Annotated in this window: 101 protein-coding genes and 1 riboswitch (2 of these 102 only partly in view); of the genes, 74 read left to right on the plus strand and 27 right to left on the minus strand. The window is 72.7% G+C overall.

Features of this window, described 5'->3' with window-relative positions:
- The 9 genes from RNL97_RS20130 to truA form a co-directional block, all read left to right on the plus strand.
- Positions 1–212 carry the 3' portion of an adenylate kinase gene (locus RNL97_RS20130; protein WP_313751011.1) on the plus strand. Its footprint begins 448 nt before the window's first position, so the window shows 212 of its 660 coding nt (coding positions 449–660); its start codon lies off the left edge, out of view; it ends in the stop codon at positions 210–212.
- A 131-nt stretch (positions 213–343) separates the two neighbouring features.
- On the plus strand, positions 344–1,180 hold the full coding sequence (gene map / locus RNL97_RS20135; RefSeq protein ID WP_030578029.1) for a type I methionyl aminopeptidase: 837 nt from the start codon (positions 344–346) through the stop codon (positions 1,178–1,180).
- A gap of 182 nt (positions 1,181–1,362) precedes the next feature.
- Positions 1,363–1,584, plus strand: coding sequence for a translation initiation factor IF-1 (gene infA, locus RNL97_RS20140; protein WP_003956442.1), 222 nt, complete (start codon positions 1,363–1,365; stop codon positions 1,582–1,584).
- 59 nt (positions 1,585–1,643) lie between these two features.
- Positions 1,644–1,757, plus strand: a complete 114-nt coding sequence (rpmJ, locus tag RNL97_RS20145) for a 50S ribosomal protein L36 (RefSeq protein ID WP_003956441.1) — start codon at positions 1,644–1,646, stop codon at positions 1,755–1,757.
- A 194-nt stretch (positions 1,758–1,951) separates the two neighbouring features.
- The gene (gene rpsM, locus RNL97_RS20150) at positions 1,952–2,332 is read left to right on the plus strand and encodes a 30S ribosomal protein S13 (protein WP_006126897.1); all 381 of its coding nucleotides are present in this window, start codon (positions 1,952–1,954) and stop codon (positions 2,330–2,332) included.
- A 105-nt stretch (positions 2,333–2,437) separates the two neighbouring features.
- Positions 2,438–2,842 (plus strand): 30S ribosomal protein S11, encoded by a 405-nt coding sequence (gene rpsK / locus RNL97_RS20155; RefSeq protein WP_003956432.1) that lies wholly within the window; start codon positions 2,438–2,440, stop codon positions 2,840–2,842.
- A gap of 137 nt (positions 2,843–2,979) precedes the next feature.
- A complete protein-coding gene (locus RNL97_RS20160) occupies positions 2,980–4,002 on the plus strand; it encodes a DNA-directed RNA polymerase subunit alpha (protein ID WP_003966937.1) in 1,023 nt (340 codons plus the stop codon).
- Between the two features lie 211 nt (positions 4,003–4,213).
- Positions 4,214–4,717 (plus strand): 50S ribosomal protein L17, encoded by a 504-nt coding sequence (gene rplQ / locus RNL97_RS20165; RefSeq protein WP_030578028.1) that lies wholly within the window; start codon positions 4,214–4,216, stop codon positions 4,715–4,717.
- Positions 4,718–4,806: 89 nt separating this feature from the next.
- On the plus strand, positions 4,807–5,661 hold the full coding sequence (gene truA, locus RNL97_RS20170; protein WP_313751012.1) for a tRNA pseudouridine(38-40) synthase TruA: 855 nt from the start codon (positions 4,807–4,809) through the stop codon (positions 5,659–5,661).
- A 45-nt stretch (positions 5,662–5,706) separates the two neighbouring features.
- Here truA and RNL97_RS20175 read toward each other — a convergent pair whose 3' ends face one another.
- Positions 5,707–6,558 carry a hypothetical protein gene (locus RNL97_RS20175; RefSeq protein ID WP_030578020.1) on the minus strand — a complete coding sequence of 284 codons (852 nt, stop codon included), beginning with the start codon at positions 6,556–6,558 and terminating at the stop codon, positions 5,707–5,709.
- Between the two features lie 67 nt (positions 6,559–6,625).
- Between RNL97_RS20175 and RNL97_RS20180 the strand changes: the two genes are divergently transcribed.
- From RNL97_RS20180 to glmM, 4 genes are all read left to right on the plus strand, one after another.
- Entirely contained in the window at positions 6,626–8,245 is a 1,620-nt protein-coding gene (locus RNL97_RS20180; protein WP_030578016.1) for an ABC-F family ATP-binding cassette domain-containing protein, read from the plus strand.
- A 273-nt stretch (positions 8,246–8,518) separates the two neighbouring features.
- A complete protein-coding gene (gene rplM, locus RNL97_RS20185; RefSeq protein ID WP_030578013.1) occupies positions 8,519–8,962 on the plus strand; it encodes a 50S ribosomal protein L13 in 444 nt (147 codons plus the stop codon).
- Positions 8,963–9,006: 44 nt separating this feature from the next.
- Positions 9,007–9,534 carry a 30S ribosomal protein S9 gene (rpsI, locus tag RNL97_RS20190; RefSeq protein ID WP_010058767.1) on the plus strand — a complete coding sequence of 176 codons (528 nt, stop codon included), beginning with the start codon at positions 9,007–9,009 and terminating at the stop codon, positions 9,532–9,534.
- Between the two features lie 245 nt (positions 9,535–9,779).
- Positions 9,780–11,138, plus strand: coding sequence for a phosphoglucosamine mutase (glmM, locus tag RNL97_RS20195; RefSeq protein WP_030578009.1), 1,359 nt, complete (start codon positions 9,780–9,782; stop codon positions 11,136–11,138).
- Positions 11,139–11,216: 78 nt separating this feature from the next.
- On the opposite strand, the gene RNL97_RS20200 is transcribed toward glmM, so the two are convergent.
- The 3 genes from RNL97_RS20200 to RNL97_RS20210 form a co-directional block, all read right to left on the minus strand.
- Entirely contained in the window at positions 11,217–12,182 is a 966-nt protein-coding gene (locus RNL97_RS20200; RefSeq protein WP_030578006.1) for a DUF389 domain-containing protein, read from the minus strand.
- Positions 12,183–12,209: 27 nt separating this feature from the next.
- The gene (coaA, locus tag RNL97_RS20205) at positions 12,210–13,205 is read right to left on the minus strand and encodes a type I pantothenate kinase (protein ID WP_010058763.1); all 996 of its coding nucleotides are present in this window, start codon (positions 13,203–13,205) and stop codon (positions 12,210–12,212) included.
- Positions 13,206–13,342: 137 nt separating this feature from the next.
- Positions 13,343–13,741: a VOC family protein gene (locus RNL97_RS20210; RefSeq protein ID WP_030578003.1), complete on the minus strand. Its 399-nt coding sequence runs from the start codon at positions 13,739–13,741 to the stop codon at positions 13,343–13,345.
- A 384-nt stretch (positions 13,742–14,125) separates the two neighbouring features.
- On the opposite strand from RNL97_RS20210, the gene RNL97_RS20215 reads away from it, so the two are divergent.
- The 11 genes from RNL97_RS20215 to RNL97_RS20265 all read left to right on the plus strand — a co-directional run bounded on the left by RNL97_RS20215 (position 14,126) and on the right by RNL97_RS20265 (position 24,918).
- Positions 14,126–14,476 (plus strand): YciI family protein, encoded by a 351-nt coding sequence (locus RNL97_RS20215; protein WP_313751013.1) that lies wholly within the window; start codon positions 14,126–14,128, stop codon positions 14,474–14,476.
- 5 nt (positions 14,477–14,481) lie between these two features.
- Positions 14,482–15,756 carry an RNA polymerase sigma factor gene (locus RNL97_RS20220; protein WP_030577998.1) on the plus strand — a complete coding sequence of 425 codons (1,275 nt, stop codon included), beginning with the start codon at positions 14,482–14,484 and terminating at the stop codon, positions 15,754–15,756.
- Positions 15,757–15,931: 175 nt separating this feature from the next.
- A complete protein-coding gene (locus tag RNL97_RS20225) occupies positions 15,932–17,299 on the plus strand; it encodes a M14 family metallopeptidase (RefSeq protein ID WP_030577994.1) in 1,368 nt (455 codons plus the stop codon).
- Between the two features lie 109 nt (positions 17,300–17,408).
- Positions 17,409–19,256 (plus strand): glutamine--fructose-6-phosphate transaminase (isomerizing), encoded by a 1,848-nt coding sequence (glmS, locus tag RNL97_RS20230; RefSeq protein ID WP_030577991.1) that lies wholly within the window; start codon positions 17,409–17,411, stop codon positions 19,254–19,256.
- 27 nt (positions 19,257–19,283) lie between these two features.
- The gene (locus RNL97_RS20235) at positions 19,284–19,652 is read left to right on the plus strand and encodes a holo-ACP synthase (protein ID WP_313751014.1); all 369 of its coding nucleotides are present in this window, start codon (positions 19,284–19,286) and stop codon (positions 19,650–19,652) included.
- A gap of 69 nt (positions 19,653–19,721) precedes the next feature.
- Entirely contained in the window at positions 19,722–21,170 is a 1,449-nt protein-coding gene (locus RNL97_RS20240; RefSeq protein ID WP_030577987.1) for an NAD(P)H-hydrate dehydratase, read from the plus strand.
- A 9-nt stretch (positions 21,171–21,179) separates the two neighbouring features.
- Positions 21,180–21,569 carry a DUF488 domain-containing protein gene (locus RNL97_RS20245; RefSeq protein ID WP_030577984.1) on the plus strand — a complete coding sequence of 130 codons (390 nt, stop codon included), beginning with the start codon at positions 21,180–21,182 and terminating at the stop codon, positions 21,567–21,569.
- A gap of 60 nt (positions 21,570–21,629) precedes the next feature.
- Positions 21,630–22,802, plus strand: coding sequence for an alanine racemase (gene alr / locus RNL97_RS20250; RefSeq protein WP_030577981.1), 1,173 nt, complete (start codon positions 21,630–21,632; stop codon positions 22,800–22,802).
- Positions 22,799–24,052 (plus strand): alpha/beta fold hydrolase, encoded by a 1,254-nt coding sequence (locus tag RNL97_RS20255; protein ID WP_030577978.1) that lies wholly within the window; start codon positions 22,799–22,801, stop codon positions 24,050–24,052. The genes alr and RNL97_RS20255 overlap by 4 nt, the downstream gene beginning before the upstream one ends.
- The gene (gene tsaE / locus RNL97_RS20260; protein WP_313751016.1) at positions 24,021–24,590 is read left to right on the plus strand and encodes a tRNA (adenosine(37)-N6)-threonylcarbamoyltransferase complex ATPase subunit type 1 TsaE; all 570 of its coding nucleotides are present in this window, start codon (positions 24,021–24,023) and stop codon (positions 24,588–24,590) included. Before RNL97_RS20255 ends, tsaE begins: the two co-directional genes overlap by 32 nt.
- A 133-nt stretch (positions 24,591–24,723) precedes the next feature.
- A complete protein-coding gene (locus tag RNL97_RS20265) occupies positions 24,724–24,918 on the plus strand; it encodes a hypothetical protein (RefSeq protein WP_030577973.1) in 195 nt (64 codons plus the stop codon).
- 64 nt (positions 24,919–24,982) lie between these two features.
- Here RNL97_RS20265 and RNL97_RS20270 read toward each other — a convergent pair whose 3' ends face one another.
- Entirely contained in the window at positions 24,983–25,576 is a 594-nt protein-coding gene (locus RNL97_RS20270) for a hypothetical protein (protein ID WP_050499958.1), read from the minus strand.
- Between the two features lie 134 nt (positions 25,577–25,710).
- Here RNL97_RS20270 and tsaB point away from each other — a divergent pair, with 134 nt between their 5' ends.
- From tsaB to RNL97_RS20295, 5 genes are all read left to right on the plus strand, one after another.
- Positions 25,711–26,358, plus strand: coding sequence for a tRNA (adenosine(37)-N6)-threonylcarbamoyltransferase complex dimerization subunit type 1 TsaB (gene tsaB, locus RNL97_RS20275; protein ID WP_313751651.1), 648 nt, complete (start codon positions 25,711–25,713; stop codon positions 26,356–26,358).
- On the plus strand, positions 26,355–26,864 hold the full coding sequence (gene rimI / locus RNL97_RS20280; protein ID WP_030577963.1) for a ribosomal protein S18-alanine N-acetyltransferase: 510 nt from the start codon (positions 26,355–26,357) through the stop codon (positions 26,862–26,864). The genes tsaB and rimI overlap by 4 nt, the downstream gene beginning before the upstream one ends.
- The gene (gene tsaD / locus RNL97_RS20285) at positions 26,864–27,970 is read left to right on the plus strand and encodes a tRNA (adenosine(37)-N6)-threonylcarbamoyltransferase complex transferase subunit TsaD (RefSeq protein WP_030577960.1); all 1,107 of its coding nucleotides are present in this window, start codon (positions 26,864–26,866) and stop codon (positions 27,968–27,970) included. Before rimI ends, tsaD begins: the two co-directional genes overlap by 1 nt.
- Positions 27,967–28,236 (plus strand): hypothetical protein, encoded by a 270-nt coding sequence (locus tag RNL97_RS20290; RefSeq protein WP_030577957.1) that lies wholly within the window; start codon positions 27,967–27,969, stop codon positions 28,234–28,236. Before tsaD ends, RNL97_RS20290 begins: the two co-directional genes overlap by 4 nt.
- A gap of 113 nt (positions 28,237–28,349) precedes the next feature.
- The gene (locus RNL97_RS20295; protein ID WP_030577954.1) at positions 28,350–28,814 is read left to right on the plus strand and encodes a VOC family protein; all 465 of its coding nucleotides are present in this window, start codon (positions 28,350–28,352) and stop codon (positions 28,812–28,814) included.
- A gap of 689 nt (positions 28,815–29,503) precedes the next feature.
- Here RNL97_RS20295 and RNL97_RS20300 read toward each other — a convergent pair.
- Complete coding sequence (locus RNL97_RS20300; protein ID WP_313751017.1) at positions 29,504–30,781, minus strand: class I SAM-dependent methyltransferase; 1,278 nt, start codon at positions 30,779–30,781, stop codon at positions 29,504–29,506.
- A 111-nt stretch (positions 30,782–30,892) separates the two neighbouring features.
- Between RNL97_RS20300 and RNL97_RS20305 the strand changes: the two genes are divergently transcribed.
- Positions 30,893–31,849: a polysaccharide deacetylase family protein gene (locus tag RNL97_RS20305; protein WP_032764963.1), complete on the plus strand. Its 957-nt coding sequence runs from the start codon at positions 30,893–30,895 to the stop codon at positions 31,847–31,849.
- A 43-nt stretch (positions 31,850–31,892) separates the two neighbouring features.
- On the opposite strand, the gene RNL97_RS20310 is transcribed toward RNL97_RS20305, so the two are convergent.
- A complete protein-coding gene (locus RNL97_RS20310; protein ID WP_030577939.1) occupies positions 31,893–32,378 on the minus strand; it encodes a DUF6234 family protein in 486 nt (161 codons plus the stop codon).
- Between the two features lie 278 nt (positions 32,379–32,656).
- On the opposite strand from RNL97_RS20310, the gene groES reads away from it, so the two are divergent.
- Positions 32,657–32,965 (plus strand): co-chaperone GroES, encoded by a 309-nt coding sequence (gene groES / locus RNL97_RS20315; RefSeq protein ID WP_003966899.1) that lies wholly within the window; start codon positions 32,657–32,659, stop codon positions 32,963–32,965.
- Between the two features lie 97 nt (positions 32,966–33,062).
- Complete coding sequence (groL, locus tag RNL97_RS20320) at positions 33,063–34,688, plus strand: chaperonin GroEL (RefSeq protein ID WP_030577937.1); 1,626 nt, start codon at positions 33,063–33,065, stop codon at positions 34,686–34,688.
- An 86-nt stretch (positions 34,689–34,774) separates the two neighbouring features.
- Here groL and RNL97_RS20325 read toward each other — a convergent pair whose 3' ends face one another.
- The 4 genes from RNL97_RS20325 to RNL97_RS20340 form a co-directional block, all read right to left on the minus strand.
- Positions 34,775–35,830: a hydroxyacid dehydrogenase gene (locus tag RNL97_RS20325; protein ID WP_050499947.1), complete on the minus strand. Its 1,056-nt coding sequence runs from the start codon at positions 35,828–35,830 to the stop codon at positions 34,775–34,777.
- A gap of 46 nt (positions 35,831–35,876) precedes the next feature.
- Positions 35,877–36,650 (minus strand): SDR family NAD(P)-dependent oxidoreductase, encoded by a 774-nt coding sequence (locus RNL97_RS20330; RefSeq protein WP_030577931.1) that lies wholly within the window; start codon positions 36,648–36,650, stop codon positions 35,877–35,879.
- A gap of 354 nt (positions 36,651–37,004) precedes the next feature.
- Positions 37,005–38,594: an outer membrane protein assembly factor BamB family protein gene (locus RNL97_RS20335; protein ID WP_313751019.1), complete on the minus strand. Its 1,590-nt coding sequence runs from the start codon at positions 38,592–38,594 to the stop codon at positions 37,005–37,007.
- Between the two features lie 181 nt (positions 38,595–38,775).
- Positions 38,776–39,444 carry an MOSC domain-containing protein gene (locus tag RNL97_RS20340; protein ID WP_313751020.1) on the minus strand — a complete coding sequence of 223 codons (669 nt, stop codon included), beginning with the start codon at positions 39,442–39,444 and terminating at the stop codon, positions 38,776–38,778.
- Positions 39,445–39,524: 80 nt separating this feature from the next.
- Between RNL97_RS20340 and RNL97_RS20345 the strand changes: the two genes are divergently transcribed.
- Positions 39,525–40,415 (plus strand): LysR family transcriptional regulator, encoded by an 891-nt coding sequence (locus RNL97_RS20345; RefSeq protein WP_030577922.1) that lies wholly within the window; start codon positions 39,525–39,527, stop codon positions 40,413–40,415.
- A 109-nt stretch (positions 40,416–40,524) separates the two neighbouring features.
- Here RNL97_RS20345 and RNL97_RS20350 read toward each other — a convergent pair whose 3' ends face one another.
- Positions 40,525–40,863, minus strand: coding sequence for a WhiB family transcriptional regulator (locus RNL97_RS20350; RefSeq protein ID WP_030577920.1), 339 nt, complete (start codon positions 40,861–40,863; stop codon positions 40,525–40,527).
- 453 nt (positions 40,864–41,316) lie between these two features.
- Here RNL97_RS20350 and RNL97_RS20355 point away from each other — a divergent pair, with 453 nt between their 5' ends.
- From RNL97_RS20355 to RNL97_RS20370, 4 genes are all read left to right on the plus strand, one after another.
- Complete coding sequence (locus RNL97_RS20355) at positions 41,317–41,928, plus strand: response regulator transcription factor (protein ID WP_003948568.1); 612 nt, start codon at positions 41,317–41,319, stop codon at positions 41,926–41,928.
- Between the two features lie 279 nt (positions 41,929–42,207).
- Positions 42,208–42,783 carry a sigma-70 family RNA polymerase sigma factor gene (locus RNL97_RS20360; protein ID WP_006126954.1) on the plus strand — a complete coding sequence of 192 codons (576 nt, stop codon included), beginning with the start codon at positions 42,208–42,210 and terminating at the stop codon, positions 42,781–42,783.
- Between the two features lie 136 nt (positions 42,784–42,919).
- Entirely contained in the window at positions 42,920–44,422 is a 1,503-nt protein-coding gene (gene guaB / locus RNL97_RS20365; RefSeq protein WP_030577917.1) for an IMP dehydrogenase, read from the plus strand.
- A 104-nt stretch (positions 44,423–44,526) separates the two neighbouring features.
- Entirely contained in the window at positions 44,527–45,651 is a 1,125-nt protein-coding gene (locus RNL97_RS20370) for a GuaB3 family IMP dehydrogenase-related protein (protein ID WP_030577914.1), read from the plus strand.
- A 72-nt stretch (positions 45,652–45,723) separates the two neighbouring features.
- On the opposite strand, the gene RNL97_RS20375 is transcribed toward RNL97_RS20370, so the two are convergent.
- Positions 45,724–46,353 carry a hypothetical protein gene (locus RNL97_RS20375; RefSeq protein ID WP_243314831.1) on the minus strand — a complete coding sequence of 210 codons (630 nt, stop codon included), beginning with the start codon at positions 46,351–46,353 and terminating at the stop codon, positions 45,724–45,726.
- A 253-nt stretch (positions 46,354–46,606) separates the two neighbouring features.
- Between RNL97_RS20375 and RNL97_RS20380 the strand changes: the two genes are divergently transcribed.
- On the plus strand, positions 46,607–47,563 hold the full coding sequence (locus RNL97_RS20380) for an IS481 family transposase (RefSeq protein WP_243312942.1): 957 nt from the start codon (positions 46,607–46,609) through the stop codon (positions 47,561–47,563).
- Here RNL97_RS20380 and RNL97_RS20385 read toward each other — a convergent pair.
- Complete coding sequence (locus tag RNL97_RS20385) at positions 47,560–48,822, minus strand: nucleotide sugar dehydrogenase (protein WP_243314833.1); 1,263 nt, start codon at positions 48,820–48,822, stop codon at positions 47,560–47,562. The two genes, RNL97_RS20380 and RNL97_RS20385, sit on opposite strands and share 4 nt — an antisense overlap.
- Positions 48,823–49,064: 242 nt before the next feature.
- On the opposite strand from RNL97_RS20385, the gene RNL97_RS20390 reads away from it, so the two are divergent.
- The 7 genes from RNL97_RS20390 (at position 49,065) to RNL97_RS20420 (ending at position 63,853) form a co-directional block, all read left to right on the plus strand.
- Positions 49,065–50,771, plus strand: a complete 1,707-nt coding sequence (locus RNL97_RS20390) for a glycerol-3-phosphate dehydrogenase/oxidase (protein ID WP_030577906.1) — start codon at positions 49,065–49,067, stop codon at positions 50,769–50,771.
- 248 nt (positions 50,772–51,019) lie between these two features.
- The gene (locus RNL97_RS20395) at positions 51,020–53,152 is read left to right on the plus strand and encodes a serine/threonine-protein kinase (protein WP_313751021.1); all 2,133 of its coding nucleotides are present in this window, start codon (positions 51,020–51,022) and stop codon (positions 53,150–53,152) included.
- Between the two features lie 210 nt (positions 53,153–53,362).
- Positions 53,363–56,305, plus strand: coding sequence for a protein kinase (locus tag RNL97_RS20400; RefSeq protein ID WP_313751022.1), 2,943 nt, complete (start codon positions 53,363–53,365; stop codon positions 56,303–56,305).
- Positions 56,306–56,449: 144 nt separating this feature from the next.
- The gene (locus tag RNL97_RS20405; protein ID WP_313751023.1) at positions 56,450–58,174 is read left to right on the plus strand and encodes a serine/threonine-protein kinase; all 1,725 of its coding nucleotides are present in this window, start codon (positions 56,450–56,452) and stop codon (positions 58,172–58,174) included.
- A 284-nt stretch (positions 58,175–58,458) separates the two neighbouring features.
- Entirely contained in the window at positions 58,459–60,075 is a 1,617-nt protein-coding gene (locus tag RNL97_RS20410; RefSeq protein ID WP_243314842.1) for a succinic semialdehyde dehydrogenase, read from the plus strand.
- A gap of 47 nt (positions 60,076–60,122) precedes the next feature.
- Entirely contained in the window at positions 60,123–62,003 is a 1,881-nt protein-coding gene (locus RNL97_RS20415; RefSeq protein ID WP_030577893.1) for a GMC oxidoreductase, read from the plus strand.
- 101 nt (positions 62,004–62,104) lie between these two features.
- Entirely contained in the window at positions 62,105–63,853 is a 1,749-nt protein-coding gene (locus RNL97_RS20420; RefSeq protein ID WP_313751024.1) for a peptidase, read from the plus strand.
- A 381-nt stretch (positions 63,854–64,234) separates the two neighbouring features.
- On the opposite strand, the gene RNL97_RS20425 is transcribed toward RNL97_RS20420, so the two are convergent.
- Complete coding sequence (locus RNL97_RS20425) at positions 64,235–64,528, minus strand: chorismate mutase (RefSeq protein ID WP_030577887.1); 294 nt, start codon at positions 64,526–64,528, stop codon at positions 64,235–64,237.
- 350 nt (positions 64,529–64,878) lie between these two features.
- Between RNL97_RS20425 and guaA the strand changes: the two genes are divergently transcribed.
- From guaA to RNL97_RS20450, 5 genes are all read left to right on the plus strand, one after another.
- Complete coding sequence (gene guaA, locus RNL97_RS20430; RefSeq protein ID WP_243314846.1) at positions 64,879–66,465, plus strand: glutamine-hydrolyzing GMP synthase; 1,587 nt, start codon at positions 64,879–64,881, stop codon at positions 66,463–66,465.
- A 132-nt stretch (positions 66,466–66,597) separates the two neighbouring features.
- On the plus strand, positions 66,598–67,368 hold the full coding sequence (locus RNL97_RS20435) for an SAM-dependent methyltransferase (protein ID WP_243314847.1): 771 nt from the start codon (positions 66,598–66,600) through the stop codon (positions 67,366–67,368).
- A gap of 81 nt (positions 67,369–67,449) precedes the next feature.
- The gene (locus RNL97_RS20440; protein WP_030577872.1) at positions 67,450–68,238 is read left to right on the plus strand and encodes a class II aldolase/adducin family protein; all 789 of its coding nucleotides are present in this window, start codon (positions 67,450–67,452) and stop codon (positions 68,236–68,238) included.
- A 113-nt stretch (positions 68,239–68,351) separates the two neighbouring features.
- Positions 68,352–69,620 carry a hypothetical protein gene (locus RNL97_RS20445; RefSeq protein ID WP_243314849.1) on the plus strand — a complete coding sequence of 423 codons (1,269 nt, stop codon included), beginning with the start codon at positions 68,352–68,354 and terminating at the stop codon, positions 69,618–69,620.
- 101 nt (positions 69,621–69,721) lie between these two features.
- The gene (locus tag RNL97_RS20450; protein WP_030577866.1) at positions 69,722–70,234 is read left to right on the plus strand and encodes a DoxX family protein; all 513 of its coding nucleotides are present in this window, start codon (positions 69,722–69,724) and stop codon (positions 70,232–70,234) included.
- On the opposite strand, the gene RNL97_RS20455 is transcribed toward RNL97_RS20450, so the two are convergent.
- Both RNL97_RS20455 and RNL97_RS20460 read right to left on the minus strand, forming a co-directional pair.
- Entirely contained in the window at positions 70,141–70,404 is a 264-nt protein-coding gene (locus RNL97_RS20455) for a hypothetical protein (protein WP_078651952.1), read from the minus strand. The genes RNL97_RS20450 and RNL97_RS20455 overlap by 94 nt on opposite strands.
- Positions 70,391–71,743, minus strand: coding sequence for a PspC domain-containing protein (locus RNL97_RS20460; protein ID WP_243314853.1), 1,353 nt, complete (start codon positions 71,741–71,743; stop codon positions 70,391–70,393). Before RNL97_RS20460 ends, RNL97_RS20455 begins: the two co-directional genes overlap by 14 nt.
- A gap of 203 nt (positions 71,744–71,946) precedes the next feature.
- Between RNL97_RS20460 and RNL97_RS20465 the strand changes: the two genes are divergently transcribed.
- Both RNL97_RS20465 and RNL97_RS20470 read left to right on the plus strand, forming a co-directional pair.
- A complete protein-coding gene (locus RNL97_RS20465) occupies positions 71,947–73,233 on the plus strand; it encodes an ATP-binding protein (protein ID WP_030577857.1) in 1,287 nt (428 codons plus the stop codon).
- On the plus strand, positions 73,230–73,925 hold the full coding sequence (locus RNL97_RS20470) for a response regulator transcription factor (RefSeq protein ID WP_313751025.1): 696 nt from the start codon (positions 73,230–73,232) through the stop codon (positions 73,923–73,925). The genes RNL97_RS20465 and RNL97_RS20470 overlap by 4 nt, the downstream gene beginning before the upstream one ends.
- 15 nt (positions 73,926–73,940) lie before the next feature.
- Here the strand turns inward: RNL97_RS20470 and RNL97_RS20475 are convergent, their stop codons facing one another.
- Positions 73,941–75,020, minus strand: coding sequence for a C40 family peptidase (locus RNL97_RS20475; protein ID WP_030577853.1), 1,080 nt, complete (start codon positions 75,018–75,020; stop codon positions 73,941–73,943).
- Positions 75,021–75,221: 201 nt separating this feature from the next.
- Between RNL97_RS20475 and RNL97_RS20480 the strand changes: the two genes are divergently transcribed.
- Entirely contained in the window at positions 75,222–75,575 is a 354-nt protein-coding gene (locus RNL97_RS20480) for a hypothetical protein (RefSeq protein ID WP_030577850.1), read from the plus strand.
- 53 nt (positions 75,576–75,628) lie between these two features.
- On the opposite strand, the gene RNL97_RS20485 is transcribed toward RNL97_RS20480, so the two are convergent.
- Complete coding sequence (locus RNL97_RS20485) at positions 75,629–76,825, minus strand: C40 family peptidase (RefSeq protein ID WP_243314858.1); 1,197 nt, start codon at positions 76,823–76,825, stop codon at positions 75,629–75,631.
- Positions 76,824–76,990: riboswitch (cyclic di-AMP (ydaO/yuaA leader) on the minus strand. (Overlaps the previous gene by 2 nt.)
- Before the next feature lie 290 nt (positions 76,991–77,280).
- Here RNL97_RS20485 and pcrA point away from each other — a divergent pair.
- Entirely contained in the window at positions 77,281–79,719 is a 2,439-nt protein-coding gene (pcrA, locus tag RNL97_RS20490) for a DNA helicase PcrA (protein WP_030577846.1), read from the plus strand.
- Positions 79,720–79,783: 64 nt separating this feature from the next.
- Here the strand turns inward: pcrA and RNL97_RS20495 are convergent, their stop codons facing one another.
- Positions 79,784–81,526, minus strand: a complete 1,743-nt coding sequence (locus tag RNL97_RS20495) for a M23 family metallopeptidase (RefSeq protein ID WP_243314860.1) — start codon at positions 81,524–81,526, stop codon at positions 79,784–79,786.
- A gap of 206 nt (positions 81,527–81,732) precedes the next feature.
- Entirely contained in the window at positions 81,733–82,602 is an 870-nt protein-coding gene (locus RNL97_RS20500) for an esterase/lipase family protein (protein ID WP_243314862.1), read from the minus strand.
- Between the two features lie 355 nt (positions 82,603–82,957).
- On the opposite strand from RNL97_RS20500, the gene RNL97_RS20505 reads away from it, so the two are divergent.
- Positions 82,958–83,371 (plus strand): cobalamin B12-binding domain-containing protein, encoded by a 414-nt coding sequence (locus RNL97_RS20505; protein WP_030577840.1) that lies wholly within the window; start codon positions 82,958–82,960, stop codon positions 83,369–83,371.
- Between the two features lie 132 nt (positions 83,372–83,503).
- Here the strand turns inward: RNL97_RS20505 and RNL97_RS20510 are convergent, their stop codons facing one another.
- Both RNL97_RS20510 and RNL97_RS20515 read right to left on the minus strand, forming a co-directional pair.
- A complete protein-coding gene (locus RNL97_RS20510; RefSeq protein ID WP_313751027.1) occupies positions 83,504–85,150 on the minus strand; it encodes a DUF5691 domain-containing protein in 1,647 nt (548 codons plus the stop codon).
- 125 nt (positions 85,151–85,275) lie between these two features.
- Positions 85,276–86,706, minus strand: coding sequence for an SWIM zinc finger family protein (locus RNL97_RS20515; RefSeq protein WP_032764951.1), 1,431 nt, complete (start codon positions 86,704–86,706; stop codon positions 85,276–85,278).
- Positions 86,707–86,868: 162 nt separating this feature from the next.
- Between RNL97_RS20515 and RNL97_RS20520 the strand changes: the two genes are divergently transcribed.
- The 8 genes from RNL97_RS20520 to sucD all read left to right on the plus strand — a co-directional run bounded on the left by RNL97_RS20520 (position 86,869) and on the right by sucD (position 97,117).
- On the plus strand, positions 86,869–87,294 hold the full coding sequence (locus tag RNL97_RS20520) for a hypothetical protein (RefSeq protein WP_030577833.1): 426 nt from the start codon (positions 86,869–86,871) through the stop codon (positions 87,292–87,294).
- A 155-nt stretch (positions 87,295–87,449) separates the two neighbouring features.
- Complete coding sequence (locus RNL97_RS20525; protein ID WP_030577830.1) at positions 87,450–88,574, plus strand: ATP-binding protein; 1,125 nt, start codon at positions 87,450–87,452, stop codon at positions 88,572–88,574.
- A complete protein-coding gene (locus RNL97_RS20530; RefSeq protein WP_313751029.1) occupies positions 88,571–90,982 on the plus strand; it encodes a DUF5682 family protein in 2,412 nt (803 codons plus the stop codon). The genes RNL97_RS20525 and RNL97_RS20530 overlap by 4 nt, the downstream gene beginning before the upstream one ends.
- A gap of 32 nt (positions 90,983–91,014) precedes the next feature.
- The gene (locus RNL97_RS20535) at positions 91,015–92,298 is read left to right on the plus strand and encodes a VWA domain-containing protein (protein WP_313751030.1); all 1,284 of its coding nucleotides are present in this window, start codon (positions 91,015–91,017) and stop codon (positions 92,296–92,298) included.
- A 112-nt stretch (positions 92,299–92,410) separates the two neighbouring features.
- Positions 92,411–93,442 (plus strand): hypothetical protein, encoded by a 1,032-nt coding sequence (locus tag RNL97_RS20540; protein ID WP_243314868.1) that lies wholly within the window; start codon positions 92,411–92,413, stop codon positions 93,440–93,442.
- Between the two features lie 109 nt (positions 93,443–93,551).
- The gene (locus RNL97_RS20545; RefSeq protein ID WP_243314870.1) at positions 93,552–94,679 is read left to right on the plus strand and encodes a hypothetical protein; all 1,128 of its coding nucleotides are present in this window, start codon (positions 93,552–93,554) and stop codon (positions 94,677–94,679) included.
- A gap of 350 nt (positions 94,680–95,029) precedes the next feature.
- The gene (gene sucC, locus RNL97_RS20550; RefSeq protein WP_030577813.1) at positions 95,030–96,211 is read left to right on the plus strand and encodes an ADP-forming succinate--CoA ligase subunit beta; all 1,182 of its coding nucleotides are present in this window, start codon (positions 95,030–95,032) and stop codon (positions 96,209–96,211) included.
- 21 nt (positions 96,212–96,232) lie between these two features.
- Positions 96,233–97,117, plus strand: a complete 885-nt coding sequence (gene sucD / locus RNL97_RS20555) for a succinate--CoA ligase subunit alpha (protein ID WP_006126995.1) — start codon at positions 96,233–96,235, stop codon at positions 97,115–97,117.
- Positions 97,118–97,213: 96 nt separating this feature from the next.
- On the opposite strand, the gene RNL97_RS20560 is transcribed toward sucD, so the two are convergent.
- Positions 97,214–98,437 carry a helix-turn-helix domain-containing protein gene (locus tag RNL97_RS20560; RefSeq protein ID WP_030577810.1) on the minus strand — a complete coding sequence of 408 codons (1,224 nt, stop codon included), beginning with the start codon at positions 98,435–98,437 and terminating at the stop codon, positions 97,214–97,216.
- Between the two features lie 126 nt (positions 98,438–98,563).
- On the opposite strand from RNL97_RS20560, the gene RNL97_RS20565 reads away from it, so the two are divergent.
- Positions 98,564–100,366 (plus strand): cell division protein PerM, encoded by a 1,803-nt coding sequence (locus RNL97_RS20565; RefSeq protein WP_313751652.1) that lies wholly within the window; start codon positions 98,564–98,566, stop codon positions 100,364–100,366.
- On the opposite strand, the gene RNL97_RS20570 is transcribed toward RNL97_RS20565, so the two are convergent.
- On the minus strand, positions 100,356–101,225 hold the full coding sequence (locus RNL97_RS20570) for a hypothetical protein (RefSeq protein ID WP_030577805.1): 870 nt from the start codon (positions 101,223–101,225) through the stop codon (positions 100,356–100,358). The two genes, RNL97_RS20565 and RNL97_RS20570, sit on opposite strands and share 11 nt — an antisense overlap.
- Positions 101,226–101,486: 261 nt before the next feature.
- Between RNL97_RS20570 and purN the strand changes: the two genes are divergently transcribed.
- The 3 genes from purN (at position 101,487) to RNL97_RS20585 (ending at position 105,360) form a co-directional block, all read left to right on the plus strand.
- Positions 101,487–102,143 (plus strand): phosphoribosylglycinamide formyltransferase, encoded by a 657-nt coding sequence (purN, locus tag RNL97_RS20575; RefSeq protein ID WP_030577803.1) that lies wholly within the window; start codon positions 101,487–101,489, stop codon positions 102,141–102,143.
- The gene (gene purH / locus RNL97_RS20580; RefSeq protein WP_030577801.1) at positions 102,130–103,683 is read left to right on the plus strand and encodes a bifunctional phosphoribosylaminoimidazolecarboxamide formyltransferase/IMP cyclohydrolase; all 1,554 of its coding nucleotides are present in this window, start codon (positions 102,130–102,132) and stop codon (positions 103,681–103,683) included. The genes purN and purH overlap by 14 nt, the downstream gene beginning before the upstream one ends.
- Before the next feature lie 132 nt (positions 103,684–103,815).
- Positions 103,816–105,360, plus strand: a complete 1,545-nt coding sequence (locus RNL97_RS20585) for a DUF2079 domain-containing protein (RefSeq protein WP_313751031.1) — start codon at positions 103,816–103,818, stop codon at positions 105,358–105,360.
- A gap of 88 nt (positions 105,361–105,448) precedes the next feature.
- Here the strand turns inward: RNL97_RS20585 and RNL97_RS20590 are convergent, their stop codons facing one another.
- Complete coding sequence (locus tag RNL97_RS20590) at positions 105,449–106,072, minus strand: RDD family protein (protein ID WP_030577795.1); 624 nt, start codon at positions 106,070–106,072, stop codon at positions 105,449–105,451.
- Between the two features lie 219 nt (positions 106,073–106,291).
- On the opposite strand from RNL97_RS20590, the gene RNL97_RS20595 reads away from it, so the two are divergent.
- From RNL97_RS20595 to RNL97_RS20610, 4 genes are all read left to right on the plus strand, one after another.
- On the plus strand, positions 106,292–107,173 hold the full coding sequence (locus RNL97_RS20595) for a bifunctional methylenetetrahydrofolate dehydrogenase/methenyltetrahydrofolate cyclohydrolase (RefSeq protein ID WP_010058645.1): 882 nt from the start codon (positions 106,292–106,294) through the stop codon (positions 107,171–107,173).
- 24 nt (positions 107,174–107,197) lie between these two features.
- Positions 107,198–107,929 carry a DUF3017 domain-containing protein gene (locus RNL97_RS20600; RefSeq protein WP_030577793.1) on the plus strand — a complete coding sequence of 244 codons (732 nt, stop codon included), beginning with the start codon at positions 107,198–107,200 and terminating at the stop codon, positions 107,927–107,929.
- 543 nt (positions 107,930–108,472) lie between these two features.
- Complete coding sequence (locus RNL97_RS20605) at positions 108,473–109,684, plus strand: helix-turn-helix domain-containing protein (RefSeq protein ID WP_030577789.1); 1,212 nt, start codon at positions 108,473–108,475, stop codon at positions 109,682–109,684.
- Between the two features lie 178 nt (positions 109,685–109,862).
- A complete protein-coding gene (locus tag RNL97_RS20610; RefSeq protein WP_030577786.1) occupies positions 109,863–110,852 on the plus strand; it encodes a malate dehydrogenase in 990 nt (329 codons plus the stop codon).
- A 70-nt stretch (positions 110,853–110,922) separates the two neighbouring features.
- On the opposite strand, the gene RNL97_RS20615 is transcribed toward RNL97_RS20610, so the two are convergent.
- Complete coding sequence (locus tag RNL97_RS20615; protein ID WP_030577784.1) at positions 110,923–111,438, minus strand: carboxymuconolactone decarboxylase family protein; 516 nt, start codon at positions 111,436–111,438, stop codon at positions 110,923–110,925.
- A 47-nt stretch (positions 111,439–111,485) separates the two neighbouring features.
- Here RNL97_RS20615 and pdxR point away from each other — a divergent pair, with 47 nt between their 5' ends.
- From pdxR to RNL97_RS20630, 3 genes are all read left to right on the plus strand, one after another.
- Complete coding sequence (gene pdxR, locus RNL97_RS20620) at positions 111,486–112,886, plus strand: MocR-like pyridoxine biosynthesis transcription factor PdxR (RefSeq protein WP_030577780.1); 1,401 nt, start codon at positions 111,486–111,488, stop codon at positions 112,884–112,886.
- Positions 112,887–113,021: 135 nt separating this feature from the next.
- Complete coding sequence (locus tag RNL97_RS20625) at positions 113,022–113,297, plus strand: hypothetical protein (RefSeq protein ID WP_030577777.1); 276 nt, start codon at positions 113,022–113,024, stop codon at positions 113,295–113,297.
- 6 nt (positions 113,298–113,303) lie between these two features.
- Positions 113,304–113,831, plus strand: partial view of a glutathionylspermidine synthase family protein gene (locus RNL97_RS20630; RefSeq protein ID WP_313751032.1) — the beginning only. The gene runs 660 nt beyond the window's last position; only the first 528 of its 1,188 coding nucleotides appear in the window; its start codon is at positions 113,304–113,306; the stop codon falls past the right edge of the window.

Genomic DNA, 113,831 nt, shown 5'->3' on the forward strand with positions numbered 1-113,831 from the left:
TCTGCGACGTCTGCGGGGGCGAGCTGTACCAGCGGGACGACGACACCGAGGAGACGGTCCGCACCCGGCTGGAGGTCTACCACACGCAGACCGAGCCGATCATCGACTACTACCGGGCCCAGGGCCTCGTGGTGACCATCTCCGCGCTCGGCAAGGTCGCGGACGTGACCGCCCGCGCCATGGACGCGCTGAAGCCCTCCGACGAGCGCTGAGCGTCACCCCGTACCACCCGCTGTGCAAGCCGGCCGCGGCGCCTCTGGGCGCCGCGGCCGACTGCTTGCCCCCGTATCGTTGAACACGCCGAGCCGTACCCGTCACCGTCGATGCAGAGAGGCGCCGAGCAATGGTGCAGATCAAGACCCCCGAGCAGATCGCGAAGATGCGCGAGGCGGGCCTGGTGGTCGCTGCCATTCACGCCGCCACCCGTGAGGCGGCCGTCCCCGGGGCCACCACGCACGACCTGGACCAGGTCGCCCGCAAGGTGATCGCCGACCACGGCGCGAAGTCGAACTTCCTCGGGTACGGCGGGTTCCCCGCGACCATCTGCACCTCGGTCAACGAGGTCGTCGTCCACGGCATCCCGGACGAGAAGACGGTCCTGAAGGACGGCGACATCATCTCGATCGACGCCGGCGCGATCGTGGACGGCTGGCACGGTGACGCGGCGTACACCGCCTTCGTGGGAACCGGTCACGCTCCGGAGCTGGTCGAGCTTTCCCGGGTGACCGAGGAGTCGATGTGGGCCGGGATCGCCGCGATGAAGGTGAACAACCGGCTCGTCGACATCTCCCGGGCCATCGAGACCTACATCCGCCGCCAGCCCCGCCCGGCGACGGGGAAGTACGGGATCATCGAGGACTTCGGCGGCCACGGCATCGGCACCGAGATGCACATGGACCCCCATCTGCTGAACTACGTCTCCCGCAAGCGCGGCAAGGGCATCAAGCTGGTCCCCGGCGTCTGCCTGGCGATCGAGCCCATGGTCTCGCTGGGCACGGCGCGGACGGAGACCCTCGCCGACGACTGGACGGTCATCACGACGGACGGCACCTGGTCCTCGCACTGGGAGCACTCCATCGCGCTGACCGAGCAGGGCCCGCTGGTCCTGACCGCCCCGGACTGCGGCAGGGCGAAGCTCGCGCAGTACGGCATCGAGGCCGCTCCCGACCCGCTCGGGTGATGCGATTCCTCCGGGAGGTCTAAGGATCACCCCGGCTGGGCAAACTTGACGGATTCGTCTTTTGGGGTCCGCTGACGTAGACTGACTCGTCGGCTCTGGTGCATCCGTGTGTCCACATGCAATCGCATGGCGAACACGGGATGGCGGGAGCCGATCAAGGTAGCCGATTCGAAAGGCGAAGCGTGGCCAAGAAGCAAGGTGCCATCGAGATTGAGGGCACCGTGATCGAGTCCCTCCCGAACGCAATGTTCAAGGTGGAGCTCCAGAACGGTCACAAGGTCCTGGCGCACATCAGCGGCAAGATGCGGATGCACTACATCCGTATCCTCCCCGATGACCGGGTTGTGGTGGAGCTCTCTCCGTACGACCTGACGCGTGGCCGGATCGTCTACCGCTACAAGTAGATCTTGCCCGCACCCCGTTTCGGCGGGTGATGGCACTGACCCGGAGAACCTGACATCCCATGAAGGTCAAGCCGAGCGTCAAGAAGATCTGCGACAAGTGCAAGGTGATCCGCCGTCACGGTCGGGTCATGGTCATCTGCGACAACCTGCGCCACAAGCAGCGCCAGGGCTGACGCACGACCGCCTGCATCTCGCAGTTCTTCGCGCGACGCACGTAATACGTACATACGCAGTACCCGTCCAAGCCACGGCTGACGACACCTCCGGCGGGGGCCGGGGACCCGGACGTACCACTGCTCCTCGTGAGCGGTCGGCGGTCGGGAGTGGAACTGCGGAAGACCCCCGATCTAACAACTGGAGCCATTGAATGGCACGCGTTTCAGGTGTTGACATCCCGCGCGAAAAGCGCGTGGAGGTTGCCCTCACCTACGTCTTCGGTATCGGGCGCACCCGGTCCAAGGAGATCCTCGCCGCGACCGGCGTGAACCCGAACACCCGCGTTCGCGACCTGGCCGAGGAAGACCTCGTCAAGATCCGCGAGCACGTGGACGCCAACCTCCGCACCGAGGGTGACCTCCGCCGCGAGGTCCAGGCGAACATCCGCCGCAAGGTCGAGATCGGCTGCTACCAGGGCATCCGCCACCGTCGTGGCCTGCCCGTCCACGGTCAGCGCACCAGCACGAACGCGCGTACCCGCAAGGGCCCGCGTCGCGCCATCGCCGGTAAGAAGAAGCCGGGCAAGAAGTAGTCCTCAGCGGACGCACTGCGGACCTCCGGTATCCCCGGAACCCGCAGCAACCAGCGGTCTTCGCTGTAGGACCGATCACCTCCCCTCTCCATCTGGAGTCAAGACATGCCCCCCAAGGGTCGTCAGGGCGCAGCCAAGAAGGTGCGTCGCAAGGAAAAGAAGAACGTCGCTCACGGCCACGCGCACATCAAGAGCACGTTCAACAACACCATCGTCTCGATCACGGACCCTTCGGGCAACGTGATCTCCTGGGCCTCCGCCGGCCACGTCGGCTTCAAGGGCTCGCGCAAGTCCACCCCCTTCGCCGCGCAGATGGCCGCCGAGTCGGCCGCCCGCCGCGCGCAGGAGCACGGCATGCGCAAGGTCGACGTCTTCGTCAAGGGTCCCGGCTCCGGCCGTGAGACCGCGATCCGCTCGCTCCAGGCCACCGGCCTGGAGGTCGGTTCGATCCAGGACGTCACCCCGACGCCGCACAACGGCTGCCGTCCGCCGAAGCGTCGTCGCGTCTGACCCGCTACGGCCGGTGACGGCCGTGCGTCAGTAGCGCCGGGTCCGGGCGGTACGCCTCTTACGGGGCGTACCGCCCGTACCCTTGTTACATCTGTCGGGCATCAAATAGTGGGTGCCCACGACCGAAGGACCACCGCATGCTTATCGCTCAGCGTCCGTCGCTGACCGAAGAGGTCGTCGACGAGTTCCGCTCCAGGTTCGTGATCGAGCCGCTGGAGCCGGGCTTCGGTTACACCCTCGGCAACTCCCTCCGCCGCACGCTCCTCTCCTCGATCCCCGGTGCCGCTGTCACCAGCATCCGGATCGACGGTGTCCTGCACGAGTTCACCACCGTGCCGGGCGTCAAGGAGGACGTCACCGACCTCATCCTCAACATCAAGCAGCTGGTCGTCTCCTCGGAGCACGACGAGCCGGTCGTGATGTACCTGCGCAAGCAGGGCCCGGGTCTGGTCACCGCCGCCGACATCGCGCCCCCGGCCGGTGTCGAGGTGCACAACCCCGACCTCGTTCTCGCCACGCTCAACGGCAAGGGCAAGCTGGAGATGGAGCTGACCGTCGAGCGCGGTCGCGGCTACGTCTCCGCCGTCCAGAACAAGCAGGTCGGCCAGGAGATCGGCCGTATCCCGGTCGACTCCATCTACTCGCCGGTGCTCAAGGTCACGTACAAGGTCGAGGCGACCCGTGTCGAGCAGCGCACCGACTTCGACAAGCTGATCGTCGACGTCGAGACCAAGCAGGCCATGCGTCCCCGTGACGCCATGGCGTCGGCCGGCAAGACCCTGGTCGAGCTGTTCGGTCTGGCGCGCGAGCTCAACATCGACGCCGAGGGCATCGACATGGGCCCGTCCCCGACGGACGCCGCTCTCGCCGCCGATCTGGCTCTGCCGATCGAGGAGCTGGAGCTCACGGTCCGTTCGTACAACTGCCTCAAGCGCGAGGGCATCCACTCCGTGGGTGAGCTCGTGGCCCGTTCCGAGGCGGACCTGCTCGACATCCGCAACTTCGGTGCGAAGTCGATCGACGAGGTCAAGGCGAAGCTGGCCGGTATGGGCCTCGCGCTGAAGGACTCGCCTCCCGGCTTCGACCCGACCGCCGCCGCCGACGCCTTCGGCGCCGACGACGACGCGGACGCCGGTTTCGTGGAGACCGAGCAGTACTGATCACCCCGGCGGGGGCGCCCGGTGTTCTGGGCGCCCGTGCCGGGCTGAGGCTCTGTCCTCGATCGCCGGACGGGCTTGATTTCGGCTGATGTCCGGCGAACGTCGGGCGGGCTGATTCTGGCTCGCGCCGAAGACTTCCGTGAGGCGACCGCCTCGCGGGAACTGACACCGGTACCTGATACGGCCGGTGCAGCACACAAGGAGAATCACCATGCCGCGTCCCGCCAAGGGTGCCCGTCTGGGCGGCAGCGCCGCGCACGAGCGTCTGCTCCTCGCCAACCTGGCGAAGTCGCTGTTCGAGCACGGCCGCATCACGACGACCGAGGCCAAGGCCCGCCGCCTGCGCCCCGTCGCCGAGCGCCTCGTCACCAAGGCGAAGAAGGGCGACATCCACAACCGTCGCCTGGTGCTCCAGACGATCACGGACAAGAGCGTCGTCCACACGCTCTTCACCGAGATCGCTCCCCGGTACGAGAACCGCCCCGGTGGTTACACCCGTATCACCAAGATCGGCAACCGTCGCGGCGACAACGCCCCGATGGCGGTCATCGAGCTGGTCGAGGCGCTGACCGTGGCCCAGCAGGCCACCGGTGAGGCCGAGGCCGCCACGAAGCGTGCGGTCAAGGAAGACGCCCTCAAGAAGGACGAGGCCCCCGCGGCCGAGTCCGTCGAGGACGCCAAGCCGGCCGACGACGCGGAGTCCAAGGACGCCTGAGCGTTCTGGCGACCACGGGACGGGCCCGCATCACCCTTCGGGGCGGTGCGGGCCCGTTTCGCTGACCAGGGTGTGGAGAGGGAGACGCGGTGAGTGACGAGGCCGAGCCCGGTTTCGTACGGGTACGACTGGACCTGTCCTATGACGGCAGGGACTTCTCCGGCTGGGCGAAGCAGACCAGCCGGCGCACGGTGCAGGGCGAGATCGAGGACGCGCTGCGGACCGTGACCCGCTCGGCGGTGACGTACGACCTGACGGTGGCGGGCCGCACGGACGCCGGGGTGCACGCGCGCGGCCAGGTGGCCCATGTGGACCTGCCGGAGGCGGTCTGGGCGGAGCACGAGGAGAAGCTGCTGAGGCGGCTGGCGGGCCGGCTGCCGCTGGACGTACGGATCTGGCGCGCGGCCCCTGCCCCGGCAGGGTTCAACGCCCGCTTCTCCGCGCTGTGGCGGCGGTACGCCTACCGCGTCGGCGACCGGCCCGGCGGGGTCGATCCGCTGACGCGCGGTCATGTGCTGTGGCACGACCGGCCGTTGGACGTGGACGCGATGAACGAGGCGGCCACGCTGATGGTGGGGGAGCACGACTTCGCCGCGTACTGCAAGAAGCGCGAGGGTGCGACGACCATCCGTACGCTCCAGAAGCTGAGTTGGCTACGGGATCCGGAGTCCGGGGTCCTCACCGCGACCGTGCAGGCGGACGCGTTCTGCCACAACATGGTGCGGGCGCTGATCGGGGCGGCGCTGTTCGTCGGCGACGGGCGGCGGCCCGCCTCCTGGCCCGCCGAGGTGCTGGCCGCGAAGGTGCGCGACCCCGGGGTGCACGTGGTGCGCCCGCACGGGCTGACGCTGGAGGAAGTGGCCTACCCGGCGGACGACTTGCTGGCGGCGCGGGCCGAAGAGGCCCGGAACGTACGGACGTTGCCGGGGGCGGGCTGCTGTTGATCCCGGATCCCCGGGCGTCCGTTCGGGGGAGCGGCCGGTTTCGGGTCAGCCGTTGGGGGCGGCGGCGGCCTGCGAGGCCTGGATCTGGCCTCGGCGGTGGATCTGACGGAAGGTGAAGTTCGTCAGGTCCTTGTTGACCGCGTAGACGTTCTCGTCGGCGGTGGTGACCCGCCTGCCGTCAAGGAAGCCGCCGATGGTGAAGTAGGCGTAGCGGCCGTAGGAGTTGGAGGTGCGCAGGCAGACCGTGCCGCCCCGGCAGAAGGTGTTGACGCCTCCGCCGCTGAGCGAGGCGAGACCGCCCGACGCCTGGTCCACGGCCTTCTTCGCGCGGGCCTCCGTGTCGAAGACGGCGACGCCGACCGTGACGGCCACCCCGTCCTTGCGGTAGGTGGCCCGGATGAGCTGCTTGCAGCCGTTGTTCGTGAGGACGGAGCCGAGGGCGCCCTGCGTGCCCGTCGCGCACTTCGCGGAGCTGCTCGTCGCGCCCTTGAGGTGGACGCGGTCGCCCATGGTGAGCCTCTTGCCGGGGAAGAACCCCTCGACGGTGACCGGGGCCTTGTCCTTGTCGGCGCTGGATATGTAGTCCTTGGGGTCCGGCGGGGGCGGCGGTGCGACCGAGGAGAAGGAGGGCGCGGGCGCGGAGGTGTCCTCGGGGAGGTCGGCGGGGGCGGGGAGCCGGCCGGCGTTCTTGTCGCCCTTGCCGGCGTTGCCGCCGTTCGATGTGACCACGGCGGTGGTCACGATCGCGCCGACCGCGACGGTGGCCAGCGCCCCGCCGCCGATCATCAGCAGCCTCTTGCGGCGGGCCCGCGCGGCGGACTGATCCGCCAGCGCCGCCCAGTCCGGTGTCCCGTCACCCCCGGGCCCCCAGGAGGCCCCCCCTTGCCCAAAGCTCATGCGCGCAGTTTAGGGGGTGAGGTAAACCGGTTGGGCCAGGAGTTCGCGGACCGTGACAATGCTCGGTATGGGACATCTCGAAGCGGGCCACCTTGAGTACTACCTTCCGGACGGGCGGGTGCTGCTCGGCGACGCCTCGTTTCGGGTGGCCGACGGAGCCGTCGTCGCGCTCGTCGGGGCGAACGGGGCGGGCAAGACGACCTTGCTGCGGCTGCTCGCCGGTGAGCTCCAGCCGCACGGCGGCACGGTGTCGGTGAGCGGCGGGCTCGGGGTGATGCCGCAGTTCGTGGGGTCGGTGCGGGACGAGCGGACCGTACGGGACCTGCTGGTGTCCGTGGCCCAGCCCCGGATCAGGGAGGCCGCGAAGGCCGTCGACGCGGCCGAGGAACGCATCCTCACCGTCGACGACGAGGCCGCGCAGATGGCGTACGCGCAGGCGCTGAGCGACTGGGCGGAGGCGCGCGGGTACGAGGCCGAGACGGTCTGGGACATGTGCACGATGGCCGCGCTGGGCGTCCCGTACGAGAAGGCGCAGTGGCGCGAGGTGCGCACGCTCAGCGGCGGCGAGCAGAAGCGCCTGGTCCTGGAGGCGCTGTTGCGCGGGCCCGACGAGGTCCTGCTGCTGGACGAGCCGGACAACTACCTGGACGTGCCGGGGAAGCGGTGGCTGGAGGAGAAGCTGAAGGAGACCCGTAAGACGGTCCTCTTCGTCTCCCACGACCGGGAGTTGCTGTCCCGGGCCGCCGAGAAGATCGTCAGCGTCGAGCCGAGTCCGGCGGGCAGCGACGTGTGGGTGCACGGCGGGGGGTTCGCCACCTACCACGACGCGCGCAAGGAGCGGTTCGCGCGCTTCGAGGAGCTGCTGCGGCGCTGGCAGGAGGAGCACGCCCGGCTGAAGGCGCTCGTCCTGCGGATGCGGCAGCAGGCGGCGAACAGCCCCGACATGGCGAACCGCTACCACGCGATGCAGACCCGCTTCAAGAAGTTCGAGGAGGCCGGGCCGCCGCCGGAGCCGCCGCGCGAGCAGGACATCAAGATGCGGCTGCGCGGCGGCCGGACCGGGGTGCGGGCGGTGACCTGCAAGGGCCTGGAGCTGACCGGGCTGATGAAGCCGTTCGACCTGGAGATCTTCTACGGGGAGCGTGTGGCGGTCCTCGGCTCCAACGGGTCCGGCAAGTCGCACTTCCTGCGGCTGCTGGCGGGGGAGCCGGTGGCGCACACGGGGGAGTGGAAGCTGGGGGCGCGGGTCGTACCCGGGCACTTCGCGCAGACGCACGCGCATCCGGAGCTGCTGGGGAAGACGCTGGTCGAGATCCTCTGGTCCGAGCACGCCAAGGACCGGGGCGGGGCGATGGGGGTGCTGCGGCGGTACGAGCTGGAGCGGCAGGGGGACCAGGCGTTCGAGAAGCTGTCCGGCGGGCAGCAGGCGCGGTTCCAGATCCTGCTGCTGGAGCTGGCGGGCACGACGGCGCTGCTGCTGGACGAGCCGACGGACAACCTGGACCTGGAGTCGGCGGAGGCGCTGCAGGACGGGCTGGAGGTGTACGACGGGACGGTGATGGCCGTGACGCACGACCGGTGGTTCGCGAAGTCGTTCGACCGGTATCTGGTGTTCGGGTCGGACGGGGTCGTCCGGGAGACGGCGGAGCCGGTGTGGGACGAGCGGAGGGTCGAGCGGAAGCGGTGAGCGGCCTCCGGGGGCGCTGCCCCCGGAGGCCCCGCGCCTTCGCGCACCGGGGGCGTTTTGACCCCTGTGGGGGGTCGACGGTAGGCTTCCCCTTTGTTATGCGTATCGGCCGCGCCCCCGTGGCGCTCAGGGCCCTTACGTAGGTTCTCTGGAGCAGTTACCAGTGGCTCGCATACGGGCGCATCGTCCCGGCATTGTGAGCCCCAGCTGCATGATCGCTTCAGGGGTGCCATGTGTCTGGACCTCATCCACTGAAGAAGCGAAGGCTACGAAGTGCGTACGTACAGCCCCAAGCCCGGCGATGTCACTCGCCAGTGGCACATCATTGACGCTCAGGACGTCGTCCTGGGCCGTCTGGCCACCACGGCTGCCAACCTCCTCCGCGGCAAGCACAAGGCGATCTACGCCCCCCACATGGACATGGGCGACTTCGTCATCATCATCAACGCCGACAAGGTGCACCTGTCCGGCAACAAGAAGACCCAGAAGATGGCGTACCGCCACTCGGGCTTCCCGGGCGGTCTCCGTTCGGTGCGCTACGACGAGCTGCTGGCGAAGAGCCCGGAGAAGGCCGTCGAGAAGGCCATCAAGGGCATGATCCCCAAGAACACCCTGGGCCGTCAGGTGCTCTCGAAGCTGAAGGTCTACGCGGGCGACCAGCACCCGCACGCTGCTCAGCAGCCGGTCCCGTTCGAGATCACCCAGGTCGCGCAGTAGTTCCGGCCACCCCCTAAGACGTACAGAAAGATCTGAGGAGAATCGTGGCCGAGACCACTGTTGAGAACCCCGTCGAGGGCACCGAGGGCGAGGAGACCTTCGCCGAGGTGACCACCTTCGAGTCCGAGGTTCCCGTCGAGGGCGAGTACACCAGCGAGTCCCTCGCGGGCCGCTTCGGTGACCCGCAGCCCGCCGCCGGCCTGGGCCGTCGTAAGAACGCCATCGCCCGCGTCCGGATCGTTCCGGGCACCGGCAAGTGGAAGATCAACGGTCGCACCCTTGAGGACTACTTCCCCAACAAGGTGCACCAGCAGGAAGTCAACGAGCCCTTCAAGGTGCTCGAGCTCGACGGCCGCTACGACGTCATCGCCCGCATCTCGGGTGGCGGCGTCTCCGGTCAGGCCGGCGCCCTGCGCCTCGGCGTGGCCCGCGCGCTGAACGAGGCGGACGTGGACAACAACCGCGCCACGCTGAAGAAGGCCGGCTTCCTCTCCCGCGACGACCGTGCGGTCGAGCGCAAGAAGGCCGGTCTCAAGAAGGCCCGTAAGGCCCCGCAGTACAGCAAGCGCTAAACATCGCCTGCTCGACTGTCACGTTCGCCCCGGCGGCACACTCCGTGCTTGCCGGGGCGTTCGTTTATCGACGCTCGCGGGCGTATAACGGCATGAGACGTTCATCGGCCCGGACGCACCAGGCCTGAGCGATGCCACCCGACGTGCCCTTTTGTGGCTTTTCGTCGCTTTAGTCGCTTGTTTTCTCAGTTTTCGTTTGCTGTGCAGTAGTGGTTTGTGATTTCGGAGCACTTCGGAGGACACCAGTGGGACGACTCTTCGGTACGGACGGAGTACGAGGTGTCGCCAATGCCGACCTGACGGCCGAGCTGGCGCTCGGTCTCTCGGTCGCGGCGGCGCACGTACTCGCCGAGGCAGGCACCTTCGCGGGCCATCGCCCGACCGCCGTGGTGGGACGTGACCCGCGGGCATCCGGAGAGTTCCTGGAGGCCGCCGTCGTGGCGGGCCTGGCCAGCGCCGGGGTGGACGTGCTGCGTGTCGGCGTGCTGCCGACGCCCGCGGTCGCCCACCTCACCGGCGTGCTCGACGCCGACCTCGGAGTGATGCTCTCCGCCAGCCACAACGCGATGCCCGACAACGGCATCAAGTTCTTCGCCCGCGGCGGCCACAAGCTCGCCGACGAGCTGGAGGACCGGATCGAGAAGGTCTACGAGCAGCACCGCACCGGTGAGCCGTGGGACCGCCCGACCGGCGCAGGCGTCGGCCGGGTCAGCGATTACGCGGAGGGCTTCGACCGGTACGTCGCCCACCTCGTCGGTGTCCTCCCCAACCGGCTCGACGGCCTGAAGGTCGTCCTGGACGAGGCGCACGGCGCCGCCGCCCGGGTCTCCCCCGCCGCGTTCGCACGGGCCGGAGCCGAGGTCGTCACCATCGGGGCCGACCCGGACGGCCTCAACATCAACGACGGCTGCGGCTCCACCCATCTGGAGCTGCTGCGTGCCGCCGTCGTCGAGCACGGGGCCGACCTCGGCATCGCGCACGACGGCGACGCCGACCGCTGCCTGGCCGTGGACGCGGCGGGCGAGGAGGTCGACGGCGACCAGATCCTCGCCGTGCTGGCCCTCGCCATGCGGGAGGCCGGGCAGCTGCGCAAGGACACCGTGGTCGGCACGGTCATGTCGAACCTCGGCTTCAAACTGGCCATGGAGCGCGAGGGCATCCGGCTCGTCCAGACGGCGGTCGGCGACCGGTACGTCCTGGAGTCGATGAAGGCCGAGGGCTTCGCTCTGGGCGGCGAGCAGTCCGGGCACGTCATCGCCCTGGACCACGCCACGACCGGCGACGGCACACTGACCGGCCTGATGCTGGCCGCCCGCGTCGCCGCCACCGGCCGGAGCCTCGCCGAGCTGGCCGGGGTCATGCAGCGTCTGCCCCAGGTCCTCATCAACGTCCCCGACGTCGACAAGACCCGGGTGAACACCTCGCCCGAGCTGGCGGCGGCGATCGCCGAGGCGGAGGCCGAGCTCGGCGAGAGCGGGCGCGTGCTGCTGCGCCAGTCGGGTACGGAGCCGCTGGTGCGGGTCATGGTCGAGGCCGCCGACATCGAGCAGGCGCGCGCCGTCGCCGGCCGGCTGGCGGATGTGGTGAAGTCCGCGCTTGGGTGAGCCACGCGCGTACGCGATGTGAAGCCCCCCGGTGCGGCCCGCGCCGGGGGGCTTCCTCGCGCCCGGCGGGGGCGGCGCTCAGGAACGTACGGAAGCGCCGGGAACGCTCGCCGAAGGCTTGCGCATCCGCCGGATCTTCCACAGGCCCTTCTGGAGCAGCAGCGTCAGCGTGCCGGCCAGGACGATTCCGCCGAGGTTGGCGAGGAGCTGCTGGCCCGAGCCGACCGTCTGCTGGTAGTCGGAGTAGCTGAACGCGACGGCCGCGTTGGCGGCGGCCGGGACCGTCGTCACGGAGATCGCCACGCCGATCAGGGCTCCGGACTTCGCCGAGGTGAGGGAGAGGGTCCCGGCGATGCCCGCCAGGAACGCCACGACGAACGACATCCAGTCCGGGTGCCAGATGAAGCCGGTGTTCGGCCGGGGCTTGTCGATCATGTCGTGGGTGAACAGACCGAACGCGTCCATCAGCCAGGCGAAACCGGCCGTGACGATCACCGCCAGCGCGAAGCCGCCGATCAGCGCCACCAGCGAGCGCGCGACCAGGCGCGGGGCGCGCTGCACGATGGCCGTGGAGATCCCGGCCAGCGGCCCGAACTCCGGGCCGACCGCCATCGCGCCCACGATCAGCACCGCGTTGTCGAGCATCACGCCGCAGGCGGCGAGCATGGTGGCGAGGGCGAGAAAGGAGACGTAGGTGACGGAGAAGGTCGACTCCTCGTGCGTCGCCTCCGTCAACTCCTCCCACAGCACCGCGTCGGCGCTGTCGCCCGGGGCCTCGTGCTCGGCCTTGTCGGCGTGCTCGGAGAGGGTGAGGTCGAGGTTTTCGAGGCTGATCGCCCCGGTCCTGTCGATGCCGAGCCGGCGGAGCGCTCCGATCAGCTCGTCGCCGGCCTCGCGCGCCACGTCGCACATCACCACGTCACCGGCGGGGGAGCGGGCGGCGCTCGGCAGGACCACGAGGTGGGCGGTGCCGACGGTGGAGCCCAGCAGGGCGACGACCTCGTCCGTGGTGTCGGCGGGCACGATCAGACGCAGGTGCAGCACGCGGCACGCCCCTCCCGGGCTGAAGAGTCAGAGCTTGCGCAGGGACAGCTTCTGGACCTTGTGGTCCGGACCCTTGCGGAGCACCAGGGTGGCACGGCCGCGTGTCGGAGCGACGTTCTCCAGGAGATTCGGCTTGTTGATGGTCCGCCACATGGTGCGCGCGTAGTCCAGCGCCTCCTCCTCGGAGACCTGGGTGTACTTGCGGAAGTACGAGGACGGGTCCTGGAACGCCGTGGCGCGCAGCTTGCGGAAGCGGTTCAGGTACCAGGTCTCGATGTCCTCGGCGCGCGCGTCCACGTACACGCTGAAGTCGAAGTAGTCGGCGAGCCCGACCCTGGTCCGGCCGTCGCTGCCGGGCAGGGCGGGCTGGAGGACGTTGAGGCCCTCGACGATGAGGATGTCGGGGCGGCGCACGGTGAGCCGCTCGCCGGGGACGATGTCGTAGATCAGGTGCGAGTAGACGGGTGCGGTCACCTCGTCCTTGCCGGCCTTGATGTCCGCGACGAACCGGGTCAGCGCCCGCCGGTCGTAGGACTCCGGGAACCCTTTGCGCGAGGTCAGCCCGCGTGCCTGGAGCTCCTTCATCGGCAGCAGGAACCCGTCCGTGGTGACCAGCTCGACCCTCGGGTGCTCGGGCCAGCGGGCCAGGAGCGCCTGGAGGATACGGGCGCTGGTGGACTTGCCGACGGCGACACTGCCCGCGACCCCTATGACGAACGGGGTCCCGCGTTGCGCCCCGTGCCCGTTCCCGGCGTCCCCGAGGAAGGTGTTCAGCGCGCCGCGCAGCCCGGACGTGGCCTGGACGTACAGGTTGAGCAGCCGGGAGAGCGGCAGATAGACGTCCCGCACCTCGTCCAGGTCGATGACGTCCCCGAGCCCCCGCAGCCGCTCCACCTCGTCGGCGGTCAGCGGCAGCGGCGTCTTGTCCCGCAGCGCGCTCCACTCGTCGCGCGAGAGGTCGACGTACGGGGTCGGCGCATGCTCGGTTCGACGCTGAGGGCTCCGTGCGGGCGAAGTGATCACCCTTCATTGTTGCGGGAGTTTCAACGGAGTGGGGGGTGGGGTCGGTCACGTGGGTGGTGGGGCGGGGGCGCCCGGCGGCGGCCGTGGGCGTGGGGAGCGGGGACCGGGCCCGGGCCCGTGCGGGCCCGGCCCCGTTCTCACGCGTCCTGGGGGTACCAGCGCAGCTCGACCGTGTTGCCGTCCGGGTCGAGTACGTAGACCGAGGTGGCCGAGCCCCGGGCGCCGAAGCGGGGGACCGGGCCCTCCTTCACCGTGAAGACTCCCGAGTCGATGACCTTCTGCCAGTCGAGCGGCTCGACGACGAGGCAGATGTGGTCGACGTTCGACTCGCCGCGCGGACGGTCGAGCAGGTCGATGATCGTCGTCGGGCTGACCCGTACCGAAGGGAACGGCACCTTCCCCGCCCGCCACTCCTCCACGCGGACCGGCTCCAGGCCGAGCGGTCCGCAGTAGAACTCAAGGGCCCGCTCGACGTCGCCGACGTTGAGGACGAGGTGGTCGAAGTCCTTGATGCGGACGACAGGCGGTACGGACATGGTCAGGTCTGTGGCGCTCATGTCTCTCCCAGCAGTCTCTCGACGGTCTTTCCGTCCTTGGGCTCAAGGATGCGGTGCGAGCCGCCCGGGCCCGCCCGGGGCGCCCCGCAAGACGGTCCGGGCCGAGGTCGCGCTCACCGGATCGTGATCGCGATCCGGCGAGGCGGGAGCGGGGGTCGTGTGGAGAGGCCCGTTCGGGTGCGGGCGGTGCGGAGTGGCTGGGACTGGGCGCGTGAATCCAGGAAAGAGGGAGCGAGTGGGGCCAGGCCGGATCGACCACAGGATCTTTTTCCGTCGTGTGTGTCGATCGGGCCGGGTCCCGTTCGTCGTCATGGTGTAAGCCAGCCCCGAGGGCTGGGACCACACAGGCGACAGGAGCCGATCATGAAGTACATGCTGCTGATCCACAGCGGGGCCGTAGACGAGCAGGGCGGTGCGCCCGAGTGCACCGTCGAGGACTGGATGGCCTACGACAAGGCCGTACGCGACGCCGGCATCCACGTCTCCGGGGAGTCGCTGGCCGACCTGGTGACCGCGACCACCGTGCGGGTCTCGCGGACGGGGGAGCGGACCGTGACGGACGGGCCGTTCGCCGAGACCAGGGAGCTGCTGGGCGGGTTCCTCGTGATCGACGTGCCCGACCTCGACGCCGCCCTCGACTGGGCCGCGCGCTGTCCCGGCTCGCGCGACGGCGGCGCGGTCGTCGTCCGGCCGGTCGCGGACTTCGGGGCCTGAGAGCGGTGGCGGGCGAGGACGCCTCGGCGGGTGAGGCCAGGGTCGCCGTCGAAGCGGTGTTCCGGGAGGAGCGCGGGCTGCTGCTCGCCTCCCTCGTCCGCCGGTTCGGGGACCTCGACCTGGCCGAGGAGGTGACGTCCGAGGCGGTCGAGGCGGCCCTGCGGCACTGGCCCGTCGAGGGCGTTCCCGCCCGCCCCGGGGCCTGGCTGCTGACGACCGCGCGGCGCAGGGCCGTGGACCGGCTGCGGCGCGACCAGGCGTACGCGGCCCGGCTCGCCGTCCTCCGGGCCGACGCGGAACGGGCGGAGCCGGCCCCCGCCGCGGACGCGGGATCCGCCTCGGGCGCCGGGCTCGGTGAACTGCCGGACGACCGGCTCCAGCTGTTCTTCACCTGCACCCACCCGGCCCTCGCCGCCGAGGACCGCGCCGCCCTCACCCTGCGCTGCCTCGCCGGCCTCACCACACCGGAGGTGGCCCGCGCCTTCCTCGTACCGACGGCGACCATGGCCCAGCGCATCGTGCGCGCGAAGAAGAAGATCCGCGAGGCCCGGATCCCGTTCCGGGTGCCCGGCCCCGACGAACTGCCGGAGCGGCTGCCGGGGGTGCTCCAGGTCGTCTACTCGGTGTTCACGGAGGGGTACGCGGCCAGCTCCGGCCCCCGTCTCCAGCGGCTCGACCTGGCGGAGGAGGCGGTCCGCCTCGCCCGGATACTGCACCGGCTGCTGCCCGCCGAGCGGGAGGCCGCCGGGCTCCTCGCGCTGCTGCTCCTCGTCCACGCCCGGCGCGACGCGCGGACGGGCCCGGAGGGCGAGCCGGTGCTCCTGGAGGAGCAGGACCGGGGGCGCTGGGACCGGCCGATGATCGAGGAGGGCCGTGACCTGGTGGTCCAGGCGCTGACCGGCGGACCGGCCGGGCCCTACGGGGTGCAGGCGGCCATCGCCGCCCTGCACGACGAGGCGGCGGACGTGGAGTCCACGGACTGGGCCCAGATCGTGGCCCTGTACGACGTGCTGCTCGCCCTCACGCCGTCCCCCGTGGTGGCGGTGAACCGCGCCGTGGCGGTGGCGATGCGGGACGGGCCGGGGGCCGGGCTCGCGCTCCTGGACGCGTTGGCGGGGGAGCCGAGGCTGCGCGGGTACCCGCCGTACGCGGTGGCCCGGGGGGATCTGCTGACCCGGCTGGGGCGGGAGGGGGAGGCGGCGGCGGCGTACCGGGAGGCGCTGGAGGCGGCGGGCACCGAGCCGGAGCGGGCGGCGCTGCGGCGGAGGCTGGGGGAGTAGGAGGGGCGCGCCCCGGGCCTCCCCGTCTCCCCGCGCCGTTCTCCCGTCGTGTCCGTTCGGTCGAAACGGGCGCGATGGCCGGAATCCCATTCTTGACCCGCTCATGACATGGCTCCATCCTGTGCCCGTCGCACAGCTCCACCCCCCCACCCCGACGGACCCAGGAGATGACAGCATGCGACTTGTCACCCCAGGGACCTCCCGGCCGAGAACCCGGCCGACGAGGACCCGCCGCAACGCCGCCCTAGCCGTTCTGCTCGCCCTCGGCCTCGCGGCCCCCGCGACCGCCGTGGCCACCGCCGAACCCTCCGCCCCGAACGCGGCCGTCGCCGCCGACGAGCGGGTGCTCCAGTACGAGATCGCCGGGCGCACCACCCCCGCCGCCCGTACCGACATCGCCCGCGCGGGCGTCTCGATCGACGAGGTGCACGACCACGGCATCGTGATCACCGCGGACGCCGCCCAGGCCAGGAAGCTCCGGGCGCGCGGCCACACCCTGGAGGCCCTGCCCGCGCCCGGCGCCCACGCGCACGCGGCGGACGGCGTCGGGGTCCAGGACTTCCCGCCCGCCGACTCCCGCTACCACAACTACGCCGAGATGACGGCGGCGATCGACGCCCGTATCGCCGCGAACCCGTCGATCATGAGCAAGCGGGTCATCGGCAAGACGTACCAGGGCCGGGACGTCATCGCGGTCAAGGTCAGCGACAACGTCGGCGCCGACGAGGCCGAACCCGAGGTCCTGTTCACCGCCCACCAGCACGCCCGTGAGCACCTGACCGTCGAGATGTCGCTCTACCTGCTCCGCGAGTTCGCCGCCGGCTACGGCACCGACTCCCGGATCACGCAGGCGGTCAACGGCCGTGAGCTGTGGATCGTGCCGGACATGAACCCGGACGGCGGGGAGTACGACATCGCCTCCGGCTCGTACCGCAGCTGGCGCAAGAACCGGCAGCCCAACTCCGGCTCCAGCGCGATCGGCACCGACCTCAACCGCAACTGGGCCTACAAGTGGGGCTGCTGCGGCGGTTCCTCCTCCAGCCCGTCATCGGACACCTACCGCGGCCGGGCGGCCGAGTCCGCGCCCGAGACGAAGGTCGTGGCGGACTTCGTGCGCAGCCGGGTGGTCGGCGGGAAGCAGCAGATCACGGCGGCCATCGACTTCCACACGTACAGCGAACTGGTGCTATGGCCCTTCGGCTACACGTACAACGACACCGCCCCCGGCATGACCGCCGACGACCGCAACGCGTTCGCGGCCGTCGGCCAGAAGATGGCGGCGAGCAACGGCTACACCGCCGAGCAGTCCAGCGACCTGTACATCACCGACGGGTCGATCGACGACTGGCTGTGGGGCTCGCAGAAGATCTTCGGCTACACCTTCGAGATGTACCCGCGCTCGGCCTCGGGCGGCGGCTTCTACCCGCCCGACGAGGTCATCGAGCGCGAGACCTCCCGCAACCGGGACGCGGTCCTGCAACTGATCGAGAACGCGGACTGCATGTACCGGTCGATCGGCAAGGAGGCGCAGTACTGCTCCTAGACCCGTGAGGGGCCGAGGAGCGGAACGGCGGGCCGCGACGGACGGTGTGACATGCCGCCGGGCGCGGCCCGCCCTGCCGTGAAGCCACTTCCGGCCTTATGGTGCCGCTATGTGCGGAATCGTGGGTTATGTCGGTATGCAGTCGGCGCAGGACGTCGTCGTCGCGGGACTCAAACGCCTCGAATACCGGGGCTACGACTCGGCGGGTGTCGCCGTTCTCGCGGACGGCGGGCTCGCCGCCGCGAAGAAGGCGGGCAAGCTCGTCAATCTGGAGAAGGAGCTGGGCGACCGGCCGCTGCCGACGGGGCGGACCGGGATCGGGCACACCCGGTGGGCGACGCACGGGGCGCCGACCGACGTCAACGCCCATCCGCATCTGGACAACGCGGGCCGGGTCGCCGTCGTGCACAACGGGATCATCGAGAACTTCGCGGCCCTGCGGCGGGAGCTGACCGGGCGCGGGCACGCCCTGGAGTCGGAGACGGACACCGAGGTCGTCGGGCATCTGCTGGCCGAGGCGTTCTCGGCGGGCGGGGATCTCGCGGACGCCATGCGGCAGGTGTGCCGGCGGCTGGAGGGGGCCTTCACCCTCGTCGCCGTCCACGCGGACCAGCCGGACGTCGTCGTCGGTGCGCGGCGCAACTCGCCGCTCGTCGTGGGCGTCGGGCAGGACGAGTGGTTCCTCGCCTCCGACGTCGCCGCCTTCATCGCGCACACCCGCTCCGCCATCGAACTGGGCCAGGACCAGGTGGTCGAGCTGAGCCCCGAGGGCGTCACCGTCACCGGGTTCGACGGCGAGCCCGCCGACGTGCGGGAGTACCACGTCGACTGGGACGCCTCCGCCGCCGAGAAGGGCGGCTACGCCTCCTTCATGCTCAAGGAGATCGCCGACCAGCCCCAGGCCGTCGCCGACACCCTCCTCGGCCGGGTCGACGGCGAAGGCGCGCTCCACCTCGACGAGGTCCGCATCCCCGCCGCCGAACTGCGCGAGATCGACAAGGTCGTCATCGTCGCCTGCGGCACCGCGTTCCACGCCGGGATGATCGCCAAGTACGCCATCGAACACTGGACCCGGCTGCCCTGCGAGACCGAGCTGGCCAGCGAGTTCCGCTACCGGGACCCGATCCTCGACCAGCGCACCCTCGTCGTCGCCATCTCCCAGTCCGGCGAGACCATGGACACCCTGATGGCCCTCCGGCACGCCCGCGAACAGGGCGCGAAGGTGCTGGCCATCTGCAACACCAACGGCTCGACGATCCCGCGCGAATCGGATGCCGTGCTCTACACGCACGCCGGGCCCGAAGTCGCCGTCGCCTCCACCAAGGCCTTCCTCACCCAGCTCGTCGCCTGCTACCTCGTCGCCCTCTACCTCGGCCAGGTGCGCGGCACCAAGTGGGGCGACGAGATCCGCACGGTCGTCCGCCAGCTCTCCGCGATCTCCGCCCAGGTGGGACGCGTCCTCACCACCATGGAGCCCGTCCGCGAACTGGCCCGCTCCCTCGCCCACCACGACACCGTCCTCTTCGTCGGCCGGCACGTCGGCTACCCGGTCGCCCTCGAAGGCGCGCTCAAGCTCAAGGAACTCGCCTACATGCACGCGGAGGGGTTCGCGGCGGGCGAGCTCAAGCACGGGCCCATCGCGCTCATCGAGAAGGGCCTTCCGGTCGTCGTCATCGTCCCCTCGCCGCGCGGACGTTCCGTCCTCCACGACAAGATCGTCTCCAACATCCAGGAGATCCGGGCCCGGGGCGCGGTCACGATCGTCGTCGCCGAGGAGGGTGACGACGCCGTCCTCCCGTACGCCGACCACCTCGTCACCGTCCCCGCAACGCCTACGCTGCTTCAGCCGCTGGTCGCCACCGTGCCGCTCCAGGTCTTCGCCTGCGAGCTCGCGACGGCCCGCGGCAACGAAGTGGACCAGCCGCGCAATCTGGCGAAGTCCGTGACCGTGGAGTGAGCGAGTGAGTGAGTGAGGGTGGGGGCCGTGATCATTGGGGTCGGCATCGACGTGGCCGAGATCGAGCGGTTCGGCGCCGCGCTGGAGCGTACGCCCCAGCTGGCCGACCGGCTCTTCGTCGGCAGCGAGCTGAAGCTGCCGAGCGGCGAGCGGCGCGGGATCGCCTCGCTCGCCGCCCGGTTCGCAGCGAAGGAGGCCCTGGCCAAGGCGCTCGGCGCACCGGGCGGGCTGCTCTGGAGCGACGCGGAGGTCTGGGTCGAGGAGAGCGGGCAGCCCCGGCTGCGCGTCAGCGGCACGGTCGCCGCCCGCGCCGCCGAACTGGGCGTACGCGGCTGGCACGTCTCGCTCAGCCATGACGCGGGGGTGGCCTCGGCGGTGGTGATCGCGGAGGGGTGAGCGGCCCGCCCGGCTCGCCACGCGCCACGACGCTGGCGTCCGGGCCCGTGATCGCGGAGGGTTGGACCCATGCGACGTGCCTACAGCGTGGAGACCGTACGGGCCGCCGAGGCCGCCCTCGTGCAACGCCTGCCCGAGGGCGCCCTGATGCAGCGCGCCGCCGCCGGGCTCGCCGCCGCCTGCGGCGATCTGCTGCGGCGCGGCGGGCGGGTGTACGGGTCCCGGGTCCTGCTCCTCGTCGGCAGCGGCGACAACGGCGGTGACGCGCTCTACGCGGGCGCCCGCCTCGCCCGCCGGGGCGCGGGCGTGCGGGCCCTGCTGCTCGCCCCCGACCGGGCCCACCCCGGCGGGCTCGCCGCGTTCCGCGCCGCCGGGGGACAGGTCGTCGACGGGCCGGACGGGCTCGGCGTGCTCGATCTCGTCGTGGACGGAATCACAGGGATCGGCGGGCGCGGCGGGCTGCGCGAGGACGCCACCGAGCTGGTGCACACGGTGACCCGGGACCGTACCCCGGTGATCTCCGTCGACCTGCCGAGCGGCGTGGAGGCCGACACCGGGGAGGTGCACGGCGAGGCCGTCCGGGCGGACGCCACCGTCACCTTCGGGACGTACAAGCCGGGTCTCCTGATCGACCCGGCCGCCGAACACGCGGGCGCTCTGCGGCTGGTGGACATCGGGCTCGGCCCGGAGCTGCCCGAGCCGCCGGACCTGGAGGCGCTCCAGTACGCGGACGTGGCCGCGCTGCTGCCGGTGCCGGGCGCGGAGAGCGACAAGTACCGGCGCGGCGTCGTCGGCGTCGTCGCCGGGTCCGAGCGCTACCCGGGCGCCGCCGTCCTCGCCGTCGCGGGCGCGCTGCGCGGCGGGGCCGGGGCCGTGCGGTACGTCGGACCGGGCGCGGACGCGGTGATCGCGCGGTTCCCCGAGGCGCTGGTGCACGCCGGGCCGCCGTCGAAGGCCGGGCGGGTACAGGCCTGGGTGGTCGGGCCGGGGATCGGGGGCGGGCGGGCCGCGGAGGCCGCCGTCGCCGATGTGCTGGCCTCCGACGTGCCCGTGCTCGTCGACGCGGACGGGCTGCGGCTGCTGGACGCCGGGACCGTACGGACCCGGACCGCTCCGACCGTCCTCACCCCGCACGCCGGGGAGGCCGCCGCGCTCCTCGGCACGGCCCGCGAGGAGGTCGAGTCCGGGCGGCTCACCGCCGTGCGCGAACTGGCCGCCCGCTACCGCGCCACCGTGCTCCTCAAGGGCTCCACCACCCTGGTCGCCGAGGCCCGCGACACCCCCGTACGGGTCAACCCGACCGGCACGTCCTGGCTCGCCACGGCGGGCAGCGGCGATGTGCTCTCCGGGCTCACCGGCTCGCTGCTCGCGGCCGGGCTCGCCCCGCGCGACGCCGCGTCCGTCGGCGCCTATCTGCACGGGCTCGCCGCCCGGCACGGCTCCGACGGGGCCCCGGTCTCCGCGCAGGACGTCGCCGACGGCATCCCGGCGGCCTGGCGCGACGTGCGGGCGGGGTGAGGCGGGGAGATGGTGGAGAACGTGAGTGAACCCGTACGCGTACGCAGGGCCTACGACCCGGTCGAGGACGACGACGGCACCCGGGTGCTGGTCGACCGGCTCTGGCCCCGGGGCGTCTCCAAGGAGCGGGCCGGCATCGACGTGTGGCTCAAGGACGTCACGCCCTCGGACGAGCTGCGCTCCTGGTACCACCACGACCGCGCGGACCGGCACGAGGAGTTCGTCGAGCGCTACCGCACCGAGCTGGACGAACCGGCCCGTGGAGAAGCGGTCGGGCAACTGGCCGCTCTCGTGCGCAAGGGCGGCCCGGTCACCCTGATCACCGCCGCCAAGGACGTCGCCGACAGCCATGTCCCGGTGCTGGTGGACCACCTCAAGCATGTGATGAAACGTACATAAGTCCGGATACCGGCGTGCGCTGCCGGGGAGGCGGCCGACGCCTCTGAGAGACTGGGCGCGATGAACGAGACAGCGTCCCTGAGAGCCCGTGCCGAGATCGACCTCGCCGCGCTGCGCGCCAATGTGCGCGTCCTGCGCGAGCGGGCGGCCGGTGCGCAGCTCATGGCCGTCGTGAAGTCCGACGGGTACGGGCACGGCGCGGTGCCCTGCGCGCGGGCCGCGCGGGCGGCCGGGGCGACCTGGCTCGGCACCGCGACCCCCCACGAGGCGCTCGCGCTGCGGGCGGCCGGACTCGACGGCCGGATCATGTGCTGGCTGTGGACGCCCGGCGGGCCCTGGCGCGAGGCGATCGAGGCCGACATCGACGTATCGGCCGGCGGCATGTGGGCGCTGCGCGAGGCCGTCGCCGCCGCCGAGGCCGCGGGCCGCCCGGCCCGCCTCCAGCTCAAGGCCGACACCGGCCTCGGCCGGGGCGGCTGCCAGCCCGCCGACTGGCCCGAACTGGTCGGCGCGGCCCGCGACGCCGAACGGGCCGGACACCTCCGGATCACCGGGCTCTGGTCCCACTTCGCCTGCGCCGACGAGCCCGGCCACCCCTCGATCGCCGCCCAGCTCGCCGTCTACCGCGACATGGTGGCGTACGCCGAGAAGGAGGGCGTCGAGCCCGAGGTGCGGCACCTGGCCAACTCCCCGGCCACGCTCACGATCCCCGAGGCGCACTTCGACCTCGTCCGGACCGGCATCGCGATGTACGGCATCTCGCCCGCCCCCGAGCTGGGCACGTCCGCCGGCCTCGGGCTGCGCCCGGTGATGACGCTCGCCGCGGCCGTCGCCCTGGTCAAGGACGCCCCCGCCGGACACGGCGTCAGCTACGGCCACCACTACACGACCCCCGCCGACACGACCCTCGGCCTGATCCCCGTCGGCTACGCGGACGGCGTCCCGCGCCACGCCTCGGGCAGCGGGCCCGTCCTGGTCGGCGGGAAGGTGCGCACGGTCGCGGGCCGGGTCGCCATGGACCAGTTCGTCGTCGACCTCGGAGGCGACCGGCCCGAGGCGGGCGCGGAAGCGGTGCTGTTCGGGCCGGGCGACCGGGGCGAGCCGACCGCGCAGGACTGGGCGGAGGCGGCCGGCACCATCGCGTACGAGATCGTCACCCGCATCGGCGCCCGCGTGCCCCGGCTGTACGTGAACGAGACGGCCGACGAGGTGACCGGAGGAGTGCCGCGGTGAGCGAGAGCAGCGCGGAGGCCGTGGTGGCCGCGACCGCGGACGTGGCAGGCGCGGCCGGTGCGGCGGGCTGGCGGCGGGCCGGGGTCGCCGGGGCCGCGATAGGGGTGCTCGCCGCCGGAGCGGCGGCCGGGGTCGCCGTCGAGCGGCTCACCGTCGGGCGCGGCATGCGCAAGAAGGCCCGCCTCGCGCTGGACGCGACCGGGCCCTACGGCTCGCTGCGCGGCACCCCGGGCCGGGCCGTCGCCGACGACGGCACCGAGCTGTACTACGAGATCGACGAGGTGGAGGCCGCACCGACGGCGGGCGACGAGGGCACGTCCTCCGGCACCCGTCGCCGCCGGCTCTTCGGGCGCAAGGCCCCCGCCCCGGTCACTGTCGTCTTCAGCCACGGCTACTGCCTGGGCCAGGACTCCTGGCACTTCCAGCGGGCCGCCCTGCGGGGCCTCGTCCGCGCCGTCTACTGGGACCAGCGCAGCCACGGCCGCTCCGAGCGGGGCCGGTCCCAGGCGGACGGGGTGCCCGTCGGCATCGACCAGCTCGGCCGCGATCTGAAGGCGGTCATCGACGCGGCGGCCCCCGAGGGCCCGGTGGTGCTGGCCGGGCACTCCATGGGCGGCATGACGATGATGGCGCTGGCCGAGCAGTACCCGGCGCTCATCCGGGACCGGGTCGCCGCCGTCGCCCTGATCGGCACCTCCAGCGGCAAACTCGGCGAGGTCAACTTCGGGCTGCCGGTGGCGGGCGTGAACGCGGTGCGCCGGGTGCTGCCGGGTGTGCTGAAGGCGCTCGGCTCGCAGGCGGAGCTGGTGGAGAAGGGGCGGCGGGCCACCGCGGACCTCTTCGCCGGGCTGATCAAGCGGTATTCGTTCGGCTCGAAGGACGTGGACCCGGCGGTCGCCCGGTTCGCCGAGCGGCTGATCGAGGCGACCCCGATCGATGTGGTCGCCGAGTTCTACCCGGCGTTCACCGAGCACGACAAGAGCGGTGCGCTGCCCGGGTTCCGGGACGTGCCCGTGCTGATCCTGGCCGGGGACAAGGACCTGGTGACGCCCAGCTCGCACAGCGAGGCCATCGCGGACGTCCTGCCCGACGCCGAGCTGGTGATCGTGCCGGACGCCGGGCACCTGGTGATGCTGGAGCACCCGGAGACGGTCACGGACCGGCTGGCCGACCTGCTCGTCCGCAGCGGCACGGTGCCGGCCGCTAACGTTGGCGGACATGGAAGCACCGCACAACAGCCCGGCCGCTGAGACCGTCTCCGAGCCCACCGGGGCGACCGCTCCCGACGCCGTCGGGGCCGTGCCCGAGGCCGTCACCATGACGCTCACCGTCACCTCCCCCGAACAGATGCAGGACCTGGGCCGCCGCCTGGCCCGGGTCCTGGCCCCCGGCGACCTCGTGATGCTCACGGGCGAGCTGGGCGCCGGAAAGACGACCCTGACCCGGGGCCTCGGCGAGGGCCTCGGCGTGCGCGGCGCGGTCACCTCGCCCACCTTCGTCATCGCACGCGTCCACCCCTCGCTGGTCCAGGGCCCGGCCCTGGTCCACGTCGACGCGTACCGCCTGGGCGGCGGGCTCGACGAGATGGAGGACCTGGACCTGGATGTGTCGCTGCCCGAGTCGGTGGTGGTCGTGGAGTGGGGCGACGGCAAGGTCGAGGAGCTCGCGGAGGACCGGCTGCGGATCCTCATCGACCGTGCGACCGGCGACACCGACGACGAGCGGCGCGAAGTGACCCTGGTGGGCATCGGGGCGCGCTGGGCGGGGCTGCGGGAGCAGCTGGCGTAGCGCCCCGGGGTGGCCTTCCCGACAGCGCGTCGGTAAATTGTTGCGCGGGAGACCGTGGCCATGGTCACATGGGTACGAGGTGTGGTTAGGCTTGCCTAACCGCGCCCTCCACCGGAGCCCCCAGGAGGCATCCATGCCGACGCCCGAGCGCGCAGCGCGACCGACTCCGTCCGACCTGTCGATGAAAGACCTGCTGGCCTCGTGCGCCGCGGCCACCGCGGTCTCCACCCCGCCGAGCGACACCGCGGACGCCCCCGAGGCGTCCGACGCCGCGGCCGGCAACGGGGGCAGGAGCCACGCGGACGCCGTCCGGCGCCACGCGGCCTAGGGGCCGTCGTTCCCGGTGCCCGGGCCCGGCCCGGGCGGCTACGGGACGACGCCCCGCTCGACGGCTACGGGACGACGACGACCTTCGAACCGACCGTCGCGAAGGTCCACATCGCGTTGCCGTCCGCGCGCTTCATCCGTACGCCGCCGGTCTTCGACATCGGGTCCGGGCTGGCCATCGAGCCGTCCTGCGCGGCGCTGAAGCCGATCGCCACCTCGTCCACGTTCGCGAAGCGGACCACGTGCTCGATCGGGACACCGTCCGAGCCCTGGACCGTGCCCGAGCGCGAGGTGACCCGGTGGACCCCGGGCGGCGGGCTGACGGGGCTCGGCATGACCGTGAAGGTCCGGATCGACTTCTCGTCCTCGTTGACCAGCCACACCCGGCGGTCCTTCAGCGCGTACACGACGCGCTCGCCCGTGCCGGACGCCGCCGGAACCGCCAGCGGGTCGGCCGGCTTCGGCTCGGCGGTGGGCTTGGCCGGGGCCGTGGCGGAGGACTTCGGGCCGGGCGTGGAGGCCACCGAGTCGGGGGCGTTCGCCGAGGCCTGGTAAGCGAGGAAGGCGACCGCGGCGATCGCCGCCGCGGTGAGCCCGGCCACGATTCCCGAGCTGCTCCTTGCCACCTGAACTCCCCTTTCGGCGGCCGTCTGCCGCATGTCGTACAAGCGTTTACGTCATACCCGCGAATACCCGGTGACGGTAGCAGCAGCGCGGGTGCGGGCCGGGACGCCGTACGGACGCCGTAACGCCGTCGGCGGAGCCGTAGGCTGTTTGCGTGCTCTTGCTCGCCATGGATACCGCCACACCCGCCGTCACCGTCGCCCTGCACGACGGTACGTCCGTCATCGCCTCCTCCGGACAGGTCGACGCCCGCAGGCACGGGGAGCTGCTGCTCCCCGCCGTCGACCGGGTCCTCGCCGAGGCCGGGACGGAGCTCGACGCCGTGACGGGCGTGGTCGTCGGCGTCGGCCCCGGCCCGTACACCGGCCTGCGCGTCGGCCTGGTCACCGCCGCCGCCTTCGGCTCCGCCCTCTCCGTACCGGTCCACGGCCTGTGCACCCTGGACGGGATCGCGTACGCCGCGGGGCAGGCCGGGCTGGAGGGGCCCTTCGCCGTGGCGACGGACGCCCGCCGCAAGGAGGTGTACTGGGCGCGGTACGAGAACGCCCGCACCCGTACGGGCGAACCTGCCGTCGACCGGGCCGCCGACATCGCCGAAGCCGTCGCCGGGCTCCCGGTCGTCGGCGCGGGCGCGGTGCTCTACCCGGAGTCCTTCCCGGACGCGCGCGGCCCCGAGCACGTCTCCGCCGGGGCGCTCGCCGCGCTCGCCGCCGAGCGCCTTGCCGCCGGGCAGGAACTGCTGGAGCCGCAACCGCTCTATCTGCGCCGGCCCGACGCCCAGGTCCCGAAGAACTACAAGGTGGTCACCCCCCAGTGAGCGCCGCCACCACCGCCGTGCTGCGCGAGATGCGCTGGTGGGACATCGAACCGGTGCTGGAGCTCGAACACGCGCTGTTCCCGGACGACGCCTGGTCGCCCGGCATGTTCTGGTCCGAGCTGGCCCACGCCCGCGGCCCCGGCGCCACCCGCCACTACGTCGTCGCCGAGGAGCCCGCCACCGGGCGTATCGTCGGGTACGCGGGGCTCGCCGCCCTCGGCGACCTCTCCGACGTCCAGACCATCGCGGTCAGCCGCGAGGCCTGGGGCACCGGCCTCGGCTCCGAACTCCTCACCGACCTGCTGAAGGCCGCGACCGCCTTCGAGTGCGCCACCGTGCTGCTGGAGGTCCGGGTCGACAACACCCGCGCGCAGAAGCTGTACGAGCGCTTCGGCTTCGAGCCCATCGGCTTCCGGCGCGGCTACTACCAGCCGGGGAACATCGACGCCCTGGTCATGCGCCTCACCATGCACGAGCACACGGAACAAGAAACCGGGACGGAATGATGGCTGCCGACGAACCCCTCGTACTCGGCATCGAGACCTCCTGCGACGAGACCGGCGTCGGCATCGTGCGCGGCACGACCCTGCTCGCCGACGCCGTCGCCTCCAGCGTCGACACCCACGCCCGCTTCGGCGGCGTCGTCCCGGAGATCGCCTCCCGCGCCCATCTGGAGGCGATGGTCCCCACCATCGAGCGCGCACTGAAGGAGGCGGGCGTCAGCGCCCGCGACCTCGACGGGATCGCCGTCACCTCCGGCCCCGGGCTCGCCGGCGCCCTGCTCGTCGGCGTCTCGGCCGCGAAGGCGTACGCGTACGCCCTCGGCAAGCCGCTGTACGGCGTCAACCACCTCGCCTCGCACATCTGCGTCGACCAGCTGGAGCACGGCCCGCTGCCCGAGCCGACGATGGCCCTGCTGGTCAGCGGCGGCCACTCGTCCCTGCTCCTGGCCCCCGACATCACCGCCGACGTCCGCCCGCTCGGCGCGACGATCGACGACGCGGCGGGCGAGGCCTTCGACAAGATCGCCCGGGTCCTGGACCTCGGCTTCCCCGGCGGCCCCGTCATCGACCGGCTGGCGCGGGAGGGCGACCCGAAGGCCATCGCGTTCCCGCGCGGTCTGACCGGTCCGCGCGACGCCCCGTACGACTTCTCCTTCTCCGGGCTGAAGACGTCCGTGGCGCGCTGGATCGAGGCGAAGCGCGCGGCGGGCGAGGAGGTGCCCGTACGGGATGTGGCGGCGTCCTTCCAGGAGGCCGTGGTGGACGTGCTCACCCGCAAGGCCGTCCGGGCCTGCCAGGACGAGGGCGTCGACCATCTGATGATCGGCGGCGGCGTCGCGGCCAACTCCCGGTTGCGCGCCCTGGCCGAGGAGCGGTGCGAGCGGGCCGGTATCCGGCTGCGGGTGCCCCGCCCGAAGCTCTGCACCGACAACGGCGCGATGGTCGCGGCGCTCGGCGCGGAGATGGTCGCCCGCAACCGGCTCCCCTCCGACCTGGAGCTGTCGGCCGACTCCTCGCTGCCGGTCACGGAGCCGCACGTGCCGGGGGCCGCGCACGCCCACTCCCACGATCACGTGCACGAGATCAGCAAGGACAACCTGTACTCATGAGCGGCGCGACCATCGTCCTGATGTGGGAGGCCCGCGCCGTCGAGGGCCGGGGCGGCGAGCTGCTGGAGTGGGCCCGCGCCCGGTCCGCCGAGCTGTCCCGCGAGCCCGCCCGCAGCGAACTCCTGCGCGCCCAGCAGGACCGGGTGCTCGTGATGACCTGGTGGCCGGAGGCCTCGTTCGGCGACGACCTCCCCGAACTGCCCGAGCCCGACGCCGCCCTGATCACCCGGGCCGTGCACCGGTGGCGGTTCGAAGCGGTGGGGTGAGGCGCGGGGTCCCGTCGCGTGTCCGATGAGTTTCGGCGGATGCCCCGGTCTACCTTCCACGACGTACGGACCGCCCGGCCCGGACGTGTGGACGGCCCGAAGAGGTGAAGGACATGCAGAAGATCACCCCGTGTCTCTGGTTCGACGGTCAGGCCGAGGAGGCGGCCGAGCACTACGTCGCGATCTTCGGAGGCGATTCCCGGATTGGGGACATCACCTACTACGGCGACGAGGCCCCCGGCCGTAAGGGCTCGGTGCTCACCGTCGGCTTCCGGCTCGCCGGGCAGGACTACATGGGGCTCAACGGAGGCCCGCAGTTCCCGTTCACCGAGGCGATCTCGCTCTCCGTCGACTGCGCCGACCAGGCCGAGGTGGACCGGTTCTGGGACGCGCTCTGCGAGGGCGGCGAGGAGGGCCGGTGCGGCTGGCTCAAGGACAGGTTCGGGGTGTCCTGGCAGATCGTTCCGAACGAGCTGCCGCGCCTGCTGGCCGACCCGGACCAGGCGAAGGCGGACCGGACCATGAAGGCGATGCTCGGCATGGGCAAGCTGGACCTCCAGGCGCTGCGCGACGCCTGACCACGGCCCCCGGGACCGGATCGGTAGTGTTCTGCGCATGCCACGCCGTGCCCCGCTCCCGCCTCCCCCTCCGCCCGTCGAGATCCGGTCCTGGCCCGACCGCGAGGCGATGCTCGCCGACCGGGCCGTGGTCCTGGGCGAGCTGGTGAAGACGCACGTGGGGCCGGGGCGGCTCGGGCTGCTGTGGATGTGGGCGGCGCTCGCCGCGACCGGGTGGAGCGTGGTGGGTTCGGGGCTCGTCTTCATCGAGCAGGGGGCCGACTTCTTCAGCGGCATCGCCGGAGCCGTCAGTCTGGTCGTCGGCGCGGCGGCCCTGGTTCCGGCCGTCGTCTTCGTCTGCCTGGGCATCTCCCGGGACCGCGAGGTTCGTTCGCTGCTCGCCGACTGGGGTGCGCTGGACCGCGATCCGGAGCGCGACCGGCGGCTGCGGATGCCCGGGATGAGCCTCACCTGGCTGCTGCTGTCGTTCGTCCTGGGCGCCGTGGGACTCGCCCTCTGCGTCATCGGACCCGCGAGCGCACGACCCGGCCGCGAGACGTACGGGCTGGTCGCCCTGGTGATGGGCGTCGGCATGGTCGCCTGGCTGACCGCGCTGGTCGGCGGGGCCACGGCCCTGGCCCACCGCCGCTGGGTGGTGCGCGTGCTGAGGGGCAGCGGCGGTGGGGGCACCGCCGCCGGGGCCGCCCCGGTCAGCCCAGCGGGTGACCGATCAGCATCGTCGGCGCCCCCGCGACCCGGGTCAGGAACACCGTCGCCGAGCCCGGACCGCTCAGCTTCATCCGGCGCCGCAGCTCCTCCGGTTCGACCGCCGAGCCCCGCTTCTTGACGGTCAGCACGCCGACCTGACGCTCCCGCAGCAGCGCCTTCAGCCTCTTCATGCTGAACGGCAGCTCGTCGGTGATCTCGTACCCGGCGACGTACGGCGAGGAGTACGGCTCATCGCTCGTGATGTACGCGATCGTCTCGTCCACCAGCCGACCGCCGCACCGCTCCACGAGGTCCGCGACCAGATGGGCCCGGATCACCGCGCCGTCCGGCTCGTACAGATAGCGCCCGACCGGGCCCACCGGCGGGGCCGGCAGCGGGGCCGGGGCGCTCAGGGCCGCCCCGGACGGCAGCAGCGTGGCCCGGAACGTGCCGGGCGCGAAGCCCTCCCCGTACCAGAGCACCGCCTCCTTGACGTCCCCGCCGTCCGAGATCCACTCGGCCTCCGCCTCCGGGCCGATCGCCTCGTGCGGGATGCCCGGGGCGATCTTCAGCGCCGCCCTGGGGGCCTTCAGCGCGGCGGCCGTGGCCCAGGAGAGCGGCGGTGAGTAGGCCTCCGGGTCGAAGATCCGCCCGCCCGCCGCCCGGCCACCGCCCCTGCCCGACGCGCCGCGCGCGGCCCCTCCTCGCGCGCCACGCCGCGCCGGGTCCACGAAGACCGCGTCGTACGGGGCGGCGTCGATCTCCGTGACGTCGGCGCACCGCACCTCGATCAGGTCCCCGAGCCCCAGCGCCTGGGCGTTGGCGCGGGCCACCTCGGCCGTCAGCGGGTCGCGGTCCACGGCGAGCACGGAGATCCCGGCGCGGGCCAGGGCGATCGCGTCACCGCCGATGCCGCAGCACAGGTCGGCGACGCTCCGCACCCCGAGCCCGGCGAACCGGGCGGCGCGGTGGGCGGCGACCGAGGTGCGGGTGGCCTGCTCGACCCCGTTGGGCGTGAAGTACATCCGGTACGCGTCCTCGGCCCCGAACTTGGCGACCGCCCGCTGCCGCAACCGCGCCTGGCCCAGGGCCGCCGACACCAGCTCCGCCGGGTGCGTGCGGCGCAGCCGGGTCGCGGTGGCCAGCTCGTCGGCGGGATCGTGGTCGCGCAGCTCGGCCAGCAGCTGCGCACCCTCGGGGGTGCGCAGCGCGGCGAAGGCGGCGCGTGCGGGGTCGTCGGCCGAGGAGGCGGAGGGGGTCGTTGCGTTCACCCGGTCCATTGTGGGCCAGGCAGGGCGCGCCGGGTCCGTGTGGGCCGCCCGGGGGACGGCGCCGGTCAGCTCGCGGTGTCGAAAGGGCGCACGGGGTGACGGCTGGCAGGATGCGGCGCCATGCAGCTAGTACGACAAAAAGAAAAGTCAGCCGGAAAGCAGCACAGGTCGGGCGTCGTCGTGCTGGCGGCCCTGCTGGCCGCCGCCGTCGCCTCCGGATGCGCGGCGGAGACGGGCGGCAGCGGCGCGGGGGTGCCCGGCGGGTCCGCGAAGCCCACCGGCGGCCGGTCGGGCGACGCGGCCCCGCAGCCCGGGCCGGCCCGGGCCCCGGACACGTACGCCGAGACGGTCAGGAAGAAGCAGGCCGCGCGGGCCGTCGCCGCGAAGAAGTGGGGGCTCGCCAAGGTCCCGCTCGCGGCCCCCGAGCCGCCGAAGGCCAAGCCGCCCCTCACCACCCGCAAGGGCTTCGAGGTCCGGAACGACGAGGGGCTGCCGCCGGTCTTCACCACCGTCCCGACCAAGGAGAAGATCGTCTTCCTGACGATGGACGACGGTGCTGAGAAGGACCCCGAGCTGCTGCGGATGATGACCGAACTGTCCATTCCGTACAGCGCGTTCGTCAGCGACTACGTCATCAACGACGACTACGGCTACTTCAAGAAGATGCAGCGGCGAGGGGTGACCATCAGCAACCACACCCTCAACCACCGTTATCTGCCCGGCCTCTCCTACGCCGAGCAGAAGCGCGAGATCTGCGGTCAGCAGGAGAAGATCCTCAAGCACTACGGCAAGCGCCCCACCCTCTTCCGCCCGCCCTACGGCAACTACAACCGCGACACCCTCGTCGTCGCCAAGTCCTGCGGGATCACCGCTGTGCCCCTGTGGTCCTCCGAGGCCTTCCCCGACCGCATGGAATGGCGCGAGTGGGACCGGGACCTGCACCCCGGCGACATCGTCCTCACCCACTTCCGGGGCGAGGAGGACTGGAAGGGCTCGATGCCCGACATGGTCCGCCGCGTCATGAAGACCATCACGGACAAGGGGTACGCGGTGGCGAAGCTGGAGGACTACGTCTGACCCGCTGACCCCCGCCTGCCCCGTGCACGCGACGAGTGCGCGCTCAGCCCCCGCTGCGCGCGCACTCGTCGCTGTCGCCCCCGCTGCGGCAGGGCGGGGAGTTCCAGGTGGGGGCAGGTCCCGGGGCCTCCCGGCCGCTTCCCTGCACGGCGGACGCCAGGACCGTGACGCCCAGCGCCACCGCGACGACCACCTGCGTCCCGCCGGACCAGTACCAGCCGCTGCGCAGCAACCCCACGGCGACGCAGGCGACCAGGAGAGCCAGGACGGCGAGAACGGTGACCGGCGCCCAGTCCGTGCCCGGGTCCGCGGGCAGAGGCGCGGACGCCTTGCCCTCGGTCGCCTCACGCGACCGCGTCAGGCCCCGCACCACCAGCCACAGCGCCGGCAGCGCCCCGGCCGCGGCCTCCGCGACCACCAGCACCACGGCCGCCAGCGGGTCCGCGCAGCCGCCGGGGGCCGGTGACGGCTGCCGCGATGCGGTTCTCTCGTCCGGTCGTCCCGGCAGGCGGCTCCCCGAGTGCGTCATCTCCGTACCGTCGTACGGAACGTGAAACTCCGTTCCCACGTTGTCCGGACGGTGATCGGACGGAGCCCCGATCGAGACGGCGCGCGGGTGGTGAATTGGCACTCCGCTTGACCGAGTGCTAATCGCGGCCATAGTCTCAGGTCTGGCACTCCCCCCTGGAGAGTGCCAGCAGCACTCTGCGCGACAGGGCAGGTCCGGCACCCGCGACGACGGATCGGTCCGATCGCCACCCACAGACTGTTAAACCCCGTGAGATCTCCGAAGGGGGAGACCGGATCGTGTCGACCACCAGCTCCAAGGTTGCGATCAAGCCGCTCGAAGACCGCATTGTGGTCCAGCCGCTCGACGCCGAGCAGACCACGGCTTCCGGCCTGGTCATTCCGGACACCGCGAAGGAGAAGCCCCAGGAGGGCGTCGTCCTCGCCGTGGGCCCGGGCCGCTTCGAGAACGGCGAGCGGCTTCCGCTCGACGTCAAGACCGGCGACGTCGTCCTGTACAGCAAGTACGGCGGCACCGAGGTGAAGTACAACGGCGAGGAGTACCTCGTCCTCTCGGCCCGCGACGTCCTCGCGATCGTCGAGAAGTAATTCACCCACGTTTGCTTGTGTTCTGCGCCCCTGGCCCCCTGCGTAACAAATAGCCGGGCGGCGAGGGGCGCAGTTCATTTTGAGAGGGATACAGCCCATGGCGAAGATTCTGAAGTTCGACGAGGACGCCCGTCGCGCCCTTGAGCGCGGCGTCAACAAGCTTGCCGACACGGTCAAGGTGACGATCGGCCCCAAGGGCCGCAACGTCGTCATCGACAAGAAGTTCGGTGCCCCCACCATCACCAACGACGGTGTCACCATCGCGCGCGAGGTCGAGCTCGACGACCCGTACGAGAACCTCGGTGCCCAGCTCGTCAAGGAGGTGGCGACCAAGACCAACGACGTAGCGGGTGACGGCACCACCACCGCGACCGTCCTGGCCCAGGCGCTCGTCCGCGAGGGTCTGCGCAACGTCGCCGCCGGCGCCTCCCCGGCCGCCCTGAAGAAGGGCATCGACGCCGCCGTCAAGGCCGTCTCCGAGGAGCTCCTCGCGACCGCCCGCCCGATCGACGACAAGGCCGACATCGCCGCCGTCGCCGCGCTCTCCGCGCAGGACCCGCAGGTCGGCGAGCTCATCGCGGACGCGATGGACAAGGTCGGCAAGGACGGTGTCATCACCGTCGAGGAGTCCAACACCTTCGGTCTGGACCTGGAGTTCACCGAGGGCATGGCCTTCGACAAGGGCTACCTGTCCCCGTACATGGTGACCGACCAGGAGCGTATGGAGGCCGTCCTCGACGACCCGTACATCCTGATCCACCAGGGCAAGATCGGCTCCATCCAGGAGCTGCTGCCGCTCCTGGAGAAGGTCATCCAGGCCGGTGGCTCCAAGCCGCTCCTGATCATCGCCGAGGACGTCGAGGGCGAGGCGCTCTCCACCCTCGTCGTCAACAAGATCCGCGGCACCTTCAACGCCGTCGCGGTGAAGGCCCCGGGCTTCGGCGACCGCCGCAAGGCCATGCTCGGCGACATCGCCACCCTCACCGGTGCGACCGTCATCGCCGAGGAGGTCGGCCTCAAGCTCGACCAGGCCGGTCTGGACGTGCTCGGCACCGCCCGCCGCGTCACCGTCTCCAAGGACGACACGACCATCGTCGACGGCGGTGGCAACACCGAGGACGTCAAGGGCCGCGTCAACCAGATCAAGGCCGAGATCGAGTCCACGGACTCCGACTGGGACCGCGAGAAGCTCCAGGAGCGCCTCGCGAAGCTGGCCGGCGGCGTGTGCGTCATCCGTGTCGGCGCCGCCACCGAGGTGGAGCTGAAGGAGAAGAAGCACCGTCTCGAGGACGCCATCTCCGCCACCCGCGCCGCGGTCGAGGAGGGCATCGTCTCCGGCGGTGGCTCCTCCCTCGTCCACGCCGTGAAGGTCCTGGAGGGCAACCTCGGCAAGACCGGCGACGAGGCCACCGGTGTCGCGGTCGTCCGCCGCGCCGCCGTCGAGCCGCTGCGCTGGATCGCCGAGAACGCCGGCCTGGAGGGTTACGTCATCACCTCCAAGGTCGCCGACCTCGACAAGGGCCAGGGCTTCAACGCCGCCACCGGCGAGTACGGCGACCTGGTCAAGGCCGGCGTCATCGACCCGGTCAAGGTCACCCGCTCCGCCCTGGAGAACGCCGCGTCCATCGCGTCGCTGCTGCTCACGACCGAGACCCTGGTCGTCGAGAAGCCGGCCGAGGAAGAGGCCGACGCCGGCCACGGCGGCCACGGCCACTCCCACTAGTACCGCCCGTACCGCTTCCGGTACGCCTGAGGCCCGGTGCCCCCGTCGCGGGGGCACCGGGCCTCGGTGCGTTCCGGGCGCCGCTTCTACGCCGAGCGGGCCAGGTCCTGCGGTGTCACCGGGTCCGCGAACGGCAGCCCGCTCGCGTACCGCGCCACCTCGTCCAGCGCGAAGTCCGCCAGCCGGTGGATCTCCTCGCCCAGCGAACCCGCCACATGCGGGGTGAGCAGCACGTTCGGCAGGTCGTACAGCGGCGAACCCGCCGGCGGCACCTCCGGCTCCGTCACGTCCAGAACCGCGTTCAGCCGCCCCGACACCAGCTCCGGCAGCAGCGCGTCGCCGTCGATCAGCGAACCCCGCGAGGTGTTGATCAGCGTCGCCCCGTCCGCCATCGCCGCGAGCTGCGCGGCGCCGATCAGATGCCGGGTCGCGGGCAGTTCGGGCGCGTGGACGGAGACGATCCGGCTGCGGGCGCACAGCTCCGCAAGACCCGCCTTCTCCGCGCCCAGCCGGGCAGCCGCCTCCCCGTCCACGTACGGGTCGAAGAGCAGCACGTCCAGATCGAACGGGCGCAGCAGCTCGATCACCCGGCGGCCGATCCGCGAAGCGCCCACGATGCCCACGGCGTGCCGGTAGTTCCCGTGCCCCGTCAGCTCGGCGCGCCAGTCGTGCGGGGCGCGCAGCTCCCGGTAGCGGTGGGCGGCGGGCAGTACGTTCTTGCCCGCGAGGAGGATCGCGGCCAGCGTGTACTCGGCGACCGGCACCGCGTTCGCCCCGGCCGCCGACGTGACCTGGATGCCGCGCTCCCAACAGGCCGGGGTGATGTGGTGCTTGACGCTCCCGGCCGCGTGGACCACGGCCCGCAGCCGGGGCGCGGCGGCGAGGACGTCGGCGGTGAGCGGGGGAGCGCCCCAGCAGGTGATGAGCAGCTCCGCCCCGGCGAGCGCCCGGGCCACCTCGGGCGTCGGGTCGGTCAGCCGGTGGGCGACCAGGGCGGGGTCGGTGTCCACGAGCGCGGTGAGGCGTGCCCGCTGCCGCGCGCCGAAGAGCTGCTCGGCGATGCCGGGGCCCATGGCCAGGAGAGCGGTGGGGGCGGTGGCGTGGGTGCCCCCGGTCGCCGAGTGGCGTTCGCCGGTGGTCATGTGACGTTCCTCCGCGGTCGTGTGACGCTTCCTGCGGCCAGGCCGCCTACTGCGGACCGTACGTGCGCCCCGTCCGCGAGGTGACCCCGCCGAGCAGCCCCCGCGGGGCGACCTTGACCAGCCCCATCAGCGCCTTGTAGCGCGGGTCCGGGACCGACACCGTCTTCCCCCGGGACAGATCCGCCAGCGCGGAGGCCACCAGCTTGTCCGCGTCGAGCCACATCCAGTTCGGGATGTTGTCCGTGCCCATCCCGGCCCGCTCGTGGAACTCCGTCCGCACGAACCCGGGGCACAGCGCCATCAGCCGCACCCCCGACCCGGCCAGGTCCCGTGCCGCGCCCTGGGTGAACTGCACGACCCAGGACTTCGACGCCCCGTACGTACCGCGCGGCACGAACGCCGCGACGGACGCCACGTTGACGACTCCGCCCCGGCCCCGCTCCCGCATCCCGGCGACCGCCGCCGAGGTCAGCCGCAGGACCGCCTCGCAGTGCACCTTCAGCATCGTCAGCTCATCGGCCATGGACACCTCCAGAAAGCGCCCCTTGTTGCCGAACCCGGCGTTGTTGACCAGCAGATCGATGGAGTGCCTGCGGTCCGCGAGCCGCTTCTCGACCGCCTCGATACCGCCGTCCGTGGACAGGTCGGCGCTGAGCACCTCGGCCTCGATGCCGTGCCGGTCGTGCAGTTCCGTGGCGTGTTCGCGCAGCCGTGCGGTGTCCCGCGCCACCAGCACGAGGTTGTGCCCCTGGGCCGCGAGCCGCCGCGCGAACGCGGCCCCGATACCCGCCGTCGCGCCTGTGATCAGTGCAGTCGTCATACGCGGCACGTTAGTGCCCCGCACGGTCCGGGACCTCACCCGCCCGCTGCCCCCTCCACCACCACGGACGGGCCCCTCATCCCGTCGTCCTCGCGGGACACCAGATGACAGTGGTACATGTACGGGGCATCCGGGTCGGAGCGCTACCCGCCCGCATCCGCAGACCGAAGACGCGCGTGCCGTCCTTGTCCACCGTCGGGGGCGCGGGCGGCGGTCCGGGATGTGACGACAGGCCCTGGTCCTCTCCATGCTCATCAGCATTCCGAGCCGACCGGCCCCCGGGCATGGGGCGGAGCCCTGAACCGTCCCCGACCAGGCCCCTGCCGCCCGACCGGGGAGATCCCTCGGTACGGGTCAGGGTGAGGCGGCGAAGGACAGCATGCGGGCCTCACGCACGGGCTTGTGGTTCTCGTCCCCGCTCATGTGCGTCGACGTCAGGACCAGCCGTCCGTCGACGTAGGCCGTGTGCCCCGTGAACATCTCGTACTCCCACGCTGCGGTCGCCGCCGGGTGCTTCACGATCTCGGTCTCCGTACCGGCGCCGCGCGGGCCCATGAGGAAGGTCCGGCCGGGGGTCCTCGCGCCGGCCGCCTCGTAGACGCGCATCGACCTGCCGCCCTCCGCGCGCAGCGCGTACAGGATGCGCATCTCGTCGGACTTGATGCCCCACAGGAACTTCCCGGTCTTCACGTCGTACGCGCCGACCTGGTTCTGGCCGCCCAGCATGATGAGGCCCTTGTCGACCGCGGCGCCCCGGCAGGGCTGGATGTCATCGCCGCCCCCGCTTCCGGCACAGTGCTCGAACCCCTTGTCCCGGGCGTCGAAGGTGACCCGGTGCCTGCCTCCCGGATCCAGGACCGTGATCCGCCAGTCGCTGGCGGTGTCCTCGTTGTTGTAGACGGTGAAGACGACCGGGTCCATGGAGATCAGGGCGCCGAAGCTCCAGCCGGTCTTCGTCCGGTAGCGCCACAGGAGCTTGCCGGTCCGGGGGTCGAACTCGCGCAGCTGGCCGTAGTTCTTGCTCCGGTCCATGGAGACCGTGCAGTCGGAACTCACCAGCAGCCGGGCGGCGCCGCCCGCCACACCGGTGGGAAAGCACGCCCCCTTCTTCTCCGAGGGAATCTCATGGAGCGTGCTCCCGTCGTCCACCCGGTAGGTGACGGCCCGTTGGCCCCGGGCGACGGAGAGGACGTCGCCGCTGATGGCGCTGTGGACGATGAACGTGCTGTCCTCGTCACCGGGCTCGTCGAGCTTCTTCTGCCACCCCTGCTTCCCGGTCTTCAGATCGATCATCTGCATCTGGTCGCAGCGATTGCCCCGCTCGTTGTCGGGCCTCTCATGACGGAAGACCACGACCTTGCCGTCGGGCGTGGGGTTGGCCGGTGTCTCGCACACGGCGGAGGGGAGCGTCACGCTCCAGACCTCGGCACCGTCCGAGAGCCGGTAGGCCGTCACCTTCCGGTACAGGGCCTGGACGGCGGTGTCGCCGACGATCCACAGGTCGTGGACCGGGTTGATCTGCTTGGGTATATCGGTCTTGTCGTCGGCGATCCACGCCGACGCCTCGCCCGGCTTCCGCGCGGCCGCGACCTCCTTCGTCGTCGGAATGCGGCTCAGCTTCTGGGCGCCGGCCGCGGGCGTACGGGACGGGGACGCCGAACCGGAAGGGCCGGGCGACTTCTTCGCCACCGGCTTCGCGGGCTCGTCCCGTCCCCGGTCGGTGAGGCCGTACACCCCGCCCGCCACGATGACGAGCGCCAGTGCGACGACCGCGGCGACGACCGGCCCCCGGCCGAAGCGGCGGCGCGGGGGCGGCGGGGGCGGCGGCCCGAATCCCTGCGTCCCGGACTCCCGCTGCGCGCCGCCCCCGGAGGCGTACGGGTTACCGGGAACGGGCTGCTGCGGCGGGCCCGGGGTGTACCAGGGCTGCTGCGGATCGGGCATGGTCTTCCCCTCAGGACGTGCCGCTCGGCTCGACGTCTGATGCTCGGGCGCGGGTCACTGGTGGTGGACGCGCGCCCGGCCGATCCAGTTCCCCCGTCACCGGCCCGGAAGCGGGCCGAGGGTGACGCCGCGTCACCGGCCGGGCACCGCCGACCTCGTGAGGGACCGTTCCGCCCGGCGCTCAGCTCTGCTGTGCCGCGTACTCCCGGGCCTTGCGCAGCGCCTCGGGGTGCAGTGCCTCCCCGGCGGCCAGCAGCGAGGGCAGCAGGGTGCGTTCGGTCGTCGACGCCCGGAACTGCAGGGCGGCGGTGATCTCGTGGTCCGGCCGGTGCACGATCTCGATGGGGTCCCCGGCGCGGACCGTGCCCGGTTCGATCACCCGCAGATACGCACCGGTCACGCCCTGCTCGGTGAACCGCTTGACCCACCCCCTCTCCTGGACATGCTCGGCGAAGGTCCGGCACGGGATCCGCCCCGAGGTCACCTCCAGCACCAGGTCCGCCCCCACCCGCCAGCGCTCGCCGATCAGCGCGCCGCTGACGTCGAGACCCCGGGTCGTGAAGTTCTCGCCGAACACCCCGTTGGCCAGCTTCCGCCCGCCCAGCTTCCGCTCCCAGTCGTCCAGCTCTTCGCGGGCGAAGGCGTACACCGCCTGGTCGCTGCCGCCGTGATGGCGCAGATCGCACACCGCGTCCCCGGACAGCCCGCTGCCGCCCACGCCCTTGGGGCCGGGGTCGCGCACCTCCACGGGACCCTCCACCGGGCGCTTGTCGATCCCGGAGAGGCCGTTCGGGCCGTCGGTCCGGGCGTTGGGGCGGAGGCGGCCGATGTTCACGGTGAGCAGCTTCATGCCGTTACGCTAACCGCCCCCGGCCCAAAGGAGGGAGTCATTAATTCGCCCTTCCTCCAAGAGCTCCTTATGATGGAGCGGTGATCGAAGCTCGCCACCTCCGTGTCCTGCGCGCCGTGTCCACCACCGGCTCGTTCTCCGCCGCCGCCCGCGAGCTGGGCTGCACGCAGCCCGCCGTCAGCCAGCAGATGAAGGCTCTGGAGGCCTCCGCCGGCACCACGCTGCTGATCCGCACCGGGCGCGAGATGCGCCTCACCCAGGCCGGTGAGGCGCTGGTGCGGCACGCCTCCGGCATCCTGGCGGGGCTCACCGCCGCCGAGGAGGAGGTCGCCGCCATCGCCGGACTGCGGGCCGGCCGGGTCCGGCTGGTCTCCTTCCCCAGCGGCAGCTCCACCCTCGTTCCGGGCGCGCTGGCGGCCCTGCGAGCCGACCACCCCGGCACCCGCGTCTCGCTGGTCGAGGCCGAGCCGCCGCGCTCGGTGGACCTGCTGCGCGAGGGCGACTGCGATATCGCGCTGGCGTTCCGTTACGGGGCGACGGGCGGCGAATGGGACGACCTGGTGGTCCGGCCGCTGCTCACCGACCGGCTGATCGGCCTCCTCCCGGAGGGGCACCGGCTGGCGGAGGCGCCCAGCGTGTCCATCGGCGAGCTGGCCGACGAGTCCTGGATCGCGGGCTGCCCGCGCTGCCGCCGCCAGCTGGTCGAGGTCTGCGAGGAGTCCGGCTTCGCCCCGCGCATCGACTTCGCCACCGACGACTACCCGGCGGTGATGGGCCTCGTCGGGGCGGGGCTCGGTGTGGCGGTGCTGCCGGAGCTGGCCGTCGAGTCGGTCCGCCCCAAGGGGACCAGGGCGGTACCGGTCGAGCCCGCGATCGAGCGGGAGATCGTCGCGCTGACCCTGCCGGACCTGGCCCGGGTCCCGGCGGTGGCGGCCACCCTGGACCAGCTGGCGCGGACCGCCGCCCGCTGAGCCCGCGCGGGGCGCGACGCGCACACGGACGCCTGCCGCGGCCGGTCGCGGGCCGGATGGCTGAAGGTACTGAAGAAACGTTTCTGCGTCGCGTTGGGGCGTACGGGTGTCAGGTGGTGCCGGAGCCCGGTCCGGCGGGGCCCCCGGAGGGCGCCGCGCTGATCAGCCGGGTTCTGGCCCGGCCCATCAGCTCTTCGCGCTCGTCCTCCGTCAGGCCGCCCCACACGCCGTAGGGCTCCCGTACGGCCAGGGCGTGGGCCGCGCACTCGGCCCGTACCGGGCAGCGCATGCACACCTCCTTCGCGGAGGTCTCGCGGGCGCTCCGCGCCGCGCCGCGCTCACCCTCCGGGTGGAAGAACAGGGAGCTGTCCACGCCTCGGCAGGCGGCGAGCAGCTGCCAGTCCCACAGGTCTGCGTTGGGTCCGGGAAGGCGGGAGAAATCTGCCATTGCTTGTCCCCTCGGAGCTGTGCTGCATCGGAAGCGGCATCCTCGACCGTCTGTGATCGACGGCCTGCGGTGTTCGGACCGTCTCTGATCGGTGTGACCGAAGTCTCGACCGTACATCTACGGTGCTAGTAGATGTAAATATGACTGATTGCGAATCTAGCCACAGACACCCTCGAAAGGGAAGAAAAGCTGCCAAATAGGGCATGCCATGGGGTGAAGATCCGGTTGACGGGTGAATCACCCGCGCCGTTCTCCTCCGTATTCGAGCCTTCACGTAGAGTGCCGAACCCGGTCGCGCGACCCGTAACTCTTTCGAGTGACCGTCGTTAAAGGAACGGATGCGGTTGACGGATATCCGGCTCGGGCACATGTCCGAGGGGGTCAACCGCACAGGTGACGACTTGTATCAGCCTGGAGGCTCAAGGTGACGCGCATCAGCTGCGGAGGACGGTCATGACATCCGTCCTCGTCTGCGACGACTCCCCGCTTGCCCGAGAAGCGCTCCGTCGCGCGGTGGCCACCGTGCCCGGCGTCGAGCGCGTGACGACCGCGGCCAACGGCGAGGAAGTCCTCCGCCGCTGGGGTGCCGATCGTTCGGATCTGATTCTGATGGACGTACGCATGCCCGGTCTGGGAGGTGTGGAGACCGTCCGTCGACTGCTCTCCGCCGACCCCGGTGCCCGGATCATCATGCTGACCGTCGCCGAGGACCTGGACGGGGTCGCGCTCGCGGTCGCCGCCGGTGCCCGCGGCTATCTGCACAAGGACGCCTCGCGCGCCGAGCTGCGGGCCACCGTCACCCAGGCGCTGGCCGACCCGACGTGGCGGCTCGCCCCGCGTCGGCTGCGGTCCGCCGAGATGGGGGCGGCCCCCACGCTCACCGCGCGGGAGATCCAGGTGCTCGAAGGCATGAGTCACGGCCGCTCCAACGCGGAGATCGGCCGCGAGCTGTTCCTCTCCGAGGACACGGTCAAGACCCACGCCCGCCGCCTGTTCAAGAAGCTCGGGGCCTCGGACCGCGCCCACGCGGTGGCCCTCGGATTCCGCTGGGGTCTGGTCCGCTGAGGACACGCCCGGGCCGCGCCCCGTCCGCAGACCGGCGGACGGGGGCACGGAGCGGGCCACCGGCTCCACGCCCCGCAACCGGGTGCCCGCCCAGCGGCGCCATGTGACGCTTCCCGGCCGATGACGCATCCTTGAGTCGTGGAGTTCCTCAGGAACGATTCGGTCGAGCGGAAGGGGAGGGCGCAGGACATGACATCCGGCGCACCCGCTCATAACGCTTCGGTGCACAACTCCGGAGGCGGTGCAGCGGACCGAGTGGCATCAGGGCACCATGGTCCGATGCGCGATGACGAGACCACGGTGATCGGTGCCCTGGTGCACCGCGCCGTCGACGGAGACGCGCAGGCCACCCACGACCTGCTGGCCCACGTCCACCCCCTCGCCCTGCGCTACTGCCGCTCCCGGCTGAACCGCCTCCCCGGTGATGCTCGCCACTTCGTGGAGGACCTCGCGCAGGAGGTCTGCGTCGCGGTGCTGATGGCGCTGCCGCGCTACAAGGACACCGGCAGGCCCTTCGAAGCCTTCGTCTTCGCCATCGCCGGACACAAGGTCGCCGACCTCCAGCGCGCCGCGATGCGCCACCCGGGGTCGACCGCCGTCCCCTCCGACGAGATGCCGGAGCGGCCCGACGACTCCCTCGGCCCGGAGGAGCGCGCCCTGCTCAGCAGCGATGCCGCCTGGGCCAAGAAGCTCCTCGCCAACCTCCCGGAGAGCCAGCGCGAGCTGCTGGTCCTGCGGGTCGCGGTGGGGCTGACCGCCGAGGAGACCGGACGGATGCTCGGGATGTCGCCGGGCGCGGTCCGGGTCGCCCAGCACCGCGCGCTCAGCAGGCTCCGGGCGCTCGCCGAGCAGTAGCGGTACGGCGGGGCCCGCCGTACCGCCTCGTGCGAAGCTCCAGAACCACCAAGTGATCTTGATCGTGGAATGAGACACCTCCCGGGGCCGTTAGCATGGACATCCGCACCGATCAAGGCCATTTGGGGAAGGTGTCATGACTGCAAACGTCGACGGAGTGCCCGAGAAATTCGCGACGCTCGGGTTGACCTACGACGACGTGCTGCTGTTGCCCGGCGCGTCCGAGGTCCTGCCCAACGCGGTCGACACCTCGACCCTCATCTCGCGCAACGTACGGGTGAACATCCCCCTGCTGTCGGCCGCCATGGACAAGGTGACCGAGGCCCGCATGGCCATCGCCATGGCCCGTCAGGGCGGTGTCGGCGTGCTGCACCGCAACCTCTCCATCGAGGACCAGGTGAACCAGGTCGACCTGGTCAAGCGGTCCGAGTCCGGCATGGTCACCGACCCGATCACCGTGCACCCCGACGCCACGCTCGGCGAGGCGGACGCGCTCTGCGCGAAGTTCCGCATCAGCGGTGTCCCCGTCACCGACGCCGCGGGCAAGCTTCTCGGCATCGTCACCAACCGCGACATGGCCTTCGAGTCGGACCGTACGCGCCAGGTGCGCGAGGTCATGACGCCGATGCCGCTCGTCACCGGCAAGGTCGGCATCTCCGGCGTCGAAGCCATGGAGCTGCTGCGCCGCCACAAGATCGAGAAGCTGCCGCTCGTCGACGAGGCGGGCATCCTCAAGGGCCTCATCACGGTCAAGGACTTCAAGAAGGCCGAGCAGTACCCGAACGCCGCCAAGGACGCCGAGGGCCGCCTGCTGGTCGGCGCGGCCGTCGGCGCCAGCCCCGAGGCGCTGGAGCGCGCGCAGGCCCTCGCCTCCGCCGGGGTCGACTTCCTCATCGTCGACACCTCGCACGGCCACAACAGCAACGCCCTCGCCTGGATGGCGAAGATCAAGTCGAGCGTCGGCGTCGACGTCATCGGCGGCAACGTCGCCACCCGCGACGGCGCCCAGGCCCTGATCGACGCCGGTGTCGACGGCGTCAAGGTCGGCGTCGGCCCCGGCTCGATCTGTACCACCCGTGTGGTCGCCGGTATCGGCGTCCCGCAGGTCACCGCGATCTACGAGGCGGCGCTCGCCGCCCGCGCGGCGGGTGTCCCGGTGATCGGCGACGGCGGCCTCCAGTACAGCGGCGACATCGGCAAGGCGCTGGCCGCGGGCGCGGACAGCGTGATGCTGGGCAGCCTGCTCGCGGGCTGCGAGGAGTCCCCGGGCGAGCTGATGTTCATCAACGGCAAGCAGTTCAAGTCGTACCGCGGCATGGGCTCGCTGGGCGCGATGCAGTCCCGCGGCCAGGGCCGGTCCTACTCCAAGGACCGCTACTTCCAGGCCGAGGTCTCCTCGGACGACAAGCTCGTCCCCGAGGGCATCGAGGGCCAGGTGCCCTACCGCGGTCCGCTGGCCAACGTCCTCCACCAGCTCGTCGGCGGCCTGCGCCAGACCATGGGCTACGTCGGCGCCGCGTCCGTCGACCAGATGGAGAGCAAGGGCCGCTTCGTCCGGATCACCTCGGCGGGGCTCAAGGAGAGCCACCCGCACGACATCCAGATGACGGTGGAAGCACCGAACTACAGCAGGAAGTAACGCATCACCGCAGGTGAGGGGCGGACCGGAGTTCCCGGTACCGCCCCTCAGGCACGTGTCGGGGATACTGGTCAGCGCAGACGTAGAGGGAAAGGCCACACATCGTGACTGAGATCGAGATCGGGCGCGGCAAGCGCGGCCGCCGGGCTTACGCATTCGACGACATCGCTGTCGTTCCGAGCCGCCGCACCCGGGACCCGAAGGAGGTCTCGATCGCCTGGCAGATCGACGCCTACCGCTTCGAGCTGCCGTTCCTGGCCGCTCCCATGGACTCCGTGGTCTCCCCGCAGCACGCCATCCGGATCGGTGAGCTCGGCGGCCTCGGCGTGCTGAACCTGGAAGGCCTGTGGACCCGGCACGCCGACCCGCAGCCGCTGCTCGACGAGATCGCCGAGATGCCGGTCGAGTCCGCCACCCGCCGGCTCCAGGAGATCTACTCCGCCCCCATCCAGGAGGAACTGATCGGGCAGCGCATCAAGGAGGTGCGCGACTCCGGTGTCGTCACCGCCGCCGCGCTCTCCCCGCAGCGCACCGCCCAGTTCTCCAAGGCGGTCGTCGACGCGGGCGTCGACATCTTCGTCATCCGGGGGACGACGGTCTCCGCCGAGCACGTCTCCGGCGCGGCCGAGCCGCTGAACCTGAAGCAGTTCATCTACGAGCTGGACGTCCCGGTCATCGTCGGCGGCTGCGCCACGTACACCGCCGCCCTGCACCTGATGCGGACCGGCGCGGCCGGTGTCCTCGTCGGCTTCGGCGGCGGCGCCGCGCACACCACGCGCAACGTCTTCGGCATCCAGGTCCCGATGGCCACCGCCGTCGCGGACGTCGCCGGCGCCCGCCGCGACTACATGGACGAGTCCGGCGGCCGGTACGTGCACGTCATCGCCGACGGCGGCGTCGGCTGGTCCGGCGACCTGCCGAAGGCCATCGCCTGCGGTGCGGACGCCGTGATGATGGGCTCCCCGCTGGCCCGCGCCACCGACGCGCCGGGCCGTGGCCGCCACTGGGGCATGGAGGCCGTCCACGAGGACGTGCCGCGCGGCAAGCTGGTCGACCTCGGTCCGGTCGGGACGACGGAGGAGGTCCTCACCGGCCCCTCCCACACCCCGGACGGCTCGATGAACATCTTCGGCGCCCTGCGCCGCGCGATGGCCACCACCGGCTACAGCGACCTCAAGGAGTTCCAGCGCGTCGAGGTGACGGTGGCGGACTCGCAGCACAGCCGCTGACTTCCCGCGTAGGTACGCGAAGGGCCCGGACCGTCCAACGGTCCGGGCCCTTCCGCATGCTGCCGTGCGGTGTCAGCCGGCCTTCTTCGCGCCACCGACGGCGGCGACCGCGCCGAGGCCGAGGAAGAGGTACGTCATGAAGTCGGCCTCTTCCGACCACGCCGTGGTCACCGTGTCGAAGTGGTCGCCGATGACCTCGGAGAACGGGATCTGCGCCAGATCGGACAGCACCATCGAGATGCCGACGAGCTGACCCAGGTAGACCGCGCCGATCGAGAAGACGGCCGAGGCGGCGATGATCGCCGGGTTGGAGCCGCCGACCTTGCTCGCCGCGAAGCCGACCAGGAAGCCGACGCCGACCGCCGCGTAGCCGACCTCGCGTTCGATGGAGCCCGCGATCACGCCGTACAGGATGCCCGCGACGATCGCCGCGCCGAGCGCGACCGCCACGCCGAGCAGGACGTTGTCGCGGGCCGGGGGAGCCGGGGTGAAGGGGGCGCCGCCGCCGAACGGGGCGCCCTGGCCCGGCTGCTGGCCCGCGAACGGGTTACCGGTCGGGGCCGGGGGCTGCTGGCCGTAGGGGTTGCCGGTCGGGGCGGCGGGGGCGGGCTGACCCGGCTGGCCGGCGTAGGGGTTGCCGTCGACGGGCTGACCGCCGAAGGGCTGCTGGGGCTGGTTCGGCGGCTGCACGGGCTGACTCACGGTGGGGCTCCCCCTGGGGCGGCTGCGCACTGCTGCGCGGAATACGCACGTGTGTGTGCGCTCTGTGACGCCGCAGAGTAGCAGCACCCTCTGGTTTCGGTCACTGACTATCTTTCGACGGTCCGTCACCTGGTGGGCTTCCGCGCTAGATGTATTGATCACGAGCGTTGTTAACGCCGACCGGGCTTGATCATGGCGAAGACCTCCGGTGTGGTGGAGGTGTCTAGGCTCCACACCACACACGGAGGTCTTCGTGTCCCACCGTAATGCCCGGCTGACCGTTCACGGCAGGCGAATCCTGGTCGATCGCGTCCTCGGTGGGCGGCCAGTTGCCCATGTGGCGGCCGAAATGGGCATATCCAGGCCTACCGCCCACAAGTGGATCCGCCGTTGGCGCGCGGAGGGTGACTCGGGCCTGGCCGACCGCTCCAGCAGGCCCCATCGCACACCGCACCGCACCCCACGGGCCGTCGAGGCTCGCGTCTGCGACCTCCGCAGGACCCGCAAGCTCGGCCCCGCCCGCATCGGCCCGGTCCTGGGCCTGCCCGCCTCGACCGTGCACCGGATCCTGACCCGCCACAGTCTGAACCGGCTGTCCTGGATCGACCGTCCGACCGGCACCCTGATCCGCCGCTACGAACGCGACCGGCCCGGCGAGCTGATCCACATCGACGTGAAGAAGCTCGGCCGGATCCCCGACGGCGGCGGTCACAGGACCCTGGGCCGCCAGGCCGGCCGCGCCACCCGCAGCAACATGGGCTTCGACTACATCCACTCTGCCGTCGACGACCATTCCCGCCTGGCCTACAGCGAGATCCACCCCGACGAGAAGGTCGCGACCTGCGCGGGCTTCCTCACCCGCGCAGCCGCCTTCTTCCACCGCCAGGGCATCCCCCGCATCGAGCGGGTCCTGACGGACAACGCCTGGGCCTACCGCAAGGGCCTGGCCTGGAGGAACGCCCTCGCGGACCTCGGCGCCACAGGCAAGCTGACCCGGGCCTACCGGCCCCAGACCAACGGCAAGGTCGAACGCTTCAACCGCACCCTGCTCGACGAATGGGCCTACATCCGGCCCTACACCGCCAACACCGAGCGGGCCGAAGCCCTGGCAGACTTCCTCCACACCTACAACCACCACCGCAGCCACACCGCACTCGGCGGCCACCCACCCATCACCCGTGTCAACAACCCTGCGGGTCAATACAGCTAGAGCCGGTGTGCTGCCCCCGCCGGAGTGGCTCCCCGGGTGTCCAGGAGCAGTTGGGCCTTCACCGCGAGGCCCTGGAGGTCGTAGGTGCGGTGCTGCTGGAGCAGTACGGTCAGGTCGGCGGCGGCCGCCGCCTCGTACAGCGAGTCGGCGCGCGGGACGGGGCGTTCGCGTACCCGCCAGTCCAGGACGTGCGGGTCGTGGTAGCCGATCTGGGCGCCCATGTCCATCAGCCGGGTGGCGATCTCCCGGGCGGGCGCGGCCTCTTGGTCCGCGGTGTCCGGTTTGTAGGTGACGCCGAGCAGCAGGACGCGCGCGCCCCGGACGGACTTGCCGTGCTCGTTCAGGAGGGTGGCGCAGCGCTGGATGACGTAGCTGGGCATCCGGTCGTTGATCTCCTGTGCCAGCGAGACCATCCGCAGCGGATGCCCCGAGGCGCGGCCCCCGTACGGCGGGCAGCCCGGATCGACCGGGACGCCGTGCCCGCCGACGCCGGGGCCGGGGCGGAAGGGCTGGAAGCCGAACGGCTTGGTCTCGGCACACCGGATGACGTCCCAGAAGTCGACGCCGAGGTCGTGGCAGAGCACCGCCATCTCGTTGACCAGCGCGATGTTGACGTGCCGGAAGTTGGTCTCCAGGACCTTCGTCATCTCCGCCTCGCGCGGTCCGCGGGCCCTCACGACCTTGTCGGTGAGCCGTCCGTAGAAGGCGGCGGCCGACTCGGTGCAGGCGGGGGTGAGGCCGCCGATGACCTTCGGAGTGTTGGCCAGGGTGCGGGTGCGGTTGCCGGGGTCGAGCCGGCCGGGGGAGCAGGCGAGGTGGAAGTCGCGTCCGGCGACGAGCCCGGAGCCCTCTTCGAGCAGGGGGCGCAGGAAGGTCTCGGTGGTGCCCGGAGGTACGGCGGACTCCAGCAGCACGGTGGTGTGCGGGCGCAGCCGGGAGGCCAGGGCGCGGGCGGAGTCGCCGAGCGCGGTGAGGTCGACGGCGCGGTCGGGGCCGAGCGGGGCGGGGGAGCAGATCACGGCGGTACGGACCCGGCCCAGCTCGGCGGCGTCGGTGGTGGGCCGGAAGCCGCCCGAGAGCATACGGCGGACCTCGGAGGCGGTGAGAGCGCCCTCGACGGGGCTCCGGCCCGCTCTGAGCTCCGCGTACGGGCGGGGATCGGGGTCGTAGCCGACGGTGTCGATTCCGGCGGTCACGGCGGCCTGGGCGAGCGGCAGGCCGAGGTGACCGAGTCCGATGACGGCGAGGTCTGCGGGCATACAGGAAGACCCCCTAAGTGCGGAGAGCGAAGATCGCAACTGCTGGGGACAGCGCAATGTCAGACTAGGCGTAAATATGACCTATATGTCGCATTGTGCCGCTCCAGTCGCCGGGGTGTTGTCCACAGGCGGTGGCTGAACTCGGGGAGCGCGGACAGAATCGAGAGGTGGACACGGGCGGCCGGCCCCTCGGCCGGGTGGCACTCCCGTGTCCGACCACCCCGATCCACCGGGAGGCAGCAGTGAGGACAGCGACACTGGGACCCGCCGAGCGCACCCTCGCGCTCGCCGCCATGGCCGAGCGCGAACTGGACGTGCTGGTCGTGGGGGCGGGCGTGGTAGGCGCGGGCACGGCGCTGGACGCCGCCACCAGAGGCCTGACGACCGGACTGGTCGAGGCGCGCGACTGGGCGTCCGGCACATCGAGCAGGTCGAGCAAGCTGATCCACGGCGGCCTGCGCTATCTGGAGATGCTCGACTTCGCCCTGGTCCGGGAGGCGCTCAAGGAGCGCGGGCTGCTCCTGGAACGGCTCGCCCCGCACCTGGTGAAGCCCGTGCCCTTCCTCTACCCCTTGCAGCACAAGGGCTGGGAGCGCCTCTACGCCGGCTCCGGCGTCGCGCTGTACGACGCGATGTCGGTCTCCTCCGGCCACGGACGCGGCCTCCCCGTCCACCGCCACCTCTCCCGCAAGCACGCGCTGCGGGTCGCCCCCGCGCTGAAGAAGGACGCCCTGGTCGGCGCCCTCCAGTACTACGACGCCCAGATGGACGACGCCCGCTTCGTCACCGAGCTGGTGCGCACCGCTGCGTCCTACGGCGCCCACGTGGCCAACCAGGCCCGGGTCGTCGGCTTCCTCCGCGAGGGCGAGCGGGTCGTCGGCGCGCTCGTCCGGGACGTCGAGAGCGGCACGGAGTACGAGGTCCGGGCCAAGCAGGTGGTCAACGCCACCGGCGTGTGGACCGACGACACCCAGGGGCTCATCGGCGAGCGCGGACAGTTCCACGTCCGGGCCTCCAAGGGCATCCACCTGGTCGTCCCCAAGGACCGCATCCACTCCTCCACCGGCCTCATCCTGCGCACCGAGAAGTCCGTCCTCTTCGTCATCCCCTGGGGCCGGCACTGGATCATCGGCACCACGGACACCGACTGGGACCTGGACAAGGCCCATCCGGCCGCCTCCAGCGCCGATATCGACTATCTCCTCCAGCACGTCAACTCCGTCCTGAACACCCCGCTGACCAGGGACGACGTCCAGGGTGTCTACGCCGGGCTGCGGCCGCTGCTGGCCGGCGAGTCGGACGCCACCAGCAAGCTGTCGCGCGAGCACACGGTGGCCCACCCCGCCCCCGGCCTGGTCGTCGTGGCGGGCGGCAAGTACACGACGTACCGGGTCATGGCCAAGGACGCGGTGGACGAGGCGGTGCACGGGCTCGACCAGCGGGTCGCCGCCTGCGTCACCGAGGACACCCCGCTGCTGGGGGCCGAGGGGTACAAGGCCCTGTGGAACGCGCGCGCCCGGATCGCGGCCCGGACCGGACTCCATGTCGCCCGGGTGGAGCATCTGCTCAACCGGTACGGCTCAATGACCGAGGAAATTCTGGAACTGATCCTCGCCGACCCCGCACTGGGTGAACCGCTGCCCGCCGCCGACGACTATCTGCGCGCCGAGATCGTCTACGCGGCCTCCCACGAGGGCGCCCGCCATCTGGACGACGTGCTGACCCGGCGCACCCGGATCTCCATCGAGACCTTCGACCGGGGCACCCGCAGCGCCCGGCTCTGCGCGGATCTGATCGCGCCGGTGCTCGGCTGGGACCAGGGGCGGATCGACCGGGAGGTCGAGCACTACGAGAAGCGGGTGGAGGCCGAGCGGGAGTCGCAGCGGCAGCCCGACGACCTCACGGCGGACGCGGCCCGGCTGGGCGCGCCGGACATCGTGCCGACCTGAGCAGTGCCCCGCGGAGCCCCGGAGGGCGGCCACCCCCTGTTGCCTCCGGGGCAGTTGGGACCCGCCTGCCCCGTGGGGCGGGGCGGCGGGCCGGTCCGGCCTGGACGGGGAGGCCCGGTTGGTAGGAGGCTGTGGGAGATTCCCTCCGCGGGCCGCGGCGCGGCGGACCCGGACCCGGCACCAGGACCGGTCCCGGGGTGAGGGACAATGAACGCTCTGCCAGGGCGGGTTGATCGCAGAGGGGACGCATGTCGGAGGCGGAGCAGGCACGGGAGCCCCAACGGGACAAGAACGGTCGTCTCCTCGCGGGGCGCTACCGGCTCGGTGAGGTGCTCGGCCGGGGCGGCATGGGCACGGTCTGGCGCGCCGACGACGAGACGCTCGGCCGCACGGTCGCCGTGAAGGAACTGCGGTTCCCCTCGGCGATCGACGAGGACGAGAAGCGTCGGCTGATCACGCGCACCCTGCGCGAGGCCAAGGCGATCGCACGGATCCGCAACAACAGCGCGGTGACCGTCTACGACGTGGTCGACGAGGACGACCGCCCGTGGATCGTCATGGAGCTGATCGAGGGCAAGTCACTCGCCGAGGCGATCCGCGAGGACGGCACGCTGACGCCGAAGCGGGCCGCCGAGGTCGGGCTCGCCATCCTCGACGTCCTGCGCTCGGCGCACCGCGAGGGCATCCTGCACCGCGATGTGAAGCCGTCCAACGTGCTGATCGCCGAGGACGGCCGCGTCGTCCTCACCGACTTCGGCATCGCCCAGGTCGAGGGCGACCCGTCGGTCACCTCCACCGGCATGCTCGTCGGCGCCCCCTCGTACATCTCGCCGGAGCGGGCCCGCGGTCACAAGCCGGGCCCGCCCGCCGACCTGTGGTCGCTCGGCGGACTGCTGTACGCGAGCGTCGAGGGCTGCCCGCCGTACGACAAGGGCTCGGCCATCGCCACGCTCACGGCCGTGATGACCGAACCGCTCGACCCGCCGAAGAACGCCGGTCCGCTCACGGAGGTCATCTACGGGCTGCTCGCCCGGGATCCCGAACAGCGCCTCGACGACGCCGGGGCACGGGCGTTGCTCAACGACGTCATCAACGCCCCCGACGTGCCCGCGCCCGCCCCGGTGGACTCCACCCAGATCATGGCCATCCCGCCGGCCCCCGCCGCCGACCCGCTCGTCAGGCGGACGCCGAAGCAGCCCAAGGCCCCGAAGCCGCCGAAGCAGTCCACCGGAACGGGCGAGTCCGGCGAAGGCGCCCGCGACCGGCTGCGCGGAGCCCTGCGGTCCGTGCGCAACGCGAAAACCCCGGCGGTGGCCGCCGCGGGCGCCGCGGCCGCGTCGAAGGGCTCTCCCGCCGCCGCGGCCACCGGCTCGCCCGTCACCCCGCCCAAGCCGCCGTCCCCGCCCGGGACTCCCGCCCCGTCGGCGAAGTCCGCCGCGGCGGCCGGGTCCGCCCCGGCGGGCGCGCAGGGATCCGTCGCGGCCCCCGCCGCGCCGAAGTCGGCGGCGACGGCGAGCGCTTCCGTGCCGGGACAGCGCCCGCCGTCCTCGGCCGCCTCCACGCGCGCCTCGATCACCGACGTGGTGCCCCGCCGCACCCTCGCGATCATCGCGGCGGTCGTCGCGCTGGCCATCCTCGGCACGGTCCTCGCGCTCGCCCTCGGCGGCGACGACGCGGACAAGAGCGGCAAGGGCGACACCGCCGCGTCGGCCGGAGCCGCGACAGGCGGCGCCGACGGCAAGGGTGATGACACGGGCGGCGGTTCGTCCGGCGGGAAGGGCGACGGCCAGAAGGAGGGCCAGGGCAAGGAGGACGGCAGGGCCTCCGAGGACCCGTCCGGCGAGGGCTCCGACGACCCGAAGGCCGACGGTCCGAAGGGCGACCAGGGCGACGGGGACGACAAACCGGCGGGCGACTCCCTGCCCGCCGGCTACAAGAAGGTCGCCGACGCCCGGTTCCACTTCACCATGGCGATGCCCGAGGACTTCCGGCGCACCGGCATCGCGGGCACCAACTCCGGAGGCATCTACAACGCCGGGCAGGGCAGCTTCCCCCGGGTCCAGGTCGACTTCAACAGCTCTCCCAAGGACGACGCCGCGGCCGCCTGGCGCGGGGCCGTGGCCAGCGTCAAGGTCCTCAGCGACGGCTACAAGCACGGCGGCATAAAGAAGGTCGCGTACAACGGCTATCCGACCGTCGCCGACTGGACGTTCGAGCGCAGCCACAGCGGCGTCCGGGTCCGGGTGCTCAACCGCGGCTTCAAGGTGGACGCCAAGCGCGGCTACTCCATCATGATCAGCTGCAAGGTGGCCGAGTGGAACGGCGATGAGTGCCGGACGCTGCGCGAAACGGCGTTCGCCACCTTCACGCCCACGGACTGACCGCCGGACGCGCCCGATCCTGGCCGGTGTGAAACGTTTGTGCGGGCCGGGTTGGGGCGACCCGGCCCGTCGGCCCGCGTTGCCACGTATCGTAAGAGGCCGGAGACCGTACGCAGCCGGAACAGCGGGTCAATTGCCCGCCGGATGAACGTAACTGACGGAATCGTGCAGCTCTGATGGCCGGGGAACTGCGCGCTCTGGGGAGGCGTCGTGGACGATTACGCGGGTCGGGTGCTTGCCGACCGCTACCGCCTTCCGCTGCCCCCGTCCGACGGGTACGAACTGGCCGAGACCCGGGCGTTCGACACGTACAGCGGCCAGGAAGTCCTCGTCCGCCAGGTTCCGTTGCCGGAGATCATCGACGCCGAGGTGCTCGACGCGGACGGGCGGCCCCCGATGTCCGGGCAGGCCGGCGGGCGGGCGGTCCGCCGCAGTACGGACCCCGCGGTCCGGCGGGCGATCGAGGCCGCGCAGGCCGCCGCCCAGGTGCCCGACCACCCCCGCCTCGACCAGGTCTTCGACGTGTTCGCCGAAGCGGATTCGCTCTGGATAGTCAGCGAGCTCGTCGCGGCCCGGCCGCTCGCCGCGCTCCTCGCCGAGCGCCCCCTCACCCCCTACCGGGCCGCCGAGATCGGCTCCGACGTGCTCACCGCCCTGCGGGTGCTGCACGCCCACGGCTGGACCCACCGCAACATCACCGTGCGCACGGTCCTGGTCTGCGACGACGGCCGCGTCATGCTCACCGGTCTCGCGGCGGGCGCCGCCGAGGAGGCCCTCTGCGGGTACGCCCCCGAACCGCTGCCCGACGCCGATCCGGTGGCCGGCCCGACGACGTACGGCATCCCGGCCCCCGACCCCGCCCCGCCCAGGGAGCTCGGCGGCGCCTACGCGCTCCCGGCGGCCAGGAGCGACGCGGACGTTGAGGAGTACGCGGACGCGGACGTTCAGGAGTACGCCGAATACGGCGGTCGGGAGGGCGACGGCAGCCGCGAGGGCCGGGAACTGCCCGTTCCGCCGCTGCCGCAGGGGTACGCGCCGCGCCGGGAGGACGACGGGTACGACCCGTACGACCTGCCGCCGGGCCGTGGGGCCGAGTCCGTCCCGGAGCAGTGGGCCGAGGGCCAGGAGATCGTCCCGCGCCCCGCCGCCCCCGCCGTCCCCTACACCGCCGTACCGCCCCCCGCCGAGCCGGGCGCCGCGAGCGCCGCGCAGCTGCGGGCCGCCCGCGCCGGGGCGATCGCCGCCTACCGCGCGGGCGCGCGGGCCGCCGCCCGGGACACCGAGGACCGGCAGCAGGCCGACCGCTCCCCGGCCGACCTCACGAAGCCGCCGCAGGACGGACGCGAAGCCGCGCCGGACGCCGGAGCGGCCGATACCGCCGAAGCTGCCGGTACCACCGGGGACGTGGACGCCCCCGGCACCCCCGTCGCCCCCCGGCCGGCCACCCCCTGGGGCGGCCCCGGCGAGGACCCCTACGACGACGAGGACGACGAGGACGACGAAGAGGGCCCCCGGCCGCCGGGCCGCCGTGTCCATCTCGCAGGGACCTGGGACGACGGGCCCGGCGCCGGGCGGTCCGTCCCCGCCGGCGGATCGGGCGCGGACGCCCTGCGCGCCGACTCCCGGCGGCCCGGCGTATCCGGCGTACCGGGCTCCAAGGAGCCGGCCCGCACCGCGCCGCTCCCGACCGCGCGTACCACCACCCGGGCCTGGGAGGACGCCGTCGCGGGCGGGGGCGAACCGGCCGTCTACCGCGGCCCCGCCACCCCGCTCGCCGCCGAACGCGCCCGCCAGGCACGGATCGCCGTCGTCGGAGCCGTCACCGAGCGCTGGGCCCCCGAGCAGGCGGGCCCGGTCCACGAGAACTGGCAGCTCGCGCCGCCGATCGGCCCCTCCACCGACCTGTGGGCGCTCGGCGCGCTGCTCTACCGCGCCGTCCAGGGCCACGCCCCCTACCCCGAGGAGAACGCGGCCGAGCTCGTCCAGATGGTGTGCGGCGAGCCGCCCGCCTTCGCGGAGGAGTGCGGTCCGCTGCGGCCCGTCGTCGAGTCGCTGCTGCGCCAGGATCCCACCGAGCGGCCGGACTTCGAGGAGTTGCGCGGCTGGCTGCGCTCGCTGGTGCGCTCCGCGCCGGAGCCGGAGGCGGGCGCCGACGTCGTCCCGCTGCCCGCGCCCGACGCCACCCGGCTCCCCGTCGTGCGCCGCAGGGGCGAGCTGGTACGGCGGCGCCGGGGCCGGTTCGGCGGCGCCGGGGCCGGCCGGCACCGCCAGGGGAAGCGTCAGCAGCCGCCGAAGCGGCGCGGCGGCACGCAGCGGGAGAGCCACGAGTCGCTGCTGCCGCCGGACCGTTCCGTGCGCAGGCCCGTGGAGGCCTGGGAGGACGAGCGCCCGGCCCGCACGCCGCGTGCCCCCAAGGGCCCCCGGGTGCTGCGGGAGCCCCCGCGCCGGGGTGAGGAGTCCCCGCGCAGGCTGGGCCGGCTGCTGCTCGTCCTGATCCTGCTGCTGATGGCCGCCGCCGTCGCGTACGCCGTGATGTTCATGCCGAAGACGGAGCCGGGCCGGGACAACGGGGCGCCCGCGCCCACCGGTTCCGCCGCCCCGCCCGCCGCCTCGGGAGAGCCCGAGCCCTCCGGTTCGGCGGACGGACCCGACGTGCCCGGCTCCCAGAAGCCGCAGACCAGCCGGTCCGCCGCGGCCCTCGCCCCCGGCTACACGCTCCGCGAGGACGCGGAGGGCTTCGAGGTCGGCGTACCGAAGGACTGGCAGCGCAGCCCGGCCAACGCGGACCGTCAGATCCGTTACGGGAGCGACGGGTTCACCCTGCTCGTGGTGCCCGGCCGGGACACCGTGAAGTCGGGCGGCAGCGATCCGCTGGACTACCAGCGGGACAAGGAGCCCGAGCTCCAGCCGTTCCGGGACTCCAGCTGGTCCTCCTCGTCCGGGCTGCGCCGGGTCGACGTAGGCCGGCAGGCCATGGCCGAGGGGCAGTTCACCTGGCAGGAGAGCGGCGGGCGCGAGGTGTTCGTCCGCAACCTCGCCATGATCGTCGACGGTCGGTACCACGTCATCCAGGTCATCGGCCCCGAGAGCGACCGGGACAAGGTCACCGAGATCTACGAGCAGGCCATCGCCTCCTACCGGGTCGCCGGCTGACCCCACGTCATCGCCACCGGCGCCGTGCGGGCGTTGTGCGGTGCCGACAACCATCACAGTGCGGTCTCGTGGGCGATCCCCCGTATCCCCGCCGCGCCCCGCCTCCGTAATCTGGCAATTCGAGGAACGGGGCGGGGGCATCACGTGGATCGATCACAGGGCACGGACGCGGGACCGGTGCTGGCGGGGCGCTACCGGCTGGGCGACGTCCTCGGCCGGGGCGGCATGGGCAAGGTCTGGCGCGCCCATGACGAGGTGCTGCACCGCACGGTCGCCGTCAAGGAGCTGACCGCCGGGCTGTACGTCGCCGAGGCCGACCGGCTCGTCCTGCACGCCCGGACGCAGAAGGAGGCCCGGGCGGCGGCGCGCATCACGCACCCCGGCGTCGTCACCGTCCACGACGTGATCGAGTACGACAACCGCCCCTGGATCGTCATGCAGTATGTCGACGGGCCCTCGCTCGCCGACTCCGCCAAGGAGAGCGGCGAGGTCGCCCCGCGCGAGGCGGCCCGCATCGGGCTGCACGTGCTGAGCGCCCTGCGCGCCGCTCACAGCGCCGGGGTGCTGCACCGGGACGTCAAGCCCGGCAACGTCCTGCTGGCCCGCGACGGGCAGGTGCTCCTGACCGACTTCGGGATCGCCGCGATCGAGGGCGACTCCACCATCACCCGTACCGGCGAACTGGTCGGCTCCATCGACTACCTGGCCCCGGAGCGGGTACGCGGCGGCGACCCGGGCCCGGCCTCCGACCTCTGGTCGCTGGGGGCGACGCTGTACACGGCGGTCGAGGGGACCTCCCCGTTCCGCCGTACGTCCCCCATCTCCACCATGCAGGCCGTCGTCACCGAGGAGCCGCCCGCTCCGGTCAACGCCGGCCCGCTCGGGGCCGTCATCACCGCGCTGCTCCGCAAGGACCCGGCCGAGAGGCCCACGGCCGCGCAGACCGAGCAGATGCTGCTGGACGCCATGGAGGGCCGCGAACCCCGGGCCGCCCAGGCGCATGTGCCGACCCAGCGCTTCCCCGAGGAGGCCCGCTACGGCTACGGGGACGGCGACGCGTCGGGCCCGCCCGGCTCCGACGGCGCCACCGCCCGGCTGCCCGGAGCCACCACCCCCGCCGCCACCACCGGCCCGACCGCCTCGACCGCGCCGACCGCCCATGCCGCCCCGGCCCCCGGCCCCGCCTCCGTCCCGGTGGTCCGGCGCACCGGATCCCGGTGGCGCACCGTGCTCGTCGTGGTCGTCGCGGCGGCCGTGCTCGGCGGCGCGGCCGGGCTGATCGCGATGAAGTACGGCGAGCGCTCGGGCACTTCGGCCGGCGCGAGCGGCGGTCCGGCCGCCGGAAGCATGTCGTCCGCGCCCCGGACCACCCCGGAGCCCACCGGCCCCGCGCAGGGCGCGTCGGAGATACCCGACGGCTGGCACCGGGTCGAGGACCCGGCCGGCTTCAGCCTCGTCGTGCCCCAGGGCTGGGAGCGCCAGGTGAACGAGGGCCAGATCGACTACACCCCGGACGACGGGGTCCACCGGATACGCATCAGCGTCGACCCCGACCCGGACTTCGACCATCCGTATCTGCACATGGAGAACATGGAGGAGCAGCTCTCCACGCGGCTTCCGGGCTACGAGCGGATCGGGATGGAGAAGAACACCTTCCGCGACCGGCCGGGCGCCCTCTGGGAGTTCACCTGGAACGAGACCAAGGACCACGCGGGACCCCGGCACGGGATCGACCAGATGTACTACGGCGGCTCCGGCGGCCCGGAGTACGCGCTGTACCTGACCGCCCCGCAGGAGGGCTGGGAGGCCAGCCGGGAGAAGTTCGACATCATGCTCCGCAGCTGGCGCGCCCCGCAGACGCAGGAGTGAGGGCGGGCGGCCCGCCGGGCCCCGGGCGCAGCGGTCCGCGCCCCGCGGCGAAGGACGGGGACGCGATCTTCGCCGAGGTGGCCGAGGGGCTGACACATTCACGCTCCCTGAGGGTCGTGGGTCGGCCGCCGTCGGGCGGTCGGCCGCAACGCCACTGATCAGCGGTTATGTCGCCAGCGATCACTGGCTGGTTCAAGGGTGGTGCCGCACGGGGGTGGCGGGTCCTGTGAAAAACTGTTACCGACGGGTACCCAAAGACTCCGGCTGGACATACTCTCGGCCCCATGACGGACTCGCAGGCCCCTGACGCCCCTCTCGGTACGAACCCCGTGGCGGTCGCCCCCGCCGGGGTGCGCACGGCCGCCGACGTGGTCACCCCCGAGGTGATCGCCCAGCTGACCCGCGGGGTCGTCGGGTCGGGCCGAACGGCCAACCACACCCCCTTCACCGGGGAGAAGCTGGCCGACCTGCCCGAGTCCACCCCCGAGGACGTGGCCACCGCCTTCGGCCGGGCCCGCGCCGCCCAGCCCGTCTGGGCCGCCGTCCCCGTACGGCAGCGGGCCGCCGTCCTGCTGCGCTTCCACGACCTCGTCCTGAGCCGCCAGTCGGAGGTCCTCGACCTCATCCAGCTGGAGACCGGCAAGGCCCGTCTGCACGCCCACGAGGAGGTGCAGGCCGTCGCCGTCGCCGCCCGCCACTACGGGCGCAAGGCCGCCTCCTACCTCAAGCCCCGCCGCCACACCGGCGTCGTCCCGACCCTCACCAAGGTCACCGAACTGCGCCAGCCGCGCGGCGTCGTCGGCCAGATCGCCCCCTGGAACTACCCGCTCGAACTCTCCGTGGGCGACGCTCTGCCCGCCTTCGTCTCCGGCAACGCCGTCGTGATGAAGCCCGACACCGAGACCGCGCTCACCGCCCTGTGGGCCCGCGACCTCCTGATCGAGGCCGGACTGCCCGCCGAGGTCTTCCAGATCGTCCTCGGCGAGGGCCCGGTCGTCGGCCCCGAGGTCGTCAGCCGCGCCGACTACGTCTCCTTCACCGGCTCCACCCGCACCGGCCGCGAGGTCGCCGTGGGGGCCGCCTCCCGCCTGGTCGGCGTCTCCCTGGAGCTCGGCGGCAAGAACGCGATGCTCGTCCTGAAGGACGCCGACGTCGAGAAGGCCGCCGCGGGCGCCGTCCGCGCCTGCTTCTCCTCCGCGGGCCAGCTCTGCATCTCCATCGAGCGGCTGTACGTCCACGAGTCGATCGCCGACGACTTCGTGCAGCGCTTCGCCACCCGGACGAAGGCCATGCGGCTCGGCAGCTCCCTCGCGTACGGGGCCGACATGGGCTCCCTCGTCGGCGAACGCCAGCTGGAGACCGTCGCGCGCCATGTCGACGAGGCCGTCGAGAAGGGTGCGACCCTCGTCGCCGGCGGCGTCGCCCGCCCCGACATCGGCCCGCTGTTCTACGAGCCGACCATCCTCGACGGCGTGGAGGCCCCCATGGCCGTCTGCGGCGAGGAGACCTTCGGGCCGGTCGTCGCGATCTACCGCTTCAGCGACGAGGACGAGGTGATCGCGCTGGCCAACGCCACCCCGTACGGTCTCAACTCCAGCGTCTGGACCACCGACTCCAAGCGGGGCCACGAGGTCGCCGCCCGGCTGCGCACCGGCACCGTCAACATCAACGAGGGGTACGCCCCCGCCTACGGCAGCGTGCAGTCCCCGATGGGCGGCATGAAGGAGTCCGGCCTCGGCCGGCGGCACGGCTCCGAGGGCATTCTCAAGTACACCGAGGCCCAGACCGTCGCCCAGCAGCGGCTGATCCCGCTCGCGCCCGCCTTCGGGATGGACGACGAGAAGTACGCCGCGTTCATGACGAGCAGCCTCAAGGTGATGAAGGCGTTCCGGCTGCGCTGAGACGCCCAGCACGCCCCTTTCGTACTGATTCCGTTCCGAGGAGTGCCATGCCCCAGGACAGCCCTGCCCAGAAACAGGCCGTGAGCCATGTCCCGGCCGAGGACGACGCCGCGTACGACTACGACGTCCTGGTGGTCGGCTCGGGCTTCGGGGGCGCGGTGTCGGCGCTCCGGCTCACCGAGAAGGGCTACCGCGTCGGCGTCCTGGAGGCGGGCCGCCGCTTCACCCCCGGCACGCTCCCCAAGACCTCCTGGGACCTGAAGAACTACCTCTGGGCGCCGGCCCTCGGTCTCTTCGGCCTCCAGCGCATCCACCTCCTCGGCAACGTGATGGTGCTCGCCGGGGCCGGAGTCGGAGGCGGGTCGCTCAACTACGCCAACACCCTGTACGTGCCGCCCGCCCCGTTCTTCGAGGACCGCCAGTGGTCCGCGATCACCGACTGGCAGGACGAGCTGAAGCCGTACTACGACCAGGCGCGCCGGATGCTCGGAGTCCGCCTCAACCCGACCATGACCCCGTCCGACATCCACCTCAAGGCCGTCGCCGAGACCATGGGCGTCGGCGACACTTTCCACATGACCCCCGTCGGCGTCTTCTTCGGCGACGGCAAGGACGCCGACGGCACCGCGAAGGCCAAGGCCGGCGGCACCGTCCCCGACCCGTACTTCGGCGGCGCGGGCCCCGACCGCAAGGCCTGCACCGAGTGCGGCGAGTGCATGACGGGCTGCCGCCACGGCGCGAAGAACACCCTCAACGAGAACTATCTCTACCTCGCCGAGCAGGCCGGAGCGGTCATCCACCCGATGACCTCCGTCGTCGCCGTCACCGAGGACGCCGAGGGCGGCTACCGGGTCCTCACCGTCCCCACCGACCGCCGCCGCAGGGCGAAGCCCACGAAGCTGCGCGCCCGCAAGGTCGTCATCGCCGCCGGAACGTACGGCACCCAGACCCTCCTGCACACCATGAAGGACCGGGGGCTGCTGCCCCGGCTCTCCGCGAAGCTCGGCGAGCTGACCCGTACCAACTCCGAGGGGCTGGTGGGCGCCCAGACCAGCGACCGCCGCTACCGCAGGAAGCACGGCACCGCCAAGGCCGACTTCACCCGGGGCGTCGCGATCACCTCGTCGATCCACCCCGACGACAACACCCACATCGAGCCCGTCCGCTACGGCAAGGGCTCCAACGCCATGGGCGCGATGACGATACTCCAGGTCCCCTACGGGGCCCACCGGGTGCGCGGCTGGATCGCCAACATGGTCAAGCACCCCACGCTGGCGGCACGCTCGCTCTCCAACCGCCGCTGGTCCGAGCGCACCATCATCGGCCTGGTCATGCAGTCGCTGGACAACTCCCTGACCACGTACCGCAAACCGGGCGGCATCGGGAAGGGCCTGCTCACCGCCCGCCAGGGCCACGGCGCTCCCAACCCGACACAGATCCCGGAGGCGACGCTCGGCGCGAGCCTGCTCGCCGAGGAGATCAACGGCTTCGCCGGGTCCAACGTCGGCGAGCTGATGGGCACCCCGCTCACCGCCCACTTCCTCGGCGGCTGCCCGATCGGCGCGAGCGCCGAGGAAGGCGTCATCGACCCGTACCACCGCCTCTACGGCCACCCCGGCATCAGCGTCGTCGACGGCTCCGCCGTCTCCGCCAACCTCGGCGTCAACCCCTCGCTGACCATAACCGCCCAGGCCGAGCGCGCGATGTCCCTGTGGCCCAACAAGGGCGAGGCGGACCCACGCCCGGAGCAGGGCGCGGCCTACGAGCGGCTCGCCCCGGTCGCACCGCGCACGCCCGCCGTGCCCAAGGAGGCGTTCGGCGCGCTGAAGCTGCCGTTCCTGGGCATACCCGTGGTGCCGCCGAAGGGGACGGCGGAGGCCGGCGCGGACGTGAAGGGCGTCGGGAACACCCCCGTACCCAATCCGTGATCTTGGGGAGGGCAACTGTTCGGGGAGCTGTGCGGTCCAACCCGTACCGCGACAACTGTCACAGCAGCCCCACAGCTCCTGCCGAGTACCAGAGGTCCCAGATGACACGCTGTTCCCCGAGGACCGTGCTGCACCGCGCAGCCGGCTCGTTCGCCGCCGCAGGCCTGCTGGCCGCGGTCTCGCTCGCCGGGGCGGCCGCCCCGGCACAGGCCGCGGACACGCCGGTGTTCACGTTCGGGGGCCCGGCCGAGACCGCACTGCACCCGTATCCGGAGAGCGGCCGGCCGGAGTCCTCCCAGTTCGGGATCACCCTCTACAACCCGTCCGAGGACGAGGAGAACGGCGGCTTCGGCGGCGACTACACCCTCACCTTCGACCTCAGCGGCGTCGCGGGCGTCGCCGACGTGAAGATCGACGGCGAGTCCGGCCCGGACTGCACGATCACCGGCACCAAGGCCGTCTGCGAGGACTGGGGCATCTGGCCCGGATCCCAGACGGCCGCCGACCTCGTCGTCACGGCCGCCGACGGCAGCGAGAACGGCGACACCGGCACGATCACGGTGACCGGCCAGGCGGACGGGGCCACCTTCACCCCGTTCACCACCCGGCTCACGGTCGGCGGCCCCGACCTCGTGATGGAGCAGCTGCCGCTCAGGACGGAGCTGACCCCGGGGGAGAAGCAGCCGGCTCCGATCACCTTCGCCAACCGGGGCACCAGGGACGCCGACGGCGTCCTGCTCACCCTGCGCCACTCGCACGGCCTGGACATCCCGCAGCGCTACTCCAACTGCGAGTACACCGTGGACGACCCGGACCTGCCCGACTTCGGCTGGACGACCGCGCTCTGCTCCGTCGAAGGAGCCTTCGAGGCGGGCGCGACGTACACGCTGGCCACTCCGCTGACGCTGGAGGCCACCGAGCGCGCCTACTACGACACCTTCCTCTACGGCATCCACGAGAACAGCGCCGCCCAGCGCACCGCCCAGCGTGCGGGCGCCCCCTACGAGCAGGGCACCGGCGGCGTGCTGAAGGCGGTCCCGGCGAAGAAGGGCGCCGCGGCGAGGGGCACCGACCTCACCCCGTACGACAACCAGCAGGAAGCCGACTTCCGTACGGAGAACACGGCCGACTTCGTGGCGTACGGCGACGAGGTGGCCGGGACCGAGGGCTCCTTCGTCAGGGCCGACATCGGCTTCCGCAACGAGGGCCCGGCGTGGATCGGCCACATCCGCTCCAAGGAGGACGTCGCCACCGTCGACTTCACCGTCCCCCAGGGCGCCTCGGTCACGTCGAAGCCGGAGCGCTGCCGTGCGGTGACGGCCGACGGCAAGTACCGCGGGGACCAGAACAGCCCCGCGCCGCGCTACTTCTGCAACACCTCGATGACCGTGCGGGACGGGGCGGGCCTCGACCTGTCCTTCGAGCTGCGGGTCGACAAGGCCATGGTCGGCGCGAGCGGCGAGGTCACCGTACGCCACACCTTCCTGAAAAACCCGAAGCTGCCGTTCGACCCGAAGCCGGCCAACAACACGGCGTATCTGATCCTGAACGGTGAGGGCGACGGCTCCGACTCCGGCGGCGCGACGGCCGGCGGCGACGGCGGCTCCGGCGGGCCGTCCACCCCGCCGACCTCCGCCCCGGACCCGGAGGAGAGCCCGTCGGGCACCGCCGGCTCCTCGGGCTCCACCACGTCCGGCGGTTCCTCGGCGGGGACGGCCGGGGGCTCCGGCGGCGGACTCGCCTCGACGGGATCGGTCGCCCTGATCGCCTCGGGCACGGCGGCCGCGGCGCTGGCGGCGGGCCTGGTGCTATTCACGGCGGCACGGCGACGGGCCGCGCGCCACAGCTGACCTCGGGCGCACGGCGGCACAGGGCTGCGAGCGAGGGGCGGCGGAGGAGGGAGCGGGCCTCCGCCCGGATGCGTTCCGATGCGGCCGACCCGGGCGTCCCCGGGATCGGCCGCATATGGGGTGACCGGGCTGCTGTCCCCTGCGGACCGGTCACATACGCCGGGTCGTGGTCCCACGACGCACCTGCAGTACGTCACACTCCCCGGCGGAGCCACGCGTGGTTTCCTACCGATGCCGCCCCTGGTTGGCACGGACACCAGGACCAACGAAGGCACCGCGCTCCTGGTCACGCGCCGTACGGGTGAGACGGGCCCCGAACGCAGATGCGGCCCCGGCGGCGCGGGCGGAGAACCGTTCCGTCCGCGCGCCGCCCACCGGGCCTCAGACCCGGCCGCGGCACAGCTCCAGGAGCGTCATCGCCAGCGCGGTGCCCGGCTTGCCCAGCGCGTCCCTGTAGTGGCCGAGCACGGCCGTCTCGCGGGAGAGGTTGACCCGGCGGCCGCCCGAGGTGATCCGGGCCTCCTGGATCACCGCCGAGACGGCCATCCGTTCCTGGACGAGACCGATGATCCGGTCGTCGAGGGCGTCGATACGCTCCCGGGCGCCGCCGATCAGGGCGGCGGCCTCGTCGGTGCGGGCGCCGGTGGCCGCGGTGGTGTCGGTGGTGCTGCTCATGGTGGTGACTCCCGGTGGGTCGGTGGGCGGCGGCCCCCGGGGCGAACGGACCCGGATACGACAGACGCCCCGGGCCAGCTGGCCCGGGGCGCCTGGAACGTTGCTTGTCAGTAGCTCAAGCAGCACGACCATGGCAGCCGGCGGGCCGGATGCCATAGGTAAAGACGAAGGTCGTGTGCTGACGCATGGCGCACAGTATGGCCCTGTCTCCGCCGCCCCGACAAAACGGGGCCCGGATCGTGAGACGCGGGGGGCAGGGGCGCCCCCGCCACCGGCCCGGCGGAGGGTCCGCGCACGGCCGGTAGAATCGGAAGAACCGACCCTCATCACCACCGCCGGAAGGCCGCCCCGTGCCAGCAGCACCCCCCGCCGCCCCCGACGCCACGGCCGACGTGGTCCTCGTCGTCGACTTCGGCGCGCAGTACGCCCAGCTCATCGCCCGCCGCGTCCGTGAGGCCCGGGTCTACAGCGAGATCGTCCCGTCCACCATGCCGGTGGCCGAGATGCTGGCCAAGAACCCCCGCGCGATCATCCTCTCCGGCGGTCCTTCGTCGGTGTACGCGGAGGGCGCGCCGTCCCTGGACCGCTCGCTGTTCGAGGCCGGGGTCCCGGTCTTCGGCATGTGCTACGGCTTCCAGCTGATGGCGACGGCGCTCGGCGGCACGGTCGACGACAACGGGGCCCGTGAGTACGGCCGTACCCCGCTGCACGTCACCAAGGCGGGCTCGACGCTCTTCGAGGGCACGCCCACCGAGCAGCCGGTGTGGATGTCGCACGGCGACGCCTGCTCGGCCGCCCCCGAGGGCTTCACGGTCACCGCCTCCACCGACGTGGTCCCGGTCGCCGCCTTCGAGAACGACGAGAAGAAGCTGTACGGCGTCCAGTACCACCCGGAGGTCATGCACTCGACCCACGGCCAGCAGGTCCTGGAGCACTTCCTCTACCGCGGCGCGGGCATCGAGCCCAACTGGACCACCACCAACGTGGTCGAGGAGCAGGTCGCCCTCATCCGCGAGCAGGTCGGTGACAAGCGCGCCATCTGCGGCCTCTCCGGCGGCGTCGACTCCGCCGTCGCGGCCGCGCTCGTCCAGAAGGCCATCGGCTCCCAGCTCACCTGCGTCTACGTCGACCACGGGCTGATGCGCAAGGGCGAGACCGAGCAGGTCGAGAAGGACTTCGTCGCCGCGACCGGCGCGAAGCTGAAGGTGGTCGACGCGGAGAAGCGCTTCCTCGACGCGCTCGCCGGGGTCTCCGACCCGGAGGAGAAGCGGAAGATCATCGGCCGCGAGTTCATCCGCGTCTTCGAGCAGGCCCAGCTGGAGATCCTCCAGGAGGAGGGGCCCGAGGTCGCCTTCCTCGTCCAGGGCACGCTCTACCCGGACGTGGTGGAGTCCGGTGGCGGCACCGGCACCGCCAACATCAAGTCCCACCACAACGTCGGCGGTCTCCCCGACGACATCGAGTTCCAGCTCGTCGAGCCGCTGCGCCAGCTGTTCAAGGACGAGGTCCGCATGGTCGGCCAGGAGCTGGGCCTCCCCGAGGAGATCGTCCAGCGCCAGCCGTTCCCGGGCCCCGGCCTCGGCATCCGCATCGTCGGCGAGGTCACCAAGGACCGCCTCGACCTGCTCCGCGAGGCCGACGCCATCGCCCGTGAGGAGCTGACGGCGGCCGGCCTGGACCGCGACATCTGGCAGTGCCCGGTGGTCCTGCTCGCCGACGTCCGCTCGGTCGGCGTCCAGGGTGACGGCCGCACCTACGGCCACCCGATCGTGCTGCGCCCGGTCTCCTCCGAGGACGCCATGACGGCCGACTGGTCGCGCCTGCCCTACGACACGCTGGCGAAGATCTCCACCCGCATCACCAACGAGGTCGCCGACGTCAACCGCGTCGTCCTCGACGTGACGAGCAAGCCGCCGGGGACCATCGAGTGGGAGTGACCCCTCCCGGGCGCCGCTGAGCCCCCAGGCCCGACACCGATGCCGTCGTCCGATCCTCCGGGCGGCGGCACCGGCGCGCCAGGGCCGTAATCCCCTGGCACCGCCCCACCCGCTGTGCCAGGCTTCCGCACCATGTCCGCCGAAGAAGTCCGCACCGTCATCTCCGCCGCCGGGAACGACCGCCTCACCTGGAACACCCCGCTCTCCGAGGAACACGCGGCCCGGCTGATCGCCGCCTGCGACCCCGCCCCCGGATCGCGGATCGTCGACCTCGGCTCCGGCTGGGGCGAACTGCTGATGCGGCTCGTGCAGTCCGCTCCCGGGGCCACCGGGGACGGTGTCGAGACCGACCCTGACGCCGTGGCGCGCGGGCGGAAGCTCGCCGGGGAGCGGGGGCTCGCGGACCGGGTGCGGTTCCACCCGACGCCCGCCGCCGAGTGGACCGAGGGCGGCTACGACCTCGCCGTCTCCATCGGCTCCTCGCACGCCTGGCCCGGCGCCACCGCCCGGGAGTCGACCGGAAACGCCCTCACCGCCCTCGCCGCCGCCGTACGCCCCGGAGGACGGGTGCTGTTCGGCGAAGGGATCTGGCGAGAGGAGCCCACGCCCGCCGCGCTGGCGGGACTGGGGGCCGAGCCCGGGGACTTCGGCTCGCTGCTGGAGCTGATCCGGCTGGCGGAGTCCGCCGGACTGCGCGCCCTCCAGGTCACCGTCGCCGACGAGCGCGAATGGGACCTCTTCGAGTCCGAGGGTCCGATCGGGCGCGGACAGCGCTGGGCCCTGGCGAACCCGGACCATCCGCTGCACGCCGAGGTCACGGCCGAGGTCGACGCCCGCCGCACCGGCTACTACGGCGGCTACCGCTCCTCCTTCACCCTCGCCTATCTGGTGCTCAGCGCCTGACCTGGGCCCCACCCCTTCTCACCGTCCCCACCCGGCGGTAACTTCCGGTCCTGTACGCCTCTGGGAACGTGAGGAGCCGCCATGTCCGAACAGATCGCCGTGTCCGACCCCGCCCCGATCCCCGTCGAGCAGCTCCAGTTCGCGATGCCACCCGTGCACGCCTCACCGGCCGAGGAACGCACGTACCGCAGGGAACGGCTGGCGGGCGCGCTGCGGCTGTTCGGGCAGCTCGGGTACGAGGACGGGGTCTCCGGGCACATCACCGTGCGCGACCCCGAGCTGGCGGACTGCTTCTGGGTCAACCCGTTCGGCGCGCCCTTCGCCGACATCGCCCCCGGGGACCTGATCCTCGTCAACGGTGACGGCCAGGTCGTCCGAGGCCGCTTCCACGTCAACCAGGCCGCGTTCGCCGTGCACGCGGCGGTGCACCGGGCCCGCCCGGACACCGTGGCCGTCGCGCACACCCACTCCACGCACGGCCGGGCGCTCGCAGCGCTCGGGGAGCCGATCGAGCCGATCACCCAGGAGTCCTGCGCCTTCTACGAGGACCACGCGCTGTACGACCACTACTCCGGGGTCGTCGTGGACGAGGACGAGGGCCGGCGGATCGCCGCCGCGCTCGGGCCGCACAAGGCGGTGATCCTGCGGAACCACGGACTGCTGACCGTGGGGGACTCGGTGGACGCGGCGGCCTGGTGGTTCCTCACGCTGGAGCGCGCCTGCCAGGTGCAGCTGCTGGCGCGGGCCGCCGGGAAGCCCGTCCTCATCTCGCACCGGGACGCCGTCACCACCCGCGACCACCTCGGGAGCGACCTGGTGGCCTGGATCAACTACCAACCCCTGTGGCAGCGGATCAGTCGAACGTTCTGACGATACCGGCCCCCGGCCCGCCCCGATGCGGGGACCGGCCGCCCCGTACGGCACAATTCGCTGATATCGCAAGTGAGTTGGCTGTACCGGGGCGGGAAAGGGCGTAATCCTCCGTGGCGTTGGACGAAACCAGGACGAACGGCACGCCCAGCGGCGGCTGTACCTGCGGCGACTGCCCGCACGGAGCGCGTCGCGGACACCGGCACGCGGTCGCCGCGTTCCTCGCCAAGCGCGACGAACTCGCGGCGGGCAACGGGCTCCCCGCAGGGGTCGCCCAGTCCGCCTCCGCCTCCCGGCAGTGGGTCTCCGACGAGCTGACCGGGTCCGCCCGCGCCGTCGCCGAACGGGCCCGGGAGGCCGGGGACGCCTGGCCGCACCAGGTCTGGCGGTCCACCCTCGTCGCCGTCTGGGGTGCGGCCGGGGCGCTCCTCGTCGGGGTCTGCGTCACCGCGATCGGGGCCGGCTGGTCCACCGCCCGCACCGCCGCCCTGCTCGCCGCCCTCGCCACCGCCGGGCTGCTCACCGCCGCCGCCCGCTTCCACCGCGCCCGGGGCGGCCTCCTCGCCCCGCTGATCGGTGAGGACAACCGGCTCTCCACGTCCCGGACGGTCGCCGCCTCCTGGGTGCTGCTCGCCGTCTTCTCCGTCCTCGTCCTCGCGCTGCAACTGGCCGGGGCCTCCGACCCGGACGAGCGGGACGCGCTGATCGAGGGGCTCGACCTCGTGCGCTCCGCCGGGGTCGTGGCCGTGCTGGCGCTGGTGTGCGCGGTCGCCGTCGTCGTGCGCCGCGTCGTGACCGTACGGGTGCTGGGCCGGCGGCTCCAGAAGCTGCGCGCGGACCGGCCGCGCGCCGCCGACCTGCTCACCGACGACTCCGGGCGCGGGTCGTTCACCGATGTGCAGTACGTGCTGGTCAGCGCCGTTGCCGTGCTGTTCGCCGCGGTCCGCCTCGCCCGCCGCCCCGAGCAGCTGCCCGATCTGCCGTGGGGGCTCGCGCTGCTGGTGGCCGTCTCGGCGGCGACCTACTTCGCCGGGAAGTACGCGGAGGGCGGCCGGCCCGTCGTGCTGTCCGTCGTGCGGGCCCGGGAGGCGGGGGACCTGGACGCACCGATCCGGACCGGCGACGACATCGAGATCCGGGGCGCGGGCTTCGTCCCGCCCGGCGCGGGCGCCCCCGACCGGCTGGCCCGGCTCGTCGTGCGGATAGGGACCGTCCACGTCCACGTCCCGCTGGTCCCGGTCGCCGGAGGCTTCGCCAACCCCACCGACACCGTCCTCACCGTGCCCGTCCCGGTCGAGGTCGAGCCGGGGACCGTGGACGTCCAGGTCGTCACCGCCGCCGGGGTGGAGACCGACCGGGTATCGATCGACGTCACCGACTGACCGCCCCCCTTTCACCGATCCGCCCGCACCCCTGGTGAGCGGCGCGCCGAAGGCGTACGTATGGTCGAAGTGACGGGACATCGGGAAGTGGGGCAGCGGTGATGAACGGCTACGGTGAGCGGGGTCCGTACGGACTGGGCGAGCGCAGGACGCTGAAGGAACAGGCAGGCGTCTACGCCCTGCTGCCGCTGCGGATCTTCCTCGGCGTCACCTTCGTCTACGCGGGCCTCGACAAGCTCACCGACAGCGCGTTCCTCTCGGCGACCGGCAACGGGTCCATCGGCGAGATGATGCGCGGAGTGCGTGACTCCTCCGCGATCCCCGCCCTCGTCGACCTGGCGCTGAAGAGCCCCGAGGGCTTCGGCCACGCCATCGCGATCGGCGAACTCCTCGTCGGCCTCGGCACCCTCGTCGGCCTCTGGGCCCGGCTCGCGGCGCTCGGCGGCGCGCTGATCTCGCTGAGCCTCTGGCTGACCGTGAGCTGGCAGGCCACCCCGTACTACTACGGCAACGACCTGCCCTACCTGATGGGGTGGCTGCCGCTGGTGCTCGCGGGCGCCCCGCTGCTCTCCGCCGACGCCTTCCTCGCCGCGCGCCGCCGCCGCAGCATGTAGGCGGCCCAGGTCACCGTCGCGGCCAGCCACAGCCCGCCGAAGAACAGCGGCAGGAAGAACGTCCACGGAACCTCCCAGGCCCCGGCGGCGTCCGCCGCGTACCCGGCGGCCAGGCCCAGCATCACCAGGCCCGCCACCGCCCTGCCGGGCCGGAATTCATGACGCAGCACGGGTGACCTCCACCTGTCCGATGCCGACTTCCACTGCCAGTTCGACCGTCCCGGCGGGCGCCGTGCCCTTCGGCGGCGGCAGCGTGCGCTCGGTCGACCCGCCGTTGTTGATCCGGACCTGGACCCGCTGCGCCTCCTCCAGACGGACCTCTCCGAGACCCGCCTCGGCGCGCACCTTCACTGTCACGTTCGCCGGGACGACGACGGCCGCCCGCCCGGCCGCCACGTCGAGCTGCGTGCGCACGGTCCCGCCCTCGGGGACCTTCAGGCCGGACAGGTCCAGCCGGGCGTCGCCCGTGCGCAGTTCGTAGCGCGCCTGGACGGCGGTCACCGATGCGGGCCGCCACTCCTGGCGGGCCCACGAGGTGTCGATGTCCTTCGGCAGCACCGCCGCGCCCGCCAGCAGGCCCGCCGTGACCATCGCCATGAAGACCGTGCCGAAGCCGGTCCGCCCCAGCAGCGACGCGATCAGCAGGCCGAGTCCGAAGACGGTGAGAGCCGCGACCAGACCGATCTGCAGGGCGGTGCCCAGCGGCTGGTGCTCCCAGCTCAGCCCGGTGCCCAGACCGCCCGCCACCAGCGCCGTCAGGAAGACCGGGCCGCCGATCGAACGCGGCCCGCGCGGCACGGGCGACGAGGGCTGCGGCGCCCGGAACGGGGCGTCCGGAGTGGGCCGCCCGGCCGCCACCTTGGCCCGCGCCGCCTCCGCGTCGGTGTCCGGCGGCCCCCAGAGATAGCCGGAGCCGACCGGGCCGGTGGTGCCGTCCTTGACGATCGGGTCCCGCCACCACGAGGGGCTGCCCGGCGCCGGCGGGGCCTTCACCTCCGGCGGCGGCGTGCCGAGCCCGCCGGTGTGCGCGGGCCCCGAAGGGGCGGCAGGTGCGCCGGGCGGGGCCGCCGGGTCCTCCGGATCCGCCGTCCGCCGGGACTGCGTCCACACGGAGAAGCCGACGACGGCCACGGTCAGCAGCGCGGCGAACGCCAGCATCCCCCGGTTGTGCAGCATCGACAGGAAGAGACCGCAGCCGATCAGCGCCAGCAGCAGCGCCACCAGCGACGCCCCGTCGACCCGCCCCGACAGCAGCTTGCGCGCCTCGTTCTCGTCCTCGTTGTCCGCGGGCAGCAGCAGCCACGCGAAGCCGTAGAAGATCAGACCGACGCCCCCGCTCGCCGACAGCACACCGAGCACGATCCGGAAGATCACCGGGTCCACGTCGCAGTACCGGCCGAGTCCGCCGCACACCCCGGCGACGACCTTCTGCCGCGGGGTGCGCCGCAGCGTCGGCTTCGGCGCCTCGGGAGGCGCGACGCCGGGAGCGGTGTTGGAGGGAGCGGTCATGCCTCCATGGTGACGGGCCGGACCGCCCGCCGGGACCCGCCCCGACCCTGGACGGTCCCTGATATTGCCCGCGTACGCCCCTGAAGGGCCGGGCCGAGCGGGGAGGGGCACCCGCACCGGGCCGCACGCGGGGGACAGCATCAGGGTCAGTTCGGGGGCTGACCCTGATGCCGCCCCGCGTCCGCGCGTGTGACGATCGGGGTATGCCAGCCGCCACCACCCGAGCCGCCAGCTCCCTCGCCGCCGACCCGGAGGAGCCGCCGGTGCGCAAGCTCTACCGCAGCGCCGACGGCCGGCTGCTCGGCGGCGTAGCGCGCGGGCTCGCCGGACACCTCGGGCTCCCGGTCGCCTGGGTGCGGTTCCTCTTCCTCGGGCTGTTCTTCACCGACGGCCTCGGCGCCGTGCTGTACGCGGTGTTCTGGATCGTCGTCCCGCTCGGCGTCGGCGGCGTCGACGCCCCCCGCTCGGTGTTCGAGGTCTCGGCGGACGGCCGCCGCAAGCTCCGCAAGCCGGACAAGGGCCAGTTCGTCGCCCTGATCGCGCTGCTCGTCGGGGCCGCCGTGTTCGTCGCCAACGTCGACATGGGCAGCGAGGCCGACCGCTACATCTGGCCCACCCTCCTCATCGGCGCCGGCTCCGTCCTGGTCTGGCGGCAGGCGGACAACGCCCGCCGCGCCCGCTGGATGGAGGTCGGCCGCCACCGCAAGCTGCTGCACCTGGCCCGCGGCCTCGCCGGGGTCGCCCTCGTCGGCCTCGGCCTCGCGGTCTTCCTCGTCGTCCGGGGCTCCGCCGCCCAGCTCGGCAACGTCCTCACGGCCGCCATCGCCGTGCTCACCGGGATCGCCCTGCTCGCCGGCCCCTACCTCGTGCGGATGACCCAGGACCTCTCCGAGGAGCGCCTGATGCGCATCCGTGCCCAGGAGCGGGCCGAGGTCGCCGCCCACGTCCACGACTCCGTGCTGCACACCCTCACCCTGATCCAGCGCAACGCGGACGAGGCGGGCGAGGTCAGACGCCTCGCCCGCGCCCAGGAACGCGAGCTGCGCAACTGGCTCTACAACCCGGAGGGCACCGGCAAGGACGAGGACGACGAACCGGAGACCCTGGCCGAGGCGGTCAAACGGGCCGCCGCCGAGGTGGAGGACAAGCACGGCGTGCCTCTGGAGGTCGTCGTCGTCGGCGACTGCCCCCTCGACGAGAAGCTGTCCGCACAGATGCAGGCCGCGCGCGAGGCGATGGTCAACGCCGCCAAGTACGGTGGCGAGGGCGGGGCGGTCCAGGTCTTCGCGGAGGTCGAGGGCCGTACGGTCTTCGTGTCCGTACGGGACCGGGGTCCGGGTTTCGACCTGGACGAGGTTCCCGGGGACCGCATGGGCGTACGAGAATCAATCATCGGCCGGATGCAGCGCAACGGCGGGACCGCCCGCCTGCGTTCGGTGCCCGGCGGGGGCACCGAGGTCGAGCTGGAGATGGAGAGGGCGAGCGAATGACCGAGAACACCGAAGCCACCGGGGGCCCGGAGCGACGGGTACGGGTCGTGCTCGTCGACGACCACCGGATGTTCCGCACCGGGGTGCAGGCCGAGATCGGCCGCACCGAGGAGACCGGCGTCGAGGTGGTCGGCGAGGCCGCCGACGCCGACCAGGCCGTCACCGTCATCACCGCGACGCGCCCCGAGGTCGTCCTCCTCGACGTCCACCTCCCGGGCGGCGGCGGCGTCGAGGTCCTCCGCCGCTGCGCCCCTCTGATGGGCGCGGTGGAGAACCCGGTCCGCTTCCTCGCGCTGTCCGTGTCGGACGCCGCGGAGGACGTCATCGGCGTGATCCGGGGCGGTGCCCGCGGCTACGTCACCAAGACGATCACCGGCACCGACCTCGTCGACTCCGTCTTCCGGGTCCAGGAGGGCGACGCCGTCTTCTCCCCCCGCCTGGCCGGCTTCGTCCTCGACGCCTTCGCCTCCACGGACGCCCCGCCGGTCGACGAGGACCTGGACCGCCTCACCCAGCGCGAGCGCGAGGTCCTGCGGCTGATCGCCCGCGGCTACGCCTACAAGGAGATCGCCAAGCAACTGTTCATCTCGGTGAAGACGGTGGAGTCGCACGTCTCGGCGGTGCTGCGCAAGCTCCAGCTCTCCAACCGGCACGAACTGACCCGCTGGGCGACGGCGCGACGGCTGGTCTGAGGCCGCGGCGGGCTGCTACGCCACCCGCGTCGCGCCCGCGAACGGCATCTGGTCGATCGGCGCGATGCGTACCGGTGCTCCCGGACGCGGGGCGTGGATCATCTGGCCGCCGCCGATGTAGAGGCCGACGTGGCTGATCCCGGAGTAGAAGAACACCAGGTCGCCGGGGGCCAGTTGGGAGCGCGGGATGCGCCGGCCGGCGTTGATCTGGGTGTAGGTGGTGCGCGGCAGGCTCACGCCCGCCGCCTTCCAGGCCGCCTGGGTGAGGCCGGAGCAGTCGAAGGCGTTCGGGCCGGTCGCGCCCCAGACGTACGGCTTGCCGATCGCGCCGTGGGCGAAGGCGATGGCCTGCCCGGCACGGGAGTCGGGGGCCGAGGCCGGACCGCTGCGGGCCGTGGAGCGGTCGGCGTGGCCCGGGCCGCCGCCGTGCCGGGCGTCGGCGGAGCGCTCGAAGTCGGCGCGCTCGTCGGCGGTGAGGGTGTCCAGCAACTGCCGGGCGTCGGCCAGCTTGGCCCGGACCGCGGTGCGGTGCTCGCGCAGTTCGGTGCGGCGGGCGGCGAGGCGTTCGGTCTCCTGGTCGGCGCGGGCCTTGACCTGGGCGATCCGGGAGACCTGCCGCTTGATGCTCCGCAGCAGCCCGGTCTGCCGGTCGCCCGCCCGGTCGAGGTAGGAGGCGCGTTCCAGATAGGCGTCGGGGTCGGAGGAGAGCGCCAGTTGCAGGGCCGGGTCCAGGGTGCCGGAACGGTACTGCGCGGTGGCCAGCGAACCGAGCGCGTGCCGGGCGGTGTTGAGGCGGCCGGTGCGGCGGGCGGCCTCGTCGGTCAGGGCGTCGACGGTGCGGGTCGCGGCGTCCGCCTTCTCCTTCGCCCCGTTGTACTTCTCGGTGGCGACCTCGGCGTCGTGGTAGAGCCGGTCGACCTTCGCCTTGACCTGTGCCGCGGTGGGAGCCGGTTCGGCGGGGGCCGCGCCCGCCCCGGTGACCGAGCCGGCGGTGGCCGCCCCGGCGAGCGCCAGGGTGGCGGCGGTGCGGGCAGCAGGGCCGGTGAGCGGGCGCTGCTTGGGTTTTCGATGAGCTGACCTGCGGTGCGCTGCCACGGGGGCGGCATCCTTCCTCTCGGCTGTCCGCCGGCAACGGCGGCGGGTCCGGGATGGACGCTAATCCCGGCGCGGAGAAAAGAGTCGCCATGACAGCTATTGCCCTGATGTGGCGTTTCGCCGGCCACGGATGATCGAAGTGCCGAGCAAGGCTTGCCTCACTGAAGAGTAAAACTCTGGCCATGGCTAGGCTCCCGAGCCATGGACGTACTCATCAATGTCTTCGTCGCCCTGCACATCATCGGCATCGCCTCCCTGCTGGGAGGCTTCCTGACGCAGATGAAGGCCATGGGGTCGGGGACCGCCCGGTTCACCCCCGCGATGCTGCACGGCGCGCTGACCATGCTGGTCACCGGCGTGGCCCTGGTCGGCCTCAACCAGGCCGACGACCAGACCGTGAACAACGTCAAGATCGGCATCAAGCTGGCGCTGCTGGTCGTCATCCTCGCCCTGGTCTACGTCAAGCGTGACGAGGAGAAGGTCGACAAGGGCGCGTTCATCGCGGTCGGCGCCCTGACGACCGTCAACATCTTCATCGCCACCGTCTGGACCTGAGCCCGGACCCGAACCTGTCGGGGCGGCCGGTGACCGGCCGCCCCCGCCCTGTGTCACGCCGGGCGTACGCTCCCGTAGATCGGCATGTAGTAGATCGACTCCTCGCGCACGTTCGCGCCCGGCTTCGGGGCGTGGATCATCATCCCGTCGCCCTTGTAGATGCCGACGTGGCTGATGTCGTCGTAGAAGAAGACCAGGTCCCCGGGCTGGAGGTCGGACGTGGCGACCCGCGTGCCGACCTCGACCTGGTCCCATGTGGTCCGGGGCAGGGTCACGCCCGCCTCCCGCCAGGCCGCCTGCGTCAGCCCCGAGCAGTCGTAGCTGGAGGGGCCCGTCGCGCCCCACACGTACGGCTTCCCGATCTGGGCGCGGGCGAAGGCCAGCACCTTCTCCGCCTTGGCGGCGTAACCGCTGCCCGTCCCGGAGCCGGACCCCGGACCCGTGCCCGTACCGGTGCCCGATCCGGACCCCGAACCGCCGCCGGACCCCTCCGCGGCCTCCTCGCGGGTCTTCTCCTCGGCCTCGGCCTTCTCCTTCGCCTCGGCGGCCTGGCGGGCGGCCAGCTTCGCCGCCTTCTCCTTCGCCTCGGCCTCCTTCTTGCGCTCCAGCTCCGCCAGCCGCGCCTTCTCCTCGGCGGTCAGCCGGGACAGCAGTCCGCGCGCCTCGGTCAGCTTGGTCTGGACGTCCTTCTTGCTGGAGGCGAGGGTGGCCTGCGTCTCGGTCAGGGTCTCCAGGCTCTTCACGGCCTCCGCGCGCTTCCTGGCCGCAGAGGCCTGCTGCGTACGGAAGTCGCTCACGGCCTTCTGCTGCTTCTCCGTCGCCCGGTCCATCAGCCGGCTCTGGTCGAAGTACCCCTGCGGGTCGTCCGCGAAGAAGAACGTCGCCGTGGGCGCGATGCCGCCGCTGCGGTACTGGGCCGCCGCGTAGGAGCCCAGCGCCCGCCGTGCTTCGTTGATCTTCTCGGTCCGCTTCGCCACGTCCGCGAGCAGCGTGTCGACCTTCCTCTGCTGGGACGAGGAGGCGGCCCTGGCCCGGTTGTACTCCTGGGTCGCCGTGCCCGCCTGCCGGTACAGGGCGTCGACCTTCCTCTGCACGTCCTCGATGGCGGGCTTGGGCTCCGCGGGCGCTGCCGTGGCGCTCTGCGTGGAGAGCAAGGTCACCGAGGCCAGCGCGGCCGTCGTCAGCCCGACGGCGGGGGTGGTGGTGCGCACCTTCGTGCGCGGCTTGCGATGCGATGCCAAGACCGGCATCTCCTTCCGTGGACCGCCTACCGGGTTAGCTGTCGGGTTCGGACGGAACGGAAGGCTGTCCTACGGTCCGCATGCGGGAGCATGGACCGATTCACCCCGGTTCTGCGTGTGGGTCCCCGGTTCCGGACTGCCATGACGGCAGGACGGATTCGGCAGAGGTGTCCGTCAGGCGCGGTTCGCCTCTGGGAGGTACGGATCACCTGACCGAGCACGCTAGCCAAAGCGCCCCACCGCTGGGAAGGACGATGAGCGATATGCCCGATACATTTTCGTGACCTTTCCGGATCGAGGGCCCGGCACCCCCTCCGACCGGGCGCTCCTTCACGGAACGTGGACGTCCGCTCTCCGTGCGTACGGGCGAGGGGCAGGCGATTCCCCGGTGCGGGCGGCCGCTTCCGGCCGCTTCCCGGCTTCGGCACAAGGTTGTCAGTCCGTCCGCCTAGACTCGACAGGCGATGAGCAGCCTCTTTGACGACAACTTCCTGACCGGCCTCCAGCCCGCGGAGGACGGCCCCCCGCCGCCCCCCGAGGACCACGCGCCCGAAGCGGTGCCGGAGGGACTCTTCGAGGGCGTCTACGACGCGCCCCCGCCGCCCCGGGACGGGTACTACCGGGACGGCCACCCGCGCCCGGCGATCGACTCCGCCGCGCTGCTCGACGGGCTCAACACCGAGCAGCGCGCCGCCGTCGTGCACGCCGGGTCCCCGCTGCTCATCGTCGCCGGGGCCGGCTCGGGCAAGACCCGGGTGCTCACCCACCGCATCGCCCACCTGCTGGCCGAGCGGGGCACGCACCCCGGGCAGATCCTCGCGATCACCTTCACCAACAAGGCCGCGGGCGAGATGAAGGAGCGCGTCGAGCAGCTCGTCGGCCCGCGCGCCAACGCCATGTGGGTCATGACCTTCCACAGCGCGTGCGTCCGCATCCTGCGCCGCGAGTCGAAGAAGCTCGGCTTCACCTCGTCGTTCTCGATCTACGACGCCGCCGACTCCAAGCGGCTGATGGCCCTGGTCTGCCGCGATCTGGACCTCGACCCCAAGCGCTACCCGCCGAAGTCCTTCACCGCCAAGGTCTCCAACCTCAAGAACGAGCTCATCGACGAGGAGACCTTCGCCGGACAGGCCGCCGACGGCTTCGAGAAGACCCTCGCCCAGGCGTACGCGCTCTACCAGGCCCGCCTGCGCGAGGCCAACGCCCTGGACTTCGACGACATCATCATGACGACGGTCCACCTCCTCCAGGCCTTCCCGGACGTCGCCGAGCACTACCGCCGCCGCTTCCGCCACGTCCTGGTCGACGAGTACCAGGACACCAACCACGCCCAGTACACGCTGGTCCGTGAGCTGGTCGGCCCGGCCGGGGAGAACGACGCCCCCGCCGAGCTGTGCGTGGTCGGTGACGCGGACCAGTCGATCTACGCCTTCCGGGGCGCGACCATCCGCAACATCCTCCAGTTCGAGGAGGACTACCCGAGCGCGACGACGATCCTGCTGGAGCAGAACTACCGCTCCACGCAGACGATCCTCTCCGCCGCCAACGCCGTCATCGAGCGCAACGAGAGCCGCCGCCCGAAGAACCTCTGGACCAACGCCGGCTCCGGCGCCCGCATCACCGGCTATGTCGCCGACACCGAGCACGACGAGGCGCAGTTCGTCGCCGACGAGATCGACCGGCTCACCGACGCCGGCGACGCCAAGGCGGGCGACGTCGCCGTCTTCTACCGGACCAACGCCCAGTCCCGTGTCTTCGAAGAGATCTTCATCCGCGTCGGCCTGCCCTACAAGGTCGTCGGCGGCGTGCGCTTCTACGAGCGCAAGGAGGTCCGGGACGTCCTGGCCTACCTCCGCGTCCTCGCCAACCCCGAGGACACCGTCCCGCTGCGGCGCATCCTCAACGTCCCCAAGCGCGGCATCGGCGACCGCGCCGAAGCCATGATCGACGCCCTGTCGATGCGCGAGAAGATCTCCTTCCCGCAGGCGCTGCGCCGCGTCGACGAGGCGTACGGCATGGCCGCCCGCTCCTCCAACGCCGTCAAGCGGTTCAACACGCTGATGGAGGAGTTGCGCACGATCGTCGAGTCCGGCGCCGGACCCGCCGTCGTCCTGGAAGCCGTCCTGGAGCGCACGGGCTATCTCGCCGAGCTCCAGGCCTCCACCGACCCGCAGGACGAGACCCGGATCGAGAACCTGCAGGAGCTCGCCGCCGTCGCCCTCGAATTCGAGCAGGAGCGCGGAGAGGAGGAGGGCGCGGGCACGCTCGCGGAGTTCCTGGAGAAGGTCGCGCTCGTCGCGGACTCCGACCAGATCCCCGACGAGGACGAGGACGGCTCCGGCGTCATCACGCTGATGACCCTGCACACGGCGAAGGGCCTGGAGTTCCCGGTCGTCTTCCTCACCGGCCTGGAGGACGGCGTCTTCCCGCACATGCGGGCCCTCGGCCAGACCAAGGAGCTGGAGGAGGAGCGCCGCCTCGCGTACGTCGGCATCACCCGCGCCCGCGAACGGCTCTATCTGACCCGGGCCGCCATGCGCAGTGCCTGGGGCCAGCCCTCGTACAACCCGCCGTCGCGGTTCCTGGAGGAGATTCCCGAAGCCCACCTGGACTGGAAGCGCAAGGGCCCGATGGCCGCCCCCGCCGGGCCCACCTCCGGCATCACGTCCTCGCTGTCCTCCTCCCGCTCCCGCTCCGGCCCCTCGGGCTTCGCGACCCGGCGCTCCTCGGACAAGCCGACGGTCGCCCTGGCCGTCGGGGACCGGGTCACGCACGACCAGTTCGGCCTGGGCACGGTGACGGCCGTCGAGGGCCACGGCGACCAGGCCAAGGCGACGGTCGACTTCGGTGACGAGCGCCCGAAGAAGCTGCTCCTGCGGTACGCGCCGGTCGAGAAGCTGTAGGACACGCGGGAGGGGGAAGGGCCGAAGCCCTTCCCCCTCCCGCGTGTCCGCTCTCGCCGTTCCCTCAGGCCGGGTTGAGACCCTTGCTGCGCAGCCACACCAGCGGGTCGATCGCCGTGCCGCCGCCGGGCCGGACCTCGAAGTGCAGGTGCGGGCCGGTGGAGTTGCCCGAGTTCCCGGAGTACGCGATGACGTCACCGGCCTTCACCGGGCCCGAGCGGATCCTGGTGCTGCTGAGGTGGCAGTACCAGGTCTCGGTGCCGTCGGCGGCGGTCACGATCGCCATGACGCCGTAGGCGCTGTTCAGCTGGGTGCGTACGGTGCCGTCGGTCGCGGCCATCACCGGAGTGCCGTACGAGACGGGGAAGTCGATGCCCGAGTGCACGGACATCCAGTTGACGCCCGCCTGGCCGTAGTAGGCGGAGAGCCCGTGCTGCTTGACCGGCAGGACGAACTTGGGGCGCAGCGCCTCACGGCGTGCGGCCTCCTCCTCGCGCTTCTTCTTCTCCGCCGCCTGCCGCTCCCGCAGGTCGATGCGCTCCTGGGTGCGGCTCGCGCGCTCGCGGAAGTCGTCGCTGCCCTCGGAGAGCTGCGCCAGCTGGCTGTCCAGCCGGTTGTTCGCGGCGACCGGCTTGACCGTGCTGGGGTCGGCGACCGCCAGCGAGGTGGTCGTCTCCTCCGGTTTCTCCTCACCGCCGGGCATCCCGCCGACCGAGGCGGCCGCGATGCCCGCGACGCTCATCACGCAGGCGGAGGGCACCGCGACGGTCAGCAGGGCGGAGCGCTTGGCGGGGGTGCGGCGGCGGGCCCGGTTGCGCGGGGCGGGGGGACGGGCCGCGGTGCGGTTCACGGAGTGCGGGGCGGGGAAACCGTCCCCGGGGTCCTGCTCCGGCTCCGGCGCGGTGTCCGGTGCGATGTCGTGGGCGAGGGCGTCGAACTGGGCGGTGGAGGACGCGTCGGCCGCCGGTTCACCGGCCGTGCGGTCCGCCTCGGCCGGCCCCTCGGGCGCCGTCGCGTCGGCCTGCTGCTGTTCGTACGGCGAGTGCGACGTCTGTTCGGGCTCGTACGCGGCGTCCCCGGGCGTGGCGCCGGAGTTCCAGGCGGTCGCGTCGTAGGCGCCGGTGTCGTACGCGGCCGTGCCGTACGCGCCGGTCTCGTAGGCCCCGGTGTCGTAGGCGCCGGGGGTGAAGGCCGTGGTGTCGTAGGACCCGGTCTCGTAGGCGTCCGCCCCGTAGACGCCGCCGGTCGCGTACGCGGTGTCCGCCGGATACGTACCGGTCTCGTAGGCGGACGTCTCGTACGTCCCGGTGCCGTATGCCCCGGTCGCGTACGCCTCCGCCCCGTACGCGGCGTCCGTGCCGTACGGGGCGGAGGGGAAGCCGGTGGTGGGGAACGCGCCGGTGTCGGCGGTCGCCCACTGGCCGGTCAGGTCCTGGTCGTCGACCTGCTGCCAGGCCCCGGAGGTGTCCCACTGCTGCGCGGCGTGGGGCTGCTGGGCGTGCTCCTGGACGTGCTCCTGAGGGGCGTAGCCGTCGTGGGCCGGCGTCTGCTGGGCGCCGGTGCTCCACGCGGAGGCGTCGTACTGGCCGCTGTGGTCCGGCTGTCCGGTCGCGTACGCGGTGGCGAAGCCGTCGCCGTAGGTGGCCTGGCCGTAGCCGGCGTCGCCGTATCCGGCGGCGGGGTGGCCGACGTCGTAGCCGGTGTCGTGGCCGCCGGGGAGCGAGCCGAAGAGCGGGTCGGTGTCGAAGCTGCCGGTCGATCGGTCGTCGTACCCGACATGCCCGGCGTGGGGGTGCTGGTCGTTCACCAACGTCTCTCTCGCCTCGGCAGCAGGACTGTTCTGGGTCCCGGTGAGGGGTGTCCCAGGGGGAAGCAGTGGCCGCGACTGTACCCGGCGGTATGTGAGGACGACAATCTTCGACAGGTTTTGGGTCCGTAGGAAACGGGCAATCGGACGTCTTTCGGTGGACGGCAGACGCAGCCTTGGCCCTACGTTCGAGTGATGTTCTATTTTCAGGCCGCGGGCGTCGCCCCGGCGGTGGTGGCGTCGCCCTCTCCGGCCCCCGGCGCCTCAAGAGCCTCACGGACCGCGGCGGCCACCGTGGGGTGCACGGGCAGCGCGAGGTGACCGATGCCCGTGACGCGAACGTTCACCGCGTCGAGATCGGGGTGGTCGACGCACGCCGTCTCGACGGGGACCATCACCTGGTCCAACTCGCTCCAGAAGCTCACGAACCGGGTCCGGCAGCCGGGGGCGGGCCCGCGCAGCTCCTCGATCACCGAGGAGCCGCCGCGCATCTGCCGCACGATGGGGTGAACGCCCGCCCCGGGGGCGACGGCGGTCCCCCCGTGCGGGGTCCCGAGCGTCACCAGGGTGCGCACGCGCCGGTCACCGCCGAGCCGCTGTACGTAATAGCGGGCGATCAGGCCGCCGAGGCTGTGGCCGACGATGTCGACCCGGCCGTGTCCGGTGCGCGCGCAGATCTCCTCCACATGCCGGCCGAGCAGTTCGGCGGCGGTGCGGACGTCGCGGGTCAGCGGCGAGTAGTTGAGGGATGCCAGGCGGCGGCCGTGCCGGGTCAGCGCGCGGCGCAGGACGACGAACGCGGAGCGGTTGTCGATGAAGCCGTGCAGCAGGACGACGGGCGGCGCGGCGGCGGCCGCGGCCGGCAGACCGGTCGTGGCCGGAGGTCCGGCCTCGGCGGGCGCGGTCCCGCGCCGCTCGGGGGTGAGCCCGAAGGGGTAGGCGATCAGGCGCCCGGTGAGGACGAACAGCTCCAGCGCGGTGGCGCCGAGCAGCGCGGACGACAGTCGGGGGAGAGCCGGGAGGCGGGCGACGCGGGTGAGGTGGGTCAGCGGGGAGAGGGGAGGGGGGAACTTCACGGCCTGCCTCCTGCACCGGCGTACGGAGAAGGCGGCCCCCGTCCCCGTACGCCCTTGTGGGTGGCGGGACGAGGAGTGCCGCCGGCCGGCCGGCGGCGGCCGGGGTCGAGGGGCCGCACCACCGTGCCGTGCGGCTGGCGGCGCGGTGGTGCGGCGACCTCGTAGCGGCTCCCCTCGCGCCGGGCCCCGCGCGGCCGGAACTCCGCGTGATGCCGGGGACGACGCCTGGCGAACATGTCCCACGTGTGATTTCCCCCTCCCCGCCTGCCGCGAAACTGTGGCTTGCGGGATGCTGTGGATAACGTTCGTTCACATCCCCGTCCCTTCAGACGCGGGAGACCAGGTGGAGGCAGTGATGGGTGTGACCGGTCCGATCCGTGTGGTGGTGGCCAAGCCGGGCCTCGACGGCCACGACCGCGGGGCCAAAGTCATCGCGCGGGCGTTGCGGGACGCCGGTATGGAGGTGATCTACACCGGGCTCCACCAGACGCCCGAGCAGATCGTCGACACGGCGATCCAGGAGGACGCCGACGCCATCGGCCTCTCGATCCTCTCCGGGGCGCACAACACGCTCTTCGCCAAGGTGATCGAGCTGCTGAAGGCCCGCGAGGCGGAGGACATCAAGGTGTTCGGCGGCGGGATCATCCCCGAGGACGACATCGCCCCGCTGAAGAAGCTGGGCGTCGCGGAGCTCTTCACGCCGGGGGCGACGACGACCGAGATCGTCACGTGGGTCAACGCCAACGTCCGCCAGGCAGCTCAGGCCTGAACGCCGCATCCGGGACGGGCCCGCGCCGCGCACGGGACGGGCCCGCGCCGCGCACGGGACGGGCCCGCGCCGCGCACGGGACGGGCCCGCGCCGCGCACGGGCCGGTCCCGGGCCATCGGCGCACGTCTCTGTCAGGCCATCAGCTCCGCCTCCATCGCGGCGCGCAGCCGCAGGGTGGAGACCAGGCGTTGGAAGGCCTCCGACCAGTAGCCGCCGGCCCCCGGTGACGCGCCCTCCTGCTCGTCCTGCGCGGCCGTGAGGACCTCCAGTCGGTCGGCCTCGGCCGGATCCAGACAGCGTTCCGCGAGGCCCATCACCCCGCTGAAGCTCCACGGATAACTCCCGCCGTCCCGCGCGATGTCGAGCGCGTCGACCACCGCACGCCCGAGCGGCCCGGCCCAGGGGACCGTGCACACCCCGAGCAGCTGGAACGCCTCCGACAGGCCGTGTTCCGCGATGAACTCGGCGACCCAGGAGGCGCGTTCCCCCTCGCCCAGAACGGCCAGGAGCTTCGAGCGCTCGGCGATCGAGGCCGTCCCGGGACCGCTCGCCACCGGCTCCGACGGACGCCCGAGCAAGGCCCGGGACCACCGCGGGTTCCGCTGCCGGACCGCCGCCCGGCACCAGGCGGTGTGCAACTCGTCGGCCCAGTCGTCGGCGACGGGCAGGGCGACGATCTCTTCGGCCGGACGCCCGCCGAACCGCTCCTCCCAGACGCCGAGCGGGGTGGCCTCCACCAACTGCCCGAGCCACCAGGACCGTTCTCCCCGGCCCGTCGGCGGGACCGCCATGACGCCGTCGCGCTGCATGTCCGCGTCGCATTCGTGCGGCGCCTCCACGGAGATGGAAGCGACATCCCCCGTCCGGTCCGGGTGCACGCAGGACAGCGCGCGGGCCGCCATCCGTGCGGCGAGGGCGGAACCGGGCAGGGCGGAGAGCAGTTCGGCGGCGGTGGCGCGGACATTGCGGCTGCGGTCGGAGAGGGCCTGCTCCAGGAACGGCTCGTCAAAGCCGCTCAGCCCCGACCGCAGGGAATCCAGGAACATCAGCCGGTCCTCGGCCCGTTCGGTCGGCCAGGTGGTGGCGAGCAGGGCGAGCGCGGCGGGCGGATCCTGTGCCCGTACGGCGTCGAGCAGCGCGACCCGCTCCGCGAACAGCCCCTCCTCCCACAGCCGGGCCACCGCATCCGGGTCCGTGAGGTCGGTCTGCGGCGCACCGCTCGCGGCGCCCCGCAGGGCGAACTTCCAGTCGGGGTTCAGCCCGGCCAGCCACATCCCGCGCGGCCCGGCGAACGCGAGCGCCTGCGGGCGCAGGTCCGTCCGCGCGCGGGCGGCGTCCAGCAGCGGGGGCAGCAGGGCCGCCGGGGCGCGGAATCCCCTCCTGTTGGCGATGGCCAGCCACTGCGGGATGAGTTCGGTGAGGTCGGGCGCGGTCCCGCGCCGCCCGGCGCCCGAGGGCGCGGAGCGGTCGGCCAGCAGGTGGGCGAGCCGGTGCCGGGCGGCCTCCGGGAGCGCAGGGCGCGGATCCGGGGCGGCGGGCTCGGGCCGGGCCTCCGGCACGGCGGGCAGCAGGCCGGCCCGCCGCCGCACGGTGTGCAGCGCGGCGGCGTCCAGCAGGGCCGCGGGGGCATCGGCCGGTCCGGGGTCGCCGCGTGGTGCCGGAGGACGGCGGTCGGTCCCCAGGAGAGCGGAGGTGACCAGCTCCTCCCAGGGGAGGGAGTCGACGGACGCGGACGCGGACGCGGTGGTGGGTGCGGTGGGGCTGGTCGTGTGAGGCATCTCTTTCCCCTCCCGTGGCAGGGATGCGCGGATGTCGGACAGGAGCAGCGGACGGAAGCAGGGGACAGGGCGGCGGTGGGTGTGGGGCGGAGCGTAGGCCCGGTCTGCCGGCCCACCCGCCCGGGTCAGACCAGTCGGACGACCGACCCGCCCGTGGCGCCCCCGCCTTCCACCCCCTCACCCGGGTCCCAGGCCGCGAACGGGTCGAAGCCGCGGTGGCCGATCTCGCCGAACACCGTGACCGGGCCGCCGCCGGACAGGGCGACGAGCTTCCACAGGCCCGGCCGGGACAGCGCGGCCGGGGCGAGCGGCAGCGCGGATCCGGTGCGGGCGCCGGGGTGGGCGTCCGCGTGTGCGTCGGCCACCTGCCAGCCGTCCTTGGACGGCACGGGTATGACATCGCGCAGGGTGACCGGCCAGGCGTCCAGCCAGGGGTCGTCCCGCAGGGCGTTCCCGTAGACGGCCGGCGCGGCCGCTGCGGCGATCCCCGGCGGGGGACCGGCCGCAGCCGTGGCCCCGAACTGCTCGCCCAACTCCGCCCGGAGCTGCCCGCCGCCCGGATACGGCGTCAGCTCGGCGTCGATCGTCGCCCCCACCGGCAGCGCCTGCGCCGGGGGCCGGCCCGCCGCGCCGAACGAGAGCAGCAGAGCGGTGCGGCCCGATCCCCGCCCGTACAGCCAGATCCGGCGGGCGACGATCTTGCCGTCCGGGATGTCGTACTGCGCGAGGACCAGCCAGTGGTCGCGGACCGGGGGGCCTTCGGCGGACAGGGGCAGCCCCACTCTCGTCCGCACGGTCGCGGCCAGCGGATCCGGCAGCCGGTCCCGGCCGAGCCAGGCCGCGTCCAGCAGATGGAGCAGGCCGCACTCCTCCAGCAACCGGACCGGCCAGCCCGGCCCGGATCCGGTGATCGCGCCCAACTCCCGCACGCGGGCGGCAAGACCGGGGGCCTGGGCGTCGACCATACGGGCCGCTGTCTCCTCCCACAGGCCGTACCCCGAGCGGTCGGTCGCGGCCAGTCCGCCGCGCAGCAGATCCGCCAGACGCTGCTCCAGCTCCTGGGCACCGCCCGTGACCCGCTCCGCGCGGCGCTCCGCCCGCTTTCTGGCGGCGGCCGGGTCGGCGGGGCCCCGCACGCTGCCGCCGCCCGCCGCGGGACTGCTCGTGCGCGCCGCTCGTGCGCGCCGGCCCGCGAGCCACTCCTCGGCCCAGTCGGCCGGCTCGGCGGACCGGAACGCGGCGTCGTCGGACGCCCGCAGCAGCAACAGCCCCAGCGCGTGCTTGCACGGGAACTTCCGGCTCGGGCAACTGCACTGGTAGGCAGGGCCCGTGGGGTCGACCACCGTCCGATACGGCGTGCTCCCGCTGCCCTTGCACAGGCCCCACACCGCACCCGTCGCGTCGCACCCCGTACCGGACCACGGACCGGCCGCGCCGAGGCGCGTGCCCGCCTTGCGTGACGCCGTGTCAGGAGCCAGTGCCAGCACCTGTTCCACCGACCAGCGCGCCACCGGGGCACCGGCGGGCGAGGGCTCTCCCCCGTGAGATAGCTGCATGTCTCCGACGGTAGGGGGCGCCACTGACAATCCCCTCGGACCTGCTCCGACCTGCGAAGCCGCGATCCGGGGGAGATTTGACTTTGCCCTGCCTCTGGGTTTCTCTGCGGTCTCCGCGTACGGAACGGATCCGTGCCCGGGCCGATCCAGGGGGGATCCCAGATGAACCGCACCACCCGCACCACCCGCGCCCTCGCGGTCGCCGTCCTCGTGCTCGGACTCGGGGCCTGCTCGGCCGAGTCCGTGGACGAGGCGGTCGGCAAGGCGGTCGACAAGACCGTGGACGAGACCTACGAGGTCACGTACGAGGTCACCGGCACGGGCGTCGACGAGATCACGTACCACGGGGGCGGCGGCGAGGCCATGGAGCCCGAGCTGGAGACCGTCGCCGAGCCGCCCCTGCCGTGGAAGAAGACCGTCAAGCTGCGCGGCATCATGCCGCCCGCCGTCACGCCGATCGCCCTGGAAGCGGGCGGCGCCGACGTCACCTGCTCCATCACCTACCAGGGCAAGGTCATCAAGGAGGCGAAGGGCGAGGGCATGCTCGCGGCGGGCGGCTGCATCGCCGTGTCGCCGATCGTGGGCTGACCGCCGATCCGCCCCGGCCCGCCGGCCGGGGCGACGGGCTTCCGGGGAGGGGCCACGCGCTCGCCAACGGGCTCTGACCTGCGGTCAGGGCCCGTTGTCAGTGGCATGGTGCACGGTGGTGTCCACATCGGGTCGACCGATCTGGAGGGGGAGCCATGACCGTGTCCAACACCACCGCGGCCGTCGAACCGGAGGCCGGCACCCAGGCGCTGCGCCCGCACGCGGAGGACGCGTTCGCCGACGAGCTGAAGGCGCTCGCGGCCGCCGACGACCGCCCCAGGCCCGCCCGTTGGCGGCTGTCCCCGTGGGCCGTCGCCACCTACCTGCAGGGCGGGACCCTGCCGGACGGGACGGTGATCACCCCGAAGTACGTGGGCCCGCGCCGCCTGGTCGAGGTGGCCGTGACCACGCTCGCCACCGACCGGGCGCTGCTCCTGCTCGGCGTCCCCGGCACGGCCAAGACCTGGGTGTCCGAGCACCTCGCCGCCGCCGTCAGCGGTGACTCGACGCTGCTCGTGCAGGGCACCGCGGGCACGCCCGAGGAAGCCGTCCGCTACGGGTGGAACTACGCCCAGCTGCTGGCCCACGGCCCCAGCCGTGAAGCCCTGGTGCCCAGTCCGCTGATGCGGGCCATGTCCGAGGGCATGACCGCCCGGGTCGAGGAGCTGACCCGCATCCCCGCCGATGTGCAGGACTCGCTCATCACGATCCTGTCCGAGAAGACGCTCCCCGTCCCCGAGCTGGGGCAGGAGGTCCAGGCCGTCCGCGGGTTCAACCTCATCGCCACGGCCAACGACCGGGACCGCGGCGTCAACGAGCTGTCCAGCGCCCTGCGCCGCCGGTTCAACACCGTGGTGCTGCCCCTGCCCGAGACCCCGGACGCCGAGGTCGACATCGTGTCCCGGCGCGTCGACCAGATCGGCCGCTCGCTCGACCTGCCCGCCTCCCCGGAAGGTCTGACCGAGATCCGGCGGGTGGTGACGGTCTTCCGCGAACTGCGCGACGGGGTGACCACCGATGGGCGCACCAAGCTCAAGTCCCCCTCCGGCACGCTCTCCACCGCCGAGGCGATCTCCGTCGTCACAGGCGGCCTCGCGCTCGCCGCCCATTTCGGCGACGGCGTTCTGCGCCCCGGCGACATCGCGGCCGGCATCCTCGGCGCGGTCGTCCGGGACCCCGCGGCGGACCGGGTGGTCTGGCAGGAGTATCTGGAGACCGTGGTCCGCGAGCGGGACGGCTGGAAGGACTTCTACCGCGCCTGCCGCGAGGTATCCGCATGAGCGGCGCCGCCGTGACACCGCGCCGTACCGCGAACGGGCCGGCCGCCGGGCCCTGGCTCCTGGGGGTGCGGCATCACGGCCCCGGGTCGGCCCGCGCGGTCCTCGCCGCGCTCCGGGCGGCCCGCCCGGCCGCCGTCCTCATCGAGGGGCCGCCCGAGGGCGACGCGCTGGTGCCCCTGGCCGCAGACCCGCGGATGCGTCCGCCCGTCGCGCTGCTCGCGCATGCCGTGGACGATCCGGGGCGGGCCTCCTTCTGGCCGATGGCCGCGTTCTCGCCCGAGTGGGTGGCCATCCGCTGGGCCCTCGACCACGACGTCCCCGTCCGCTTCATCGACCTGCCCGCCGCCCACTCCCTCGCGCTCAAGGAACCCGCGCTCAACGAGCCTGGGCGGGGACCGGAACGCGCAGCCGAAGAGGAGGAGGTCACACCGGTCGTCGACCCGATCCGGGTGCTCGCCGAGACCGCCGGATACGACGATCCCGAGCGCTGGTGGGAGGACGTCGTCGAACACCGGTCACCCACGGGAGGGAGTGATACCGGAGCGACCGACGGCGACGGCACACCCCCCGAGGGCCCGTCCGGCGACGCCCTCGCGCCGTTCGGCGCGCTGGCGGAGGCCATGGGCGCGCTCCGCGAGGCGTACGGCGACGGCGGCCAGCCGCGTGACGCGGTGCGTGAGGCGTACATGCGGATCCAACTGCGTACCGCACGCAAGGAGTTCGGGGACGGCTTCGCCGTCGTCTGCGGCGCCTGGCACGTCCCCGCTCTGGCCGCGCGCACCACCCTCGCCGCCGACCGCGCCCTGCTCAAGGGCCTCCCGAAGGTCAGGACGGATCTGACCTGGGTGCCGTGGACCCACCGCCGGCTCGCCCGGCAGAGCGGATACGGGGCCGGGATCGACTCGCCCGGCTGGTACGGGCACCTCTTCGAGGCGGCCGACCGGCCGATCGAACGCTGGATGACCAAGGTCGCCGGACTGCTGCGCGACGAGGACCGGTTCGTCTCGACCGCCCATGTCATCGAGGCCGTCCGGCTCGCCGAGACCCTCGCCGCGCTCCGGGGCCGCCCGCTGGCCGGCCTGGGCGAGACGACCGACGCCGTACGGGCCGTCATGTGCGAGGGGTCCGACGTCCCGCTCGCCCTCGTCCGGGACCGGCTGATCGTCGGCGAGAGCCTCGGGGAGGTGCCGGACACCGCCCCCGCCGTCCCGCTCCAACGGGACCTGACCCGCAGCCAGCGCACCCTCCGGCTCAAGCCGGAGGCTTCGGAACGCGAGCTGGACCTCGACCTGCGCAAGGAGACCGACGCCGCCCGCAGCCGCCTCCTGCACCGGTTGCGCCTCCTCGACGTCGGCTGGGGCGACCCGGTGGCGGGGCGCGGCGGCACCGGCACCTTCCGGGAGAGCTGGCGGCTCGGCTGGGAACCGGAACTGCACGTCCGGGTCGCGGAGGCGGGCGTATGGGGCACGACCGTGCTCACCGCCGCCACCGCGAAGGCCGCGTCGCAGGCCGTGGCAGCGACCGCGCTGTCCGATGTCACCGCACTCGCCGAGCACTGCCTCCTGGCGGGACTGCCCGACGCGCTGCCCGTCGTGATGAAGGCCCTCGCCGACCGGGCCGCTCTCGACGCGGACGTCGGCCACCTAGCGGACGCGCTGCCCGCCCTGGCCCGCTCCCTGCGGTACGGGGACGTGCGCTCCACGGACACGGCGGCGCTCGCGGAGGTCGCCGCCGGACTCGCCGAGCGGATCTGCGTCGGCCTGCCGCCCGCCTGCACCGGCCTCGACCCGGACGGCGCCGAGGCGCTGCGCGGTCAGGTGGAGGCGGTGCACGGCGCGATCGGCCTGCTGGACACCGGGGCGGAGCCGGGCACGGGGCTACGGGGGCGCTGGGACGCCGTCCTGCACAAGCTGGCGTCACGGGACGCGGTCGCCGGAGTCATCAGAGGCCGGGCCACCCGGCTCCTCCTGGACGAAGGACGACTGGCGGAGAGCGAGGCGGCCAGGCTGATGGGCCTGGCCCTCTCGCCCGGAACCCCGCCCGCCGGTGCCGCCGCCTGGATCGAGGGGTTCGTCGGCGGCGCGTCGGGCGGCGGCATGCTGCTGGTCCACGACGAGCGGCTGCTCGGCCTCGTCGACGCCTGGCTGACCGGTGTCCCCGCCGACCTGTTCACCGATGTGCTGCCGCTGCTGCGCCGTACGTTCTCCGCGTACGAACCGGGCGTGCGGCGCACCCTCGGCGAGCTGGTCCGGCGCGGTCCCGTCCCCGAGGGCGCCCGCCGCGACGGCGCCGCCCCGGCGACCGGAGGCTTCGGCCCCGGTCTCGACCCGGCCAGGGCCGACGCGGTCGAACCGGTGCTGCGCCTGCTGCTCGGCCGCCCGGCCGGGCCGGTGGAGGCGGCCGTATGACGACGACCAGGACGACCACGAGGACGGATCCGATGAGGCAGACGCCGGAGGAGGCCACGGAAGGGACGACCACGGCCTCGCACACCCCGCCCGACGCCGAACGGCTGCGCCGCTGGCGGATGGTCCTCGGGGCCGACAGCGCCGACAGCACGGGGTGCGCCCTCACCGGCCAGGACGCGGCGATGGACGGTGCGTTGAACGCGCTGTACGGCGGGAGCGCCGGGAAGAAGCCCAACGGCCGGGACACCGGAGGCCGTTCGGCGGGGCTCGGCGCGTCGGCGCCCTCCGTCGCCCGCTGGCTCGGCGACATCAGGACCTACTTCCCCAGCTCCGTGGTCCAGGTCATGCAGCGCGACGCGATCGACCGGCTCGGCTTGTCGGCCCTGCTCCTGGAGCCGGAGATGCTGGAGGCGGTCGAGCCGGACGTCCATCTCGTCGGCACCCTGCTCTCGCTCAACAAGGCGATGCCCGAGACGACGAAGGAGACCGCACGCGCCGTCGTCCGCAAGGTCGTCGAGGACCTGGAGAGGAGGCTGGAGAGCCGCACCAGGGCCACCCTGAGCGGGGCCCTGGACCGTTCGGCGCGGATCAGCCGGCCGCGCCACCGGGACATCGACTGGGACCGCACCATCCGGGCCAACCTCAAGAACTACCTGACGCTCCCGGCACCGGACGGCGGGGCGGCGACGGGGGCGACAGGGACGACCGGCACGGCAGCGGCGACGACGGGCACGGTCGTGCCGGAACGCCTCATCGGCTACGGCCGCTCCTCCCGGTCCGCCGAGAAGGACATCGTCCTGTGCATCGACCAGTCGGGCTCGATGGCCGCGTCCGTCGTCTACGCCTCGGTCTTCGCGGCGGTGCTCGCCTCCATGCGCACCCTCTCGACCCGGCTCGTCGTCTTCGACACGGCGGTCGTCGACCTCACGGACCAGCTCGACGACCCGGTCGACGTCCTCTTCGGCACCCAGCTCGGCGGCGGCACCGACATCAACCGGGCGCTCGCCTACTGCCAGTCGAGGATCACCCGCCCCGCGGACACCGTCGTCGTCCTCATCAGCGACCTCTACGAGGGCGGCATACGCGACGAGATGCTCAAACGGGTCGCCGCGATGAAGGCGTCCGGTGTGCAGTTCGTGACGCTGCTCGCCCTCTCCGACGAGGGGGCGCCGGCGTACGACCACGAGCACGCGGCGGCGCTCGGAGCGCTGGGCGCACCCGCGTTCGCCTGTACGCCGGACCTCTTCCCGGACGTCATGGCGGCGGCGATCGAGAAGAGACCACTGCCCATACCGGACAAGGAGTACCAACCGTAGCGAGGGACTTGCGTGACCCCCACGGGCTCGTGCAAGCATCGGCACCGTCGTTGGCGGAGGGACGCATTCCGCCCTCCGCCTCCACCCGCCTGCGCACCAGGAGCCCACCGAGGTGACCGCAACCACCGCTGCCCGCGCAGCCGTCGATCCGCGCCCGGCGCGCGGGACGGCATGGCGTCGCGCGGTACAGGTGGTGCTGTTCCTCGGCGGGCTGCTGGCCCTGGGCCTCCTAACGGGCGGCCGCGCGGAGGCGCAGGAGCGTCCGGACCCGGGCGGGTTCACCGCCGCCGTGGCGGACGCCGTGCCGAAGGGTGCGGTTCGGGAGGGCGCGGTCCCCGAGGACCGCGTCCGCACGGCAGTCGGGCATCCGGTTCGCCCGGACGCCGACGACGTGGCCGTGGGCCCGGCCGTCGGCCGGGTCGCGGAGCCGGTGGAAGCACCGGCCGTCGAGCCGCTCGCCGACCAGGTCGTGGACCCGGTCGCGGACCGGGCCGCGCAGCACGGGCCGACGCGGCACCGCCCCGCCCGGCCCGAGGCGGTAGGGAAGGCGAGCGCGGCGCTCGCCGCGGAACCCGTCGACTCCGCAGCGCCCGTGGTCGGGGGAGCGGGCGACGCCGTCGACCGGATCGCCGGCGAGGCGCGGCGGCCGCCGGTGGCGCCCCTGCCGGGGTTCCCTCCGCTCCTCTCCGTGCTCCCCGTGCCGGCCGGTGGCCCGGACGTACCGGGTGCGCCGGGTGCTCCGGCACCGTCCGTTCCGGGCGTCGGCCGTGGTGCCGAGGGACCCGCCGCACCGGGCCACACCGGCGCGGACGCCTCGGCCGAGCGCGCGGCCGGCCAGGACCGGAGCATCGGGGCGCAGCGCCTCGCCCGGGCCGTGCCGGACCGGTCCGGCACGGCGGACGCCGGGCACGCGCGGTTCTCCGCGCCCACGCTCCCGCCCACGCGGGACCGTGCGCCGTTCGCCCCCTGCGGCGACCTCGTGCGCACGGTGGTGGCCGATTCCCAGGGGCCGCGCGGCGGCGACCTGCACGCGGCCCCCGTCCCGGGCGGCCCGTACGCCGCGCTCGTCCGGGGCGCCGGGCTCCCCGCGACCGCCGCCCCGATCACCGACAGATCCGGCGAGATCCTCGAATTCCCCGGCTAGGGCAGGCCGTTCCCCCGCCTCGACCTGCCGCGCGGGGGCGGAACAGGTCTGCCCGCGTCCGGACGCAACCTCCGGACAGCCGAACATCTTCGAAGGATCCGACACACCCATGCACAAGAACATGCGCCGATCCATAGCCGTCGCCGCCACCGCCACCGGTATGTGGGCGCTCGGCACCGCCGCGGCGAGCGCGGCCGAGCTGCCCGTGTCCGTGCCGCTGTCCACCCCGGACCTGGCGGCCGAGACCTCCGACGCGACGGACGCCGCCCCGGACGTCACCGGCGCCGAGGTGGTCAAGGACGCCGAGGATGTCGCCGACGCCAAGGCCGTCGACCGTGCCGGCGACGCCGAGGACACGGTGACGAAGGCCGGGAACACGGCCGCCGAGGCGGTCGAGGACGCCGGTGCGGCCGATGTCCGGGGCGGCCTCCCGCCGCAGGTGCGCGCGCCGCAGAACCCGGAGTTCCCGCAGGCCGCCGAGGTCCCGGAGCTCGGTGGCGTACAGCGGGCGCCCGGGGCGGGCCGCCTCCCCGACGCCCGGTTTCCCGGCGAGGGCATCCCCGACGCGAGTATCCCCGACACCCGGATCCCTGACGCGCACTTCCCCGACGTGCGGGTCCCGGCGGCGCCGGTGGACGAGATCGACTACCTCTTCGGGCCGATCGAGCAGATCCCCGGCTACGCGCAGAGCCAGGTGCCGACCGCCGTCCAGGGCGCCCTGGCCGAGGCCGGGCCCGTCGTCGAGCAGATGTCCGACTCCGTGCTGCCGCCGCTCGCCGCGGATGCGGTCGGCGTGGCCGTCCCGGTCGTCGGGCAGGCGGTCGGCGATGTCGGCACGCTCGCGCAGGGCGTCGTCGGCGAGGTCGGGCCGTTCGCCCAGGGAGTCGTCGGCGACACCGGCGCCCCCTTCGTGCAGGGCGTCACGACCGAGGTCCAGCCGCTGGCGTACGGCGTCACCGGTGCGGCCGTGCCGTTCGCCGAGGGCGTCGTGTCCGAGGTGGGGCCGCTCGCGCAGGGGCTGACCGGGGACGCGGTCGCGCCGTTCGCCCAGGGGGTCACCGCCCGGGTGCAGCCGCTGGCCGAGGGCGTCGGGGCGCAGGCCCGGCCGTTCGCGGGCGGTCTGGCGGACACGGTCCGCGAGGACGCCCGTCCCGCCGTCGGCAACGCGGCAACCGGCGCCCAGGGCCTCACCTCCGTCGCCCCGTCCTTCGTCGCGGACGCGGCGCCCGGGCGGTAACCGGACGAGCGGGGGCGCACACGGCGCACGCGCCGTAGGCGATTCACTGCACCGGAGCACCCGGCGCCAGGGGGCCCGGGCCGGGTGCTCCGGTGCCCCCACAGCCCTTCCCGATCCCCGGCGGGCCCCGTCCGGGGGCCGGGAAGGGCCACCCTCTGTGACCGTTATCACCGCTCAGGTGTGATCTGCGATTTAGGGTCACGCGGAGCGCGGGGATAACCTGCCGGATGGACATGCCGCGTACGCGGACACCGTGTATGCCTCCCTAGTGACAGCGCAGTCACGTTGCCCTTCGCGGCACGCCCACGCAGAAGAACGAACCGCGAGACCACTAAAAGGGACGGACGCGCGTGGACCTGTTCGAGTACCAGGCGAGGGACCTCTTCGCCAAGCACGGTGTACCGGTGCTGGCCGGTGAAGTCATCGACACGCCTGAGGCAGCCCGCGAGGCGACCGAGAAGCTGGGCGGCAAGTCTGTCGTCAAGGCGCAGGTGAAGGTCGGCGGCCGCGGCAAGGCCGGCGGCGTCAAGCTGGCCGGCGACGTCGACGAGGCCGTCGCCCGGGCGACGGACATTCTCGGTATGGACATCAAGGGCCACACGGTCCACAAGGTGATGATCGCCGAGCTGTCCCCGGAGATCGAGGCGGAGTACTACGTCTCGTACCTCCTCGACCGCACCAACCGCACCTTCCTGGCCATGGCCTCGGTGCAGGGCGGCATGGACATCGAGGAGGTCGCGGAGAAGACCCCCGAGGCCCTCGCGAAGGTCCCGGTCGACTCCAACTCCGGCGTGGACATCGCCAAGGCCCGCGAGATCGTGGCCCAGGCGAAGTTCCCGGCCGAGGTGGCCGACAAGGTCGCCGAGGTCCTGGTGACGCTGTGGGACACCTTCGTCGCCGAGGACGCGCTCCTCGTCGAGGTCAACCCGCTGGTGAAGACCAAGGACGGCCGCATCCTGGCGCTGGACGGCAAGGTCTCGCTCGACGAGAACGCCGACTTCCGCCAGCCGGAGCACGAGGCTCTGGAGGACAAGGACGCGGCCAACCCGCTCGAGGCTGCGGCCAAGGCCAAGAACCTCAACTACGTCAAGCTCGACGGCGAGGTCGGCATCATCGGCAACGGCGCCGGCCTGGTCATGTCGACCCTGGACGTCGTCGCGTACGCCGGTGAGAACCACGGCAACGTGAAGCCGGCCAACTTCCTCGACATCGGTGGCGGCGCCTCCGCCGAGGTCATGGCGAACGGCCTGGAGATCATCCTCGGCGACCCGGACGTCAAGTCCGTCTTCGTCAACGTCTTCGGTGGCATCACCGCCTGCGACGAGGTCGCCAACGGCATCGTGCAGGCGCTCGCGCTGCTCGAGTCCAAGGGCGAGAAGGTCGAGAAGCCGCTGGTCGTGCGTCTCGACGGCAACAACGCGGAGCTGGGTCGCAAGATCCTCTCCGACGCCAACCACCCGCTCGTGCAGCGCGTGGACACCATGGACGGCGCGGCCGACAAGGCCGCCGAGCTCGCCGCGGCTGCGAAGTAAGGGACGAGGGACTCCAACACCATGGCTATCTTCCTCACCAAGGACAGCAAGGTCATCGTCCAGGGGATGACCGGCGCCACGGGCATGAAGCACACCAAGCTCATGCTCGGTGACGGCACCAACATCGTCGGTGGCGTCAACCCGCGCAAGGCCGGTACGTCCGTCGACTTCGACGGCACCGAGGTCCCGGTCTTCGGCTCCGTCAAGGAGGCGATGGAGAAGACCGGCGCGAACGTGTCCGTCCTCTTCGTCCCGCCGGCGTTCTCCAAGGCCGCCGTCGTCGAGGCGATCGACGCCGAGATCCCGCTCGCGGTCGTCATCACCGAGGGCATCGCCGTTCACGACTCCGCCGCGTTCTGGGCGTACGCGAACGAGAAGGGCAACAAGACCCGGATCATCGGCCCGAACTGCCCCGGTCTCATCACGCCGGGCCAGTCCAACGCCGGCATCATCCCGGGCGACATCACCAAGCCCGGCCGCATCGGTCTCGTGTCCAAGTCCGGCACGCTGACCTACCAGATGATGTACGAGCTCCGTGACATCGGCTTCTCCTCCGCCGTCGGCATCGGTGGCGACCCGGTCATCGGTACGACGCACATCGACGCCCTCGCGGCGTTCGAGGCCGACCCCGACACCGACCTCATCGTGATGATCGGCGAGATCGGCGGCGACGCCGAGGAGCGTGCCGCCGACTTCATCAAGGCGAACGTCACCAAGCCGGTCGTCGGCTACGTCGCGGGCTTCACCGCCCCGGAGGGCAAGACCATGGGCCACGCCGGCGCCATCGTCTCCGGCTCCTCGGGCACCGCCCAGGCGAAGAAGGAGGCCCTGGAGGCCGCCGGCGTCAAGGTCGGCAAGACGCCGACCGAGACCGCCAAGCTGGCGCGCGAGATCCTCGGCGCCTGACGCAGGCCGCAGGGACACACGCATACGGCGCGGGCCCGCACCCCTTTCGACCAGGGGTGCGGGCCCGCGCCGTTCGTGTACGCACCGGCGTCCGGCTCACCTCAGCTGGGGGACCAGCCGTTCCGGGCCGTGGGCAGGCTGCTCGTTCAGCGACTTCTGCAGCTCCAGATCCTGGGCGGTGAGCTTCTGCGGACCACCGCGCGGGGGTACGCCCCCTACCCGTTCGGGGGGCGAGATCGGGGGCTCGTAGTGGGTGGGCGCGGTGTGCAGGGTCAGCCCGGTCACGGCGATGAGCAGCGCGACGCCCCCGACGGCGGCCCGGGTCCACAGCCTGGCCTTGTTCTCGCTGCCGGTGCGCACGGCCCGGGCCGGCCGCGGTACGGGTACGTGCTCGGCGCGCGCCAGGCCGCCGAGCCGGTCGTGCAGCAGCGCCGACTGCTCGGCCGGCGCGGCGTCCGCCAGCTCGGGGAGCCGCTCGGCCACGGCGGCGCGGGCGGTCATCAGACGGCCCGCCGCCGCCGGGGTGCTGGCCTCCGTCTCGGCCGCGGTCTCCGGAAGGTCCAGGCCGACCCCGTCGTACAGGAGCAGCGTGCGCCGGTAGGCCGGGGGCAGGTCGAGCAGCGCGTCGAACAGCGCCCGCTTGTCCGGCTCGGTGGGCGGGGCGTCGGGGTGCCGGTGCGTGCGGCGCAGCCGGAGCCAGGGCGAGAGCGCGAACTCGTACGCCGCCGCGCGCACCCAGCCGTCCGGGTCCCGGTCGACGGCCACCTCGGGCCAGCGCTGCCAGGCCAGTTCGAAGGCGCGCTCGACGGACTCCCGGGCGAGGGCGCGGCGGCCGGTGAGCAGATAGCTCTGCCGGACGAGGGCGGGGGCGGCGCGGGCGTACAGCTCGTCGAACGCCTCGGCGGGGGAGATGCGCCGCTCGCCGGGCGCCTCTGCCGTGCCGCTCGGCCGATCGGGAGCCTCCGCCGTCCGGCTCCGCTCTTCGGCCTCCTCCGCGCCGGTGCGCGTGCCCGAAGCCGGGGGCGGGTCGGCGGTGGGCGCTGTCGGCGGGGCCTCGGGCAGGGGCGGGGCCTCGGGCGGGCCGGCCGCCGCCGGGGGCTCCACCGCCGGTTCGGGGGCGATGAGCTTGGCGTACAGCGCGCGCTTGCGTCCGCGCGGGTTGGTGCGCCCCGTCTCCCAGGAGCGCACGGTGGCGCGCGTGACGCCGACCGCCACCGCAACCTCCTCCTCGCTCAACGATTTCGCCTGGCGCAGTCTGCGGCGCTCCTTCGGGGAGGGCAGCGGCGGTACGGCGGCCTCGTCGGTCGTGCTCCCGGTCATGGATGACCCCCGGCAGCACCGCGCTGGGTGAAAAAGTACATAAACGTATATTGGGCGACACAGCGGCTGTTCGCGCGTTACGCGACATAAGCGCGTGTCGTTGGCAGCATGGGCCGCGTGACCCAAATGACGCAACGCACCCCGAAGGTGACGGTGCGACGGAACCGCACCCTCGCCCTGGTCTCCGCCCTGGTGAAGGGCGTCGTCGCCGCCGGGCTCGGCCTCGGGTCGCTGGCGGTGCTGGTCATGGTGGTGTGGATCAGCTCTCCGTACCCGGACAGCGGACCGGGCGGGGCGCTGCGCGCGGCGGCCGGGGTCTGGCTGCTCGCGCACGGCGCCGGTCTCGTGCGGCCCGACACCCTGAGCGGCGTTCCCGCGCCCGTCGGTCTGGTCCCGTTGCTGCTGGTGATCGGCCCGGTCTGGCTGGCGCACCGCGCGGCCCGCGATGCGGTGGAGTCGCAGGAAGAGCTGCGGGAGGGGTCGCACGAGGGGGCGCGGGACGGGTCGGCCGGGCCCTCGCGGGCGGGCGCGTTCTGCGGGGTGACCGCGGGATATCTGCTGGTCGTCGCGGGGGCGGCGGCCTACGCGCGGGGCGGCCCGCTGTACGCGGACCCGGACACGCTGGCGTTCCCGGTGGCGCTGGTGGTGGCGGGTGCGGCGGCCGCCGGGGTGTGGACGGCGGCCGGGCGGCCGTTCGGGCCCGCGCCGTCCTGGTCGCCCCTGGCCGTCCAGGAGGCCGTCGCGCGGACGCTCTTCCGCCGTCGCGCGGAGGCGGCGTTCGGGTCGGCGGCGGCGGGCCTGACGGTGCTGCTCGGGGGCGGTGCGCTGCTGGTCGCGGTGGCGCTCGGCCGGAACGCGGGGGCGACCCAGGACGCGTTTCTCGGGCTCGCGGGCGACTGGTCGGGGCGGATCGCCGTCCTTCTGCTGGCCGCCGCGCTCGTGCCGAACGCCGCGCTGTGGGGAGCGGCGTACGGGCTCGGGCCCGGCTTCTCGCTCGGCACGGGGGCCACCGCCACCCCGCTGGGCCTCGACGGAACCCCCGCGCTGCCCCGCTTCCCCCTGCTGGCGGCGGTCCCGGACCAGGGTTCGGGCGCCCTGCCGAACTGGGCGGCCCTCGCCGTGCCGGTGGCGGCGGCGGTGGCGGTCGCGTGGTTCGCCGTACGCAGGGCCGCGCCCCTCGACGCGCCCCGCGCCCGGGCCTGGAGCCCGCGCGAGACGGCGCTGGTGACCCTGCTCGCCGCTCTCGGGTGCGGCGTGGGGACGGCGCTGCTCACGGCGGTGGCCGGGGGGCCGATCGGCACCGGGGCGCTGAGCGTGTTCGGCCCGGTGTGGTGGCTGACCGGCCCGGCGGCGCTGGTGTGGACGGCCGTCATCGGCGTACCGGCGGCCCTGCTGCTGCGCCTTTGGCGATTGCGCACCCCGGGCTGGGCCTGGCGCAGGGACGTACCGGAAGCGGACGAGCCCGCGACGGCCGAGGCCGAGGAAGAAGGGGAAGACGTCGAGGAGGGCGGTGTCCTCGCACGTCCGCGCCGGTGGTGGGCGCCCTGGCGGGGACGGCGCGCGGCGGCGGGCGAGGACGGTGAAGCGGGGCCGGGCGGTCCCGCTTCACCGACCGCCTCCTCCGTACCGCCCCCCGGCCCGGCACCCGAAGCGGCCTCCGGCTTCGAGCCGTACGACTTCCTGCCGACCGACCCGTGGCACGACAAGGACGGTCCCTGGCACGGGAAAGAGGCCAGGGAGGCCCGTTGGGCCTCCCTGAAGCAGGGCTCCGGCGGACTGATGGCCGACTTCCCCGCCGATCGCACGGCCGACCGCGCCGGTGAGGCCGATCGCGCCGATGAGGCCGACCGCGCCGGTGAGGCCGATCGCGCCGATCCCGTCCCGGACCGCCGAGCGGCGGATCCGGGCGGGCCGGGAGCTACTCCTTGACGCCGAAGAACGGCTCCAGCGGCTTCGGCAGCTTGTCGTTGCAGGCCACCGAGGCGGACTTGGTCAGGGCGTCGTTCACGCAGGTGTAGTAGTCGCGGTAGACCAGCTGCACGGTGTACGACGTCGCCACGATGAGCAGCGCCAGCAGCGCGGTCACCAGGCCGCCGACCGCCGCCGTGGTCTGCTGCCTGCTGCTGACGTTCGACGGCGAGGCGGGCGAGGCCGGGGCGGCGGGCGAGCCGGGGGCGGCCGGGTTCGCGGGCGTACCCGCCGAGCCCCCGTCCACCGCCGTACGGTCCGTGGGGGAGGCGTTCTTCAGCGGGGTGCGCAGCGCGCTGATCGCCCAGTACGTCGCGAGCGCGCCCAGCAGCAGGGCGATCTCCGGGAAGTCGAAGAGGGCGAAGAAGAAGGCCCACATGCCGCCGAGCACCGCGTAACGGGCGCGCCGCTGCGCCGGGTCCGTGGGGTCCCAGCGCAGTCCGCCCGGGCCCCCGCGGTCGTTCCCGCCCTTGCCTCCCGGGCCACCGGCGCCGTTCCCGCCGGGACGGCCGCCGAAGCCGCCGCTGCCCCGGCCGGGCTGCCGGTCGCTCCACTGGCTGCCCCAGGCCGGGCGGTCCCCGTCGGAGCCCGAGCCGTTGTCGTCCTGCCCGTCAGAGCCCTGGCCCTGGGATCCGGAAGGACGGCGCGGCTGCCACGGCTGGTCCGGCCGGTCCGCGGGCGGCGCGGCGAAGGGGTTGTCCTCCTGCGGCTTCCCGGCGGAGCCGGAGTCCGGCGAGGAGGACTGGCGTTCCCGCATCAGCAGAGCGGACCGCTCCGGACGGGGGAAGCGGAAGGCGGTGCGGCGGCGTCGGTCCGGCATGTGGTGAACGTCTTCCCCATCTCGTCATGTCCGCCCGAAGGACGGTTCGTCCGCCCGGTGGACGGCTCGCTGTCCCCTGACGCTACCTTCCGGTCCCGCCCCCGTCCCGTGGGGGCCGTCGGGTGTGCCGGTATCGTTGCTGACGGTCGGCCCGTTCGTAGGGTTCCCCGTATCGGGCGAGGCGATTGATTCGTACGACCCTACAAAGAGCATGCCGCACCTGCGTCACCACGCGGTCATCACGTGAGAAAGGGCCCCGACGTGGCCTCCCCGCCCACCTCCGCCTCTCCTGCCCGGCTGGTCGTGCTGGTCTCCGGATCCGGTACGAATCTCCAGGCGCTCCTCGACGCCATCGGCGACGACCCCGAGGGGTACGGGGCGCGGATCGTCGCGGTCGGCGCGGACCGCTGGGGGACCGGTGGTGCGGAGCGCGCGGAGCGGGCCGGAATCCCCACGTTCGTGTGCCGGGTCAAGGACCACGCGACCCGCGCCGAGTGGGACGAGGCACTCGCCGCAGAGGTCGCCGCGCACCGTCCCGACCTCGTCGTCTCCGCCGGTTTCATGAAGATCGTCGGCCCGGCGTTCCTCGCCGCCTTCGGCGGCCGGACCGTCAACACCCACCCCGCCCTGCTGCCCAGCTTCCCCGGCGCCCACGGAGTGCGTGACGCACTCGCGTACGGCGTCAAGGTCACGGGCTGCACCGTCCACTTCGTCGACGACGGTGTCGACACCGGTCCGATCATCGCGCAGGGCGTGGTCGAGGTGACCGAGGAGGACACTCCGGAGGGCGAAGCCGCTCTCCACGAACGCATCAAGGAAGTCGAGCGCTCGCTGCTCGTCGAGGCCGTGGGGCGGATCGCCCGTGACGGCCATCGCATTGAGGGACGAAAGGTTCATCTCGGTCATGTCGGTGAATAAGCCCATCCGCCGCGCCCTGGTCAGTGTCTACGACAAGACAGGGCTCGAAGACCTCGCCCGCGGTCTGCACGAGGCGGGCGTCGAACTCGTCTCCACCGGCTCCACCGCCGGGAAGATCGCCGCCGCCGGAGTCCCGGTCACCAAGGTCGAGGAGCTCACCGGCTTCCCCGAGTGCCTGGACGGCCGCGTCAAGACGCTGCACCCCCGCGTCCACGCCGGCATCCTCGCCGACCTCCGTCTCGACGCCCACCGCGAACAGCTCGCCGAGCTGGGCGTCGAGCCCTTCGACCTGGTCGTGGTGAACCTCTACCCGTTCAAGGCGACGGTCGCCTCGGGCGCCTCCGACGACGAGTGCGTCGAGCAGATCGACATCGGCGGCCCCTCGATGGTCCGCGCCGCCGCCAAGAACCACCCCTCCGTGGCCGTCGTCACGAGCCCCGAGCGGTACGCGGACGTCCTCGCGGCCGTGAAGGCGGGCGGCTTCGACCTGACCGCCCGCAAGCGGCTGGCCGCCGAGGCGTTCCAGCACACCGCCGCCTACGACGTGGCCGTCGCCTCCTGGTTCGCGGACGACTACGCGGCCGCCGACGACTCGGGCCTCCCGGAGTTCCTGGGCGACACCTTCGCCCGCAAGAACGTCCTGCGCTACGGCGAGAACCCGCACCAGCCCGCCGCGCTCTACACCTCCGGCGACGGCGGTCTCGCCGAGGCCGAGCAGCTGCACGGCAAGGAGATGTCCTACAACAACTACACGGACACCGACGCCGCCCGTCGCGCCGCCTACGACCACGCCGAGCCCTGCGTCGCGATCATCAAGCACGCCAACCCGTGCGGGATCGCGATCGGCGCCGACGTCGCCGAGGCGCACCGCAAGGCGCACGCCTGCGACCCGCTCTCCGCGTTCGGCGGTGTCATCGCCGTCAACCGCCCGGTGACCGTCGAGCTGGCCGAGCAGGTCGCGGAGATCTTCACCGAGGTCATCGTCGCCCCGGCCTACGAGGACGGCGCCGTGGAGGTGCTGGCCCGCAAGAAGAACATCCGCGTGCTGCGCGCCCCCGACGCCCCCACCGCCGCCTTCGAGGTCAAGCCGATCGACGGCGGCGCGCTGCTCCAGGTCGCCGACCGCCTCCAGGCCGACGGCGACGACCCCGCCGGCTGGACGCTCGCCACCGGCGAGGCGCTGACCGAGGCCGAGCTGAAGGAGCTGGCCTTCGCCTGGAAGGCGAGCCGCGCGGTCAAGTCCAACGCGATCCTGCTCGCCAAGGACGGCGCCTCGGTCGGCGTCGGCATGGGCCAGGTCAACCGGGTCGACTCCGCCAAGCTCGCCGTCGAGCGGGCGGGCGCTGAGCGGGCCGCCGGTTCGTACGCCGCCTCCGACGCGTTCTTCCCGTTCCCCGACGGCCTGGAGATCCTCACGGCCGCCGGTATCAAGGCCGTCGTCCAGCCGGGCGGATCCGTCCGCGACGAGCTGGTGATCGAGGCCGCGCAGAAGGCCGGCGTGACCATGTACTTCACGGGCACGCGCCACTTCTTCCACTGATCGCCCCGGCGTCCGGCGGCGGCCGCACCCCTCCCCCGGGGGTGCGGCGGCCGCCGTGTCCGTCGTACGGGATCGGCTCGCCGCTCTGTTCTAATGACACGGCCGTAGCAATCCCCAGCAGGGACAGTCACCGTGCTTGAGCTGAACAAGAGTGGAACGGACCGGTCGGGGCCGGGGCGGCTGCCGGCCCAGGACCCGGGGCCCGACGCCGCCCCGGACACCCGCCCGGCAGGCGACTCACCGAGCACGGGCCCGGTCGCCTCCGCCGACCGCGTACCCCTGCGCCCGTACCTCATCGCCGGCGCCATCCTGTGCGCGCTCTACTTCCTCTACGGGTACTTCCAGTACGCCCGCTTCGGCTCGCCCTCCTGGGACCTGGGGATCTTCGAGCAGGAGGTCCGGGCGTACGCCGGGTTCGACGCGCCGATCGTCGACATCAAGGGCCCCGGATACCTGATCCTCGGCGACCACTTCTCCCCGATCGTGGCGCTGCTCGCCCCGCTGTACTGGATCTGGCCGTCCGCCGCATCCCTGCTGTTCGCCCAGGCCGCGCTGTTCGCCCTGGGCGCGGTCATCGTCGGCCGCACCACGCAGCAGATCCTCGGCGGGCGCTCCGGGCTCTGCGTCACCGTCGCCTACGGACTCTCCTGGGGCATCCAGGAAGCGGTGAAGGCCGACTTCCACGAAATCGCGTTCGCCGTACCGCTGCTGGCCCTCGTCTGCCGGGCCCTGCTCCTGAAGCGGTACACGGCCGCCCTGCTCTGGTCGCTCCCGCTCGTCCTGGTCAAGGAGGACCTCGGCGCGACCGTCGCCGTCGTCGGCTTCCTGCTCTTCGTGTACGGCCGCCGCCTCCAGGGCGCGCTGCTCGCCGCCTTCGGGGTCGCCGCCTTCGTCGCCACCCTCGTCGTCCTCATCCCGGCGGCCAGCAGCGCCGGACGCTACGACTACTGGACGAAGATCGACAAGAACGGCGAGCAGGACGTCTCGATGCTGGACTCCGTCCTCGGCGTCCTCAACTCCTCCGTCAAGATCGAGATGCTGGTCTTCCTGATCGGCATCACCGCGTTCATGGCGCTGCGTTCACCGCTGACGCTGCTGATCCTCCCGACGCTCGGCTGGCGGCTGCTCTCCCAGGACAGCAACCACTGGGGCATGGTCTGGCACTACAGCGCGATCCTCATGCCGGTGCTCTTCCTCGCGCTGGCCGACGGCGTCCGCCGCAGCCGCGGATCGCACCGCCCCTGGCTCGCCTCGTACGCGAAGGTCGCCGTGCCCGTCGCCGCCGCGATCGCCGTCGCGATGACCCAGCACCTGCCGCTGCGCGATCTGCTGCGCCCGGAGACCTACCGCACCGACGACGCCCGCAGCCAGGCGGCCCGGGCGGCGCTGGACGCCATCCCGGCCGGGTCGCGGGTCGAGACGGACATCACGCTGATGGCCCACCTCACCTCCGACCGCACTGTCTACTGGGTCGGCGGAGCCCCGGGCACCGCACCCGACATCGTCGCCATCAACCTGGACTTCGGCTGGTCCCGCCCGATCCAGGACCCGGTGGCGTACGCCGAGCAGCTGCACCCGGAGGCGCGCTACCGGCTCAAGCACCGGGGCGGCAGCTTCGTGGTGATGGAGCGCACGACACCGGAGCCGACAAAGATCCCGGGCGTGGGCGACGGCTGAGCGGAGCCCCCCGGACATGCCGCGAGGGCCGCACCCGATCACGGGGTGCGGCCCTCGCGGCATGTCCGGAAGGGGCCGGGAAGGAGCGTCAGTTGGCCTTGACGACCACGGACGAGCAGACCTTGTCCGCGAACGTCTGCTTCTTCTCGTCCCACAGCGGCCACAGCCAGCCGATGTAGCAGGCGAGGCTGTCCAGGAAGTGGGCCAGGCGGCGGACGAAGGCCATGCCGAAGCCGAGCGGACGGCCGTCGGCCTCGCGCAGCAGGCGGATACCCACGGCCTTCTTGCCGATCGTCTGGCCGGTGGTGCCCTCCTGGTACAGCTGCCAGATGGCCACGGCGATGAGGCCGAGGAAGCCGATGACGGCGAGGATCGCGCCGAAGGACTCGCCGACCGCGCCACCGATGATGACGAGGATGTACGGGACCATCATGACGAGCCCGTCGACGATCAGGCCGCCGAAGCGCAGACCCCAGTGGGCCAGCTCCGGCATGCCGCCGCCGTAACCGGGCTGCTGGCCGCCGTAACCCTGCTGCTGCGGGTAGGCCCCGTACGGCTGGCCGGGCTGCTGCTGCGGGTAGCCGTAGCCCTGCTGCGGGACGCCCTGCGGAGCCTGCTGCGGATAGCCGTAACCGGGCTGTCCCTGCGGCGGGCCCTGGGGAGGCTGGCCGGGCTGCTGCCCGTACGGGTTGTTCGGGTCGCCGAAGCTCATAAGGGTGTTCCTTCAACAGACGTGTGGGGACGAGATGGCCACACGGAGGAAGGACATCGATCAGCGGCCCGCCCCCCGTACAACCGCGGCCTTCATCGTTATGAGCGGGACCCTTGTTTGTCCAGTCCGGGGCCCGGGACGTTGTGCAAGTGCAATGTCCCGCACGGGCGTGGCACCGGCAATTGGTATGCGGGCGGGGTCATCCGCGAGGATGGGACCATGACTGCCCAGATTCTCGATGGCAAGGCCACCGCTGCCGCGATCAAATCCGATCTGACCGTCCGTGTGGCGGCCCTCAAGGCCCAGGGGATCACTCCCGGCCTCGGAACCCTGCTCGTCGGGGACGACCCGGGCAGCCGGTGGTACGTCAACGGCAAGCACCGCGACTGCGCCCAGGTCGGCATCGGTTCCATCCAGCGCGAACTCCCCGACACCGCCACCCAGGAGGAGATCGAGGACGTCGTCCGGGAGCTGAACGCCAACCCGGAGTGCACCGGCTACATCGTCCAGCTGCCGCTGCCCAAGGGCATCGACACCAACCGGGTCCTGGAGCTGATGGACCCGGCGAAGGACGCCGACGGGCTGCACCCGATGAGCCTCGGCCGCCTCGTCCTCAACGAGACCGGCCCGCTGCCCTGCACCCCCCAGGGCGTCGTCCAGCTGCTCCGCGCACACGGTGTCGAGATCAACGGGGCGCACGTCGTGGTCGTCGGACGCGGCGTCACCATCGGCCGGTCGATCCCGCTGCTGCTGACCCGCAAGTCGGAGAACGCCACGGTGACCCAGTGCCACACCGGCACCCGGGACCTCTCCTCGCACCTGCGCCAGGCCGACATCATCGTCGCCGCCGCCGGGGTGCAGCACCTCATCAAGCCCGAGGACGTGAAGCCGGGCGCGGCCGTGCTCGACGTCGGCGTCAGCCGGGACGCGGACGGCAAGATCGTCGGCGATGTGCACCCGGGGGTCCGCGAGGTGGCCGCCTGGGTCGCCCCGAACCCCGGGGGCGTCGGCCCGATGACCCGCGCGCAGCTGCTGGTCAACGTGGTCGAGGCGGCCGAGCGGGCCGCCGCCGAGGCCGCCGACGCCGCCGCCGCGGGCTGACGGCCGGATCCGGAGGGAGCCCCCATGGGTGCTGGTAGGAGTCCGGCCGACCCCGCCCCGGCGGGCCGGGTGACGGACGAGCCGGAGGAGCCGGACCGGGCCGAGGCCGACGGGCGCAGCGGTCGCGGCGAGGGCGCTTCCGACGCGGGCGCGGGCCGCGCGGCAGCCGACGGGCCTTCCGGCACGGGCGCTTCCGGTGAGGCCGACGGGCAGCGCGGTCGCCAGGAGGGTGCCTCTGGCGATGCCGCCGACGGGCAGGGCGGTGCGGGCGCATCCGGCGGCTCCGCCGGGCAGAGCGACGCCCCGTCGGCCGATGAGTCCGCGCCGGCCGACGGGCCCGAGCCGACCGGTCGGCCTCGCCGGTCGCGGCGGTTCCCCCGGTTCACCCGGGACACCGCCCGGCCCGAGGGCGGCGGCCGGGCGGCGTCCGGTGACGCACCCGCCCCGGCCCGGCAGTGGCCGCTGCTCACCGTGCTCTGCGCGGCGGGCCTCGGCCTGCTGATCGTGGTCCTGGACCCGTTCGACCAGGCGTTCCGCATCGGCACCATCCTGATCGGCGGCGCGCTGATCACCGGTGCCGTGCTGCGCTGGGTGGTGCCCTCGGTCGGGATGCTGGCGGTACGGTCCCGCTTCACCGACCTCGTCACGTACGGGGTGATGGGCACGCTGATCGTGCTGCTCGCCCTGGTCGCCCAGCCCGAGCCGTGGCTCGACGTCCCGATCCTGGAGGACGCGGTCCGCTTCACGATCCGCTAGGCCCTGTCGTCGAACTGGCGCTGGGCCGTGCCCGGCGGATCAGGCCCGCGGTGTCCGTCCCCACCCCCGAGGGGGGACGGACACCACGGCGGAACGGGGCCTACCGGTAAGAAGCCCCGGTATGCGGCGAGATGGGCTGCCTTGCCCCGTCCCGACTCCAGCGTCATGGACATGAAAGACGGGAACAAGCGTTCACTGTGGCCTGTGGCACGGAAGTGACCATTCCGGCACGGTGTGATCGCCGCGCAACGATGGCAGACTGGCACGGCACACCGAGCGGCACGGAGCAGGCAGAGCAGTGGCCGGGCAAGGACCGGCGCAGTGTTCGAGGCGCGTGAAGATGCGTACCCCGTCCCGAATGCTCCCGTGCGCCCCCTCGTCAGGAACTGACACCCTGGATTCGCGCATCCTCGTGGGTAGTCCGGTGGACGGTCCGGAACGGGCCGACGGCGGACGGACCGGGGGATGCGCGGGCCGGAGGACCGGTCGCAGCGGGGCACAGCAAGCACGTCCGGGGGACATGAGGGGGGAAGGGAAAACGCCATGCCTCGTTGGAAGGCACTGCCCGAAGAGCTCGACCCGCAGATCAGGGAGTTCGCCAGCCAGTTGCGCCGGCTCGTCGACCGCAGCGGACTGAACATCAACGCCGTGGCCGACCGCACGGGTTACAGCAAGACGTCCTGGGAGAGGTATCTCAACGGACGGCTGCTCGCCCCGCGCGGGGCCGTCGTGGCGCTCGCCGAGGTGACGGGCACCCCGCAGCACCACCTCACGACCATGTGGGAGCTGGCGGAGCGGGCCTGGAGCCGGGCCGAGATGCGCCATGACATGACGATGGAGGCCATCCGCATCACGCAGGCCCGCGCCGCGCTCGGTGAGCTCGGCACGGCGGCCCCCGGCGCCCCGGCGGGCGGCCGGTCCGGCCGGTCCGCCGGCGGCGGCCGGCACGGCGCGTCCGGTTCCGGAGCACGGGTTCCCACCGCCGCGGGCCCGGCCGGTACGGACGCCCCGCCCCGCGACGCCCACGGCAAGGGCCCGTACGGCGGCGGCGCCTACGAGCCCGGCGACGACGACACGCGCCGGCTCATCCTCCCCACCCAGCGCGGCACCGCACCGGCCCCCGCCCGCCACCCGGACCGGCCGTACGACGGCGTGCCGAACCAGGGCGCGCGGCGACCGGAGCGGAACGCGCCGGGGAACGCCGACGGCGCCTCCGGCTCCGGCCGGAAGGCCGGCGGCACCGGACCGGGCAACGCCCCCGGAGGCCGCCGGAAGGGCCTCATGCTCGCCGTCGGAGCCGTCGGCGCGCTGATCGTCGTGGTCGGCGCGGTGCTGCTGGCACCGGGCGGCGACGAAGCGGCCAAGGCGACCCCGCCCCCGTCGGCGACCCCCACCACGGGGGCGACCGAGCTGCCCCTGGGCGTCGAGTGCAGCGGTGCGGACTGCGCCGGGCAGGACCCCGAGGCGATGGGCTGCGGCGGCGAGTTCGCCCGTACGGTGGCCAGCGCCGTGGTCGGCGGCAGCAAGGTCGAGGTCCGCTACAGCAAGGTCTGCTCCGCCGCCTGGGCCCGCCTCACCGAGGCGGCGATCGGCGACACCGTGCAGATCACCGGGGGTGCCGACCCCCAGAACGGCGAGGTCATGGGGGACACCGACGCGTACACCCCGATGGTCGCGGTGAAGAAGGCGTCCGACGCCGAGGCCTGCGCCACGCTCACCTCGGGCACGAAGGGCTGCACCGGGCCGGGCGAGTGACACCGGTGCGGCGGGGGGCGGGCGGTCCGGTCCGGCCGGGTCCGATAGCCTGACCGCTGGAAATCTCTTCACGTCAAGATTGGTCGTCAGGCCAGGCCGGGCGGAAGAGGTGTCCAGCACCAGGGTCCGGCACCAGGGGCCGGGACCCCCACCGCCAGCTGTCTAAACGGAGACCGCCATGACCCGCACTCCCGTGAATGTCACCGTGACCGGCGCAGCCGGCCAGATCGGCTACGCGCTGCTCTTCCGCATCGCCTCCGGCCACCTGCTCGGCCCGGACGTGCCGGTCAACCTGCGCCTCCTGGAGATCCCGCAGGGCCTCAAGGCCGCCGAGGGCACCGCCATGGAGCTCGACGACTGCGCCTTCCCGCTGCTCCGCGGTATCGAGATCACCGACGACCCCGACGTCGGCTTCGCCGGTGCGAACGTCGCCCTGCTCGTCGGCGCCCGCCCGCGCACCAAGGGCATGGAGCGCGGCGACCTGCTCGCCGCCAACGGCGGCATCTTCAAGCCGCAGGGCAAGGCCATCAACGACCACGCCGCGGACGACATCAAGGTTCTCGTCGTCGGCAACCCGGCCAACACCAACGCGCTCATCGCGCAGGCCGCCGCCCCGGACGTACCGGCCGAGCGCTTCACCGCGATGACCCGCCTGGACCACAACCGCGCGATCTCGCAGCTGGCCGCCAAGACCGGCGCCGCCGTCTCCGACATCAAGAAGCTGACGATCTGGGGCAACCACTCGGCCACCCAGTACCCGGACATCTTCCACGCGGAGATCGCCGGCAAGAACGCGGCCGAGGTCGTCAACGACGAGGTGTGGCTGGCCGACACCTTCATCCCGACCGTCGCCAAGCGCGGCGCCGCGATCATCGAGGCCCGTGGCGCGTCCTCCGCCGCCTCGGCCGCCAACGCGGCCATCGACCACGTGCACACCTGGGTCAACGGCACCGCCGAGGGCGACTGGACCTCGATGGGCATCCCGTCGGACGGCTCCTACGGCGTCCCCGAGGGCATCATCTCCTCCTTCCCGGTCACCACGAAGGACGGCAAGTACGAGATCGTCCAGGGCCTGGACATCAACGAGTTCTCCCGTGCGCGCATCGACGCGTCGGTCAAGGAGCTCACCGAGGAGCGCGACGCGGTCCGCGAACTCGGCCTCATCTGAGCCGCAGCCGCACCCGCGGATACGTCGAGCGCCCTCGGCAGCAGCTGCTGCCGAGGGCGCTCGCGCGTGGTCAGCTCTTGAAGTCGCCCGGCGTGTAGTGGCCGGGGGCCAGCCGGCCGGTGACGCCGAAGCGGTTCCAGGCGTTGATCACGGTGATCGCCGCGATCAGCTGGGCCAGCTCGGTCTCCTCGAAGTGCTGGGACACCTCCGCGTACACCTCGTCCGGGACGAAGCCGTCGGTGAGCACGGTGACCGCCTCGGTCAGCGCGAGCGCCGCCAACTCCTTCCCGGTGTAGAAGTGCCGCGACTCCCGCCAGGCGCTGAGCTGGATGATCCGCTCGGCGGACTCGCCCGCCGCGAGCGCGTCCTTGCTGTGCATGTCCAGGCAGAACGCGCACTGGTTGAGCTGCGAGGCGCGGATCTTCACCAGCTCGACCAGGACGGGGTCCAGGCCCTGGCGGGCGGCGATGTCGAGCCGGACCATCGCCTTGTAGACGTCCGGGAGCAGCTGGGAGACGGAGATCCGCTGCGGCTCCTCGGGGGCGAGGCCGGCGGGGGTGTGGTGGTGGCTGTGCGAGGTGGTCATGGAGACGACGCTACGGCCCCGGTGGCCCCCCGGTATGGTCCATTGGCATGACGGATTCCTGGGCCACTTTCGGCGCGGACCTGCATCTGGAGCCGGTCGGCCAGGGGCTGCGCAGCGGGTTGATGGAGGCGCTGCGCGAGGCGGTGCGCACCGGCCGCCTCGCCCCCGGCACCCGGCTGCCGTCCTCCCGGGCGCTCGCCGCCGATCTGGGCGTCGCCCGCAACACGGTCGCCGACGCCTACGCCGAACTGGTCGCCGAGGGCTGGCTCACCGCCCGCCAGGGCTCCGGGACCCGGGTCGCCCAGCGGTCCGCGCCGCGCCGCACGGACCCGGCGGCGGCCCCCGCCCGGCCGGTCCGGTCCGGGGCCGGGTACGACCTGAAGCCCGGCACGCCCGATCTGTCCGGCTTCCCGCGCACCGCCTGGCTCAGGGCCGCCCGCAAGGCGCTCACCGCCGCGCCCGACGAGGTCTTCGGCTACGGCGACCCGCAGGGCCGCGTCGAACTGCGCACCGTGCTGGCCGAGTACCTGGCGCGGGCCCGCGGCGTGTACGCCGACCCGGAGCGCATCGTCATCTGCGCCGGCTTCGCCCACGGGCTCGCGCTGCTGGGCCGGGTGCTGCGCCGCCGCCGGGTCCGGGAGGTCGCCGTCGAGTCGTACGGCCTCGACCTCCATACGGACCTCCTCACCGACGCCGGACTGCGCATCCCGTGCCTGCCGCTGGACGAGCGCGGCTCCCGCACCGGCGACCTGGCCGCGCTGCGCGGAGCCGGGGCGGTCCTGCTGACCCCGGCACACCAGTTCCCCACCGGCGTACCGCTGCACCCGGACCGGCGGGCCGCCGCCGTCGACTGGGCCCGGTCCACCGGCGGGCTGATCCTGGAGGACGACTACGACGGGGAGTTCCGGTACGACCGGCAGCCGGTGGGCGCGCTCCAGGGCCTCGACCCGGAACGGGTGGTCCATCTCGGCACCGCCAGCAAGTCGCTGGCCCCGGGGCTCCGCCTGGGCTGGATGGTGCTGCCCCGGCACCTGGTCGGCGAGGTGATGGCGGCGAAGGGCATGGCCGACCGGGTCTCCGGCTCGCCCGACCAGCTGACCCTCGCGGAGTTCATCGCCTCGGGGGCGTACGACCGGCATGTGCGCTCCATGCGGCTGCGCTACCGCCGCCGCCGCGACCAGCTCGTCGCGGCGCTCGCGGACCGCGCGCCGGGCATCGAGGTCAGCGGGATCGCGGCCGGGCTGCACGCGGTCCTCGAACTCCCCGCGGGCGCCGAGCGCTCCGTGATCCAGGCTGCCGCCTTCCAGGGCCTGGCGCTGGAGGGCCTGTCCCGCTACCGCCACCCGGACGCCCCGGCCACCCGCGACGCCCTGGTGATCGGCTACGGCTCGCCCTCCGAGAGCGCCTGGGCGGGCGCGCTGGACGCCCTGTGCCGGGTGCTGCCGTAAGCCTCCTGTCCGCTTCCTTCGAGAACCCAGGTTTCGGACCGGCCGTACGTCGAACTAGTCTGACAAGAGGTCCGGTTGCGCGTGACGCGAACGAGAAGCCGGATCCGATCGCGTATCACGGGGGAGAGACCGAACATGGCCGGACGAAGGCTGAGGTCGAGCACGGTCGTGCTCGGCGGCATGGGGCTGCTCGCCCTGACGATCACGTCCTGCGGCTCGGAGCCGGACAAGCGCTGCGCCGACCGCACGACCCAGAAGACCCTGCCCAGCTCCGAATGCCGCAGTGGCGGCAGCGGTTCGTACTACTACGGCGGTGGCAAGGGCAGCGACGGCAAGGTGCAGGGCGGCAGCTTCGACAAGTCCGCCGTCGACCGCGGCGGTTTCGGCTGCTCGAAGTCCGGCGGGGGCTGAGCGACGATGGAGCGCCGCACGATCGAGCCGCGCCCCGGCTGGCAGGAGACCGTCGAGGCGCAGGGCGTCGTCTACCCGCTCACCCGCTACCCCGACGACTCGCTCCGCCCGTACTGGGACGAGAGTGCCTACTACGTCTTCTCGCTGCCCGAGGTCGAGGCGCTGGAGGAGGTCGTCGAGGAACTGCACACGATGAGCCTGGCCGCCGCCGCGCACATCGTCGACCACGACCGGTTCGCCGAACTCGGCATCACCGACCCGCGGCTGGCCGGACTCGTCGCCGAGTCCTGGCGCCGCCGTGCCGAACTGCCTTCCGTGTACGGGCGGTTCGACCTGCGCTACGACGGGAGCGGCCCGGCGAAGCTGCTGGAGTACAACGCCGACACTCCGACCTCGCTGGTGGAGGCGGCGAGCGCGCAGTGGTTCTGGATGGAGGACCGGTTCCCCGGGGCGGACCAGTGGAACTCCCTGCACGAGCGGCTGGTCGACGCCTGGAAGCGGCAGGCACCCCTGCTGCCGCCGGGCCCGCTGCAC

Origin of the sequence: Streptomyces parvus, from assembly GCF_032121415.1 — a bacterium.
In the GTDB taxonomy this organism is placed as follows: domain Bacteria; phylum Actinomycetota; class Actinomycetes; order Streptomycetales; family Streptomycetaceae; genus Streptomyces; species Streptomyces globisporus_A.

Bases quoted from the DNA above. Each gene is read 5' to 3' on its own strand.
- RNL97_RS20330 (WP_030577931.1), bottom strand. From the start codon at position 36,650: ATGACGACTGCACTGATCACAGGCGCGACGGCGGGTATCGGGGCCGCG.
- RNL97_RS20410 (WP_243314842.1), top strand. From the start codon at position 58,459: ATGACGGACTCGCAGGCCCCTGACGCCCCTCTCGGTACGAACCCCGTG.
- RNL97_RS20305 (WP_032764963.1), top strand. From the start codon at position 30,893: ATGCAGCTAGTACGACAAAAAGAAAAGTCAGCCGGAAAGCAGCACAGG.
- rpsK (WP_003956432.1), top strand. From the start codon at position 2,438: ATGCCCCCCAAGGGTCGTCAGGGCGCAGCCAAGAAGGTGCGTCGCAAG.
- RNL97_RS20450 (WP_030577866.1), top strand. From the start codon at position 69,722: ATGAACGGCTACGGTGAGCGGGGTCCGTACGGACTGGGCGAGCGCAGG.
- RNL97_RS20435 (WP_243314847.1), top strand. From the start codon at position 66,598: ATGTCCGCCGAAGAAGTCCGCACCGTCATCTCCGCCGCCGGGAACGAC.
- guaB (WP_030577917.1), top strand. From the start codon at position 42,920: ATGACTGCAAACGTCGACGGAGTGCCCGAGAAATTCGCGACGCTCGGG.
- alr (WP_030577981.1), top strand. From the start codon at position 21,630: ATGAACGAGACAGCGTCCCTGAGAGCCCGTGCCGAGATCGACCTCGCC.
- RNL97_RS20360 (WP_006126954.1), top strand. From the start codon at position 42,208: ATGCGCGATGACGAGACCACGGTGATCGGTGCCCTGGTGCACCGCGCC.
- RNL97_RS20625 (WP_030577777.1), top strand. From the start codon at position 113,022: ATGGCCGGACGAAGGCTGAGGTCGAGCACGGTCGTGCTCGGCGGCATG.
- RNL97_RS20350 (WP_030577920.1), bottom strand. From the start codon at position 40,863: ATGGCAGATTTCTCCCGCCTTCCCGGACCCAACGCAGACCTGTGGGAC.
- RNL97_RS20295 (WP_030577954.1), top strand. From the start codon at position 28,350: ATGCAGAAGATCACCCCGTGTCTCTGGTTCGACGGTCAGGCCGAGGAG.
- RNL97_RS20465 (WP_030577857.1), top strand. From the start codon at position 71,947: ATGCCAGCCGCCACCACCCGAGCCGCCAGCTCCCTCGCCGCCGACCCG.
- RNL97_RS20565 (WP_313751652.1), top strand. From the start codon at position 98,564: ATGACGCAACGCACCCCGAAGGTGACGGTGCGACGGAACCGCACCCTC.
- rpmJ (WP_003956441.1), top strand. From the start codon at position 1,644: ATGAAGGTCAAGCCGAGCGTCAAGAAGATCTGCGACAAGTGCAAGGTG.
- RNL97_RS20290 (WP_030577957.1), top strand. From the start codon at position 27,967: ATGAGCGGCGCGACCATCGTCCTGATGTGGGAGGCCCGCGCCGTCGAG.
- RNL97_RS20545 (WP_243314870.1), top strand. From the start codon at position 93,552: ATGCACAAGAACATGCGCCGATCCATAGCCGTCGCCGCCACCGCCACC.
- tsaB (WP_313751651.1), top strand. From the start codon at position 25,711: ATGGATACCGCCACACCCGCCGTCACCGTCGCCCTGCACGACGGTACG.
- RNL97_RS20440 (WP_030577872.1), top strand. From the start codon at position 67,450: ATGTCCGAACAGATCGCCGTGTCCGACCCCGCCCCGATCCCCGTCGAG.
- RNL97_RS20415 (WP_030577893.1), top strand. From the start codon at position 60,123: ATGCCCCAGGACAGCCCTGCCCAGAAACAGGCCGTGAGCCATGTCCCG.
- RNL97_RS20605 (WP_030577789.1), top strand. From the start codon at position 108,473: ATGCCTCGTTGGAAGGCACTGCCCGAAGAGCTCGACCCGCAGATCAGG.
- RNL97_RS20215 (WP_313751013.1), top strand. From the start codon at position 14,126: ATGAAGTACATGCTGCTGATCCACAGCGGGGCCGTAGACGAGCAGGGC.
- RNL97_RS20340 (WP_313751020.1), bottom strand. From the start codon at position 39,444: ATGAAGCTGCTCACCGTGAACATCGGCCGCCTCCGCCCCAACGCCCGG.
- RNL97_RS20335 (WP_313751019.1), bottom strand. From the start codon at position 38,594: ATGCCCGATCCGCAGCAGCCCTGGTACACCCCGGGCCCGCCGCAGCAG.
- groL (WP_030577937.1), top strand. From the start codon at position 33,063: ATGGCGAAGATTCTGAAGTTCGACGAGGACGCCCGTCGCGCCCTTGAG.
- tsaD (WP_030577960.1), top strand. From the start codon at position 26,864: ATGGCTGCCGACGAACCCCTCGTACTCGGCATCGAGACCTCCTGCGAC.
- RNL97_RS20520 (WP_030577833.1), top strand. From the start codon at position 86,869: ATGAACCGCACCACCCGCACCACCCGCGCCCTCGCGGTCGCCGTCCTC.
- RNL97_RS20505 (WP_030577840.1), top strand. From the start codon at position 82,958: ATGGGTGTGACCGGTCCGATCCGTGTGGTGGTGGCCAAGCCGGGCCTC.
- RNL97_RS20355 (WP_003948568.1), top strand. From the start codon at position 41,317: ATGACATCCGTCCTCGTCTGCGACGACTCCCCGCTTGCCCGAGAAGCG.
- RNL97_RS20510 (WP_313751027.1), bottom strand. From the start codon at position 85,150: ATGCCTCACACGACCAGCCCCACCGCACCCACCACCGCGTCCGCGTCC.
- RNL97_RS20480 (WP_030577850.1), top strand. From the start codon at position 75,222: ATGGACGTACTCATCAATGTCTTCGTCGCCCTGCACATCATCGGCATC.
- RNL97_RS20395 (WP_313751021.1), top strand. From the start codon at position 51,020: ATGTCGGAGGCGGAGCAGGCACGGGAGCCCCAACGGGACAAGAACGGT.
- RNL97_RS20615 (WP_030577784.1), bottom strand. From the start codon at position 111,438: ATGACCACCTCGCACAGCCACCACCACACCCCCGCCGGCCTCGCCCCC.
- RNL97_RS20535 (WP_313751030.1), top strand. From the start codon at position 91,015: ATGAGGCAGACGCCGGAGGAGGCCACGGAAGGGACGACCACGGCCTCG.
- map (WP_030578029.1), top strand. From the start codon at position 344: ATGGTGCAGATCAAGACCCCCGAGCAGATCGCGAAGATGCGCGAGGCG.
- rplQ (WP_030578028.1), top strand. From the start codon at position 4,214: ATGCCGCGTCCCGCCAAGGGTGCCCGTCTGGGCGGCAGCGCCGCGCAC.
- RNL97_RS20245 (WP_030577984.1), top strand. From the start codon at position 21,180: ATGGTGGAGAACGTGAGTGAACCCGTACGCGTACGCAGGGCCTACGAC.
- RNL97_RS20270 (WP_050499958.1), bottom strand. From the start codon at position 25,576: ATGCGGCAGACGGCCGCCGAAAGGGGAGTTCAGGTGGCAAGGAGCAGC.
- pcrA (WP_030577846.1), top strand. From the start codon at position 77,281: ATGAGCAGCCTCTTTGACGACAACTTCCTGACCGGCCTCCAGCCCGCG.
- RNL97_RS20325 (WP_050499947.1), bottom strand. From the start codon at position 35,830: ATGACCACCGGCGAACGCCACTCGGCGACCGGGGGCACCCACGCCACC.
- RNL97_RS20590 (WP_030577795.1), bottom strand. From the start codon at position 106,072: ATGAGCTTCGGCGACCCGAACAACCCGTACGGGCAGCAGCCCGGCCAG.
- RNL97_RS20425 (WP_030577887.1), bottom strand. From the start codon at position 64,528: ATGAGCAGCACCACCGACACCACCGCGGCCACCGGCGCCCGCACCGAC.
- RNL97_RS20180 (WP_030578016.1), top strand. From the start codon at position 6,626: ATGGGACATCTCGAAGCGGGCCACCTTGAGTACTACCTTCCGGACGGG.
- RNL97_RS20300 (WP_313751017.1), bottom strand. From the start codon at position 30,781: ATGGACCGGGTGAACGCAACGACCCCCTCCGCCTCCTCGGCCGACGAC.
- RNL97_RS20265 (WP_030577973.1), top strand. From the start codon at position 24,724: ATGCCGACGCCCGAGCGCGCAGCGCGACCGACTCCGTCCGACCTGTCG.
- purH (WP_030577801.1), top strand. From the start codon at position 102,130: ATGTCGGTGAATAAGCCCATCCGCCGCGCCCTGGTCAGTGTCTACGAC.
- RNL97_RS20600 (WP_030577793.1), top strand. From the start codon at position 107,198: ATGGGTGCTGGTAGGAGTCCGGCCGACCCCGCCCCGGCGGGCCGGGTG.
- RNL97_RS20470 (WP_313751025.1), top strand. From the start codon at position 73,230: ATGACCGAGAACACCGAAGCCACCGGGGGCCCGGAGCGACGGGTACGG.
- RNL97_RS20525 (WP_030577830.1), top strand. From the start codon at position 87,450: ATGACCGTGTCCAACACCACCGCGGCCGTCGAACCGGAGGCCGGCACC.
- RNL97_RS20485 (WP_243314858.1), bottom strand. From the start codon at position 76,825: ATGCCGGTCTTGGCATCGCATCGCAAGCCGCGCACGAAGGTGCGCACC.
- RNL97_RS20160 (WP_003966937.1), top strand. From the start codon at position 2,980: ATGCTTATCGCTCAGCGTCCGTCGCTGACCGAAGAGGTCGTCGACGAG.
- RNL97_RS20460 (WP_243314853.1), bottom strand. From the start codon at position 71,743: ATGACCGCTCCCTCCAACACCGCTCCCGGCGTCGCGCCTCCCGAGGCG.
- RNL97_RS20515 (WP_032764951.1), bottom strand. From the start codon at position 86,706: ATGCAGCTATCTCACGGGGGAGAGCCCTCGCCCGCCGGTGCCCCGGTG.
- RNL97_RS20560 (WP_030577810.1), bottom strand. From the start codon at position 98,437: ATGACCGGGAGCACGACCGACGAGGCCGCCGTACCGCCGCTGCCCTCC.
- RNL97_RS20240 (WP_030577987.1), top strand. From the start codon at position 19,722: ATGCGACGTGCCTACAGCGTGGAGACCGTACGGGCCGCCGAGGCCGCC.
- sucD (WP_006126995.1), top strand. From the start codon at position 96,233: ATGGCTATCTTCCTCACCAAGGACAGCAAGGTCATCGTCCAGGGGATG.
- RNL97_RS20610 (WP_030577786.1), top strand. From the start codon at position 109,863: ATGACCCGCACTCCCGTGAATGTCACCGTGACCGGCGCAGCCGGCCAG.
- RNL97_RS20310 (WP_030577939.1), bottom strand. From the start codon at position 32,378: ATGACGCACTCGGGGAGCCGCCTGCCGGGACGACCGGACGAGAGAACC.
- rpsM (WP_006126897.1), top strand. From the start codon at position 1,952: ATGGCACGCGTTTCAGGTGTTGACATCCCGCGCGAAAAGCGCGTGGAG.
- RNL97_RS20530 (WP_313751029.1), top strand. From the start codon at position 88,571: ATGAGCGGCGCCGCCGTGACACCGCGCCGTACCGCGAACGGGCCGGCC.
- glmS (WP_030577991.1), top strand. From the start codon at position 17,409: ATGTGCGGAATCGTGGGTTATGTCGGTATGCAGTCGGCGCAGGACGTC.
- RNL97_RS20385 (WP_243314833.1), bottom strand. From the start codon at position 48,822: ATGCCCGCAGACCTCGCCGTCATCGGACTCGGTCACCTCGGCCTGCCG.
- tsaE (WP_313751016.1), top strand. From the start codon at position 24,021: ATGGAAGCACCGCACAACAGCCCGGCCGCTGAGACCGTCTCCGAGCCC.
- RNL97_RS20570 (WP_030577805.1), bottom strand. From the start codon at position 101,225: ATGCCGGACCGACGCCGCCGCACCGCCTTCCGCTTCCCCCGTCCGGAG.
- RNL97_RS20210 (WP_030578003.1), bottom strand. From the start codon at position 13,741: ATGTCCGTACCGCCTGTCGTCCGCATCAAGGACTTCGACCACCTCGTC.
- RNL97_RS20175 (WP_030578020.1), bottom strand. From the start codon at position 6,558: ATGAGCTTTGGGCAAGGGGGGGCCTCCTGGGGGCCCGGGGGTGACGGG.
- RNL97_RS20420 (WP_313751024.1), top strand. From the start codon at position 62,105: ATGACACGCTGTTCCCCGAGGACCGTGCTGCACCGCGCAGCCGGCTCG.
- RNL97_RS20595 (WP_010058645.1), top strand. From the start codon at position 106,292: ATGACTGCCCAGATTCTCGATGGCAAGGCCACCGCTGCCGCGATCAAA.
- RNL97_RS20225 (WP_030577994.1), top strand. From the start codon at position 15,932: ATGCGACTTGTCACCCCAGGGACCTCCCGGCCGAGAACCCGGCCGACG.
- pdxR (WP_030577780.1), top strand. From the start codon at position 111,486: ATGACGGATTCCTGGGCCACTTTCGGCGCGGACCTGCATCTGGAGCCG.